Origin of the sequence: Ponticoccus litoralis, assembly GCF_039769985.1 — a bacterium.
Taxonomy (GTDB): domain Bacteria; phylum Pseudomonadota; class Alphaproteobacteria; order Rhodobacterales; family Rhodobacteraceae; genus Ponticoccus; species Ponticoccus litoralis.
In genome coordinates, this window is the sequence record NZ_JBDNCH010000004.1 from 171,347 (window position 1) to 286,689 (window position 115,343).

General features: G+C 66.9%; 87 protein-coding genes, 24 pseudogenes and 1 riboswitch (2 of these 112 running past the window's edge). Of the genes and pseudogenes, 42 read left to right on the top strand and 69 right to left on the bottom strand.

What is annotated here, in order from left to right; translation table 11 throughout:
* The 8 genes and pseudogenes from ABFB10_RS21455 to ABFB10_RS21490 all read left to right on the top strand — a co-directional run.
* A protein-coding gene (locus ABFB10_RS21455) for an ABC transporter permease (protein WP_347168272.1) crosses the window boundary here: on the top strand, positions 1-360 show its final stretch. The gene continues 747 nt to the left of window position 1, outside the view; the window shows 360 of its 1,107 coding nt (coding positions 748-1,107); its start codon lies beyond the left edge, outside the window; it ends in the stop codon at positions 358-360.
* Position 361: 1 nt separating this feature from the next.
* Positions 362-1,183, top strand: a complete 822-nt coding sequence (locus tag ABFB10_RS21460; protein ID WP_347168273.1) for an ATP-binding cassette domain-containing protein — start codon at positions 362-364, stop codon at positions 1,181-1,183.
* Between the two features lie 54 nt (positions 1,184-1,237).
* Complete coding sequence (locus tag ABFB10_RS21465) at positions 1,238-2,356, top strand: Gfo/Idh/MocA family protein (RefSeq protein WP_347168274.1); 1,119 nt, start codon at positions 1,238-1,240, stop codon at positions 2,354-2,356.
* Positions 2,353-4,264, top strand: a pseudogene (locus ABFB10_RS21470) (bifunctional 5-dehydro-2-deoxygluconokinase/5-dehydro-2-deoxyphosphogluconate aldolase). Before ABFB10_RS21465 ends, ABFB10_RS21470 begins: the two are co-directional and overlap by 4 nt.
* A 12-nt stretch (positions 4,265-4,276) precedes the next feature.
* A pseudogene (gene iolD / locus ABFB10_RS21475) lies at positions 4,277-6,155 on the top strand (3D-(3,5/4)-trihydroxycyclohexane-1,2-dione acylhydrolase (decyclizing)).
* Positions 6,156-6,177: 22 nt separating this feature from the next.
* On the top strand, positions 6,178-7,071 hold the full coding sequence (iolE, locus tag ABFB10_RS21480; RefSeq protein WP_347168275.1) for a myo-inosose-2 dehydratase: 894 nt from the start codon (positions 6,178-6,180) through the stop codon (positions 7,069-7,071).
* 11 nt (positions 7,072-7,082) lie between these two features.
* Positions 7,083-7,880, top strand: a complete 798-nt coding sequence (gene iolB / locus ABFB10_RS21485; RefSeq protein WP_347168276.1) for a 5-deoxy-glucuronate isomerase — start codon at positions 7,083-7,085, stop codon at positions 7,878-7,880.
* 28 nt (positions 7,881-7,908) lie between these two features.
* A complete protein-coding gene (locus tag ABFB10_RS21490) occupies positions 7,909-8,682 on the top strand; it encodes a TIM barrel protein (protein ID WP_347168277.1) in 774 nt (257 codons plus the stop codon).
* Positions 8,683-8,792: 110 nt separating this feature from the next.
* Here the strand turns inward: ABFB10_RS21490 and ABFB10_RS21495 are convergent, their stop codons facing one another.
* The 5 genes and pseudogenes from ABFB10_RS21495 to ABFB10_RS21515 form a co-directional block, all read right to left on the bottom strand.
* Positions 8,793-9,623 (bottom strand): dihydroxyacetone kinase subunit DhaK, encoded by an 831-nt coding sequence (locus ABFB10_RS21495; RefSeq protein WP_347168612.1) that lies wholly within the window; start codon positions 9,621-9,623, stop codon positions 8,793-8,795.
* Positions 9,589-10,878, bottom strand: a pseudogene (locus ABFB10_RS21500) (sugar-binding transcriptional regulator); the annotation flags it as partial. The pseudogene ABFB10_RS21500 and the gene ABFB10_RS21495, both read right to left, overlap by 35 nt.
* On the bottom strand, positions 10,875-11,486 hold the full coding sequence (locus ABFB10_RS21505) for a DAK2 domain-containing protein (RefSeq protein WP_347168278.1): 612 nt from the start codon (positions 11,484-11,486) through the stop codon (positions 10,875-10,877). The gene ABFB10_RS21505 and the pseudogene ABFB10_RS21500, both read right to left, overlap by 4 nt.
* Before the next feature lie 111 nt (positions 11,487-11,597).
* Positions 11,598-12,230 carry a dihydroxyacetone kinase subunit DhaL gene (gene dhaL, locus ABFB10_RS21510; protein WP_347168279.1) on the bottom strand — a complete coding sequence of 211 codons (633 nt, stop codon included), beginning with the start codon at positions 12,228-12,230 and terminating at the stop codon, positions 11,598-11,600.
* Between the two features lie 12 nt (positions 12,231-12,242).
* Positions 12,243-13,247, bottom strand: coding sequence for a dihydroxyacetone kinase subunit DhaK (locus ABFB10_RS21515; protein WP_347168280.1), 1,005 nt, complete (start codon positions 13,245-13,247; stop codon positions 12,243-12,245).
* Positions 13,248-13,478: 231 nt separating this feature from the next.
* On the opposite strand from ABFB10_RS21515, the gene ABFB10_RS21520 reads away from it, so the two are divergent.
* The 5 genes and pseudogenes from ABFB10_RS21520 to ABFB10_RS21535 all read left to right on the top strand — a co-directional run bounded on the left by ABFB10_RS21520 (position 13,479) and on the right by ABFB10_RS21535 (position 18,356).
* Positions 13,479-14,489, top strand: a complete 1,011-nt coding sequence (locus ABFB10_RS21520) for an ABC transporter permease (RefSeq protein ID WP_347168281.1) — start codon at positions 13,479-13,481, stop codon at positions 14,487-14,489.
* 229 nt (positions 14,490-14,718) lie between these two features.
* Positions 14,719-15,876, top strand: a pseudogene (locus ABFB10_RS24360) (substrate-binding domain-containing protein); the annotation flags it as partial.
* 82 nt (positions 15,877-15,958) lie between these two features.
* Positions 15,959-16,150 (top strand): annotated as a pseudogene (locus ABFB10_RS24365) (hypothetical protein); the annotation flags it as partial.
* Between the two features lie 259 nt (positions 16,151-16,409).
* On the top strand, positions 16,410-17,213 hold the full coding sequence (locus ABFB10_RS21530) for an ATP-binding cassette domain-containing protein (RefSeq protein WP_347168283.1): 804 nt from the start codon (positions 16,410-16,412) through the stop codon (positions 17,211-17,213).
* 12 nt (positions 17,214-17,225) lie between these two features.
* On the top strand, positions 17,226-18,356 hold the full coding sequence (locus ABFB10_RS21535; RefSeq protein WP_347168284.1) for an ABC transporter permease: 1,131 nt from the start codon (positions 17,226-17,228) through the stop codon (positions 18,354-18,356).
* 420 nt (positions 18,357-18,776) lie between these two features.
* Here ABFB10_RS21535 and ABFB10_RS21540 read toward each other — a convergent pair whose 3' ends face one another.
* The 12 genes and pseudogenes from ABFB10_RS21540 to ABFB10_RS21595 form a co-directional block, all read right to left on the bottom strand.
* Positions 18,777-19,169, bottom strand: coding sequence for a RidA family protein (locus ABFB10_RS21540; RefSeq protein ID WP_347168285.1), 393 nt, complete (start codon positions 19,167-19,169; stop codon positions 18,777-18,779).
* Complete coding sequence (locus ABFB10_RS21545; protein ID WP_347168286.1) at positions 19,166-19,795, bottom strand: TetR family transcriptional regulator C-terminal domain-containing protein; 630 nt, start codon at positions 19,793-19,795, stop codon at positions 19,166-19,168. Before ABFB10_RS21545 ends, ABFB10_RS21540 begins: the two co-directional genes overlap by 4 nt.
* A gap of 525 nt (positions 19,796-20,320) precedes the next feature.
* Complete coding sequence (locus tag ABFB10_RS21550; RefSeq protein WP_347168287.1) at positions 20,321-20,665, bottom strand: substrate-binding domain-containing protein; 345 nt, start codon at positions 20,663-20,665, stop codon at positions 20,321-20,323.
* A 21-nt stretch (positions 20,666-20,686) separates the two neighbouring features.
* Positions 20,687-20,830 (bottom strand): annotated as a pseudogene (locus ABFB10_RS24370) (hypothetical protein); the annotation flags it as partial.
* A 163-nt stretch (positions 20,831-20,993) separates the two neighbouring features.
* A pseudogene (locus ABFB10_RS24375) lies at positions 20,994-21,332 on the bottom strand (ABC transporter substrate-binding protein); the annotation flags it as partial.
* 23 nt (positions 21,333-21,355) lie between these two features.
* The gene (locus ABFB10_RS21560; RefSeq protein ID WP_347168289.1) at positions 21,356-22,432 is read right to left on the bottom strand and encodes an FAD-binding oxidoreductase; all 1,077 of its coding nucleotides are present in this window, start codon (positions 22,430-22,432) and stop codon (positions 21,356-21,358) included.
* A gap of 2 nt (positions 22,433-22,434) precedes the next feature.
* On the bottom strand, positions 22,435-22,719 hold the full coding sequence (locus tag ABFB10_RS21565; RefSeq protein WP_347168290.1) for a hypothetical protein: 285 nt from the start codon (positions 22,717-22,719) through the stop codon (positions 22,435-22,437).
* Positions 22,716-23,906, bottom strand: a complete 1,191-nt coding sequence (locus tag ABFB10_RS21570; RefSeq protein WP_347168291.1) for an amidohydrolase family protein — start codon at positions 23,904-23,906, stop codon at positions 22,716-22,718. The genes ABFB10_RS21565 and ABFB10_RS21570 overlap by 4 nt, the downstream gene beginning before the upstream one ends.
* Before the next feature lie 5 nt (positions 23,907-23,911).
* Positions 23,912-24,460, bottom strand: a complete 549-nt coding sequence (locus tag ABFB10_RS21575) for an ABC transporter permease (protein WP_347168292.1) — start codon at positions 24,458-24,460, stop codon at positions 23,912-23,914.
* Positions 24,427-24,774, bottom strand: coding sequence for a hypothetical protein (locus ABFB10_RS21580; protein ID WP_347168293.1), 348 nt, complete (start codon positions 24,772-24,774; stop codon positions 24,427-24,429). The genes ABFB10_RS21575 and ABFB10_RS21580 overlap by 34 nt, the downstream gene beginning before the upstream one ends.
* Positions 24,755-25,562 (bottom strand): annotated as a pseudogene (locus tag ABFB10_RS24380) (ABC transporter ATP-binding protein). Before ABFB10_RS24380 ends, ABFB10_RS21580 begins: the two are co-directional and overlap by 20 nt.
* Positions 25,563-25,565: 3 nt before the next feature.
* A complete protein-coding gene (locus tag ABFB10_RS21595; protein ID WP_347168295.1) occupies positions 25,566-26,366 on the bottom strand; it encodes a creatininase family protein in 801 nt (266 codons plus the stop codon).
* A 252-nt stretch (positions 26,367-26,618) separates the two neighbouring features.
* Here ABFB10_RS21595 and ABFB10_RS21600 point away from each other — a divergent pair, with 252 nt between their 5' ends.
* Entirely contained in the window at positions 26,619-27,818 is a 1,200-nt protein-coding gene (locus ABFB10_RS21600) for an NAD(P)/FAD-dependent oxidoreductase (RefSeq protein ID WP_347168296.1), read from the top strand.
* Between the two features lie 36 nt (positions 27,819-27,854).
* Here ABFB10_RS21600 and ABFB10_RS21605 read toward each other — a convergent pair whose 3' ends face one another.
* Entirely contained in the window at positions 27,855-28,316 is a 462-nt protein-coding gene (locus ABFB10_RS21605; RefSeq protein ID WP_347168297.1) for an Lrp/AsnC family transcriptional regulator, read from the bottom strand.
* Between the two features lie 135 nt (positions 28,317-28,451).
* On the opposite strand from ABFB10_RS21605, the gene mdeB reads away from it, so the two are divergent.
* Together mdeB and ABFB10_RS21615 are read left to right on the top strand one after the other, a co-directional pair.
* Positions 28,452-31,127 (top strand): alpha-ketoglutarate dehydrogenase, encoded by a 2,676-nt coding sequence (gene mdeB / locus ABFB10_RS21610; protein WP_347168298.1) that lies wholly within the window; start codon positions 28,452-28,454, stop codon positions 31,125-31,127.
* On the top strand, positions 31,124-32,446 hold the full coding sequence (locus ABFB10_RS21615; RefSeq protein ID WP_347168299.1) for a 2-oxo acid dehydrogenase subunit E2: 1,323 nt from the start codon (positions 31,124-31,126) through the stop codon (positions 32,444-32,446). Before mdeB ends, ABFB10_RS21615 begins: the two co-directional genes overlap by 4 nt.
* A 193-nt stretch (positions 32,447-32,639) precedes the next feature.
* On the opposite strand, the pseudogene bluB reads toward ABFB10_RS21615, so the two are convergent.
* From bluB to ABFB10_RS21670, 14 genes and pseudogenes are all read right to left on the bottom strand, one after another.
* A pseudogene (gene bluB, locus ABFB10_RS21620) lies at positions 32,640-33,333 on the bottom strand (5,6-dimethylbenzimidazole synthase).
* Positions 33,334-33,374: 41 nt separating this feature from the next.
* Positions 33,375-33,555: riboswitch (cobalamin riboswitch) on the bottom strand.
* 373 nt (positions 33,556-33,928) lie between these two features.
* Positions 33,929-35,287 carry a TRAP transporter large permease gene (locus ABFB10_RS21625; RefSeq protein ID WP_347168300.1) on the bottom strand — a complete coding sequence of 453 codons (1,359 nt, stop codon included), beginning with the start codon at positions 35,285-35,287 and terminating at the stop codon, positions 33,929-33,931.
* The gene (locus ABFB10_RS21630; protein ID WP_347168301.1) at positions 35,284-35,790 is read right to left on the bottom strand and encodes a TRAP transporter small permease; all 507 of its coding nucleotides are present in this window, start codon (positions 35,788-35,790) and stop codon (positions 35,284-35,286) included. The genes ABFB10_RS21625 and ABFB10_RS21630 overlap by 4 nt, the downstream gene beginning before the upstream one ends.
* Positions 35,790-35,951 carry a hypothetical protein gene (locus tag ABFB10_RS21635; protein ID WP_347168302.1) on the bottom strand — a complete coding sequence of 54 codons (162 nt, stop codon included), beginning with the start codon at positions 35,949-35,951 and terminating at the stop codon, positions 35,790-35,792. The genes ABFB10_RS21630 and ABFB10_RS21635 overlap by 1 nt, the downstream gene beginning before the upstream one ends.
* A gap of 148 nt (positions 35,952-36,099) precedes the next feature.
* Positions 36,100-36,267, bottom strand: a pseudogene (locus ABFB10_RS21640) (C4-dicarboxylate ABC transporter substrate-binding protein); the annotation flags it as partial.
* Between the two features lie 109 nt (positions 36,268-36,376).
* Positions 36,377-36,772, bottom strand: a pseudogene (locus tag ABFB10_RS21645) (type 2 periplasmic-binding domain-containing protein); the annotation flags it as partial.
* A gap of 92 nt (positions 36,773-36,864) precedes the next feature.
* Positions 36,865-37,326 (bottom strand): aldehyde dehydrogenase family protein, encoded by a 462-nt coding sequence (locus ABFB10_RS24385; RefSeq protein WP_430523062.1) that lies wholly within the window; start codon positions 37,324-37,326, stop codon positions 36,865-36,867.
* 2 nt (positions 37,327-37,328) lie between these two features.
* Entirely contained in the window at positions 37,329-37,538 is a 210-nt protein-coding gene (locus ABFB10_RS24390) for an aldehyde dehydrogenase family protein (protein ID WP_430523063.1), read from the bottom strand.
* Between the two features lie 79 nt (positions 37,539-37,617).
* Positions 37,618-37,896, bottom strand: a pseudogene (locus tag ABFB10_RS24395) (aldehyde dehydrogenase family protein); the annotation flags it as partial.
* Positions 37,897-37,933: 37 nt separating this feature from the next.
* A pseudogene (locus ABFB10_RS24400) lies at positions 37,934-38,317 on the bottom strand (aldehyde dehydrogenase family protein); the annotation flags it as partial.
* Between the two features lie 12 nt (positions 38,318-38,329).
* Positions 38,330-39,052, bottom strand: coding sequence for an ABC transporter ATP-binding protein (locus tag ABFB10_RS21655; protein WP_347168303.1), 723 nt, complete (start codon positions 39,050-39,052; stop codon positions 38,330-38,332).
* Positions 39,045-41,552 (bottom strand): ABC transporter permease subunit, encoded by a 2,508-nt coding sequence (locus ABFB10_RS21660; protein WP_347168304.1) that lies wholly within the window; start codon positions 41,550-41,552, stop codon positions 39,045-39,047. Before ABFB10_RS21660 ends, ABFB10_RS21655 begins: the two co-directional genes overlap by 8 nt.
* A gap of 60 nt (positions 41,553-41,612) precedes the next feature.
* Complete coding sequence (locus ABFB10_RS21665; protein WP_430523064.1) at positions 41,613-42,140, bottom strand: ABC transporter substrate-binding protein; 528 nt, start codon at positions 42,138-42,140, stop codon at positions 41,613-41,615.
* A 40-nt stretch (positions 42,141-42,180) separates the two neighbouring features.
* Positions 42,181-42,831, bottom strand: a complete 651-nt coding sequence (locus tag ABFB10_RS21670; RefSeq protein WP_347168305.1) for an ABC transporter substrate-binding protein — start codon at positions 42,829-42,831, stop codon at positions 42,181-42,183.
* 467 nt (positions 42,832-43,298) lie between these two features.
* On the opposite strand from ABFB10_RS21670, the gene ABFB10_RS21675 reads away from it, so the two are divergent.
* The gene (locus ABFB10_RS21675; RefSeq protein ID WP_347168306.1) at positions 43,299-43,880 is read left to right on the top strand and encodes a helix-turn-helix domain-containing protein; all 582 of its coding nucleotides are present in this window, start codon (positions 43,299-43,301) and stop codon (positions 43,878-43,880) included.
* 314 nt (positions 43,881-44,194) lie between these two features.
* Here ABFB10_RS21675 and ABFB10_RS21680 read toward each other — a convergent pair whose 3' ends face one another.
* A complete protein-coding gene (locus ABFB10_RS21680; protein ID WP_347168307.1) occupies positions 44,195-45,004 on the bottom strand; it encodes a MarR family winged helix-turn-helix transcriptional regulator in 810 nt (269 codons plus the stop codon).
* 127 nt (positions 45,005-45,131) lie between these two features.
* Here ABFB10_RS21680 and ABFB10_RS21685 point away from each other — a divergent pair, with 127 nt between their 5' ends.
* Genes ABFB10_RS21685 through hmgA form a run of 5 tightly spaced genes read left to right on the top strand, consistent with a single transcriptional unit; the run spans position 45,132 to position 49,655 of the window.
* Positions 45,132-46,082: an MBL fold metallo-hydrolase gene (locus ABFB10_RS21685; protein WP_347168308.1), complete on the top strand. Its 951-nt coding sequence runs from the start codon at positions 45,132-45,134 to the stop codon at positions 46,080-46,082.
* A 26-nt stretch (positions 46,083-46,108) separates the two neighbouring features.
* A complete protein-coding gene (locus ABFB10_RS21690; RefSeq protein WP_347168309.1) occupies positions 46,109-47,731 on the top strand; it encodes an FAD-dependent oxidoreductase in 1,623 nt (540 codons plus the stop codon).
* A gap of 13 nt (positions 47,732-47,744) precedes the next feature.
* Positions 47,745-47,936 carry a DUF2783 domain-containing protein gene (locus ABFB10_RS21695; RefSeq protein WP_347168310.1) on the top strand — a complete coding sequence of 64 codons (192 nt, stop codon included), beginning with the start codon at positions 47,745-47,747 and terminating at the stop codon, positions 47,934-47,936.
* Between the two features lie 19 nt (positions 47,937-47,955).
* Complete coding sequence (locus tag ABFB10_RS21700) at positions 47,956-48,303, top strand: hypothetical protein (RefSeq protein WP_347168311.1); 348 nt, start codon at positions 47,956-47,958, stop codon at positions 48,301-48,303.
* Entirely contained in the window at positions 48,300-49,655 is a 1,356-nt protein-coding gene (hmgA, locus tag ABFB10_RS21705; RefSeq protein ID WP_347168312.1) for a homogentisate 1,2-dioxygenase, read from the top strand. Before ABFB10_RS21700 ends, hmgA begins: the two co-directional genes overlap by 4 nt.
* Before the next feature lie 268 nt (positions 49,656-49,923).
* Here the strand turns inward: hmgA and ABFB10_RS21710 are convergent, their stop codons facing one another.
* The 12 genes and pseudogenes from ABFB10_RS21710 to ABFB10_RS21765 form a co-directional block, all read right to left on the bottom strand.
* Positions 49,924-50,121 carry a formate dehydrogenase subunit delta gene (locus tag ABFB10_RS21710; protein ID WP_347168313.1) on the bottom strand — a complete coding sequence of 66 codons (198 nt, stop codon included), beginning with the start codon at positions 50,119-50,121 and terminating at the stop codon, positions 49,924-49,926.
* Positions 50,111-50,932: a formate dehydrogenase accessory sulfurtransferase FdhD gene (gene fdhD / locus ABFB10_RS21715; protein ID WP_347168314.1), complete on the bottom strand. Its 822-nt coding sequence runs from the start codon at positions 50,930-50,932 to the stop codon at positions 50,111-50,113. The genes ABFB10_RS21710 and fdhD overlap by 11 nt, the downstream gene beginning before the upstream one ends.
* Positions 50,929-53,850, bottom strand: a pseudogene (gene fdhF, locus ABFB10_RS21720) (formate dehydrogenase subunit alpha). The gene fdhD and the pseudogene fdhF overlap by 4 nt, the downstream one beginning before the upstream one ends.
* 12 nt (positions 53,851-53,862) lie before the next feature.
* Positions 53,863-55,369, bottom strand: a pseudogene (locus tag ABFB10_RS21725) (formate dehydrogenase beta subunit); the annotation flags it as partial.
* Positions 55,369-55,846, bottom strand: a pseudogene (locus tag ABFB10_RS21730) (formate dehydrogenase subunit gamma). The pseudogenes ABFB10_RS21730 and ABFB10_RS21725, both read right to left, overlap by 1 nt.
* Positions 55,847-55,934: 88 nt before the next feature.
* Positions 55,935-56,810, bottom strand: coding sequence for a LysR family transcriptional regulator (locus ABFB10_RS21735; RefSeq protein ID WP_347168315.1), 876 nt, complete (start codon positions 56,808-56,810; stop codon positions 55,935-55,937).
* Entirely contained in the window at positions 56,768-58,672 is a 1,905-nt protein-coding gene (locus tag ABFB10_RS21740) for an OFA family MFS transporter (protein ID WP_347168316.1), read from the bottom strand. Before ABFB10_RS21740 ends, ABFB10_RS21735 begins: the two co-directional genes overlap by 43 nt.
* Before the next feature lie 263 nt (positions 58,673-58,935).
* Positions 58,936-59,616, bottom strand: a complete 681-nt coding sequence (locus tag ABFB10_RS21745; RefSeq protein ID WP_347168317.1) for a sensor histidine kinase — start codon at positions 59,614-59,616, stop codon at positions 58,936-58,938.
* Between the two features lie 76 nt (positions 59,617-59,692).
* The gene (locus ABFB10_RS21750) at positions 59,693-60,895 is read right to left on the bottom strand and encodes a methyl-accepting chemotaxis protein (RefSeq protein WP_347168318.1); all 1,203 of its coding nucleotides are present in this window, start codon (positions 60,893-60,895) and stop codon (positions 59,693-59,695) included.
* Between the two features lies 1 nt (position 60,896).
* Positions 60,897-61,073 carry a helix-turn-helix domain-containing protein gene (locus ABFB10_RS21755; RefSeq protein WP_347168614.1) on the bottom strand — a complete coding sequence of 59 codons (177 nt, stop codon included), beginning with the start codon at positions 61,071-61,073 and terminating at the stop codon, positions 60,897-60,899.
* Positions 61,060-62,115 (bottom strand): sigma-54-dependent transcriptional regulator, encoded by a 1,056-nt coding sequence (locus ABFB10_RS21760; protein ID WP_347168319.1) that lies wholly within the window; start codon positions 62,113-62,115, stop codon positions 61,060-61,062. The genes ABFB10_RS21755 and ABFB10_RS21760 overlap by 14 nt, the downstream gene beginning before the upstream one ends.
* Before the next feature lie 10 nt (positions 62,116-62,125).
* Entirely contained in the window at positions 62,126-62,257 is a 132-nt protein-coding gene (locus ABFB10_RS21765) for a hypothetical protein (RefSeq protein ID WP_347168320.1), read from the bottom strand.
* A 193-nt stretch (positions 62,258-62,450) separates the two neighbouring features.
* On the opposite strand from ABFB10_RS21765, the gene ABFB10_RS21770 reads away from it, so the two are divergent.
* Positions 62,451-62,798, top strand: coding sequence for an MliC family protein (locus ABFB10_RS21770; protein ID WP_347168321.1), 348 nt, complete (start codon positions 62,451-62,453; stop codon positions 62,796-62,798).
* 98 nt (positions 62,799-62,896) lie between these two features.
* Here ABFB10_RS21770 and ABFB10_RS21775 read toward each other — a convergent pair whose 3' ends face one another.
* Positions 62,897-63,688: a helix-turn-helix transcriptional regulator gene (locus ABFB10_RS21775; RefSeq protein ID WP_347168322.1), complete on the bottom strand. Its 792-nt coding sequence runs from the start codon at positions 63,686-63,688 to the stop codon at positions 62,897-62,899.
* A 195-nt stretch (positions 63,689-63,883) separates the two neighbouring features.
* Between ABFB10_RS21775 and ABFB10_RS21780 the strand changes: the two genes are divergently transcribed.
* The 9 genes and pseudogenes from ABFB10_RS21780 (at position 63,884) to ABFB10_RS21820 (ending at position 83,463) form a co-directional block, all read left to right on the top strand.
* The gene (locus ABFB10_RS21780) at positions 63,884-64,600 is read left to right on the top strand and encodes a BapA/Bap/LapF family prefix-like domain-containing protein (RefSeq protein ID WP_347168323.1); all 717 of its coding nucleotides are present in this window, start codon (positions 63,884-63,886) and stop codon (positions 64,598-64,600) included.
* Complete coding sequence (locus tag ABFB10_RS21785) at positions 64,593-65,693, top strand: Ig-like domain-containing protein (RefSeq protein WP_347168324.1); 1,101 nt, start codon at positions 64,593-64,595, stop codon at positions 65,691-65,693. The genes ABFB10_RS21780 and ABFB10_RS21785 overlap by 8 nt, the downstream gene beginning before the upstream one ends.
* A pseudogene (locus ABFB10_RS21790) lies at positions 65,686-69,681 on the top strand (VCBS domain-containing protein); the annotation flags it as partial. The gene ABFB10_RS21785 and the pseudogene ABFB10_RS21790, both read left to right, overlap by 8 nt.
* Positions 69,674-72,721, top strand: a complete 3,048-nt coding sequence (locus ABFB10_RS21795; protein ID WP_347168325.1) for an Ig-like domain-containing protein — start codon at positions 69,674-69,676, stop codon at positions 72,719-72,721. The pseudogene ABFB10_RS21790 and the gene ABFB10_RS21795, both read left to right, overlap by 8 nt.
* A gap of 32 nt (positions 72,722-72,753) precedes the next feature.
* Positions 72,754-76,401, top strand: a complete 3,648-nt coding sequence (locus ABFB10_RS21800) for a hypothetical protein (protein WP_347168326.1) — start codon at positions 72,754-72,756, stop codon at positions 76,399-76,401.
* Positions 76,402-78,417: 2,016 nt separating this feature from the next.
* A complete protein-coding gene (locus tag ABFB10_RS21805) occupies positions 78,418-80,439 on the top strand; it encodes a type I secretion system permease/ATPase (protein WP_430523065.1) in 2,022 nt (673 codons plus the stop codon).
* Positions 80,436-81,611, top strand: coding sequence for a beta-barrel domain-containing protein (locus ABFB10_RS21810; protein WP_347168328.1), 1,176 nt, complete (start codon positions 80,436-80,438; stop codon positions 81,609-81,611). The genes ABFB10_RS21805 and ABFB10_RS21810 overlap by 4 nt, the downstream gene beginning before the upstream one ends.
* Before the next feature lie 60 nt (positions 81,612-81,671).
* On the top strand, positions 81,672-82,097 hold the full coding sequence (gene bamE / locus ABFB10_RS21815; protein ID WP_347168329.1) for an outer membrane protein assembly factor BamE domain-containing protein: 426 nt from the start codon (positions 81,672-81,674) through the stop codon (positions 82,095-82,097).
* Between the two features lie 13 nt (positions 82,098-82,110).
* Positions 82,111-83,463, top strand: a complete 1,353-nt coding sequence (locus ABFB10_RS21820; protein WP_347168330.1) for a TolC family protein — start codon at positions 82,111-82,113, stop codon at positions 83,461-83,463.
* A gap of 83 nt (positions 83,464-83,546) precedes the next feature.
* Here the strand turns inward: ABFB10_RS21820 and ABFB10_RS21825 are convergent, their stop codons facing one another.
* Complete coding sequence (locus tag ABFB10_RS21825; RefSeq protein WP_347168331.1) at positions 83,547-84,362, bottom strand: IclR family transcriptional regulator; 816 nt, start codon at positions 84,360-84,362, stop codon at positions 83,547-83,549.
* Positions 84,363-84,516: 154 nt separating this feature from the next.
* Between ABFB10_RS21825 and ABFB10_RS21830 the strand changes: the two genes are divergently transcribed.
* Both ABFB10_RS21830 and ABFB10_RS21835 read left to right on the top strand, forming a co-directional pair.
* A complete protein-coding gene (locus ABFB10_RS21830) occupies positions 84,517-85,605 on the top strand; it encodes an extracellular solute-binding protein (protein WP_347168332.1) in 1,089 nt (362 codons plus the stop codon).
* A gap of 48 nt (positions 85,606-85,653) precedes the next feature.
* On the top strand, positions 85,654-86,787 hold the full coding sequence (locus tag ABFB10_RS21835; protein ID WP_347168333.1) for a CaiB/BaiF CoA transferase family protein: 1,134 nt from the start codon (positions 85,654-85,656) through the stop codon (positions 86,785-86,787).
* A 557-nt stretch (positions 86,788-87,344) separates the two neighbouring features.
* Here ABFB10_RS21835 and ABFB10_RS21840 read toward each other — a convergent pair.
* Positions 87,345-88,322 (bottom strand): nucleoside recognition domain-containing protein, encoded by a 978-nt coding sequence (locus tag ABFB10_RS21840; protein ID WP_347168334.1) that lies wholly within the window; start codon positions 88,320-88,322, stop codon positions 87,345-87,347.
* Positions 88,323-88,440: 118 nt separating this feature from the next.
* On the opposite strand from ABFB10_RS21840, the gene ABFB10_RS21845 reads away from it, so the two are divergent.
* Positions 88,441-88,893, top strand: a complete 453-nt coding sequence (locus tag ABFB10_RS21845; RefSeq protein WP_347168335.1) for an Lrp/AsnC family transcriptional regulator — start codon at positions 88,441-88,443, stop codon at positions 88,891-88,893.
* 150 nt (positions 88,894-89,043) lie between these two features.
* Here ABFB10_RS21845 and ABFB10_RS21850 read toward each other — a convergent pair whose 3' ends face one another.
* The 12 genes and pseudogenes from ABFB10_RS21850 to ABFB10_RS21910 form a co-directional block, all read right to left on the bottom strand.
* Positions 89,044-89,883 carry a fumarylacetoacetate hydrolase family protein gene (locus ABFB10_RS21850; RefSeq protein WP_347168336.1) on the bottom strand — a complete coding sequence of 280 codons (840 nt, stop codon included), beginning with the start codon at positions 89,881-89,883 and terminating at the stop codon, positions 89,044-89,046.
* Positions 89,884-89,900: 17 nt separating this feature from the next.
* A pseudogene (locus ABFB10_RS21855) lies at positions 89,901-90,637 on the bottom strand (SDR family oxidoreductase).
* 14 nt (positions 90,638-90,651) lie between these two features.
* Positions 90,652-91,847 (bottom strand): annotated as a pseudogene (locus tag ABFB10_RS21865) (UxaA family hydrolase).
* A complete protein-coding gene (locus ABFB10_RS21870) occupies positions 91,844-92,158 on the bottom strand; it encodes a UxaA family hydrolase (protein ID WP_347168339.1) in 315 nt (104 codons plus the stop codon). Before ABFB10_RS21870 ends, ABFB10_RS21865 begins: the two are co-directional and overlap by 4 nt.
* Positions 92,155-92,601: a MaoC family dehydratase gene (locus tag ABFB10_RS21875; RefSeq protein ID WP_347168340.1), complete on the bottom strand. Its 447-nt coding sequence runs from the start codon at positions 92,599-92,601 to the stop codon at positions 92,155-92,157. Before ABFB10_RS21875 ends, ABFB10_RS21870 begins: the two co-directional genes overlap by 4 nt.
* On the bottom strand, positions 92,594-93,652 hold the full coding sequence (locus ABFB10_RS21880) for a Gfo/Idh/MocA family protein (RefSeq protein WP_347168341.1): 1,059 nt from the start codon (positions 93,650-93,652) through the stop codon (positions 92,594-92,596). The genes ABFB10_RS21875 and ABFB10_RS21880 overlap by 8 nt, the downstream gene beginning before the upstream one ends.
* Positions 93,645-93,974 (bottom strand): L-rhamnose mutarotase, encoded by a 330-nt coding sequence (locus ABFB10_RS21885; protein ID WP_347168342.1) that lies wholly within the window; start codon positions 93,972-93,974, stop codon positions 93,645-93,647. The genes ABFB10_RS21880 and ABFB10_RS21885 overlap by 8 nt, the downstream gene beginning before the upstream one ends.
* Positions 93,975-95,057 carry a mandelate racemase/muconate lactonizing enzyme family protein gene (locus ABFB10_RS21890; RefSeq protein ID WP_347168343.1) on the bottom strand — a complete coding sequence of 361 codons (1,083 nt, stop codon included), beginning with the start codon at positions 95,055-95,057 and terminating at the stop codon, positions 93,975-93,977.
* Positions 95,058-95,095: 38 nt separating this feature from the next.
* A pseudogene (locus tag ABFB10_RS21895) lies at positions 95,096-96,175 on the bottom strand (ABC transporter ATP-binding protein); the annotation flags it as partial.
* A 3-nt stretch (positions 96,176-96,178) separates the two neighbouring features.
* On the bottom strand, positions 96,179-97,045 hold the full coding sequence (locus ABFB10_RS21900) for a carbohydrate ABC transporter permease (RefSeq protein ID WP_347168344.1): 867 nt from the start codon (positions 97,043-97,045) through the stop codon (positions 96,179-96,181).
* Between the two features lie 4 nt (positions 97,046-97,049).
* On the bottom strand, positions 97,050-97,874 hold the full coding sequence (locus tag ABFB10_RS21905; RefSeq protein WP_347168345.1) for a carbohydrate ABC transporter permease: 825 nt from the start codon (positions 97,872-97,874) through the stop codon (positions 97,050-97,052).
* Between the two features lie 127 nt (positions 97,875-98,001).
* Positions 98,002-99,306 carry an ABC transporter substrate-binding protein gene (locus ABFB10_RS21910; RefSeq protein WP_347168346.1) on the bottom strand — a complete coding sequence of 435 codons (1,305 nt, stop codon included), beginning with the start codon at positions 99,304-99,306 and terminating at the stop codon, positions 98,002-98,004.
* Between the two features lie 201 nt (positions 99,307-99,507).
* On the opposite strand from ABFB10_RS21910, the gene ABFB10_RS21915 reads away from it, so the two are divergent.
* Positions 99,508-100,344: an amidohydrolase family protein gene (locus ABFB10_RS21915; protein ID WP_347168347.1), complete on the top strand. Its 837-nt coding sequence runs from the start codon at positions 99,508-99,510 to the stop codon at positions 100,342-100,344.
* 69 nt (positions 100,345-100,413) lie between these two features.
* Here the strand turns inward: ABFB10_RS21915 and ABFB10_RS21920 are convergent, their stop codons facing one another.
* From ABFB10_RS21920 to ABFB10_RS21935, 4 genes and pseudogenes are all read right to left on the bottom strand, one after another.
* Positions 100,414-101,295, bottom strand: coding sequence for a shikimate dehydrogenase family protein (locus tag ABFB10_RS21920; protein ID WP_347168348.1), 882 nt, complete (start codon positions 101,293-101,295; stop codon positions 100,414-100,416).
* A gap of 171 nt (positions 101,296-101,466) precedes the next feature.
* Positions 101,467-102,982: pseudogene (locus tag ABFB10_RS21925) on the bottom strand (tripartite tricarboxylate transporter permease).
* Positions 102,983-103,079: 97 nt separating this feature from the next.
* Positions 103,080-103,511 carry a tripartite tricarboxylate transporter TctB family protein gene (locus ABFB10_RS21930; protein ID WP_347168349.1) on the bottom strand — a complete coding sequence of 144 codons (432 nt, stop codon included), beginning with the start codon at positions 103,509-103,511 and terminating at the stop codon, positions 103,080-103,082.
* A 129-nt stretch (positions 103,512-103,640) separates the two neighbouring features.
* Positions 103,641-104,300, bottom strand: a complete 660-nt coding sequence (locus tag ABFB10_RS21935; protein ID WP_347168350.1) for a type 2 periplasmic-binding domain-containing protein — start codon at positions 104,298-104,300, stop codon at positions 103,641-103,643.
* A 488-nt stretch (positions 104,301-104,788) separates the two neighbouring features.
* On the opposite strand from ABFB10_RS21935, the gene ABFB10_RS21940 reads away from it, so the two are divergent.
* Positions 104,789-105,745, top strand: a complete 957-nt coding sequence (locus ABFB10_RS21940) for a hydroxymethylglutaryl-CoA lyase (protein WP_347168351.1) — start codon at positions 104,789-104,791, stop codon at positions 105,743-105,745.
* The gene (locus tag ABFB10_RS21945) at positions 105,742-106,983 is read left to right on the top strand and encodes a CaiB/BaiF CoA transferase family protein (RefSeq protein WP_347168352.1); all 1,242 of its coding nucleotides are present in this window, start codon (positions 105,742-105,744) and stop codon (positions 106,981-106,983) included. The genes ABFB10_RS21940 and ABFB10_RS21945 overlap by 4 nt, the downstream gene beginning before the upstream one ends.
* 4 nt (positions 106,984-106,987) lie before the next feature.
* Here ABFB10_RS21945 and htpX read toward each other — a convergent pair.
* Positions 106,988-107,899 (bottom strand): annotated as a pseudogene (gene htpX, locus ABFB10_RS21950) (zinc metalloprotease HtpX); the annotation flags it as partial.
* A gap of 208 nt (positions 107,900-108,107) precedes the next feature.
* Between htpX and ABFB10_RS21955 the strand changes: the two are divergent.
* From ABFB10_RS21955 to ABFB10_RS21970, 4 genes and pseudogenes are all read left to right on the top strand, one after another.
* Positions 108,108-108,530 carry a helix-turn-helix domain-containing protein gene (locus ABFB10_RS21955; protein WP_347168353.1) on the top strand — a complete coding sequence of 141 codons (423 nt, stop codon included), beginning with the start codon at positions 108,108-108,110 and terminating at the stop codon, positions 108,528-108,530.
* A gap of 40 nt (positions 108,531-108,570) precedes the next feature.
* On the top strand, positions 108,571-109,272 hold the full coding sequence (locus tag ABFB10_RS21960) for an autoinducer binding domain-containing protein (protein WP_347168354.1): 702 nt from the start codon (positions 108,571-108,573) through the stop codon (positions 109,270-109,272).
* Positions 109,273-109,436: 164 nt separating this feature from the next.
* Positions 109,437-109,721 (top strand): annotated as a pseudogene (locus ABFB10_RS21965) (acyl-homoserine-lactone synthase); the annotation flags it as partial.
* Between the two features lie 88 nt (positions 109,722-109,809).
* Positions 109,810-110,232, top strand: a complete 423-nt coding sequence (locus tag ABFB10_RS21970) for an acyl-homoserine-lactone synthase (RefSeq protein ID WP_347168355.1) — start codon at positions 109,810-109,812, stop codon at positions 110,230-110,232.
* 767 nt (positions 110,233-110,999) lie between these two features.
* On the opposite strand, the gene ABFB10_RS21975 is transcribed toward ABFB10_RS21970, so the two are convergent.
* The 4 genes and pseudogenes from ABFB10_RS21975 to ABFB10_RS21990 form a co-directional block, all read right to left on the bottom strand.
* Positions 111,000-112,274, bottom strand: coding sequence for a thiamine pyrophosphate-dependent enzyme (locus ABFB10_RS21975; RefSeq protein WP_347168356.1), 1,275 nt, complete (start codon positions 112,272-112,274; stop codon positions 111,000-111,002).
* 101 nt (positions 112,275-112,375) lie between these two features.
* A pseudogene (locus tag ABFB10_RS21980) lies at positions 112,376-112,750 on the bottom strand (thiamine pyrophosphate-binding protein); the annotation flags it as partial.
* Positions 112,750-114,204: an aldehyde dehydrogenase gene (locus tag ABFB10_RS21985; protein WP_206563487.1), complete on the bottom strand. Its 1,455-nt coding sequence runs from the start codon at positions 114,202-114,204 to the stop codon at positions 112,750-112,752. The pseudogene ABFB10_RS21980 and the gene ABFB10_RS21985, both read right to left, overlap by 1 nt.
* Positions 114,205-114,218: 14 nt before the next feature.
* A protein-coding gene (locus ABFB10_RS21990; RefSeq protein WP_347168357.1) for an arylmalonate decarboxylase crosses the window boundary here: on the bottom strand, positions 114,219-115,343 show its 3' portion. 1,068 nt of this gene lie beyond the right edge of the window; only the last 1,125 of its 2,193 coding nucleotides appear in the window; the start codon falls outside the window, past its right edge — the gene reads right to left on this strand; the stop codon is at positions 114,219-114,221.

Below are 115,343 nucleotides of genomic sequence, written 5' to 3' on the forward strand. Positions count from 1 at the left end.
ACCAACTCGGGCGTGCCGGTGCGCCGGGTCAAGATCAGCCTCTTCATGCTGACAGCCTGCGCCGCCGCCCTTGTCGCCATCATCACCGTGATCGACGCCGGATCGACCGATGCCCGGCGCGGCTTCATGAAGGAATTCGAGGCGATCATCACGGCGGTCATCGGCGGCTGCCTCCTGACCGGGGGCTATGGCTCTGCCATCGGGGCCTTCTTCGGGGCGATCATCTTCGGCATGGTCACCATCGGGCTGACCTACACCGACTTCGACCAGGACTGGTTCCAGATCTTCCTCGGCGGCATGCTGCTGCTGGCGGTGGTCTTCAACAACGTGATCCGCAAGCGTGTGACGGGGGAGCGCTGAGATGACCGCAGACAGCACATTCCACCACGGCGAGACCGCCACGGGTGCCAAGCCCATCATCCACATGGAGGGCATCAAGAAGCACTTCGGCAACGTGATCGCGCTGAACGGCGTGACCTTCGACGTGACCCCGGGCGAATGCCACTGCCTTTTGGGCGACAACGGCGCGGGCAAGTCGACCTTCATCAAGACCATGTCGGGCGTGCACAAGCCGACCGCGGGCCAGATCTTCTTCGAGGGCAAGCCGCTGTCCTTCGACAGCCCGCGCGAGGCGATGGAGGCCGGGATCGCCACGGTGTTCCAGGACCTCGCGATGATCCCGCTGATGAGTGTCACGCGCAACTTCTTCATGGGACGCGAGCCGGTGAAGGGTAGGGGGCTGGCGAAACGCTTCGACATCGACAAGGCCAACGAGATCACCATGGAAGAGATGCGCAAGATGGGCATCAACCTGCGCGCGCCGGATCAGGCGGTGGGCACGCTGTCGGGCGGCGAACGCCAGACCGTCGCCATCGCCCGCGCGGTCTATTTCGGCGCCAAGGTGCTGATCCTCGACGAGCCGACCTCGGCGCTTGGCGTGCGGCAGACCTCGAACGTGCTGTCGACCATCGACCGGGTGCGCAGGCAGGGCGTCGGCGTGGTCTTCATCAGCCACAACGTGCGCCACGCGCTGGCGGTGGGCGACCGCTTCACCGTGTTGAACCGGGGCCAGACCCTCGGCACCGCCGTGCGCGGAGAGATCGAGGCCGCCGAGCTTCAGGACCTCATGGCCGGCGGGCAGGAAATGGCGCAGCTGGAAGGCTCGCTGGGCGGCACGATCTGAGGGCAGGGCGGTCCCCGTGCCGCCCGCCACGACACCTTTACCGGAAAGTTGGCCATGTCTGAGACCGACAAAGCGCCCGGCGTTGCCCTGATCGGCACGGGCTTCATGGGCAAATGCCACGCGATGGCGTGGAACAACGTCGCCACCGTCTTCGGCATGCCGCGCCCCCGGCTGGAGGTGCTGTGCGACGTGACCGACGCCTCGGCCCGGACACATGCGGCGGCCTTCGGCTTCCGGCGGGCGACGGCGGACTGGCAGGCGGCGGTGGGTGATCCGGCGGTGGACATCGTCTCGATCACCACGCCGAACGGGCTGCACCGCCCCATGGCCGAAGCGGCGCTGGAGGCGGGCAAGCACGTCTGGCTGGAAAAGCCCATGGCGCTGACGCTGGAGGATGCCAAGGCCATGGCCGCACTCTCCGCCGCCCGGCCCGGGCAGGTGACCATGCTTGGCTACAACTACCGCCGCAGCCCCGCCTTTCAGGCCGCGCGCGCGCTGATCACGGCCGGCGAGATCGGAGAGCCGCGCGCCTTTCGCGGTGTCTATGACGAGGATTATTCCGCCGACCCGGCCCTGCCGTGGTCGTGGCGGCTGACCCGTGAGGGCGGCGGCCTTGGCGCGCTTGGCGACCTTGGCTGCCACCTCGTCAGCCAGATGTTGGCCTTGATGGGGCCGGTGGCCGAGCTGACCGCCATGACGCAGATCGCCATTCCCCAGCGGCCCTCGCCCGAAGGCCCCAAGCCGGTCGAGAACGAGGACAGCGCGCTTGCACTGATCCGCTTCGCCTCGGGCGCGCAGGGATCCTTCGCCACGTCGCGGGTGGCGCGCGGGCGCAAGTGTCGTCTGCAATGGGAGGTGCACGGCTCTGACGGCACGCTGGTCTTCGATCAGGAGAACATGAACGAGCTCTGGCTTCACCGCACCGGCGAGGCCGGGTTCACCCGCCACCTCACGGGGCCCGAGCAGCCGGATTTCGCCGCCTTCTGCCACGGCGCGGGGCACAACTTCGGCTTCAACGAGATGAAGGTCATCGAGGCGCGCGACCTGCTGGCGGCCATCGACGGCGCGCCCAACACCGGCCCCGATTTCGCCGAGGGTCTTGCGATAGAGCGCATCATTCACGCCATGGCGGCCTCGGAGGGGCGCCCCGTCACCCTGGGAGAAGCGACATGAAGGATCTCGACGTCATCACCATCGTACCGCGCGGGTGTGGACCTTTACGGCGCGCAGATCGGCGGGCGGCTGGAGGATATGGGATCCTTCGACAAGTACATCGGCGGCTCGCCCACCAACATCGCCTGCGGCAGCGCGCGGCTGGGCCTGAAGACGGCGCTGATTTCCCGCGTCGGCGACGAACACATGGGGCGCTTCATCCTCGAACAGCTGGCGCGCGAGGGGGTCTGCACCGATGGCGTCGTGACCGACCCCGAGCGGCTGACCGCGCTGGTGATCCTCGGCATCCGCGATCAGGAACAGTTTCCGCTGATCTTCTACCGCGAGAACTGCGCCGACATGGCTCTGTGCGAGGACGATATCGACGAGGGCTTCATCCAGCGCGCCCGCGCCGTGGTGGTGACGGGCACGCATCTGTCGCACCCGCGCACCGAGGCGGCGGTGCTCAAGGCGCTGCGGCTGGCGCGCAGGCACGGGCTGCGCACGGCGCTCGACATCGACTATCGCCCGAACCTCTGGGGTGTGGCGGGGCATGGCGACGGCGAAAGCCGCTTTGTGGAAAGTGAAAAGGTCACTGCCAAGCTGCTGTCGACGCTGCATCTGTTCGATCTGATCGTGGGCACCGAAGAGGAGTTCCACATCGCGGCCGGGTCGATCGACACAATCGCCGCCCTGCGCCGGGTGCGCGAGAATTCTGCCGCGACGCTGGTCTGCAAGCGCGGCGCGCTGGGGGCGGTGGCCTTCGAGGGCGCGGTGCCGGACAGCCTTGACGAGGGGCAGGCGGGGCAGGGCTTCCCCATCGAGGTTTTCAACGTGCTGGGCGCGGGTGACGGGTTCTTTTCCGGCCTGCTGAAGGGCTGGATGGCGGATGCCGACTGGCCGACCGCGCTGAAATACGCCAATGCCTGCGGGGCCTTCGCGGTCAGCCGCCACGGCTGCACGCCCGCCTATCCCTCGCTGGAAGAGCTGGAGTTCTTCCTTGCGCGCGGCGTGCAGCGCCCCGACCTGCGCAACGATCCCGAGCTGGAGCAGGTGCATTGGGCGACCAACCGGCATGGCGACTGGTCCAGCGTGAAGACCTTCGCCTTCGACCACCGCCTGCAACTGGAAGAGATCGAGGGCTACAGCCCCGCCAAGGGCGCCGCCTTCAAGGAGCTCTGTCTGGAGGCCGCGCTGAAGGTTCAGAACGGCCAACCCGGTTACGGCATCCTTTGCGACAACCGCATCGGGCGCTCGGCCCTGCATGCGGCCAGCGGCTCGGGCCTGTGGATCGGGCGCCCGGTGGAACTGCCCGGCTCGCGCCCCGTCGAATTCGAGCCGGACCTTGGCGCCGATTTCGGGCGCCTGCGCGAATGGGCGCGCGAGAACGTGGTCAAGCTGCTGGTCTTCTGCCACCCGGACGACGACGCCGCGACGCGGGCCCTGCAGGAAGAGCGCGTGCATCGCCTCTTCACCGCCGCCCGCCGCAACGGTCTGGAATTCCTGCTGGAAGTGATCCCCTCGAAGGTCGGCCCGGTGGATGACGACACCACCGCCACGCTGATCCAGCAGTTCTACGACGCGGGCGTCTACCCCGACTGGTGGAAGCTGGAACCCTTCAGGACCGAGGCCGCATGGGCCAAGGCGGTTCAGGCCATCGAGCGCAACGACCCCCGCACCCGGGGCATAGTGGTGCTGGGCCTCGACGCGCCCGAGGCGGCGCTGGCGGAAAGCTTTGCGCTGGCGGCGCGGCAGCCGCTGGTCAAGGGTTTCGCCGTGGGCCGGACGATCTTCGGCGATGCCGCCCGGGCATGGCTGAAGGGCGAGATGACCAATGCCGAGGCGGTCGCGCAGATGGCGGCCCGCTATTCCCGCCTGTGCGAGATCTGGGACAGGGCCCGCGCCGAGGCCCGGCAGCACGCGGCCTGAGGAGGACAAGAGATGAGCAACACGATCCGGCTGACCGCCGCGCAGGCCATGGTGAAATGGCTGGCCGTGCAGATGATCGAGGACGAGGCCCCCGGCAGCGAGGCGGGCGGGCAGGTCAGGGCCGAGCGCTTCATCGACGGCATCTGGGGCATCTTCGGCCATGGCAACGTGGCGGGGCTGGGCGAGGCGCTGGAAAAGGCCCGTCAGGACTTCCCCACCTGGCGCGGCCAGAACGAACAGACCATGGCCCATACCGCCATCGCCTATGCCAAGGCCGAGGAAGCGCAGGCGGGCCATGGCGGTGACCTCTTCGATCGGGCCGGGGGCCACGAACCTCGTGACCGCCGCCGCGCTGGCCCATGTGAACCGCCTGCCGGTGCTGCTGATCCCCGGCGACGTCTTCGCCAACCGCCGCCCCGATCCGGTGCTGCAACAGGTCGAGGATTTCGAGGACGGCACCGTCTCGGCCAACGACTGCCTGCGGCCCGTGTCGCGCTATTTCGACCGCATCAGCCGCCCCGAACACCTGCTGACCGCGCTGCCCCGCGCGCTGGCCACGATGACGGACCCGGCCACCTGCGGACCGGTCACGCTGGCCTTCTGTCAGGACACCCAGACAGAGGCCTACGACTACCCCACGGAATTCTTCGAGCGTCGCGTCTGGCGCATCCGCCGCCCGCAGCCCGACCCGCGCGAGGTCTCGGACCTCGTGGCGCTGATCAAGGCGGCCAAGGCGCCGGTGATCGTCGCCGGGGGCGGGGTGATCTACGCGCAGGCCGAGGACACCCTTGCGCGCTTTGCCGAGACCCACGGCATCCCAGTGGTGGAAACGCAGGCGGGCAAGTCCGCGCTGGCGCAAAGCCACCCGATGAACTTCGGCGCCAGCGGCGTCGATGGCTCCGCCGCCGCCAATGCGCTGGCCGCAGAGGCGGATCTGGTGATCGGTGTCGGCACGCGCTTTCAGGACTTCACCACCGGCAGCCGGACGCTTTTCTCGAACCCCGGGCGGCGGCTGGTCTCGATTAATGTGGCGGGCTATGACGCGGTCAAACATGGCGCGCTTCCGGTCATGGGCGACGCCCGGGCGACGCTCAAAGCGCTGTCGGACGCCCTTGGCACCCACCGCGCGGGGGCCTTCGACGCGCAGGCCCGCACTGCCTGGCTGGATGCCGTGACGCATCATTGCCGCGACCGCCAGCGCGCGGCGGGCGACCTGCCCACCGATGCCGAGGTGATCGGCGCCGTGCAGCGCGCCACCGGCGAAGATGCCGTGGCCATGTGCGCCGCCGGCACCATGCCCGGCGCGCTGAAGCTGCTGTGGCAGCCGTCTCAGGGCGGCTATCACATGGAATACGGTTTCAGCTGCATGGGCTACGAGATCGCGGGCGCCATGGGCGTCAAGCTGGCCCTGCCCGCGCGCGAGGTGATCTGTTTCGTCGGCGACGGCAGCTACATGATGGCGAACTCGGAACTGGCGACCGCCGTGATGCGCCGGGTGCCCTTCACCGTCGTGCTGACCGACAACCGGGGCTATGGCTGCATCAACCGCCTGCAACAGGGCTGCGGCGGCGCGCCCTTCAACAACCTTTATGCCGACAGCAACGTCGAGCAGCAGCCGCAGATCGACTATGTCGCGCATGCCGCGTCCATGGGCGCGCATGCGGTCAAGGCCGCCAGCGTGGCGGATCTGGAAACCCGCATCGTAGAGGCGCGCGGGCGCGACATTCCCACGGTGATCGTCATCGAGACGACCCCGCACGAAGGCCCCGGTTTCGGCGAGGCCGGTCACTGGTGGGACGTGGCCGTGCCCGAGGTCGGCTCCACCGACACGCTGACCAAGGCCTATGCCACCTATCTCGACAACAAGCAGCGCCAGCGGCTGGTGAACTGAAGCCGCTGAGCAGGAGACCAATATGATCCGTTTCGGCACCAACCCCATCGCCTGGGCCAATGACGACGACCAGAGCCTTGGAGCGCATATCCCGACCGCGCGCATCCTGGACGAGGCCGGGCGCCAGATCGGCTTTGACGGGATCGAGAACGGCCACCGCTGGCCCGCCGACCCCGAAGAGCTGCGGCTGATGATGGAAGAGGCGGGGCTGGCCTTCATCTCGGGCTGGCACTCGCTGAACCTGCTCGCGCATTCGGTCGAGGCAGAGAAGGCCGCCATCCAGCCGCATCTGGACCGGCTGAAGCACAACGGCTGCACGGTCTGCATCGCCTGCGAGACCTCGAACTCGGTGCAGGGGCAGGACAGGCCGCTGTCCGACCGCCCGGTGCTGAGCGATGCCGGGATGCGGGACTTCGGCGCGAAGGTCGAAGAGATCGCGCAATACTGCGCCGATCAGGGCATCGCGCTGGTCTATCACCACCACATGGGCACCGTCGTGCAATCGCCCGAGGACATCGACGCCTTCATGGCGGCGACCGGCCCGGCGACCAAGCTGCTGTTCGACGCGGGGCATTGTGCGTTCGGGGGCGGCGACCCCGAGGCGGTTCTGCGGAAACACGTCGCCCGCGTGCGCCATTTCCACGCCAAGAACGTCCGTCCCGCGATCCGCGCGCGTGTGGAAGCCGAGGGCCTGTCCTTCATGGACGGCGTCCGCGCCGGTGTCTTCACCGTTCCCGGCGATCAGGAGGGCGCGGTGGATTTCGCCCCGCTGCTGAAGGTCCTGGCCGAAAACCGCTATGACGGCTGGATCGTCATCGAGGCCGAGCAGGACCCGGAGCAGCGCAATCCGCTGCTTTACCAGACGCTTGGCCTTGCCACCCTGAAACGCCAGGCCGCCGAGACCGGCCTGATTTGAAGGAGACCCCCATGCCCTATCTTCTCAAACGCCCCTTCGGCACCCACGGCAAGGTCCACCAAATCACGCCGGAAAGCGCGGGCTGGCGCTACGTGGGTTTCGACCTCTGGCGCCTGCGCGCCGGAGAGACCGTGTCGGACATCACCGGCACCGACGAGGTGATCCTCGTCATGGTCGAGGGCAAGGCCGCCCTGCAGGGTGCCGGTCAGGACTGGGGCGAGCTGGGCGACCGCATGAACGTCTTCGAGAAGACGCCGCCGCATTGCCTCTACCTGCCCGACGGCTCGGACTGGTCCGCCACGGCCACCACCGATTGCGTGATCGCCGTCTGCAAAGCGCCGGGGCAGGGCGGGCATCCGGCCCGCCGCATCGGCCCCGAGGGCATCACCCTGACCCAGCGCGGCGAGGGATCGAACACGCGCTACATCAACAATATCGCCATGGAGGCCGAGGACTACTGCGATGCGCTGCTGGTGACAGAGGTCTTCACGCCCGCGGGCAACTGGTCGTCCTACCCCAGCCATCGCCACGACGAGGATGACTTTCCGCGCATCACCTACCTTGAAGAGACCTATTATCACCGGCTCAACCCGGCGGACGGCTTCGGCATCCAGCGCGTCTACACCGACGACCTGCAGTTGAACGAGACGATGGCCGTGCACGACGGCGACGTGGTCTGCGTGCCGCGCGGCCACCATCCCTGCGGCGCGCCGCACGGGTTCGAGATGTATTACCTCAACGTCATGGCCGGACCGCTGCGCAAGTGGCGCTTCGTCGCCGCGCCGCCGGTCGAGCACCTGATGCGCTAGCGGGCCGCCGCGCCCGAAGGAGAACACCATGCCCTTCCAGCTTGCCGCCTGCGCCGAGATGCTCTGGCGCGACCGGCCCATCGACTGGCGCGCCGCCCGGCTGACCGAACGCGGTCTTGGCGTCGGCCTGTGGAACTGGCCCGACCACGACCTGACAAGGCTCGAAAGGGTCGGCGCCAATTACACCATCATGAACGGCTACCTGACCGGGCGCCTGACCGATCCCGAGGGCGCCGACAGGCTGCTGGCCTCGGCGCGCGAAACCGCCGAGGTGGGCAAGCGGCTGGGGGTCGACCGGCTGAACCTGCACGGCACGGGGCTGGGCGAGGGCGGCATTCCGATCCCGCAGCACGGCACCTTTTCACCGGGGATGGCCCTGCGCGCGCGCGATACGCTGCACCGGCTCTGCGACATGGCCGAAGAGCTGGGCGTGGTCTACACGCTGGAGAACCTGAACCCGCTGGATCATCCCGGCTGCCCCTTCGGGTCGACCGCCGAGGTGCTGTCCCCGGTGTCTGCGGTGAACCGTCCGCAGTTGCGGATCAACCTCGACCTCTACCACACGCAGATCGGCGAGGGCGACCTGATCCGCTGGTGCAGGGCCTGCCTGCCGTGGATCGGCGAGGTGCAGGTCGCCGACAACCCGGGCCGCTGCGAGCCCGGCACCGGAGAGATCAACTACGCCGGTGTCGCCCGCGCCCTGCGCGACATGGGCTATACCGGCGCGGTGGGGATGGAGGCCTACGCGGCGGGTGACAGCGACGCCGCCGTCGAGGCCTTCGTGGCGGCCTTCACGCTGTAGCACCGGCCCCGGTAGACGCCAGACGGCGGCCCCGGCAAAGGGCGCGCCGTCCCTGCACCCCGGGTGTCTCTGCCCCGACCTGGGCGCCCTTCAACGGGGCGCCCGGGGGTTCAGCCGACGCGCAGGGCAAAGCCGTCGCAGGGGGCAAGCAGCAGCTCTTCGAGCTGTTCGTCAAGCACGATCACGGTGATCGAAGCCCCGTTCATGTCGAGCGAGGTGCAATAGGGCCCGACCCATGTGCGCAGGATCTCGACCCCGCGGGCGGCCAGCCGCTGGTGAACGCGGCGGTTGAGGATGCCCAGCTCCATCATCGGCGTGCCGCCCAGCCCGTTGACCAGAAGCCCGATGCGGCTGCCCGGCCCCAGTTGCGCCTCGGCGATCAGCCCGTCCATGATGCGGTCCGCGATGTCGTCTGCGGCCATCATCGGGCCGCGCTGCACGCCCGGCTCGCCGTGGATGCCCACGCCGATCTCGATCTCGCCCTCGCCAAGCTCGAACGAGGGGCGGCGGGTTTCGGGCAGCGACCCGGCGGTCAGCCCGACGCTCATGGTAAAGGTGGCGGCATTGGCCTTCTGAACCAGACGCTCGCAATCCTCCAGCGGCAGCATCCGGTCGCAGGCGGCCCCGGCGATCTTGAAGATGAAGACGTTGCCGGCGGTGCCGCGCCGCCCGTCGCGGTCCGAGGCGGGGGAATAGGCAATATCGTCGGTGGTCACGATAGTGCGCACCTCGATGCCCTCGGCGGCGGCCAGTTCCCCGGCCATCTCGAAGTTCATGACGTCGCCCGAGTAATTGCCGAAGACATGCAGCACGCCCGCACCGGTCGAGGCCGCGCGGCAGCAGGCCGAGGATGCGGTCGGGGGGCGGGGCGGCAAAGATATTGCCCACCGCCACCGCATCGGCGAGCCCCGGTCCGACATAGCCCAGAAACAGCGGCTCATGGCCCGCGCCGCCGCCGATCACCAGCCCGACCTTCCCGGTGCGGGCCGGGGTCGCCCGGCGGATCGCCCGGCAGGAACCCTCGATTGCGGCGATGTGGTGGGGATGGGCTCTCAGCAGACCCTCCATCGCCTCGTCCACCGCGGATCGGGGATCGTTGAGGAACTTCTTGACCGGGGCGCGGGAGGTTTCGCCCGGCGGCGCGGTCTCGGCGGGCGCGGGTGACGGCGGGCGGCGCGACAGGCTTTGGCGCAGCACCGGCGCGCCGTCGGCGCGCAGGATGCCCTCGGCGGTATCGGCGTCGGTCACCAGCACGTTGATGTAACCGCCGCGCAGCGCCGCCAGCAGGGCGGGAACCTTGTCGAAGCCCCCGGATACGCCGATCCGGGTGCGCACCTGTTGCAGCTGCTCGAGCGCCAGCCCGATGGTGCGCTCGTCAAGCGGACCGATCACCGGCCTGCCGCTGGCGTCGATGAACCGCCCCAGCAGCGATCCGACCGCGTCGCAGTAATGGTCGTGCTGTTCCAGCGCGTTCGAGAAGAAGCCGCTGGTGTGGATGGTCGAATTCGGGCGCAGCGAGGACACGCCAAGCAGGATCGTATCCAGTTCGGACAGCGCCTGCATCTGTTCGCGCAGGACCGGCTCTTGCAGTAGCAGGTCGCGCACCTGCGGGTGCGACACGATGCAGGGCGCCGACAGCGGCACAACCTGCGCCGACAGCGCCTCGGACAGGCGGGCGGCGACCGCCTCGGGGGTGTAGGGGATGGCGGCGGTGGTGCCGCCTGTTGCCTGCACCACGCGCAGATCGGGCAGAGCCTGCGGTTTCACCGCGGCGGCCACCGCCAGCATCGTGCGCCCCCAGCCGATGCCGACGGTCTGCGCCGGGCGCAGGTGCCAGCCCAGCGTCCGCGCCCCGGCGTCGCCCAGCCGGTCGATCAGGCTGCGCTGACCGCCCGTCGTGGGCACCACGAGGCAGTCGCGCAGGCCGAAATGATCGACCATCTGCTGCGCCAGCGAGAGGCTGCGCAGCCGGTCCACGGCAATCGAGATATTGACGATGCCGCGCTCGCGCGCCTCTGACAGGTAGGTGATGACGGTCGGTCGCGACAGGCCCATGGTGGCGGCGATATCGCTTTGGGTCATGCCCTCTTCGTAGTAGAGCCATGCGGCCCAGAGCACCGGATCCTCGCCGAACTTCAGCGGCGGGCGGCGGGTGCCGTCGGCTGTCGCGGACCGTTTGGCGCGGCCTTCCTTCATGCCCGGTCCTTCCGCTGAGACAGGGTTTCGACCAGCGCCTCAAGCACCACCAGCGCCGAGCTGGCGCCGGGGTCGATGCGGCCCAGGGTGCGGCTGCCCAGCCGGGCTGCGCGGCCCCGGACGGCGATCATCGCGCGCGTCGCCTCCAGCCCGGTTGTCGCGGCAGCCAGCACGCCCGCCATGTCGCCGCCCGCGGCGCTGCGCGCAGCCGGGGCCCAGACGTCCAGCATGGTGCAGTCGCCGGGCTGCGCCTTGCCGCGTCGGGCGATGCCGTCGTGGAAAGCCGCGATCAGCCTGCCCGCGCCGATGCTGTCGGGTCCGCTGCGCGCGGCGGCTTCCAGAAAGGCGGTGGCATAGAGCGGCCCCACCGTCGCGCCCACCGCGCTGAGAAAGCGCTGCCCCGCCGCGCGCAGGGCGCCGGGCAGATCCTCGCCGTCAGAGGCAAACCCGGCGGCCGCCGCCGAGAAGCCGTCGGCCATCGACGCGCCGTGATCGCCATCGCCGACTTCCCCATCCAGCGCCGACAGCTCGATCCTTCGGGATTCGAGCTTTTGCGCCGCGCGTTTCAGGAACGCGGCCAGCGCCGCGCGGTCGAGGTCTTCGGTCATCCATGCTCCTCCGCGTCCACCGGACAGAGTGACGCCGGGCGCAGGAGTTTGCAATCTGGTGACGCGTCTTTGCGCATTCCGCCCCCCGACGCCCCCGGGGCGGCCCGGCGTTCAGCCCAGCCGCGCCTCGATCTCGTTGGCGAGGGTGACGAGGATCAGCGCGCAAGAGGTCGCGCCCGCGTCCTGCACCCCGCGCGACCGCTCGCCCAGGCGGCTGGCGCGACCGATCTTGGCGATCATGTCGCGGGTGGCATCGCGGCCCTGTTCGGCAGCGGCGCGGACCGCGCTGAGCGTCGCGGGAAAACCTTGCGGCGCGGTCTCTTCGGCGGCGCTTACGGCGGGGCACAGCGCGTCGAGCAGGCATTTGTCGCCGGGTTTCGCCTCGCCGATGGCCATGACCCCCTCGGCCCCGGCGGCCAGCATGGCGGCGAAGGTGGGCGCGTCGATGCGATCTTTGCCCACGACCACATCCGCCATGTCGGAAAAGAACATGCCGTAGAGCGGCCCCATGGAGCCGCCGATCTCCCCCATCAGCACATCGGTGAGGGTGGCAAAGGCGGCGTCCAGCGTGTCGGCATCGTCAATGCGCTCTGCGGCGCGGCCAAAACCCTTGGCCATGTTGTTGCCGTGGTCGCCATCGCCGATCTTGCCGTCGATCTCGGACAGCCAGGCGCGGTTCTCGACCACCGCCGCGGCCACCCGGCGCACCATCGCGCCCGATCCTGCGTTTTCGAAACTTGCCATTTGCGGTCCTCCTCAGCCCTGCACAGTCATGCCGGGGGCGGTGGCGGGCGCGTCAATCAGCGCCGCCAGTTCGTCGTCCAGCTTCATCACGGTCAGGGTCACGCCCATCATGTCCAGCGAGGTAAAATAGTTGCCCACGAAGGGCCGGTGGATCGAGATACCCTTGTCCTCCAGCCCCACGGCGATGCGGTCGTAGACCACGTAAAGCTCGTTGATCGGGGTGGCGCCCAGGCCCGAAAGCAGCACGCAGACGCGGTCGCCGCTGGCCAGATCGTGGTCGTCCAGCACGATCTGCAGCATCCGGTCGGCCACCGCGTCGGCGGATTCAAGATCCGCGACCTCGGTGCCCGGCTCGCCATGGTGGCCGATGCCGACCTCCATCTTGCCGGCGGGGATGTCGAAATTGGGTTTGCCATTGGCGGGCAGGGTGCAGGGCGCCAGACCGACCCCGACCGACCGCGTCGCGTCGATGGCCTTCTGCGCGGTGGCCTGCACCTCGGCCAGGCTGGCGCCGGTGGCGGCCTTGGCGCCGCCGACCTTCCACATCAGGATCTCGCCCGCGACGCCACGCCGCTTGGCGCGCTCCTCGGCGGGGGCAGAGCAGACGTCGTCGTTGGCGACGACGGTGCGCACCGCGATGCCCTCCTTGGCGGCCATGCGGGCGGCCATCTTCACGTTCATGTTGTCGCCGGCGTAATTGCCATAAAGCACCGCCACGCCCGCGCCGCCATCGGCGGCGCGCATCGCCTCGAGAAAGGCCTTGGCGGTGGGGGACGAGAACAACTCGCCCACGGCGACCGCGTCCACCATGCCGGGTCCGGCGTAGCCCACGAAAGCCGGTTCGTGCCCCGAGCCGCCGCCGGTCACCACACCGACGCGGTCGGTTTCGCCACAGCCGCGCGCCAGAACGACGCGGGGATTCGCGGACGACAGGCTGACCAGATCGGCATGCGCCCGGACAAAGCCGGAGACGGTTTCATCCACGATATCGTCAGGGTCGTTGAACAGTCTTTGCATGAAGGCTCCTCCTGTCGCGCCCCGGATGGGCGCGGTTCCGGCGAGAGCCCATGCAAAGGGGCCGCCACCGTCTTCCTTTCATTTCCGAGACATGTGGCGGCTGTCAACCGAAATCCCGCAGCGAATTTTACAAAACAAAGATTGCCGTTGACAAAAGTAGCGATGCGCGCTTCTTTCGGGGTCAGGAGGCCCGGCGGCCCTGAAAGCCCCGGCCTCAGTGGGAGGAATGTCATGAAATCCAGACGGCTGGACCCGCAGCTCGTGTTCCTTGTCGGGATCAACGCCGCCATCGTGGTCGCGGCGATGGCGCTGGTGGGCGAGCGGTTCATGTCCCTCTACAATTTCCAGTCCATGGGCACGCAGGTCCCGGAACTGGCGCTGCTCGCGCTTGGCGTGATGCTGGCGATGGTCTCGGGCAATGGCGGCATCGACCTGTCGGGCATCGCCCTGGCGAACCTGTCGGGCGTGGTCGCCTACCTGGCGACCTCCGCCGCCTTCGACGCAAGCGCCGCGCCGGTGGCTTTCTTCGCGATGTTCGCGGAGGTCGCGCTGCTGACCGGCGTGGCGGGCGGTGCGCTGAACGGCGCGCTCATCGGGTTCGCGGGCATGACGCCGATCATCGCCACGCTGGGCACGCAGCTTCTGTTCACCGGGGTCGCGGTTGGGCTGACCGGCGGCTCGGCGCTGCAACTGGGCTATGTGCCGGTGATCGACGACTTCGGCAACATGCCCTACATGGGTGTGCCCCGGACCTTCGCTATCCTGATCGTCATCGCGCTGGCGCTGGCGGCGCTGCTGCGGTTCTCGCGCTTCGGCATCCACCTGTTCCTGATGGGGTCGAACCCCAAGGCGGCGCGTTTCGCCGGGGTGCGGGTGCCTTCGATGCTGTTTCGCACCTATCTTCTGGCCGGGGTGCTGGCCTCGGTCGCGGGGATCGTCATCGCGGCGCGCACCTCCTCGATCAAATGGGACTATGGCAGCTCTTACGTGCTGGTCGCCATCCTGATCGCCGTCATGGCGGGGGTGCGCCCCGAGGGCGGCTACGGGCGGGTGGTCTGCGTCCTGCTCTCGGCCATCGCGCTGCAGATCCTGTCGAGCCTGTTCAACTTCATGCAGATCTCGAACTTCTTCCGCGACTGCGCACTGGGGCTGCTGCTGCTGGCCTTCCTTGCCAACGCGCGGCTCGACTGGGCGCGCTACACCGGCGCCCTGAGACGCCGACACCCCGCCGCAGCCGCCTGACAAGGGTCACTGAACCGGATTCCGGCGTGCGCGGCCCCGACGCACGGCACCGGCAACGCCTTGGGGCAAACGGGATGACCGGAGGAGAAAGACAATGCATTTCAACAAGCCCACCCTGACCGCGCTGGCCGCATCCATGGCGATGCTGGGCCTTGCGGGCGCCGCTCAGGCGCAGGACAAGGAAATCGTCACCGTGGTCAAGGTCACGGGCGAGAACTGGTTCACCCGCATGGAAGAGGGCGTGAAGGCCTACGACGCAGAGATCGACGGCATCGCGGCCCGTCAGGTCGGACCGGGCCGCGCCGATGCGGCGCAGCAGGCGGCCATCGTGCAGGATCTCATCGCGCAGGGCGTCGACGCGCTGGCCATCGTGCCGATGGATCCCTCGACGCTGGAAGGCGTGCTGCGCCGGGCGCAGCAGCGGGGGATCACCGTGATCACCCACGAGGCCGACAACATGATGAACACCCAGCTTGACCTCGAAGCCTTCGACAACGCCGAATTCGGCGCGCATTTCGCCGAAGACATCGCCGAGTGCATGGGCCAGTCGGGCAAGTGGACCTCTTTCGTCGGCTCGCTCGGCTCTCTGACCCATGTGCAATGGGCCGACGGCGGCGCGGACTACATGGCGCAATTCCCCGAGATGGAGCTTGTCTCGCCCAAGAACGAAAGCTTCAACGACGCCAACCGCGCCTATGAGCTGGCCAAGGAAATCCTGCGCAGCCATCCCGACATCAAGGGCTTTCAGGGCGGCTCGGCCATCGACGTGATCGGTATTGGCCGCGCGGTCGAGGAAGCCGGGCTCGAGGAGGAAACCTGCGTCTACGGCCTTGGCCTGCCCAAGGACAGCTCGGCCTATCTGGAAAGCGGCGCGGTGGACGGCATCGCCTTCTGGGATCCGAAGGATGCGGGCTATGTCATGAACATCCTCGCCCACAAGGTGCTGAACGGCGAAGAAATCGCCACCGGCGACGACCTTGGCGTGCCGGGATACACCAATGTGACCGTCAGCGACGGGCCGGGTGAGGGCAAGATCGTCCGCGGCCAGGCACTGGGTCGACGTGACGGCGGACAACTGGTCCGACTTCCCGTTCTGATCCGACCGCCAGAACCGGGGCAGGGGCGCGGCGCGTCCCTGTCCTTTGCGGCCCTGCGCCCGCGCAACCGCCCCGACAGGAGCACAGCCATGCCCGATCCCTTTCTGGAAACCCGCGCGCTGCATAAACGCTATGACGGCGTGCACGCGCTGAAGGGGGTCAGCCTGAGCATCGAGCGCGGCAAGTTCTACCACCTGCTGGGCGAGAACGGCTGCGGCAAGTCCACGCTGATCAAGATCATCTCGGGGGCGCAGCCCGCCACCTCGGGGCAGGTCATCGTCGAGGGGCGCGACATGACCGGGCTGGACCCGATCCGAGGCGCTGGATGCGGGGATCGAGACGGTCTATCAGGATCTGTCGCTGCTGCCGAACCTGACGGTGACCGAGAACATCGGACTGTCCGAGCAGCTGGTCGAAGGGCATGGCGGGCTGTTCCGCAGGCTCGACCGGGGCCGCGTCACCCAGACTGCGCGGCGCGCGCTGGAGACCGTCGGCCTGCCCACCGACCGCGCCTTCCTGAACCGGCCCATCGACACGCTGCCTATCGCGCTGCGCCAGCGCGTGGCGATCGCCCGCGCCGTTGCGGGCGAGGCGGGGCTGGTCATCATGGACGAGCCGACCACCTCTCTGACCCGGCGCGAAGTCGACACGCTGATCCGCACCGTGCGCCGCCTGCAGCAGAATGGCGCCGCGGTGCTTTTCGTCACCCACAAGCTGGACGAGGCGCGCGAGATAGGTGGCACGGGGCTGGTGATGCGCGATGGCGAACTGGTGCAGACCGTCGACGTGGGCCGAGGCCAGCAACGCCGAGATCGGTCGCTGGATGACGGGCCGCGAGCTGGAACAGGGGCGTTATCGCGCCGCCGCGCTGCCGCAGGGGGCGCCACCGCTCCTGCAGGTCGACGGGCTGAGCCTTGCCGGGCACTACAGCGACCTGTCGCTGAGCGTCGCGCCGGGTGAGATCCTCGGCCTGACCGGGCTGGCGGATTCGGGGCGCAACGAACTGGCCCTGTCGCTGGCCGGGCTGGCGCGACCCGACACCGGCACGGCCATGCTGGAGGGCGCGCCGATGGACCTGTCGGCCCCGCACCACGCCATTGCGGCAGGGGTCGCCTATGTGCCCGAGGACCGGCTGACAGAGGGGCTGTTCCTCGAAAAGCCGATTTCCGAGAACATCACCATGTCGATCCTGGACAGGCTCAGGGGCGCTTTTGGCCTTGTGGACCGGCGCCGCGCCCGGGCGCGGGCGCAGCAGGTGCTGCAGGATCTCAGGATCGTCGCCAGCGACGTGGACGCGCCGGTCTCGTCGCTGTCGGGCGGCAACCAGCAGCGGGTCCTGATCGGGCGCTGGCTGGCGACCGAGCCGCGCCTGCTGATCCTGCACGGGCCGACCGTGGGGGTCGATGTGGGCTCCAAGGACACCATCTTCCGCATCATTCAGGCCCAGGCCGAGGCGGGCATGGGCATTGTCATCGTCTCGGACGACCTGCCGGAGCTCTTGCAGAACTGCGACCGCATCGCGGTGATGCGGAACGGGCGCATCCACGACACCTTCGAGGCCGAAGACATCGACGAAGACAGGCTTTACACGGCCATCGCGGGCGCGCAGGCGCTGGATGCGGCGTAAGGACAGCAGACCATGACCATGACACGCACCGAGTCCCCCGACGTGACACAATCCGCCGCCCCGCTTTCCGCTGGCCGCCGCTTCTGGACCTGGTCCGCGCAGCACCCGACGGTGTTTCCGCTGGCGCTGATCGTGCTGACCTGCCTTGTGGTAGGGGCGATCAACACCGACTTCTGGCAGCTGGCCAATCTGTTCGACATCCTGCGCGCCTCGGTGGTGCGGGGGCTGTTCGCGCTGGGGGTGCTGGTGGTTCTGGCCTCGGGCGGGCTGGACGTGTCCTTCACCGCCGTCGCGGCGCTGGTGATGTACACGCTGACGCTGTTCGTGGTGAATGTCGCGCCGGATCTCGGCATGGCGCCCATTCTGGCGCTGGCGGCGCTGGCAGGCGCGGGGCTGGGGGCGATCAACGGGCTGCTGGTCAACGCGCTGAAGGCGCCGGCGCTGATCGTCACCATCGGCACGCAATACGCCTTTCGCGGCTTCCTGCTGACCTTTGTCGGCACGGCGCTCTTCATGAACATTCCCGCCGCGATGGACGGGTTCGGACGGCTGACGCTGATCTCGGTCACCACCGAGCGCGGGCTGGCGGTCGAGCTTCCGGCCTATTTCCTCGTTCTGGTGGTGGCGGCGCTGGTCACCTGGTGGATGCTGAACTTCACCATGATCGGTACGGGCGATCTTTGCCGTGGGCGGCAAACCGGACATCGCCGCGCGGCTGGGCTACAGGGTTGGCCGGGTGCGCGTCTTCGCCTTTGCCTTCGCGGGGCTTCTGGCGGGTCTGGCGGGCGTGATCCACGTCACCGCGAACCGGCTGGCCAACCCCTTCGACCTTGCCGGAAGCGAGCTGCCGGTGATCGCCGCCGTTGTGCTGGGCGGTGCCCGCATCACCGGCGGCTCGGGCAGCGTGCAGGGCACCTTGCTGGGCGTGCTGCTGATCACACTGGTCAGCAACGTGCTGATCCTCGTCGGGATCCCCAGCAGCTGGCAGACCGCGATCCTTGGGGGCTTCATCCTTGTGGCGGGGCTGTTCTTCGCCCGTCTCGACAGGGTGCGCGCCACCTGACCGTCACGGACGGACCCGGGGGCCGCACCGGCGGCCGGTCTTCGTCACCTTCGATCCCGCCGGAGTCCCTACATACTTAACATAACGTTCATTATGGGATTTAACTTTTGCACGCGGGCACGTTTTGATCCCGTTTGCGACCAATCCTCTATCCCCCGGATTTCGAGGAGAACGGACATGGCGCCGCGAGCTGACCCGGGTCGCGGTAAAGGGCCAGCTGTCGCCATTCCCGCACAAGGCCTGAGCGGCACCCTGCCCGGCGGCTGTTCCCGCCGGACAAGGCTGCGATCGACAGCAGCAGGCGGACTGACGACCCGGCCAATCCCCGGAAGCCCGGGGCTGGCGGGCCGGTCAGGCCTTGGTTTCGTCTCATCCGTCTTGATGCCTTGGATGGCGTCGTTGCCTGCGACGGCCAACAGGGTCAGGCCGGTGATGGCAGAAGCAACCCGGCGCGGACCACCGGGACCGGCGAAGGTCGGCTCTTGCCTGTCCGGGCCTCTTCAGCCCGACTTGCCCGGAAGATACGCCAGAGCTTCGACCTCGACCAGGAACTCGGGCCGGGTGAAGCCGCTGACGATCACCAGTGTCGAGGCCGGCTTGGCGGTCAGATGCGCGACCCGGGCATCGCGTGCCTCCATGTAGGCCGCCATATCCTCGCGCCGTGTCACAAATGCCGAGAACCGCAAAACATTGGATACGTCGCCGCCGGCTTCGGCGAGGATCGCATCGATATAGTCGAAACAAAGCTCTGCCTGTGCGCGCACATCCGTCGGAATGCTGCCGTCCTTGGCCAGCGCCAATTGCCCGGAGGTCACGATCAAACCCGCCTCGGCGGCCCCGTGCGAATAGGCTCCGAAAGGCCGTGGCAGGCTTGCTGGGATAAGTGCTTTCATTCTTTTTCTCCGGGTTGGGCAAGACCACAGCGGGTCAGGAACAATTGGATGGCTTCATCGACAATGCGATCGGCGTCGAGCGGGCCATTCGGCCCAGCCTTCATCAGCGTGCGTGTCTGCGCCTCGTATTCGGCGTAATGCTGCGTCACCGCCCACATATTGATCTGGAACAGCAAGGGGTCGACAGCGGCGATCTTTCCGTCGTCTATCCAGACCTGAATAACCGCCGATGCCTCGTCGACGGCGGCCTGCAGGCCGGGCCAGTGCTCGCCCATTTCCGGGGCACCGCGCGCCATTTCCTTGGCAAAGAGCCGCAGACTGTCGGGGTGTTCCAGCCCATGCCTGATCTTGCGTTCGATATAGGTGCGGATCGCCGTTTCAGGATCGTCGCGGCTGGAGGAAAGAAAGAAGATCTCGCGCCATTCGGAAAGAATGTATCCCAGGGCTTCCTGGTAAAGGTCTTCCTTGCTGGAAATATAGTAATGCAGTTGCGCCTTGGATATGCCTGCGGCATCGGCGATTGCCTGGGTGGACGTGCCGGCCAGACCGTTGCGCGCAAATTCCCGAAGGGCCGCGTCGCGAATGGCATCGCGTATCAGCCTGCGTTTTTTTCGTGCGGGGTTCATTTGCTTTGCCTCGGTTTACGCGCCTCGGATGCGCGCGGGTTTTCGTTCGACCTGACCCGGACAAGCCTTCCGGTCAGATTTGGAGCTGTGGCGCATGTTCCCATATGGAAAGCAGGTTACCTCGTCCCTGCAATCGAGCAACATTCGGATCCCGGGCAGCCTCGCCGATCTGTTCGGAACGCGCATGAGGCGCGGCCAAGGCCGAGGCGGAACCCGGGGGGCGCCGACCGTGAACCGACGGATGTTCCGCAAACGCCCGCGTGGCCGCTTTCGCTTTGGCGGCGATATGCGACAGGCCGCTCCGGGCAGCCCCCGGGGCGCGCCGGCGGCTCGGAGGTCCTTGCCGGGTGGTTCGGCGCAAGCGCCGGTTCGATCCCTCTGCGGTACGGGTCACCCACACGAGGGTCGCACCCATCGCCGCCCCGCGCGTGGCAGGCCGTGCCGAGAAGCGCGGCGCCAGAGCTTTCCGCGCGCGGGCGGGTAAAGGCAACTGGTGTCCGCATGGGCCGCGCTCCTCGGGGCCGGTCAGTTTCCGGTCAGGGCGGACTTGATGTCGAGCCCGTGACCCTTGTTGACGAAGCGCGTATCGGCCACCTTGGACAGGTCGACGACACCGGCCTCGATGATCTTCGCCTCGACGGCGAGATCATGAAAGGCCCGGATCCGTTCATCGTCCAGCGCACCGATCCCGAGGCTCAGGGCCTGGTCGACATCGATAATGCCCAGCTGGTCGAACTGGGCCAGTTCCTTGTCCAGCTTTTCGACGGTCATTTCCGGGTTGGCCGCGATGATTGCGTCATAAGCAGCGCTGCGATCGCCGTAGAGGAAATTGTACCAGCCCTCGATCGAGGCATCGAGGAAACGCTGCACGAGGTCGGGGTTCTCCTCGATCAGCTGCTGGCGGGTCTCGATGGTTGCCGCATAGGTGCTCCAGCCGTGCTCTGCCAGAAGGAAGGTGTCGACATCGGCGCCCTGATCGGCGGCATAGATCGGCTCGTGCCGTCCCGTAGGCCTGCTGCACCATGGTCTCGTCATTCAGGAACTGAGCGAGGTTGAAGCCATAGGGGCGCAGTTGCTCGTCCCGGAAACCATGCTCGTCAACCAGCCACTGCCAGAAACTGAACTGGCCGTCCTTGGAAACCAGAACCGTCGGCGCAGAGGCAAGCGCGGCGAAATCCTTGTATTGCCCGGCATGGGTCATCAGTGCCTGCGGGTCGTTCTGGAAGAAGGCCGCGACAACGGTTGTCGGAATGCCGTTGCGCACGTTGTCGAACGACAGCAGCAGGTTGCCCGCCATCAGGAAGTCCAGCCGACCGGCGGACAGCATCGGGCGGTTGTTGACCTGCGGGCCGCCCGGGCGGATCTCGACGTCGAGCCCGTATTTCTCATAGGTGCCGTCGGCCAGGGCCTGGTAGAAGCCACCGTGCCCACCTTGTGCCAGCCAGTTGGTGCCGAACACCACCTTGTCGTCCGCCCAGGCGGCCCCTACCGCCAGGAGACCGCATAGGGCCCCAAGAGCCGTTTTTACCGTTTTCATGGTCTTCCTCCTTGTTGGTCCTGTCAGTCGGCGCGCGCCATGTCGGCGCTCCAGCCGCGTGTCTTGCCCGGGTTCATCAGGCCGTAGGGATCGGCCAGTTTCTTGAAGGCGATCTGCGTGTCGTCGATCTCTTTCATGCCGCCGTCCTCGATGGTCACGACATGCGGGTCGAAGATCGTGCAGCCGTCGACCTCCTCTAGTTCCCGGATCAGCTCATAGGTCTCTTCCTTGCCGCGATAACGGACCAGAGGCAGGGCAAAGATCTGGATCTCGCCGTCCATGCGCGCCAGCTCGTGGTGCCAGAACAGCTCGTCGCCGTAGCGCGCCATCTGTCGCATCACCAGCTTCGGATCGAAGGGGCGCGGATAGGCGACCTGCAGGTAGGTCCAGCCCTTGTCGACCTTGAGCGCCTGCAGGGTGGTGTGGTTCCAGCCGCATTCATAGGCCGGTTGCAGCCCGGCCTTGCCGATCTCGGGCTTGGTCATGGCAAAGGAAATGCGCCCGCCCATGCGCTCTGCCTCGGTCTGGAACCGCTCCATTTCCCCGGGCGCAACCATGGCAAAGATAGCGTCGCGGTCATCGGGAAAGAGATCCCCGAATTTCTTGTAGTAGGGCGCAAACCGACGCTCGACGGCGGTCAGCAGGTAGCAATCGAACCCGTCGCTCTGAGCCTTCGTGGCAAATTCAAGGGCCTTGTCGTACCCGTCAAAGAGGGCGGCGGTATGGACCCAGTCAGTCGCCTGCGTCAGGGCCAGCCCGATTTCGACGACGATGCCGTTGGTGCCATAGGCGTGTTGCACTTTCTGGATCTCGTCGCCGTGCAGTTCGATGACCTGGGGTTCGGGTTCGACCGTGACGACCTTGACGTAAGTGACGTTGCCGGGGTCGCGCAACATGCCGTGCCGCAAGGATCCGATGCCGCCGGATCCACCGGCAAGAAAGCCGCCGATCGTCGCCATTTGACGGGTCGAGGGGTACATCAGCAGCTCTTGCCCGGTTTCACGCACCGCATCGTCCAGCCGCGAAATGCGGGCCCCGGCCTGCACGGTGACATGGCCCGGCTTGATTTCGATCACCTTGTCGAGGCGTGTCAGGTCCATGATCACGCCACCTTGCAGCGGCACGCACTGGCCGTAGTTCCCGGTTCCGCCCCCCGCAGGGTCAGCGGCACCCGGTGGCGCGCCACCAGAGAGGCCACATGCTTCACCTCATCCAGGGTCTGCGGCATCACCAGGAATTCGCCCCGCAGATCCTTGAGCTCTTCGTTCAGGATGGGGCTGTACCAGAAATAGTCATGCGACCGCGCCGCAAGGTACTTCTCGTCGTCATAGGCGCGAATGCCGTTCAGATCCGCGGCGAAGGCCGCCTGATCCCAGGTCGTGTTCATGTTTCATCTCCTTGAAATTCCGGAAGCCGCCTGCCGTTTTGCCAAACCTCGCGCCCGGCACGCGTCCGGCTCAACGCGTCTCCCGGTCCGCTTGCATCGAACCGTATGAAGGAGGCCGGCGCGCCTTCGCGCAGGCCCAGATCCCGCCCCATCCAGCGGGCGGGGGCCGCGCTGATCGCGTCCAGCCAGTCGTGATGCGGCAGGTGCCCGTTCAGGACCGCAAGCCGGTAGACATCCCAGAGGTCATAGTCGCCATAGGGGTAGAAGCCGTCGCGCACGTTGTCCGAACCGATCATCACCGGGATACCGGCTGTCCCGGCCTCGTGCAGGGGCGCCAACCCGCGCAGGCGCGGCGTCCGGCCGGGGCCGCCATCCTGAAGATAGCTGTTGGCCCCGGGCAGAACGGTCAGGCCGATGCCGGCCTCGGCCCCCCTGTCCAGGACGCGGCGCACCTCCTCGGGGTCGCGCACGGACAGCGCGCAGCCGTGACCGCACAGGACATGCCCCGCCATGCTGCGCCGCGCGGTTTCCGCGATGATGGCATCAATGCCGCGGGCCTCTGGCTCCACCCCTTCATCGACGTGGAAATCGAGGTCCAGCCCGTATTTCTCGGCCAAGTCGAAAACCGCGCCGATCTTCTCGCCAAGATCCTCGTTGCGATAGACAAAGGCGCCCAGAACGCCGCCCTCGTCCCGCACGGTCGGCGCCACGGATGTGCCGTTCTCGACCAGATCGTCCAGCGGCGTGAGAGACGCCAGCTGCAGGTCGACCCGCCCCTGCCATTGCCCTGCCAGGTCCGACAGGACGCGCCAGGCCGGGGGCGGCTCCTTGCCGTGCCAGTCCACATGGCTGCGCATGAGCGCCGTGCCATGGGCATGGGCCCGTGCCAGCCCGGCTTCGGCGCGTCTTGTCAGGTCATCCACCGTCCAGGTGGCCGCATCTGCGGCCATCATCTCGATGGCGGCGAACAGGGACAGGGCTCGGTGCGGCATGCGATCGGCGGTAAAGGTCTTGTCAAGGTGGACGTGAACATCCGCCAGTCGCGGCATCACGAAACCGCCGCCGGTTGTCGGGGATGGCCGCAGCGCGACGATGCGGCCATCCTGGTGGGTCAGGTCCCAGGTCCCGTCCCTGCCGGCCAGCGAAAGGCCGGTCAGGGTTCCGCCCCGGATTTCAGGAGCATTCATTGCCATCAACCTTCGCGCTTGATCTCGCTCTCGTGCCAGTGGCCAAGCACGGCGCGGGACAGCCAGGAGGTGATTAGGAAGATGATGACGCCCAGAAGCGACACCAGGAAGAGCGCCGCGAACATCCGCGGAATCTCGTTGCGGAAACTGGATTCGAGGATGCGCGAGGCGAGCCCGGTGTTCTGACCGGCGGTGCCCGCGACGAATTCCGCCACCACGGCGCCGATCAGGGACAGGCCACCGGCGATCTTCAGCGCCGCCATGAAATAGGGCAGCGCCGAGGGGATCAGCAGGTGCCGCAACCGCTGCCAGGGGGTGGCCTGGTACAGACGGAACAGGTCACGCAGGTTGTGGTCGGCACTGCGCAGACCGATGGCGGTGTTCGAGAGGATCGGAAAAAAGGCGACGATCCAGGCGCAGATCAGCAGGGCGGCGAAAGTGTTGCTGACATAGATCAGGATCAGCGGCGCGATCGCGACAACGGGTGTCACCTGCAGAATGACCGCGAAGGGAAACAGGCTCATCTCGACCGGGCGGGACAGGGCAAAGAGCATGCCCAGGCTGACCCCCCAATGATGGCCAGGGCCAGCGACAGAAGCGTGAGCTTTACCGTGAAGGCCGCGCTTTGCATCAAAGAGCCCCAGTCGGTGATCAGGGTCTCGGCGATCAAGCTCGGCGCGGGGATCAGGTAGTGCGGCACTTCGTTGTACCAGACCAGGAATTCCCACAGGCCGATGGCCAGTGTCAGCGCGAGGATCGGCAGAAGGATCCGCAGGCGAGCTTCACGCCTTTCCCGCAGGATCCGCGGATCGACGGCGGGGCGGGCCGGCTTGGTGCCGGCCTCGGGATCAATGGTTGAGATCGACATTGGTCATGGTCCCTTCCAAGGCGTTGCTGACCCGCTTGCAGGTCTCTGTGTATACGGAGGTCATGCGGTACTCTGCGTTTCTCGGGTACTCGCCGGACAATGGGATATCGTGGACCACACGCCCGGGACGGGCCGCCATCACGACAACGCGGCTGGACAGGTAGACGGATTCGAAGACCGAATGCGTCACGAAGATCACCGTCAGCCCGTGCTTTTCCCACAGCGCCAGAACTTCGTCGTTCAGCTTCGCGCGGGTCATCTCGTCGAGCGCGGCAAAGGGTTCGTCCATCAACAGCAGCTTCAGCCGTGTCACCATGGCCCGCGCAATCGACACGCGCATCCGCATCCCGCCCGACAGTTCCCGCGGATAGGATTTGGCGAAATTGGCCAGGCCGACCATGGACAGCGCTTCTTCGACCCGCTCGCGCGCTTCGGCCCTGCTGAGCCCGTGCAGCTTCAGCGGCAGGTAGACATTGTCGTAGACATTCGCCCAGGGCATCAGGGTCGCTTCCTGAAAGACGAAGCCGATGTCGTTGGCGTCGCTGCTTTGGCCGTACCGGATGCCCGTTGACGGTGATGTTTCCGCCTGACACGGACAGCAGCCCCGCGATCATCTTGAGCGCCGTGCTCTTGCCGCAGCCCGACGGGCCCAGAAAGCTGACGAATTCGCCCTGCTTGATACCCAGAGACATGTCCCGCACGGCAACGGTGCCGTTGCCAAAGGTCTTGTCCACGTCGCGGATATCGATCAGGTACGGCGTTTCCGGTGGGTTGGATAGGTCATTCATCGTTCACGTCTCCGGTTTGCGGTCCAGCCAGGACAACGGCATGCTGTCGATCTCGGCCATTGCTGCGACCAGACCGGCCACCGCGTGGTCAAGCGTGGCCTCACCCTTTTCCGCCGTGGCGAGATGGGCCTCGCCGCAGGCCCCTGCCGTGTTCAGATCCTGTGTTTTCCAACCCGGTCTGACCGCGCGCCCGAGACCGATATGGGCCGTCTTTTCGGCCAGATCCTGACCTCTGGAGCGGAAATCGCGGGCAAGCTCCATGTCCACGTTGTCCGGGTCCAGCGCCAACATGACCGATGTTTCCATGTCGCCCGCGTGGATCCCGTGGGCGCGCTCTGCGGCGGAAAAGATCCCCTCTGGCATCCCGAAACCGACCCAGGTGCAGGAAAAGGTCATCATTCCCTGCGAGACGCGCAATGCGCGTGCGGCCTGGTCCATGGCGGGGATATTGCCGCCGTGACCGTTGAGAAAGACCATCTTGCGCACACCCGCGCGCGCCACGCTGGCGCCGATCTCGGTCAGGACGCGCCCGAAGGTCTCGCCTGTCAGGGTCAGCGTGCCGGGAAAGTCGATGTGTTCATCGCTCTTGCAGACGGCCTGCGTCGGAAGGATCAGCACCGGGCTGTCCTCTGGCAATGCCCGGGCCAGTCTGCGTGCAAGGTTGTCGACGGTGCAAGCATCCACGGACATGGGCAGATGCGGCCCGTGCTGCTCGATCGCCCCGATTGGCTGAACCGCGATGATGCGTTCGTGGTCCAGCTCCGCGAAAGCACGCCTGGAATAATCCGCCCAGTACCGCTTCATCGCGCAGGTCTCTTTCTGACCGGCGCCAGTTTGTTCTTGATCATTTTGTCCTCCCTTTCCGTGAGCGTAGAAAAAAACATAGCAAATGGTCAAACTATTTGGTAAAACTTATAACGCGCTGTAAGACAAGCATCTTTTCAGAAAGATGGGTCTCGAAACCTGCGAATCACTGCGGATCTCCTGTTCCGGGATGCGACGCGATGCCGCGCAAAGCGCAACGCCATAAATCTGGAAACCACCCGGGAGGAAGACATGCAGAAGTTGGTTATCGCCGGAGGCGGTCAGGCGGGTTTCGCGCTGGCGGCCAAGGCCCGAAGCCTGCACCCTGACAGCGAGATCACCCTGGTCTGCGAAGAACCGGACCTGCCCTATCAACGTCCGCCCCTGTCCAAGAAGTACCTGCGGAACGAAATGGCGCGGGAACAGCTCTACCTGAGACCCGAGGGCTTCTACACCGATCAGGGTATCACGCTGATCCGCGGGCAAACGGCGCGGAAAATCGACAGGCAGGCCAAGCGCCTCCTGCTCGATACCGAGGGTCTGGCCTATGATCAGCTTGCCTTGACCACCGGCGCGCGTCCGCGGCGGCTTCCGTCGGCGATCGGCGGGGATCTGCCCGGTGTCTACTACCTGCGCAACCTGCAGGATGTGGATCGCATGGCGCCGGAGTTTCAGGCCGGGCGCCGGGTGCTGGTGATTGGCGGCGGGTACATCGGGCTAGAGGCGGCCGCCGTCGCCGCGAATTCGGACCTGTCGGTGACCTTGGTCGAAATGGCACCGCGGATCCTGCAACGGGTGGCGGCGCCCGAAACCTCGGATTTCTTCCGGACGCTGCACCGCTCCCGGGGCGTCGTTATCCGGGAAGGGGTCGGGCTGGACAGACTTGAACGCGGCACGGCGATCACCGCCCACTTCTCGGACGGCACGGCGCAGGAGGTCGATTTCGTCATTGTCGGAATTGGCATCGAGCCCAACGATGCACTGGCCCGGGACGCAGGGTTGCCCTGCGATGGCGGCATTGTCGTGGACAAATGCGGGCGGACCGCAGACCGCGACATCTGGGCCGCGGGGGATTGTACGCGCCTCCCCTACCGGGACAGCATGATCCGGCTGGAAAGCGTGCAGAACGCCATCGACCAGGCCGAAGCGGTTGCCGCCAACATCGTGGGGCAACAAGCCGACTACGTGCCAAATCCCTGGTTCTGGTCCGATCAATTCGATGTCAAACTGCAGATCGCCGGGCTGAACACAGGCTACGATCGGGTTGTCGTCCGTCAGGCCGCGCGCGGCGGCCAGTCGAACTGGTACTTCCAGGGAGAAAGGCTGCTGGCCGTCGACGCGATGAACGACCCGCGTGGATACATGATCGGCAAGCGCCTGATCGAAGCGGGGCGGTCGCCGGAACAGGCGCAGGTTTCCGATCCCGATACCGATCTCAAGGCCCTGCTTTAGACAACGGACGGTCCGGTCCCGCCGGATATGCCCCTGTCAGGTCAAGCGCGACATGCCGCCCTTGACCTGGCGGATCGGAATCGAGCTCTCGATCGACGAGACGCCGTCGATCTTGGTCAAACGCGCTGTCAGGAACTGTTCGAACTCGTCGAGATCCCGCACCGAAACCCGCAAGAGGTAGTCGCGGTTCCCGGTCATCAGCCAGCAATCGACCACTTCGGGGCACTGTTTGACCGCGCGCTCGAAATTCACAAGCCCGCTGTCGACCTGATGCGCAAGCTTGACCGAGACGAAGATGTTCATGGAGAAACCCAGCTTGCGCGCATCGATATGGGCGCTGTAGCCGGTGATGATCCCCTTGCTTTCCAGAATGCGGATGCGCCGGGAACAGGGCGACGGCGACAGCCCGACCCGTTCGCTCAGGACCTGGTGCGAAATCCGGGCATCCTGTTGCAGTTCGCGCAGAATCCTGAGGTCGATCTCGTCCGGCTCGAACATCGCCGCTCCTTGGCTGGTTTCGCTTTTAAATCGGACGATCTTGGGGATTCATGCCAATTCTGGCGCGGTTCTTAGCAACTTTGGCGCAAGACTCCAACGACACCGGGCTATCCTGCGTCAAACACGGAGGACCCCATGTCCAGACATGACGCAATACCCCGCCAGGATCCCGATCCGGCAGAAACGAAGGACTGGCTGGACTCGCTGGAATCCATGGCGCTGGCCGATGGCCCGGAACGCGCGCAATTCGTGCTGAACCGGGTTCAGGACCATGCCCGCCGTCTGGGCGTCACCACGTCCGGGCTGCCTTATTCGGCCTACCGCAATACGATCCCGCTGTCGCAGCAACCGGCCTATCCCGGGGATCTGCAGCTTGAGGAGCGGATCATCGCGACGATGCGCTGGAACGCTCTGGCGATGGTGGTCCGCGCCAACAAGGCCTATGGCGAACTGGGCGGACACATCGCCTCTTATGCCTCGGCGGCCGAGATCTTCGAGGTCGGCTTCAACCATTTCTTCCGGGCAAAGACCGAGGATTTCGGCGGCGATCTTGTCTATTTCCAGCCGCATTCGGCCCCGGGCATCTACGCCCGCGCCTTCCTGGAGGGCCGGTTGTCGGAAAGCGACATCGCCAACTACCGGCAGGAAGTGCCCGGCAAGGGCCTGTGTTCCTACCCGCATCCCTGGCTGATGGATGAATTCTGGCAGATGCCGACGGGGTCGATGGGCATCGGGCCGATGTCGGCGATCTATCAGGCGCGGTTCATGCGCTATCTTCAGGCCCGGGGCCTTGCCGATACGCAGGGACGCCATGTCTGGGGTGTGTTTGGCGATGGCGAGATGGACGAGCCGGAATCCATCGGCGCGCTGACCCTCGCGGCACGCGAAGAGCTGGACAACCTTACCTTTGTGGTCAACTGCAACCTGCAGCGGCTTGACGGGCCGGTGCGTGGCAACGGCCAGATCATCCAGGAGCTTGAGTCGCTTTTCGTCGGTGCCGGATGGAATGTGATCAAGGTGCTCTGGGGCTCGGAGTGGGACAACCTCTTTGCCCGTGACAGCGAAAGCGTCCTGCTGCGCCGCTTTGCCGAAACCGTGGACGGCGAGTATCAGACTCTCGGCTCGCGCGATGGCGACTACAATCGGGCCAGGTTCTTCGATGCGGATCCGGCAACGGCGGAACTGGTGGCGCATATGTCAGATGACGAGATTCACCGCCTGAAGCGCGGCGGCCACGATCTCAAGAAACTGCACGCCGCCTTTGCCTCTGCCAAGGCGCACAAGGGGCGCCCGACCGTCATCCTGACCAAGACCAAGAAGGGCTATGGCATGGGCGGCGCCGGTGAATCGCGAATGATCGCCCATCAGGCCAAGAAGCTGGACATCGAGGCGCTCAAGGCCTTCCGCGACCGTTTCGACCTGCCCCTGACGGACAAGTCGGTGGAGGCGCTGGAATTCTTCCACCCCGGCGACAACAGCCCCGAAGTGACCTATCTCAAGGATCGCCGCAGGACGCTTGGCGGGTATCTGCCGCGCCGGCCCGGTCACGCGGATTCCCCTGCCCCGCCCCGCCCCGCCCTGGCCGGCTTCGCGAAATTCGCGACCCAGGCCGACGGCAAGGAAATGTCGACCACGATGGCGGCGGTCCGCATGATGAGCGGGCTGTTGCGCGACAAGGCCTTCGGCCCGCGCCTTGTGCCGATCGTCGCTGACGAGGCGCGCACCTTCGGCATGGACAACCTGTTCCGGCAGGTGGGCATCTATGCGCCCAACGGCCAGAAATATGAGCCCGAAGACGCGGATTCGATGCTGTTCTACAAGGAAACAGCCGATGGCCAGCTTCTGGAGGAAGGCATCACCGAGGCGGGCGCCCTCAGCTCTTGGACCGCGGCGGCAACGGCCTATTCCACGCATGGCACCGAATTGCTGCCGATCTACATCTACTATTCGATGTTCGGCTTCCAGCGGGTTGGCGACCTGATCTGGGCGGCGGTCGATCAGCGCGCGCGTGGCTTTCTGCTGGGGGCAACCGCCGGGCGCACCACGCTGTCGGGTGAAGGGCTTCAGCACCAGGACGGTTCCAGCCACCTTGCCGCCGCCGCGATCCCCAACTGCCGCGCCTACGACCCCTGCTATGCCTATGAACTGGCGGTGATCATGGACCACGGCATGACGCGCATGCTGGACGAGAAACGCGACGAGTTCTTCTACATCACCGTCATGAATGAGAACTATGCCCAGCCCAGCATGCCGCAGGGGGTCGAAGGCGATATCATCAAGGGCATGTACCGGCTTGGGGGCCATGACCGCGATGGGCCGCGGGTGCGGCTGCTGGGCTCTGGCACGATCCTGCGCGAGGTCATTGCCGCCGCAGAGATCCTGCAGGGCTTCGGCATCGCCAGCGATCTCTACTCGGTCACCTCCTTCAGCGAGCTGGCCCGCGATGCAGCCGAAGCCGAACGGCAGGGTCGGCTTGGCAATCGGGCGGTTTCGCATGTGGAACGCATGATTGGCGGCGACGCACCGGTCATCGCGGCCAGCGACTATGTCCGCGCGGTTCCGGCCCAGATCGCCCCCTATCTCGACACCCGGATGACCATTCTCGGCACCGATGGCTTCGGTCGCTCTGCCAACCGCGCCGCGCTGCGCCGTTTCTTCGAGGTGGATCGCCAGCACGTCGCCCTGGCTGCAATCGAGGCATTGGTGCGCAGGGGCGAGATCGGGGCATCGGTGCTGGCGCAGGCCATCGGTGACCTGGGCATCGACCCGGCTCGCCGATGCGCCCTGGCGGATGTGAGGGCGGCCAGATGAACACCACGGTCGAAATCCATGTCCCGGACATAGGCGATTTCAACGATGTCCCGATCATCGAGATCCCGGTCGCCGTTGGCGATACGGTCTGCGTGGATGACACGCTTGTCGTTCTCGAGTCCGACAAGGCGACGCTGGACGTGCCCAGCCCGCGTATCGGCACAATCGCCGAGTTGAAGGTCGCCGAGGGCGACCGGGTCAGCAAGGGCAGCCTTGTCCTGTTGATGGAAATTGCCGCCGCGCCAGAGCCCGCGCCCCCGGTGGCGCCGCAAGCGGCGGAAACAGCACGCGCCGCGCCGGACAGTGGCCCTGCGGAACCCGGCGCGGTGTCGCATCCGGCACTCCTGCCCCCGTCGGTCCCGGTGCCGATGCCGGTGTCGGCACTCCCGGCGCCGGGCACAGACAAGGGCGGCAAGCCCTCACATGCCTCGCCGTCCGTCCGCAAGCTGGCGCGAACACTGGGTGTGGCCATCGACGAGGTGCCCGCCACGGGGCGGAAGAACCGCATCACCCGCGACGATGTCGAGGCCTTCGTCAAGACACGCCTGACCACACCGCCATCCAAGGCCGGACAGGGGACCGCCCTGCCGGATCTGCCCGACTGGCCAAATCCGGATTTCGCCGTGTTCGGCCCGATCGAACGCATGCCCCTGCCCCGCATCGCGCGGATTTCCGGGCCAAGCCTGACCCGCAACGCGATGCTGATCCCGCATGTCTGCAACTTCGACAAGGCCGACGTCAGCGATCTTGAGGACTTCCGCAAACGGCTCAACACCGAAGCCGGCCCAGAGGATGCGCGGATCACCATGCTGGCCTTTGCGGTCAAGGCCACGGTCTGTGCATTGAAGGCCCATCCGCGCTTCAACGCGTCGCTCGACGGCGACGACATCGTGCTCAAGCACTATTGGAACATCGGCGTCGCGGCGGACACCCCCGATGGTCTTGTCGTGCCGGTCATCAAGGAAGCCGACCGAAAGGGCCTGCGCGAGATTGCCGCGGAAATGGCCTCTCTTGCTGCCAGCGCGCGGCAGGGCAGGCTGAAACGCGACGACATGCAGGGGGCGACCTTCACGATTTCCTCGCTGGGCGGGGTCGGTGGCACGGGATTCACGCCCATCATCAACGCGCCGGAAGTGGCCATCCTGGGGATGACCCGCGCCGAAACCCAGCCGGTCTGGAACGGCTCTGCCTTCCAGCCGCGTTTGATCCAGCCATTGAGCCTAAGCTGGGATCACCGGGTCGTGGACGGGGTCGCGGCAGCGCGTTTCCTGCGCCACGTCTCCGAGGTCATGGGCGACCTTCGCAGACTGTCCGTGTGATCGCTGACCGGGCGGGTGCGGCGCCAGCCCGGCTTGGCGCCGCCCCTGCCCCGCCAAGCGGCAGGCCCGGGGCGGATCGGCGCAGGCGGCGCCAATCCGGGCCACGGGTCCGCACGATCATCAGGCGGCGCCGTTCAATGGAACAGGCGCAAATCGGCCCTGCCCCGCGCCATCTGTCGACGCCGGGATGCGGCTAGGGTGCGGGCCAGCGGTCATCGTGGATCACGCTGTCAAGCGCCAGCCTCTTGCGCCAGCCCCGGGCTTCAAGCTCTGGCTTCGGATAAAGCGCGTCGACGTATCCCGCGCAGAGATAGGCCACGATTTCAACGTGGTCCGGGATGCCAAGCAGGCCGCGAAGGTCGTCTGGTCGAAAGATCGAGACCCAGCCGATGCCCACCCCTTCCGCGCGGGCGGCCAGCCAGAGGTTCTGAACGGCACAGACCGTCGAATAGAGATCCATGTCGGCATTGTGGGTTCGGCCCAGAACCACCTTTCCGCCCCGGGTCCGGTCGCAGGTCACGCAGATATTCAGCGGAGCGGTCAGGATGCCTTCCAGCTTCAGCGACCGGTACAGGGCCTTGCGGTCGCCGTCGAACATCTCTTGCGCCTCGGCATTGGCGCGCAGGAAGGCCGCGTGGACATCGGCGCGAAGGTCCGGGTCACGGATCAGAAGGAAATCCCAGTGGCTGCATGAAGCCGACCGAGGGCGCCGCATGCGCCGCTGCAAGAATGCGCCGGAGGGCTGCCGGGTCGATGGGGTCGGGGCGGAACTCGTTCCGCACGTCGCGGCGCGCGTCGATGATATCGTAGAGCGCCTGACGTTCCCGGTCGTCGAAGTGGCGGGCGGGCTGCGGAACCACGGGTTCGGCGGATAGTTCGGGGGGCATCTTGGACCTCGCACAGTTCAAAGCGCCGCGGGCTCCACCCCGAAACGCAATGACATCAGGCCGGTCTTCTGGCTCCGGATCCTCTCGCCATGGCGCCTTCCCGGGCCTTGCCGCCCAGTGGCCGTTGCCTGACGATCCCCGTTACAGCGGCGGGCCCGCGCCGGACTTGCACCGGCTTCCCGATTCTCCCCCAAAGAGGGCACCTGATGCCGCCCTTATCCCGCGGGCACATGCGGCTCGCAAACAGAATTTCACCCTCGAAAGCCCTGTGGCCCGCCCGGCGGCGGCCTTGCAGACTTCGGGCGCGGCCTGAGCCCGGCCAATGGTATCGCGCTGGCCCTCGCAGATGCGCCACCGCGATAAAGACCCGTGGCCCGGGGGGCACTCCCCCCCGGGCCACGGGATTTTCGATCATGCCGCTGCCCTCTTCCACCGTCGCAAGGCAGGGCCGCCAGGGCGCTGCGGGGCGCGCCGGGTGCCGCGCGCAGGGACCCTGCCAGACAGCCGGGCTGCGGCAAGGGCACGATCCGCCCCAAGCGCCTTCTGCCGGGGAAAGATCGCACCATCGGCGGTCAACCGTGGTTTCGGGCCATCGCTATCCTCCCAGAAGCCGTGGCAGCCAGAGGGTCAGCGCCGGAAAGGCCAGCAACAGCCCCACGCGCAGCAGTTCTACCGCGAAGAAAGGCGCCACACCCTTGAAGGTCTCGATCATCGGCGTGTCCTTGGCCAGCGCCGAGATGATGAAGACGTTCATCCCCACGGGCGGCGTGATCAGCCCCAACTCGACCACGATCAGGGCAAGGATCCCGAACCAGACTTTCAGCTCCTCGGTGCTCATGCCAAAGCCCGATCCCTCTGCCCCCTGGTAGAGGCCGCCGTTGATCTCCAGCAGCATCGGCCAGAAGAAGGGAATGACCAGCAGGATCATCGACAGGCTGTCCATCAGACAGCCCAGCAGGATCAGCGCGAGCAAGAGCAAGATCAAGACCATCATCGGCGCCATGCCGCTTTCGGCGATCCAGGTGGCTGCCTGCTGCGGCAGGCCGATGCGCGACATGAAGATCTTCATCAGCTCCGCGCCCAGCAGGATCAGGTAGATCATGCCGGATGTGCGCGCGGTCGCCTTGAGCGCCGCGACGGTCGCTCCGAGGCCCAGTCGTCCCTTGGCCGCGCCGTAGAGCCACACGAGGAACACGCCGACCGCAGCCGCCGGGGTGGGATTGAAAAAGCCCGCGTAGATACCGCCCAGCACCAGCCCGAAGATCACCATCACCGGCAGCAGGCCCAGCGTGGCGCGCAGGAATTCGGAGCGGGTCGAGGCGCCGCCCGGCGGGCCCGCCTCGGGGCGGATGGTGACGTAAAGGGCGATGGTCAGGATAAAGAGGATCACCGCCAGAATGCCCGGCAGCAGGGCCGCCGCGAACATGGTGACGATGTTCGCCTCTACGATGACCGCGTAGACGATAAGCACGACCGAGGGCGGGATCAGGATGCCCAGCACGCCGCCCGCCGCCAGCGATCCGGTCGCCAGGGCGCCGGAATAGTTGTAGCGCTTCAGTTCGGGCAGCGCGACCTTCCCCATGGTCGAGGCGGTGGCCAGCGACGATCCGCAGACCGACCCGAACCCGGCGCAGCCGGCGATGGCGGCCATTGCGGTGCCGCCGCGCATCCAGCCCAGCCAGGCGTTCGCGCCCCGGAACAGCGCCTGGCTCAGGCCCGCGCCGGTCGCCAGTTCTCCCATCAGGATGAACATCGGCACGACCGACAGGTCGTAGATCGAGAACTGGCCGTAGCCCAGCGTCTTGAGCTGGCTCAACAGCAGGGCGGGACCGTTCAGCAGCGCGATACCGGCGCCGCCGACGAGGATCATGGAATAGGCAATGGGAATGCGGATGGCGATCAGGACGATCAGGATCACCAGCGCCAGGATGCCCAGCGTGATCGGATCGGTCATGCGCGCACCTCCCTGCCGGCTTCGACCAGCGTGACCAGCGCGGTCGCCACCAGCAGCGCCAGCGAGACCAGGATGGGCATGAAGCCCCACCAGATCGGCACCTGCAGGATGGCGGTGACATAGCCGTAGGTCTTCTGATCGATCATGCCCAGCGACATCCGCCAGACCAGCAGCGCCGCGAAGCCGAAGGCCAGAAGCGAGGCCAGCGCCCGCAAGGCGGCCAGCACCCGGGTCGGTGCGCGGGCGGTGAAGATGTCGGCCGTGACGTTGGCGTCGGTCAGCTGGCAATAGGGCAGGAAGGCGAAAACGGCGATCGCGATCCCGATTTCGGTCAGCTCGAAATCACCGGAAAAAGGCCGGCCGACGATGCCGCCCAGGACCGTGAAGACATTGATTGCCACGACCGCCAGCAGCACGAGGCCGCCCAGCAACGCCCAGATCGTGGCCAGACGCGCGACCGCAGCGGAAAATCCGCTGCGGCCCACGGTTTCGGATCTGAACATCAGTTCCCCGCGCCTTCGGTATTCTGTTCGATCAGGTCACGCGCGGTCTGGACCAGGGCTTCGCCGTCGACGCCCTTGCCCGACATGTCGTCGACCCAGCGCTGCACCACCGGCTCGAGCGCCTGCTGGAACGCGGCGGTTTCTTCCTCGGTCAGGGTCACATGGGTGTTGCCCGCCTCGGTCGCCACCCCGATCCCGTGCTCGTCGATGGCGCGCCAGATCCGGCCCACCTCGTACCGCCCATTCGCGGTTCGACGCATCGCGGAATGCCTTCTGCACGTCCTCGGGCAGGCTGTTCCAGCGGTTCTGGTTCATCGACACCTGGAAGGTCGTGGTGCCGAAGCGGGTCTTGTCGTGGCCCTCGATCTGGTAGTCCGTCTGGTCCTGGATCTTGAGCGCGGGAATGATCTCCCACGGGATGAAGGCGCCGTCGACGACCTTCTTGGACAGCGACTGCGGCAGGTCCGGCACCGGCATGGACACCGGCGAGGCGCCAAGCGCCTCGATCACCCAGTGCGCCGGTGCGCGTGGGAATGCGCAACTTCAGGCCGGCCATGTCCTCGGGGTTGCGCACCTCCTTGTCGACCGTATGGATCGCCTGCCCCGCGTGGACGTGCAGGAACATCGGTTCGACACCGCGGTATTCCTCGGAGAGATGTTCCTCATACATGTCGAACAGCGCGAGGTTCGTGGCCACCGGGTCGTTCTTGTACACGTTCGGCAGCTCGACCACCTCGGTGCGCGGGAAAAGCCCCGGCGTATATCCGTTGACGGTCCAGACCAGGTCGACCACGCCGTCGCGCACCTGGTTGATCAGTTCGGGCGGACGCCCACCCAGCGTCATCGAGGGGTAGATCTCGATCTTGACCTTGCCGCCCGAGTTCTCCTCGACCGCGCGGGCCCAGTGGTTCGAGCATCTTCGTCTGCGCCGGAGCCTTGGCGCCCAGGAAATGGTGCAGCTTGAAGACGTGCTCCTGCGCAAAGGCCGGTGCCGTGCCCAGGCCCATCGCTGCCGTGGCCAGAACGGCCAGTCCCAGTTTCTTAATCATCGGTCGATCCTTCCTTGGTTGCCGATCAGATTGGATAGTGCAGATCGCCGTCCTGCAGGGTGATCCAGCGCAGCTCGGTGAATTCCTGCACACCCCAGACGCCGCCGAAGCGGCCATAGCCCGAGGATTTGACCCCGCCGAACGGCATCTGCGCCTCGTCGTGGACCGTCGGGCCGTTGACGTGGCAGATGCCGCTTTCGATGCGCTTGGCGACCGCCAGCGCGGCCATCGTGTCGCGCCCGAAGACGGCGGCGGACAGGCCGAATTCGCTTTCATTGGCGATGCGCACCGCCTCATCGACCGAGCCTGCCCGGATGATGGCGACCACCGGGCCGAAGGTTTCCTCGGTATAGATGCGCATGTCGCCGGTGACATGGTCCAGCGCTGCCGCGTTCAGCATGGTGCCGCGCCCGCCGCCCGCGATCAGTGTGGCGCCCTTGTCCAGCGCGTCGGTGACGAGGTTCTCGATCCGCTCCGCGGCGGCCATGTTCACCAGAGAGCCCAGGGGCGTGTCGCCCTGGCGCGGATCGCCGGTACCGTGAGGCTTTCGACCTTGGCGCGGAAGGCTTCGACGAAGCGGTCCCCCGCGTCACCGACGGTGATGATCCGTTCGGTCGACATGCAGATCTGACCCTCGTTCATGTAGGCGCCGAAACCGGCGGCCGCCACGGCGGCGTCGATATCGGCGTCCTCCAGCACGATCAGCGGCGCCTTGCCGCCCAGCTCCGAGGAGAGCGGGCTTCAGGTTCCGCCCGGCCAGCTCGCCGATCACCCGGCCCACGCGGGTGGAGCCGGTGAAGTTCACCCGCCGGATCGCCGGATGTTCGATCAGCGCCGCGACGATATCCGCCGCGTCGTCGGGATCGTTGGAAATGGCGTTGAGAACGCCGGCGGGCAGACCGGCCTCGGCCACCGCCTCGATGATCAGCGCGTGCACGCGGGGGCAAAGTTCCGAGGTCTTCATGACCACGGTGTTGCCGCAGGCAAGCGGCGTCGCGATGGACCGCACGCCGAGGATGACAGGCGCGTTCCAGCGGCGCCATCGCCAGCACGACACCCGCCGGCTGACGGACCGCCATGGCGGTGGAGCCCGGGCGGTTCGAGGGGATCACCTCGCCCTTGATCTGGGTCGTCAGCGACGCGGCCTCGACCAGCATGTCGGCGGCCAGCATGCAGTTGAACCGGGCCCAGGCCTCGGTGGCGCCGATCTCGTCCTTCATCGCCTGCACGATCTCATCGGCGCGCGCGGTCAGGTTCTGCGCCGCAGCCAGCAGTTTCTTGCGGCGTTCGCCCGGGCTTGTCACCGACCACGTGGCAAAGGCGGCGGCGGCGGCGTCGACCGCCCGGGCCGCATCCGTCAGCGAAGCGGCTGCGGCCTCGGTCACCACCTCGCCTGTCACCGGGTTCGCGCGGGTAAAGCTGCGCCCGCCCTCGGCGGGAACATATGCGCCGTCAATGTAGAGATTGAGCTTTTCCATCGGATTCTCCTGTCAGCGGGCCTCGGCCAGCGCGCCACCCAGGAAGGCGCGGATGACGGCGGGATCGGACTTGATCTGTTGGGCAGGGCCGGAGCCGGATATCCGACCGACCTCCACGAGATAGGCGAAATCGGCCAGTTCCAGCGTGGCGCGGGCGTTCTGTTCGACGATGAGGATCGTGAGCCCGGTGGCCCGAATGCGCGACAGCGCGGCAAAGACCTCTTTCGTGACGATGGGGGCAAGGCCCAGCGAGGGCTCGTCCAGCAGCAGCAGGTCGGGGTTCGACATCAGCGCGCGACCGATGGCGACCATCTGCTGCTCTCCCCCGGACATGGTGCCCGCGATCTGGTTGCGGCGCTCGGCCAGTTTGGGAAAGAGCGTCAGCACCTCGGCCAAGCGGTCCGGGGCGGTGGCCCGGGCGCGCGCCGGGATCGCGCCAAGCGCCAGGTTCTCTGCAACCGAAAGCGCGGGAAAGATGCCCCGCCCCTCGGGCACCAGCGCGATGCCCTCGTCGACAAGCCGGTGCGCGGGCAGCGACAGCACAGAGCGGCCACGGTAGAGTATGTCACCCGACCTTGGCCGCACCCGCCCGCCGATGGCGCCCAGCAGGGAGGACTTGCCCGCCCCGTTCGCGCCGAGGATGGCGACCATGCGACCCTGTTCGACCGTCAGCGAGGCGCCGTCCAGCGCGACGTGCTTGCCGTAGGCGATGGTCAGATCCCTGACCTCAAGCATCGACCTCTCCTCCCAGGTAGGCGGCGATCACCGCGGGATCGGACAGCGCGGTTTCGGTTGCCTCGTCCGCGATCAGCCTGCCGGAGTTCATCACCACCACGCGCGGGCACAGCGCCCGGACCGCATCGATGATGTGCTCGACCATCAGGATGGTCAGCCCGCCCTCGTGCAGGCGGCGGATCAGGGCGACGCCCTCGGCCAGTTCGGTCGGGTTGAGACCGGCCAGCCATTCGTCCAGCAACAGGATCTCGGGCTCGGCCGCCAGCGCGCGGGCCAGTTCCAGCCGCTTCTGGTCGATGTAGGTCAGATCGCCTGCCACCGCACCGGCCCGCCCGGCGAGGCCCACCGTCTGCAAGGCCTCTTCCGCGACGCGGCGGGCCTCGGCGCCCCAGTGGGCCCTGCGGCCGAAGACCGCGGTGATCATCACGTTTTCCATCAGGCTGAGCGACGGCAGGGTCCGCACCAGCTGGAAGGTCCGCGCCACGCCGGCCCGGGCGATGCGGTCGCGGGACAGCCCGGTCAGCCGTTGCCCGTCCAGCCGGATCTCGCCGGAGGTGGTCGGCAAAGCGCCCGATACAAGGTTGATCAGCGTCGTCTTGCCCGAGCCGTTCGGCCCCAGCAGTCCGACGATCTCGCCGCGTTTCAGCGAGAACGAGACCTCGTCCACCGCCCGAAGGCCGCCGAACTGCTTCACCGCGCGGTTGATGTCCAGGAAGCTCATGCCCGTGTCCCCTTGTGGCGCACCAGCCGCTCGCCCGCCGCGATGAGGCCGTTGGGCACGACGAAGACGACGCCGATGAAGAGCAGCCCCGAGGAAGATCGGGTAGCTGTCGGGGAAGTTCGCGGACAGGAACTCGAAGACCAGGAACAGCGGCACCGCGCCGAGTGCCGGCCCCCAGAGCCGGTTCGCCCCGCCCAGCAGGGCCATGATGACCGTCAGGAAGCTGACCGCCGGGTTGAAGACGATCGCGGGCTCTACGTAGACATAGCGCGGCGAGGTGATCGCCCCGGCCAGCGTCAGGATGACCGACGAGGCGACGAAGGCCAGCAGCTTGACCCGCGCCAGGTTGATGCCGGAATGGGCGGCCACCGTCTCGTCGTCGCCGATGACACGCAGGGCGAGGCCCAGCCGCGAGCGCATGATCCAGGCGGTCAGCGCGATGGTGACGGCGCCAAGCGCCAGCATCTGCCAGTAGATCTGTTGCGTGCTGATCTCGAGGAAGATGTAGCGCCCGAGGGTCCCGGTGACATTGACCTCGTACCAGGTGATCAGCTGGCGGATGAGTTCGGCCAGGCCGAAGCTGAAGATCACGAAGTAGACGCCCCGAAGCCGCAGCGTGGACAGGCCGACGACCAGCGCAAGCGCCCCGCCGATCAGGGCGGCGCAAAGCAGGACGACCGGATAGGGCAGCACCTCGCTCAGCACCGCCACGGTATAGGCGCCGGTGCCGTAGAAGGCGACGGTGGCCAGCGAGATATAGTGGGTATGGCCCGAGAACAGCGCCCAGGCCGAGGCCAGCGTGACATAGGTGGCGGCCCCGATCAGCAGGCCCAACCCGTAGTCAGAGACGACATGCGGCAGGATTGCCAGCAGCACCAGGCCGATGAGGGGCAGGACAAGTCGCATCATCGTACCGGGCGCTCCGAACAGGCCCTGCGGACGCCACAGCAGCACAAGCAGGAAGATGCCGTAGGTCGCAGCCAGCGTCAGGCCCGGGTCGATGGCGGTCGCCACGAAGGTCTCGATCAGGCCCAGGCCGAAGCCCGCGACCAGCGCACCCCGCACATTGCCGACGCCGCCCATGATGACGATCACCAGCGCCTTCATGGTGAAGACGACCCCGGCGGTGGCGGAAAACGTCTGGTACATCGAGATCGACGCCCCCGCGACCGCCGCCAGCGCCGCCCCCAGCGCGAAGCCCTGCCGTGCCACGCGGTTCACGTCGATGCCGACCAGCGGCGCCGATCCCGGCGTCAGCGCGACGGCGCGCATGATCAGCCCCCAGCGGGTGGTCCTGAGCGCCACCACCAGCGCGGCCCCGACGGCGACGCAGATGCCGAAGGCGATCAGCCGGTTCAGTGCCACCGAGACGCCCAGCACGGAAACCCCCCGGTCGAGGTAGGAGATCGAGGTGAAATTCGCACCGAAGACCAGCAGCAGCACGCCCTGTATCAGGAACAGCAGGCCGAAGGTGGCAAGGATGCTGTCGACCTCGAGCCGCCCGCCGCCGCCCGACCGCGCCACCAGCGGGCGCATCATCACTTGGTACAGCAGCCACCCTGCCCCGTAGCCGCCCGCCGCCACCAGCGGAAGCGCGAGCAACGGCGACAGACCCATCCCGAGAAACAGGAAGACGACCACGAAGGCCGCGACCAGCGTCAGCTCGCCATAGGCCAGGTTCATGATCCGGGCGATGCCGTATTGCAGGGTCAGCCCCGGGGCAAGCAGCGCGTAGGTGCCGCCCAGCACGAGGCCGAGAATGAGGGTGGTCGTAAGCATCGGAAACCCTTGAGGCGTTTCAGGTGCGGCCCGCACCGGGGTAGGGTGCGGGCCAGCGCATTACCATTCGGGCTTGGGCACGATGGGCGCGGCGGCGCCCTGCTTGTCGGCGGGGTTCACGGCGCGGAAGGCCCCGCCCTGCCACTGCCCGACCCACCAGAGGTCGCGCAGCTGGTTGTCCTCCAGCGTCACGTCACCCACCACGGTGTCGAAGGTGCCGGTGGAAAGCTCTCCGGCCAGGGCCTCGTGATCGAGCCCGACACGCTCGACCGCCTGCTCCAGCATTTCGAGCGAGGCATAGGTGATGGCCGAGGCCCAGCTGTCCGGCGGGTTGCCGACGAAGGCGGCGTGGCGCTCGAAATACGCCTGGATCGCCGGGCTGTCCGCATCCACGCCGCCGATGGCCATGACGCCCTCGGCCTTGCCGTCCGCGACGCCCGGATAGATCGGGAACGCGCCGCCGACCGAGATGTAGAAGACCTTCGGATTGTAGCCCATCGTCTGCGCCGTCTTGGTCATCCCGAAGGACCCCGGCGGGTAGGAAAACGCTATGAAGCTGTCGGCGCCGGAATTCTGCGCCTCGCTCATGATCGCGGCGAAATCCGAGGTGCCCAGCGGGTAGGTCGCGTCATAGACCAGCTCGAAACCGAGCCGCCTCGAAGGCCGGGCGCGCGCCCTTGATCAGATCGATGCCGAACCCGTCGGCGACCGAGACGACCGCGACCTTGTCGTTGATCTGGCCTGCGTCGCGTGCCGTTGTCAGCACCTCGACCAGCCCGGCGGCGTAGTCATGCCCGCCGCCCAGCATCCAGAAGCTCCGGTCCCAGCGTGCGGCAAAGTCCGGTGCCTTGTCGGTCACCGCGGACACCGCAAGCTGCGGGTAGCCGAAACGCGCCATCAGCGGCGCGATCGCCAGGTTGGGGCCGGTGCCCCAGGGCGGCAGGATCAGGTCGACCTCGTCCTGCGAGGCCAGCCGTTCGATGGCGCGCACCAGGTCCTCGTTGGCCGAGCGGTTGTCGTATTCGACCACTTCGATCATCTTCCGGGATCCATCGGGCATCTTGAGCCCGCCGGCCTTGTTCACCGTATCGACCCAGAGCTCGTAATTCGGGATCGTCGTGATCCCGGCGCCGGTCGCATTCGGCCCGGTCCGTGCCACCGCATAGCCGATGGTCACCGTGTCGTCCTGCGCCATGGCGATCCCGACCGCCAGTGCCGCCACGGACGTCACGCCGAGAGAAAGTGCGCGCAGGGATGCGCGCCGCGAAATACCGATCATTATTGCCTCCCTTTCGGCCAGTCCTCCGCCGGCCCGTTCTCCGCCGATACAGCCGTCTGACGCGGCTCATCGAGGTCGAAAGACATCCTAGCCCCCCAACAGCACCGACTTAAATGCACTGGCGGGGCGATCTCTTGCACTGGTGCTTGTTATTCGGACTGTTTCGGCCCAGCATCGCGGCACCATGCCGATCCCCCACAGACCCATCGCCACGCGCCGACCAACCACCGGGCTGCACCAGATCCGCAGCCCCCTGTCGCGCATTGCCTTCACCCTGCCGCCGCGGGCTTCGCACCTGTTGTGGCTGGAGTACGGCACCGTGCGCCTGCGCAATGCCGAAGACATGCGTACGGGTCCGCGCCTGCTGTGGTGGACCGACGATGAAAAGCACGAGTTGACGAGCCGAAATCGGGGCGCGCGGCACCCTGGTCACGATCCCGGAGGCGACCCTCAGGCAGGTCCTTCCCGTGACGCCGATCGGCGCGCAGATGCAGCGCACCCTGTCTCAGGATCTGAACCTATCGCCGGAGCTTCCCGAACACATGGAAGAGCTGTTGACCGGGTTCATGCGGGAACGCCAGGCCGACGAACCCGGCGCCGATATCGCCGCCGCCAACTACCTTGCCCTGCTGTTGCTGCAACTCTGGAGGCTGGCGCGCAGGGATCTCGTCCACCTTGGCGGCGCACCGCAGGGCCTGTCGGAGCGCTTTGTCCTGATGGCCGCGCGGCGCGTCCGCGATCATCTGTCCGTCGACGCCTATGCCCGCGACCTTCAGGTCAGCCGAAACCGGCTTGGGTCGGCGGTCAAGCGTGCAACGGGCCTTTCCCCGCGCGCCTATCTGCACCGGCTGCTGGTGCGGGACGCGATGGAGCTGCTGGCCAACACCGGGATGCCGGTTTCCCAGATCGCCTTCCGTCTCGGATACAGCGATCCGGCCTATTTCACGCGGTTTTTCAGGCGGGAGACGGGTCAGAACCCCGGTGCCTTCCGCAGATCCTTCCGCCGCAAGAACAGCATCGAGCCACAGTCCTTCGCAGCCTGGCCATAGAGCGGCACAGGGGCGCCGAGGCAAATGCCCGGCGGACCGCTGACGCAAGGCGCGCCTGGCCGAGAATGCGGCCCCTGTGCCCAGGAGCATTCGGCGCAATGGCGATTTTGGACCAGCCCCTCTGCGCCGGGAACCTGCTGCTCTTGCAGGCGCAGATCCGCACACCGCTGTCCGCCGCGCCCGGGGTCCGCGGCTCTGCGGCGGCGCCGAGAGGATCGGGCGCCGATGCCGTGCATGTCCGGCAAGGGCGGCCTCGGCCAGGTGGCCCTGCGCCGGCGGGCTGGCCGATCCGAAGCGAAAGCCGCGCGGGTGGATCAGGTATCGAGGCCGTCGACATCCATCCGCGACCGCGGTCTGGCGGCGGCATCCGCATCAAGGGCCGCGTGCATCTGCTCCATGACCCGGAAGAAGGTTCTCAGGTCTGCCGGGTCGACCGCGTCGCATATGCTGGCTTCGACCGATTTCGCGGCAGGGATGATGTCGGCCAGCACCGCCTGCCCGGCGGGCGTCAGGGAAATCGCGACCAGCCGTCCATCGCCCTTGCCCGGGGCCTTCCGCACCAGACCGTTCTGCTCCAGCCTGCTGACCGCCCGGCTGACCCCGGGTTTTTCGAGGTTCACGCAGTTGTGGATGTCGCGCACCGAAACGCTGCCGCATCGGGCCAGATGCACCAGCACCCGCCATTCCGCGACCGAAAGGCCGTGGGTTCGTTCGTACTCGACCGACAGGCGGCGGCTGACACGGTCCGACAGCACGGAAAGCCGGTAGGGCAGGAAGGCGGAAAGGTGGAACTGTGACGGCATATCTTCTGGCACCCACTTCGTTGCGCTCGAAATGATCTTGACTTTCGTTGCATCCGCAATGATAAACCAAATCGTTTCGCGCGCAATGACTCTGCTGCCTCGTTGCGGGGGTTGCGCCGCAAACAGGGATGCATTCAGGATGATGGAAGGCGGAACGTGGCCATCGGGACTGTCAGGACGATCAAGCGCCGCGAAGACCGTGGCGGCCTGACAATCGAACGCGTCGCAGGAAACCCCGGTCGCGGCATCGCTGCAGGGCAAGACGCCCCAGCCGCGACGAGTTCCGCGCTGTTTGGCGCAGCGGCAGATATCCGGGGCCATGCCAAGCTGCCCCGGTCGCGCCGGGGAACGGGGACCGGCCCGCTTACCAACACGCCCGTCGCCGCTGCGCGCGGGCGCAATGCTCCGCCCCCGAGGCGGCGCTGACGGAACCACGGAAGGAACGAACATGGCAAAGGCATTCGCGTCGCAGGGCGACACCGGCGAGAAACAGATCTCGTTCTCCGAGATTGGCGAGGGGCTTTATGCCTTCACCGCCGAGGGCGATCCGAACTCGGGTGTCATCATCGGTGACGACAGCGTCATGATCGTCGAGGCTCAGGCCACGCCCCGGCTGGCCAACAAGGTCATCGAATGCGTCCGCTCGGTCACCGACAAGCCGATCAGCCATGTTGTGCTGACCCATTACCACGCCGTCCGGGTGCTGGGCGCCTCGGCCTTCGGGGCCAATCAGATCATCATGTCCGACAAGGCCCGCGCCATGGTGGTCGAGCGTGGGCAAGAGGACTGGGACAGCGAATTCCAGCGGTTCCCCCGGCTTTTCGAGGGCCACGAGAGTATTCCCGGCCTGACCTGGCCAACGACCACGTTTTCGGACTCGATGACCGTTTACCTTGGCAACCGCAAGGTCGAGATCAAGCAGATTGGCCGGGCCCATACGGCGGGCGACAGCGTGATCTGGGTGCCCGACGCGCAGACCATGTTCACCGGCGACATCGTCGAATACCACTCGGCCTGCTATTGCGGCGACGGCCATTTCGAGGATTGGGGCAAGACGCTGGACGCGGTCAAGGCCTACGACCCCCAGTTCATCGCCCCGGGACGCGGCGACGCGCTTGTCGGGCGCGAAATGGTCGACGCGGCGCTGGAAAACACCCGGGATTTTGTCGAAAGCACCTACCGCCCGGCCAGACAGGTCGCCGCGCGGGGCGGCACGCTGAAAGACGCATGGGACGCGGTCCGCGAAAGCTGCGACCCCAAGTTCAGCGACTACGCGATCTACGAGCATTGCCTGCCCTTCAACGTCGCGCGCGCCTTCGATGAGGCCCGGGGCATCGACACCCCGCGCATCTGGACCGCGCAACGGGATCTGGAGATGTGGGAGGCCCTGCAGGGCTGAGGGCGCTTTGGGGAGGGGGCCGAAAGATGTTCGCAGACAGGTATACAGTCGCTCACAAGGTCTATCCCTACGAGCGCTCGACCGATCAGGACAGGGCCGAGGCCGTCCGCCATCCCGTGGTGGTGGTCGGCGGCGGGCCGGTTGGCCTTGCCACCGCGCTCGACCTTGGCCAGCAGGGCATTCCGGTGCTCGTGCTGGACGACCACGAGGGGATCGGCACCGGCAGCCGGGCGATCTGTTTCGCCAAGCGCAGCCTTGAAATCGCCGACCGCTACGGCTGCGGCGAGCCGATGCTGGAAAAGGGCGTGGTCTGGAACCTCGGCAAGGTCTTCCATCGCGACGACAAGGTGTTCGAGTTCAACCTGTTGCCGGAACAGGGCCACAAGTACCCGGCCTTCATCAACCTTCAGCAGCCCTATTTCGAAGGCTTCATGATCGACAGGCTGCGGGCCCTGCAGGCCGAGGGCGCGCCGATCCAGCTGCGCGGCAAGACCCGCGTGGACGCGGTCGAGGTCAAGGAGGATCACATCGGTCTGGACGTGATGACGCCGGACGGCCCCTACAGGATAGAGGCGGATTGGGTGGTGGCCTGCGACGGTGCAAACTCGCCGCTGCGCACCATGCTGGGATACGGCTTTACCGGGAAGGTCTTTCAGGACAGCTTTCTGATCGCCGATATCAGGCTGAAGGGCGACATGAAGTTCCCGACCGAACGGTGGTTCTGGTTCGAACCCAGCCACGGTCAGGGCGCCTCGGTCCTGTTGCACAAGCAACCCGACGATGTCTGGCGCGTCGACTTCCAGATCGGCTGGGACGTGGACCGCAAGGAAGAGATGAAAGAGCAGAATGTCCGCCGCCGCCTGAACGCCTTCCTCGGCCCGGAGGTCGACTATGACATGGTGTGGTCCTCGATCTACACCTTCCAGTGCAAGCGCATGGAGCGCTTTCGCCACGGGCGGCTCTTCTTTGCCGGGGACGCGGCGCATCAGGTCTCGCCCTTCGGCGCGCGGGGGGCCAATTCCGGGATGCAGGATGCCGACAACCTCGGCTGGAAGCTGGGGCTGGTGATCACCGGGAAGGCGCCGCAGACGCTGCTGGACAGCTATTCCGAGGAACGGGTCCATGGCGCCGATGAAAATATCCTGAACTCGACCCGGTCGACCGATTTCATCACCCCGAAATCCGAGATCAGCAAGGTCTTCCGCGATGCGGTTCTGACGCTGGCCGGAAAGGCCGCCTTTGCCCGCCCGCTTGTCAATTCCGGTCGTCTGTCGGTGCCCTGTGTCTACGACGGGTTGTCCCTGAACGGACCGGATGCGCTGGATGGCGGACCCGAACGCACCCGCGTCGGCGCGCCGATGGTCGATGCCCCGCTGGGCGACGGCTGGCTTCTGGGACTGTTCGGCGGTGCGTTCCAGCTGCTGACCATCGACGCCGAGGCCCCCGACAGCCTTGACGTGGACGGCATCACCGTCACCCGGGTCGCGCTTTCGGCCCGGGACAACCCGGAGCTGGCGCAGCGCTATCTGGGCGGGGCCACATCCGCCGTCTACCTGATACGCCCGGACCAGCATATCGCCGCGCGCTGGGACCGCTACGACGCCGCCGCCCTGCGCAGGGCCGTCGACACCGCAACCGGACGCGCCTGAGAGGAGACCCGAGATGGCCAAGCTGACCCTCGACCCGAACATCTCGAACCCGGACGATTTCTACGCAAGGTTGCTTGCTGTGCACGAGGGCAAGACCAAGGCGGAATGCGACGCGATCAATGCCCGGCTGGTCCTGATCCTGGCCAACCATATCGGTGACGCAGAGGTGCTGGACGAGGCCACGGCCCTCGCCGCAGAGCGCTGAAAGCCCCGGGAGAGCGCGCGTGACGATCGGGACGGTCAACCACGAGGCCAGGCGCGGCAAGGATGCCAGTGAGACCCTCGCGTGCTATGCTCAGGGGCCGAAGGGGGATCGCTGCCTGACCCTTGACGAGGGCCGCGTGCCCTCTGCCGATGCCGCCGCGCCGGGCGGCGGGCAGGCCGCCACGGTCAGGCGCATGGGCTGGGTCGGACCGGGGATGCCCGTGGGCCGGTCGCGCGCCGCGCAGGCGCCGACACAGGCCCCGGGGCCGCAGGCCGAGGGGCCGGACAGGGCCAGAGGAACCACCCCGCGCGCGGCGGAGAACCGCCCCCGCGCGCGGCATTGCTGCACAAAGGACACCGCGTCATGAACGATATGGAACCCAGGGGTCTAATCCAGGCCGACGGTCGCACGACAACGCCCGGCTACATGCCGGGGTTCGGCAATGACTTCGAGACCGAAGCCCTGCCCGGCGCCCTGCCGCAGGGCATGAACAGCCCGCAGAAATGCAACTACGGCCTTTACGGCGAACAGCTGTCGGGCACCGCCTTCACCGCGCCAAGCCACCAGAACGAACGGACCTGGTGTTACCGCATCCGGCCCTCGGTCAAGCATTCCAGCCGGTATCAACGCATTGACGTGCCCTATTGGAAATCGGCCCCGAACGTGGTCGAGGACGTGACCTCCCTGGGCCAGTATCGCTGGGATCCGGTGCCGCATGGCGACGCGGCGCTGACCTGGATCACCGGGATGCGGACGATGACCACCGCCGGCGACGTGAACACGCAGATTGGCATGGCCAGCCATATCTACCTGGTCACCGAAAGCATGACGGACGACTACTTCTTCAGCGCCGACAGCGAGTTGCTGGTGGTGCCGCAGGAAGGTCGGCTGCGCTTTGCCACGGAACTGGGCATCATCGACCTGGAGCCGAAGGAGATCGCCGTGATCCCGCGCGGGCTGGTCTATCGGGTCGAGGTTCTGGAGGGCCCGGCGCGCGGCTTTGTCTGCGAGAACTACGGCCAGAAGTTCGAACTGCCCGGCCGTGGCCCGATCGGCGCCAACTGCATGGCCAACCCGCGCGACTTCAAGGCCCCCGTGGCCGCCTTCGAGGACCGCGACGCGCCAAGCACCGTCACGATCAAGTGGTGCGGGCAGTTCCACCGCTGCGCCATCGGGCATTCGCCGCTGGACGTGGTGGCCTGGCATGGCAATTACGCGCCGGTGAAATACGACCTGCGCGACTATTGCCCCGTCGGCGCGATCCTCTTCGACCACCCGGACCCGTCGATCTTCACGGTTCTGACCGCGCCCTCGGGCGTCCCCGGCACCGCCAATATCGACTTCGTGCTGTTCCGCGAGCGCTGGATGGTGGCGGAAAACACCTTCCGCCCGCCGTGGTACCACAAGAACATCATGTCCGAGCTGATGGGCAACATCTACGGCCAGTACGATGCCAAGCCGCAGGGCTTCGTCCCCGGCGGCATGTCGCTGCACAACATGATGCTGCCGCACGGACCGGACAAGAACGCCTTCGAGGGCGCGTCGAACGCCGAGCTGAAGCCCGGCAAGCTGGACAATACCATGTCCTTCATGTTCGAGACCCGCTTCCCCCAGCACCTGACCGAGTTCGCCGGGAAAGAGGCGCCGTTGCAGGACGATTACATCGACTGCTGGGACGATCTCGAAAAGAAGTTCGACGGCACCCCGGGGCTGAAGTGACGCCTGCGTCAACCGGCGCGAGACGACCGCTTGCCGGCTCGGAAGGGCGCCGGTCTGGCAGGGGATCGGCTATGCGCCGGTCCCCGAACCCTTGGCAGTGCGCCCAGACGTCGGGTCCGGGAAGCCCGCCGCGCGGGCCATGATCGACGCCGCGCCGGGTTGGCGGTGGCAGGGGCAAGGCTCTGCCGCCGCGCATGGGGTTGCAGGGCAGCGGCGACAGGGCCGCTGGCGGACGCCTGTCCCCGGCCCTGCCATGACGGCGTTCAGATCAGCTCGGAGGCCTTGAGGACAACCGGATCGAGGCCGCTTCCCCCTGCCCCACATACCCCCTCAGCTGCGCCCGCATCCGGGGTTCCCAGAAGTCGCGGATGTGTTCGGCCACCTTGTCAGAGGCTTCGGCACCGGGCTGGGTCTTGAAGAACGTGGCGATCTGATTGGCCATGTGGACCATCTTTTCAGGCGACATGACAGGCCTCCTCGGCAATGCGGTCGGGGTGGGTGTAGATATCGAAACCCGTGCCGCGCGCAAAGGCGACAAGGGAAATGCCCGCCGCATCGGCAAGCCGCAGGGCCGAGGCGGTCGGGGCAGAGACGGCGATCATCGCGGGCGCACCGGCGACGGCGCATTTCTGCACCAGTTCCAGCGACAGCCGCGAGGTCATGACGAAGGCGCCCTCCGCGGGCGAGATCCGGGCCCGCAGCAGCGCACCGATCAGCTTGTCGAGCGCGTTGTGGCGCCCGACATCCTCACGCGCCATCACGATGCCCGCGCCGGGGCGCAGGAAGCCCGCCGCATGGGTGGCGCGGGTGCGGTCGTGCAGCGGCTGGCAGGCGCGCAGCGCCTCGGTGGCCTTGCCCACCTCGGCGGCGGTGAAACGCGCGTCCGAGTGCACGACGGGCACCGCGCGGGCGGCGGCCTCAAGGCTCTCGATCCCGCACAGCCCGCAGCCCACCGGTCCGGCCATCGCCCGGCGGCGGGCGGCCAGCGCCTCGGCCCGGTCCTCGCGCAGCCAGAGCCGCGCCTCCAGACCCTGCGGATGCCGCACCACCTCGAGGCGCTCAACCTCGTCTGGCCCGGCGATCACCCCTTCGGTGTAGAGAAACCCCAGTGCGAAGTCCTCTACATCCTCGGGCGTGGCCATCATCACCGCAAAGCTGGAGCCGTTGCAGACCACCGCCAGCGGCAGTTCTTCGGGCAAGTTGCGGTGGACCGCTGTGCGGCCCTCCGCCCGATAGGCTGCCCCGGCGGCGCTGGTGAAGGCACGCAAACCGCTCATTCCGCCGCCTCGATGCGCCGCGAGCGGGCGGCCTGCGCGGCATAGTCCTCCTGCCAGTCGGTCGGCCCGTTCGACGGGCTGACCTGCACCGCCGTCACCTTGTATTCCGGGCAGTTGGTGGCCCAGTCCGAGAAGTCGGTGGTGATCACGTTCGCCTGCGTGTCGGGGTGGTGGAAGGTGGTGTAGACCACGCCGGGGCTGACCCGGTCGGTGATTTTCACCCGCAGCGTGGTTTCACCGGACCGCGAGGCCAGCTTGACCCAGTCGCCATCCTTCAGGCCCCGGTTCTCGGCGTCATGCGGGTGCACCTCCAGCACGTCTGCCTCGTGCCAGACGCTGTTGGCGGTGCGCCGCGTCTGCGCGCCGACGTTGTACTGCGACAGGATGCGCCCGGTGGTCAGCAGCAGCGGGAAGCGCGGCCCGGTCTTTTCGTCGGTGGCGACGTATTCGGTGATCATGAACCGCCCCTTGCCGCGCACGAAACCGTCCACATGCATCAGCGGCGTGCCGTCGGGATTGGCCTCGTTGCAGGGCCATTGCACCGAGCCCTTCTCTTCGAGCAGGGCATAATCCACCCCGGCAAAGCTGGGCGTTGTCGCGGCGATCTCTTCCATGATCTGGGCCGGGTGGGTGTAGTGCCAGCCCGCGCCCATGGCATTGGCCAGAAGCTGCGTCACCTCCCAGTCGGCATAGCCGTTGCGCGGCTTCATCACCTCGCGCACGCGGTTGATGCGGCGTTCGGCATTGGTGAAGGTGCCGTCCTTCTCCGAGAAGCTGGAGCCGGGCAGGAAGACATGGGCGTAGTTCGCCGTCTCGTTCAGGAAGAGGTCATGCACGATGACGCATTCCATCGCTGCCAGCCCGGCGACCACATGCTTGGTGTCCGGGTCCGATTGCAGGATGTCCTCGCCACTGGCAGTAGAGGCCCTTGAAGGTGCCATCCACGGCGGCGTCCAGCATGTTGGGGATGCGCAGCCCCGGCTCGGGGTCGATCTCGACGCCCCAGGCCTGCTTGAACACATCGCGCACCTCGGCGCCCTTCACATGCCGGTAGCCCGGCAGCTCGTGCGGGAAGCTGCCCATGTCGCAGCTGCCCTGCACGTTGTTCTGACCGCGCAGCGGGTTCACCCCCACACCGGGACGTACTGACGTTGCCGGTCAGCATGGCGAGGTTGGCGATGCCCATGACGGTGGTCGAGCCCTCGGCTGTGCTCGGTCACGCCGAGGCCGTAGTAGATGGCCCCGTTGCCGCCGCCGGCATAGGTGCGGGCCGCGGCGCGCAGGGTCTCGGCGGGCACGCCGGTCAGCGCCTCGGTGGCCTCGGGGCTGTGGCGTTCGGCCGAGATGAAGTCGACGTATTCGGCGAATTCCTCCCAGTCGCAGCGGCTGCGGATGAAGGCCTCGTCGTAGAGCTTTTCGGTGACGATCACATGCGCCAGCGCGGAAACCACGGCGACATTGGTGCCCGGCTTCAGCGGCAGGTGGTGGGCCGCCTCGGATATGGGCCGATTTCACCAGGTCGATGCGGCGCGGATCGATCACGATCAGCTTGGCCCCGGCGCGCAGCCGCTTCTTCAGCCGCGAGGCGAAGACCGGGTGGCCGTCGGTCGGGTTGGCGCCGATCACCACCACGACGTCGGTCTGCTCGACCGAGTCGAAGTCCTGCGTCCCGGCAGAGGTGCCATAGGTCTGGCCCAGCCCGTAACCGGTGGGCGAGTGGCAGACCCGGGCGCAGGTATCGGTGTTGTTGTTGCCGAAGACCGCGCGGGCCAGCTTTTGCACAAGGAAGGTTTCCTCGTTGGTGCAGCGGCTGGAGGTGATGACGCCGATGGACTTCTGGCCGTATTTCTCCTGCAGCCCGCGCATCCGCTTGGCGGCGAAGCTCAGCGCCTCTTCCCAGGACACTTCCTGCCAGGGGTCATTGACGCTGTCGCGGATCATCGGGTTCAGGATGCGGTCCTTGTGGCTGGTGTAGCCATAGGCGAAGCGCCCCTTCACGCAAGAGTGGCCACGGTTGGCCTTGCCGTGCTTCCACGGCACCATGCGCACCAGTTCGTCGCCCTGAAGCTCGGCCTTGAACGAGCAGCCGACACCGCAATAGGCGCAGGTCGTCACCACCGAGCGGTCGGGCGTGCCCATCTCGGCCACCGACTTTTCTTGCAGCGTCGCGGTCGGGCAGGCCTGCACGCAGGCGCCGCAGCTGACGCAGTCCGAGGCCGGAAGTTGTCCAGCGGACCGCCCGCCGAAACCCGGCTGTCGAAGCCCCTGCCCTCGATGGTCAGCGCGAAGGTGCCCTGCACCTCTTCGCAGGCCCGCACGCAGCGCGAGCAGACGATGCACTTGGAGGGGTCGTAGGTGAAATAGGGGTTGCTGTCGTCGACCGGGATGTAATGCGGGTTGGCCTCGCCCTCGGGCTGCCGGGCCCGGCGGTCGCCCTTGGACAGCATTCCGGCCAGCGAGGGGGCGTAGTGGTTTTCGCCCGACTCGTAGCGCATGCCGCGCAGGCCCACGGCCCCGGCCATGTCCTGCAATTCGCAATCGCCGTTGGCCGAGCAGGTCAGGCAGTCAAGCGGGTGGTCCGAGATGTAAAGCTCCATCACGCCCTTGCGGATCTTGCGGACCTTGGAGGACTGGGTGTTGACGACCATGCCCTCGGCCACCGGCGTGGTGCAGGAGGCGGGCGTGCCGCGCCGCCCCTCGATCTCGACCACGCAAAGCCGGCAGGAGCCGAAGGCCTCGACGCTGTCGGTGGCGCAGAGCTTGGGCACGGAAATCCCGGCCTCGGCGGCGGCGCGCATCACCGAGGTGCCCTCGGGCACGGTGACGGCGAAGCCGTCGATGGACAGGGTGACCGGCGCGCCCTGCCGGGCGGGGGTGCCCATGTCGGCGTCGTTCCACGGGATGATGAAGTCTTTCATTGGGCTGCCTCCTTCGAGGTCGCGGAAATCGTCGGCAAAGTGGCGGACCGCCGACATTACCGGATAGGGGGTGAAGCCGCCGAGGGCGCAGAGCGAGCCGTCCTTCATGGTCTCGCAGAGGTCTTCCAGCAGCGGCAGGGCCGAGGGGTCTCCGGCGGCGATGCGGTCAAGCGTTTCGACACCGCGGATCGAACCGATCCGGCAGGGCGTGCACTTGCCGCAGCTTTCGACCGCGCAGAATTCCATGGCGAAGCGGGCCATGGCCAGCATGTCGGCGCTGTCGTCGAAGACCACCAGACCGGCATGGCCGATCAGCCCGCCCGCCGCGTCGAATTCCTCGTAGCCCAGCGGCGTGTCGAATTTCTCGACCGGCATATAGGCGCCCAGCGGGCCGCCCACCTGAACCGCCTTGACCGGGCGCCCCGAGGCGGTGCCGCCGCCGATCTCGTTGACCGCCTCGCCGAGGCTGAGCCCGAAGGCGGTTTCGAACAAACCGCCGCGCGCCACGTTCCCAGCGATCTGAAGCGTGACCGTGCCGCGCGACCGACCAAGGCCGAAGTCCGCGTAATGCTGCGCGCCCTTTTCAAGGATCACCGGCACGGTGGCCGGGCTGATGACGTTGTTCACCACCGTCGGGCGCCCGAGGAAGCCCTCCAGCGCGGGCAGCGGCGGCTTGGCGCGGACCACGCCGCGCTTGCCCTCCAGCGAGTTCAGAAGCGAGGTTTCCTCGCCGCAGACATAGGCCCCCGCGCCTTCGCGGATCTCCATGTCGAAGGCCTCGGCCAGACCCCAGCACATCGGCCCCCAGAACGCCGCCCGCGCGGGCGAGCTCCACCGCCCGGCGCATCACCGCGATGGCATCGGGATATTCCGAGCGCAGGTAGACGTAGCCGCGCGTGGCACCGACGCCGAGGCCCGCGATGGCCATGCCCTCGATCAGCGAGAAGGGGTCGCCTTCCATGATCATCCGGTCGGCAAAGGTGCCGCTGTCGCCCTCGTCGGCGTTGCAGACGATGTATTTCTGCGGGCCTTCCGCATCGTGAACCGTCTGCCACTTGATACCGGTCGGAAAGCCCGCACCGCCGCGGCCGCGCAGACCCGAAGCCTTCACTTCCTCGACGATCTCCTGCCCGCTCATCGCGGCGGCCCGGCGCAGACCGACAAGGCCGCCATGGGCCTCGTATTCTGCCAGCGAAAGCGGGTCGATCACGCCGCAGCGGGCGAAGGTCAGGCGGGTCTGGCGCTTCATCCAGTCAAGCTCTTCGACCGGGCCGAGCGCCTTGGAGGAAGAGCCGTCGAGGATCGCGGCGGCATCGCTCGGCAGTGCCGGGCCGTAGCCGTGGCGCACCCCGTCGATCTCGACCTCGACCAGCGGCTCCAGCCAGACCATCCCGCGCGAGCCGGTGCGCGTCACGGTGACCTCTACCCCGGCGGCCTCGGCGGCGCTTTCCAGCGCGCGGACCACGTCGTCAGCCCCCAGCGCCTTGGCGGCGCTGTCCATCGGAACGCGAATATGCATCATGCGCCTGCCTCCGCCAGAAGGGCATCGATCTTGCCCGCGTCCGCGCGGCTCGATCACCTTGCCGTCGAGCATGGCCGCCGGGCCGCAGGCACAAAGGCCAAGGCAATAGACCGGCTCTACCGTCACCGCGCCGGAGGCGGTGGTGCCGCCCCAGCCGGTGCCCAGCTTTTCCAGCACCGCCTCACCCAGCGCCACGCCACCGACCGACTGGCAGGCTTCGGCGCGGCAGATCTTCAGCACGTGCCGCCCGGTGGGGGCATCGCGGAAATCGTGGTAGAAAGAGATCACCCCGTGCAGCTCGGCGCGGCTGATGTTCAGCGCCTCGCAGATCGGGGCATGGGCCTCGGCGGGTACGCAGCCGCAGGCTTCCTGAATCGCGTGAAGCATGGGCAGCAGCGGCCCTTCAAGCTGCGCGTACTCGGTGATGATCCCGCCGATTTCTTCGGCGAAAGAATCGGGCATGGCTGTGTGCATGGCTATGCGTCCTCCGTTTCGCATACCATCGGATGCCGGGAGGACGCGGATCAATAAAGCTGTCCCGTGGAGCGATTTGGGTTTCCGATCAAGCGCCCGGAAGCCGCTGCCCGTCGCGGGCAAGCACCTCGGCCTTGAGGTTGAGCGCCTCCAGCACCGGCGTGCGCGGGTCGCGGTGCGGCAGGATCAGCCCGACGCTGTGCCCGGTCCCGCGCGCGTCGAGCGGCAGCAGCACCAGGTCATGGCCGGTGGCCGGGAAGCGGGCCATGTCGGTGGGCAGGATCGCCACGCACTTGCCCGCCAGCGCGCTGGCGATGAGGACGACGATGGAATTGGACTCGATGCAGGGGCCCGCCCTCGCGCCGGCCTCGGCAAGACGCTGGTCGACGATTCGGCGATTCTGCATGTCCGGGGTCAGCAGCGCCAGCGGGATACCGTCGAGATCGGCCCAGCAGGCGCGCTTGCCCTGCGCCAGCGGATGGCCGGTGCCGCAGACCGCCATGTAATCCTCGCGGTAGATCGGCAGCGTGTCGACCCGGCCCAGCGGTTCGTTGTCGAGGTAGGAGATGCCCGCATCCACCTCGAAGTTCTCCAGCATGGCAAGGATTTCGCGCGAGGTGCGCGACAGGATGGTGAAGCGCACACGCGGATGCGTCTTGCTGAATTCGGACGAGAGGTTGGCCGCCCAGGTCAGGGCCGTGGGGATCACCGCAAGCCGGACTTCGCCCGCCAGCCCGTGCCGCTTCGCGCGCAGCTCGTCGCGCATCTGCCGCGAGTCCGCGACGATCCGGCGGGCCCAGCTCAGGGCGCTCTGACCCTCGGGCGTCAGCCCGCCGAAGCGCGAGCCGCGAAACACCAGTTGCGTGCCGAGGATCTCCTCGAGCTGCTTGATATTCGCCGAAAGCGTGGGTTGCGAGAGGTTCAGGCTCTCGGCGGCGCGTACCGAAGTGCCGCTCGCGCGCAAGCGCGATGAACATTTCCAGTTTGTCGAGCATGATAGGTATTTTCGATCCCGAATCGGCGTTCCGATAGGAGTTGCCGCAGATCCGTCGCCCGATCAAGCCCGGGGCGCGCCGCCGCGATGGCGCGCCCCGGGCGGTGCATCACTCGCCGGGAACCGCCTGAAGCTCGGGCTCGTCGTGGTGGTGATGCTCTTTCACCGGTACGCATGAAGAGGTTGGCGAAGAAGGCCACCACCAGCAGCGCCGCCATGCAGTACATGGTCGTGTTGTACAGCGACGGGGTCGGGTCGATCGTGCCAGCGGGCGCGATTTCCATCAGCCGCGCGATGGTCACCGTCTTGGCCGCGACAAGCTGTTCAAGCTGCGTCAGCGGTGCGCCGAAGGTCTCGGCAAAGGTGGCCGGATCGACCTTTCCGGCAAGATCCTCGATGGCGCTGGTCACCGACATCTGGCGCAGCGAGGTGATCGCCAGCGGCCCCAGCACGCCTGCCGTGGACCATGCGGTCAGAAGCCGCCCGTGGATGCCGCCCACATGCATGGTGCCGAACATGTCGGCCAGGTAGGCCGGGATCGTGGCGAAGCCGCCGCCATACATCGAAAAGATGATCATCGTCGCGGCGTAGAAGCCGACCAGGTAGATCAGCGACGGATTGGTCGCCACGGCGCTGGCGAAGTAGGGGATCGACAGGTACAGCAGCGTGCCCAGCACGAAGAAGCACATGTAAGTCGCCTTGCGCCCGATGTAATCCGAGGTCGAGGCCCAGAAGAACCGGCCCACCATGTTGAAGACCGAAATCATCAGCACGTAGGTCGAGGCGAAGGCGGCTGTCACGACCAGCGGCATGACCGAGCCGAAAATCTCCGTCATCATGGTCTTGGCCACGCCGATCACGCCGATCCCGGCGGTCACGTTGAAGCAGAGCATGACCCAGAGCTGCCAGAACTGCGGGGTCTTCAGCGCCTGGTCGATGTGGACGTGGTTGTCGCTTACCATGCCTTTTGCGGCGGGCTTGGGCTGCCAGCCCTCGGGCTTCCAGTCGGGTGCGGGCACGCGGTACTGGAAGGCGGCGATCATCATCACGATGAAGTAGACGATCCCCAGCGTCAGGAAGACCCCGGCGGCGCCGGTGCTGCCGGTGCCGACAACGTAGACGCCCGCCGCGCCGCCCAGTTCCGCCGCCTGTGCGGCGTTGGCGATCACCACCTCGACGCGCCCGGCAGCGGTTTCGGCAAAGAGCCTGCCGCCGTCGACCACCGTCTGCACGGCCTCGGAGGTGCCAAGGTACTCGGGCGCGCGCTCGAAGATGTCGAGCAGCCAGCCCTTGACCGGCGCGGCGATCATCGCGCCGCCGCCAAAGCCCATGATCGCCATGCCGGTGGCCATGCCCCGTCGGTCGGGGAACCAGCGGATCAGGGTCGAGACCGGCGAGACGTAGCCAAGACCCAGCCCGCAGCCGCCCAGCACCCCGTAGCCGAGGTAAAGCATCCAGAGCTGATGCGTGGCGATCCCGAAAGAGCCGATGATGAAGCCGCCGCCCCAGAGGAAGGCCGCAACCACGCCGACCATGCGCGGGCCGACCTCTTCGAGCCACTTGCCTGCGAAGGCCGCCGCGAGACCGAGAAACACGATGGCGACCGAGAAGATCCAGACCACCGAGCTGAGGCTCCAGTCCTCGGCGGAAGAGGCGACAACGCCCAGCTCACGGGTCAGCGGCGGGTTGAAGACCGACCATGCGTAGACCGACCCGATGCAAAGGTGAATGGCGATGGATGCCGGCGGAACCCGCCAGCGGTTGTATCCGGGTTTGGCGACGATGTGGCTCTTGTACAGAAACCCCAGCGCCCCGCCAGCTGCGTTGCTCATGGATTGTCCTCCCTAGGTTTGGTTTGCCTTGGCGCGCAACCGGGAAGAGCGACCTCCTTTTCGCAGCCCCCCGAGCAGCATGCGCTGGCATGCCGCAGCCGGAGCAAAGGCCGAGGGGCGCTTGCTGTCAAGAAATTTTTACATAGTTATCAATTACTTAGCCGGACAGCTTGTCTTCCGGACAAGGGTTGAATCGCAGGCAATCGGGACAATCCGTCCAGCCCGCGCGGGGTAACCGCCAAGGATTGAGACATTCTGTCCATTCACGCCGGATCGACCGCGGGCAGGGAAATCTCGAAGCGGCTGCCCTTTCCGGGTTCGGAACTGGCGGAGATCTGGCCACCGGCCTGCGACACCAGCTGCTGGCTGATCGACAGGCCAAGCCCGGTGCCCCGGGCCAGCTTGGTCGTGTAGAACGGGTCGAAGATGCGGGCCAGCACCTCTGGCGGCATGCCGACACCCTCGTCCTGTATCACGAGGTGCACGGTATCACCCGCGCCCGAGACCGCAATGGTCAGCGTTCCGCCGTCGGGCATGGCGTGGGCGGCATTCAGCAGCAGGTTGACGATGACCTGCTGCAGCTCGGTCCGCGAGATCCGCACCGCCGGCGTGGGCTCCAGCGCCAGCTGTGGCGTGATGCCCGCGCCCTCCAGCTGGTGCCGGGTCAGCACGAGGCAATCGCGCACGACCTCGCCCGGATCCAGCGCGTCTGCGGCGCCCGAGAATTCTTCCGGTCGGGCGAATTGCAGCAGTTTCGAGACGATGACGCCAATCCGGTAAACCTGATCGTCGATCAGCCGGAACTCTTCGTGCACCAGATCGGCGGCGGCGCCCAGCTCGTTCCGGGCGAGGTCCAGGTTGCCCCGGATCACCGCCACCGGGTTGTTGATCTCATGCGCGACCGAGGCGGTGATCTCGCCCACCGCGGCAAGCTTTTCCGACATGATCAGCCGTTCCGTCGTGCGCTCCAGCCGCCGGTTGGCATCGCGCAGGTCGGCGGTGCGCTGCTCGACCCGAGTTTCAAGGCTTTCCGCCCAGTCCCGCAGGGCCCGGTCCCGGGCCTGAAGCTGGTCCAGCAGGTGATCGAGATGCGCCGCGACCTCGGGCGATTTCCCCGGCCTCGGACCGCGTCCCGTTGCGGGCCGAAAGGTCGCCCTGTTCGACGCGGGCGATGGTGCGGGTCATGTGTTCGAGTGGCCGGAAGATATGCCCGGCCCACCGCAGGAAGACCGGCACCGAAAGCGCCGCGATCAGCAGGAAGGCCACGATGAGCGCGGCAATCGAGTTGCGCTTGGCCTGCACGAAGGGCGCCTCTAGGAACCCGACGTAAAGCATGCCCACCCGGTCACCCCGGCTGTCGACGATGGGCTCGTAGGCCGAGACATACCAGTCGTTGACGACAAAGGCGCTGTCCAGCCATGTGCGGCCCTCGCCCAGCACCTGCGCGCGCACCTCTGCCGAAACCCGTGTCCCCAGCGCGCGGACGTTTTCGAACAGGCGCACGTTGGTCGAGACGCGCACATCCTCCAGAAACAGCGTCGCGGTGCCCTGAGAGCCCTGCGGCAGGCTTTGTTCGCGGTAGACAAGGGCGTTGATGGTGTCGATGAAATCGAGGTTGCTGTTCAGCAGCAGGCCCCCGACCAGCGCCCCCGGCGCGCCGCCGGGCAGGGTCGCGGGCGCCGCGGAATGGATCACCATCCCGCGCGTTTCCGCATCCCGGTCGGTCGGAACGGCGGCGCGGGTGGGCACCAGCGGGATCTGCGCCCGGCCCGGCAGATCCGGGTTCACGGCATCCAGTTCGCGCGCGCTGAAAATGTCGACCGCGCTTCTGGCGCGGCCTTCGATGGCCTCGGCGATCACCGGCCAGTCTGCCGCCGCAAAGCCCAGCGGCGCGCCCTCGCCCGCCGCAAGGTAGAGAAAATCCAGCCCCAGCCGCTGCCGCTCGCTGTCAAGGAAGGCCTCGGTGGTGCCCTCGCTCAGCGCGTCGCGGAACACGGCAGAGCGGGCCACGGCGTCGACCCGCTCGCCCGAGCGGTCGACGAGCCGGGCCAGGTACTGGTCGGCGATCGTCAGGTCGCCCGTGACCTTGTTGACCAGCAGCGCATCGACCTTGCCCGACCAGCGCCAGACGGCGCCGCCCAGCAGCAGGGGCAACAGCACCAGCATCGGCAGGAGCGCAAGCACCAGAAGCCGCATGCGGACGGAGGTGAACAGCGAACGCATATCACAGGCCCAGTGCGGCGCATTTCCGGTCGATGGTCTTGCGCGAGATCCCAAGCTGGCGCGCCGCCTCGCTGCGGTTGCCGCCCAGCAGGTCCAGCGCCCGCAGGATTTCCCGCCGCTCGAGGTTCTCCAGCGATGTGATCGCGCGGGTCTCTTCGTCGGCGTCAAGCGTTTCCAGCTGGAAACGGTACGAATATCAGCGAACGTTCGATAAAGTTGCGCAGCTCGCGGATATTGCCGGGCCAGTCGTGCCGCAGCAGGGCCGCGCGGACCGGGGCGGTCAGCTCCGGCGGCGTAATCTGCATGGTTTCGGCGATCTCCTGCAGGAAGAGTTCCGCCAGATCGCAGACGTCATTGCCACGGTCGCTCAGCCGCGCCATCTCGACCTCGATCACGTTGATCCGAAACAGCAGATCCTCGCGAAAACGCCCCGCCTCGACCTCCGCGCGCAAAGGACGGGTCGTCGACATCACGAAACGCACGTCAAGCTGCACCGCCCGCTCGGTCCCGACCGGGCGGATCACCCCGTCCTCCAGCACCCGCAACAGCGCCCGCTGGGCGCCGGGGCCAAGCTCGCTGACCTCGTCCAGGAAGACCGTGCCGCCCCCGGCGGAGGCAAGCAGCCCCTCGCGGCTGCCCACCGCCCCCGGCACCACCCCGGCGGCATGGCCGAAAAGCTCCAGCTCGATCATGTCGTTCGGGATGGTGCCGCACTGGATCGGAACGAAGGGTCCGCCCGCCCGCGACGAACGCGCATGCAGGTGCCGCGCCGCCACCTCCTTGCCGCTTCCCGACTGGCCGGTGATCAGCACCGGCGTCGAAACCTGCGCCACCCGGTCCAGCAGCGCCTTCACCGTTTCGATGGCCGGAGAGTTGCCCACCAGCTCGCGCCGCCGCCGCCGCCCCGGCAGCGCATTTTCCAGTTCGCGGCGCAGCAACCAGTTTTCCCGCCGCAGCCGGGCCATCTCGATGCAGCGCCTGAGCGCGTTGATGATCTGGTTCGAGCGGAACGGCTTCAGCACGAAGTCGGTGGCCCCCGCCCGCAACGCGTCGATGGCGGTTTGCAGGTCGGCATAGGCGGTGATCAGGATCGTATCCGTCGTGCCGCCCTCGCGCTGCTGGTTGACCAGCCAGTCGATGCCTTTCTGGCCGGGCATCATGTTGTCGAGGATCATCACGTCGTAGTGCCTTGCGCCAAGGCGCTCGGTCGCGGTGACCACATCCTCGGCCTCATCGACCGCCGCGCAGAGCGTACCGCAGGGTCTTGGTCAGGAAATGGCGCATGCCCGGTTCGTCGTCGACAACCAGAATCCGCGCTTCGGCCAGCCCCTCTCCGGCGGCGACTTCGTTCAAACTGGGCATCTGGCTCCTCCTGACCGCGTGCGGCACATCGCGCAGAGAGAGACCATGCCCGCGGGTCAACCTCAAGCCGCTTCGCGACGGATGCGCCGCAGCCGCCTTGTGGCCTTTCCTGTCGGCCCACGGCGCGATACGGTCGGGGTCCACCAGCAGCGGCCCGCAAAGGGACGCACCGCACCGGACGAGAGGATGCCTTATGCGTTTTGGATCAATTCTTGCGATTTCTTTGGCATGCGCCTCTGCCGCATCGGCGGAGGTCTCGGTTACGCTGAACCTCGGGTCCGAGGACATGACCATGCATACGCAGGGTTACACATGCGACGCGGCGCAACCCTTCGACGTGCAGTATCTCACCTCGGACAGCGACGCGCTGGCGCTGGTGCCCGTGGACGGTGTCCGGCGCGTCTTCGTCAACGTGGTCTCCGCCTCGGGCGCGCGCTACGTGTCCGGGCAATACGAATGGTGGACAAAGGGCGAGACGGCCACACTGGGCGACGTGATGCAGGACGACGCCCTGCTGCACTGCACCGCAGACAATCCGTAGAACGGGGCCGATGAGGCGCGGCGCAGGGCCCGGGGGCCCTGTCGCTCCGGACCGCGGCCCAGTTCCCCTGTCCGCCGCGGCCTCTTACCGCGAGCGGCCTACCCCCTCGGCGCGCCGACACCCTTGTAGAGTGCCGCGGCACTGGTGCGGTTGGACACGCCCAGCTTCTGCCTGATCTGTTCGAGGTGGTAATTGATCGTGCTCAGCGTGCTGCCCATGATCACCGCGATCTCCCGGTTCGTCTTGCCCTCCGCAACCCAGTGCAGGATATCCACCTGCCGTCTGGACAACGACTGCAGCGGGTCGGGCGCGCGGCTTTGCAGGGTGATCCCTTCGCGCAGAACCTGGACCCGGGCCAGCGCGAAAAGCGCCAGAACGTTCGTGGCATGCAGGCTATCGGCGGTCAGGGCGTCATCCGAGACGGCCAGAAACGTCATCGCGCCCAGCTTGCCCGGCCCGCCCCCAAGAGGAACCGTTGCGCCCCCCGCGATACCGTTGAGCGCGAGATACTCGGAATATTCGCAATGGCCGCTGTTGCGCCACCCCTCCGCGGACCAAAGGAACGGCGTCTCCCTTTGCACCGCACTTTGCAAAAGCGGATCCTTTGCGGCCCAGTCATCCCTAGAATAGGCAAGCAGATCCTCTCTGGACCAGGTGGTCAGCAGCGGCTCTTCCATCAACTCGACAGCATGCCGCTTGTCGATGGTGATGTTGAAGGAAACGAAGCCCAGCTCTTGCGCCGCGCTCGCCATGGCAGTCCCAAGTTCCGCCATGTCTGCAGCCGCTGAAAGACCGCAGACCGCCTTTGATAACTTCGGCAACATAACACTGTAACCCCATACGATACGGACAGAAAAAAATACCACGCCTGCCGTCAGGCGCCGCACCATGTAGCGCCGGCGGCTCGTCGCGCGACTGGCAGAACTACCAGTTGAGCTCCGAGGGGACAACTGTTCAACGTCAGGGTGACGTGCGGATCGGTCACGTACGATCGCACCAAAGTGATAATCGCAAAGGCTCTTCCTTGTCAGAGGGGGAGGCTTTTTCGCGGGCCGGCCAGGCAGCATTGAGAGGCGGAGAGCATAATGAAAGCGACAATTTTCCCGAAAGCGCAGAACGGTTCCTCCGAGGTTTTCGAAGGGGGCCGAATCGCGCTTGAAGCGCCCAGCGTTGTCCAGCTGGCGATCGGGCCCGAGCAGGTGCTGCGCTTCGATCGGGACGGCAGCGACCTGGTCCTCGTTCTCAAGGATGGCACCCGCCTGGTCATCGAGGGCTTCTTCGTCCAGGATGCCGATGGCCGCAACGACCTGGTGTTCGAAGACGGCAACGGCGTCACCTGGTGGGCGCAATACGGCGAGGATTGGGAAGGCTTCGATATCGCCGAGATCGAAGATGCCCTGCTGATTCCGCCGCTTCCGCTGGCCGCTCTGGCGGGCCTTGGCGCGCTGGCGGGCGGCGCAGCCCTTGTTGCGCGCAATGACAGCCCGGATTCCGACACCCCCGCGCCCAACACCCCGCCGGCGGGCGAGGACGCCTCCGTGACCACGCCCGAAGACACCCCGATCAGCGGATCTGTCTCCGCCAAGGACGATGACGGCGATCCCCTGACCTTCACGCTGGACGGCGGGCCGTCCAACGGCACCGTCACCGTCAACCCCGACGGCAGCTACGAGTACGTGCCGAACCCGGACTACACCGGCGGTGACAGCTTCACCGTGACCGTCGACGACGGCCGAGGGCGGCACCGACACCATCACCGTCAATGTCACCGTCACGCCGGTCAACGATCCGCCGGTGGGTGAGGACGACGCCGTCACCACCCCCGAGGACACGCCGGTCAGCGGCACCGTCACCGCCACGGATGTCGACGGCGACCCGCTCACCTTCACGCTGGACGGCGGGCCCTCCAACGGCACCGTCACCGTCAACCCAGACGGCAGCTACGAATACACGCCGAACCCCGATTACAACGGCGGCGACAGCTTCACCGTGACCGTCGACGACGGCCAGGGCGGCACCGACACCATCACCGTCAATGTCACCGTCACGCCGGTCAACGACCCGCCGGTGGGTGAGGACGACGCCGTCACCACCCCCGAGGACACGCCGGTCAGCGGCACCGTCACCGCCACGGATGTCGACGGCGACCCGCTCACCTTCACGCTGGACGGCGGGCCCTCCAACGGCACCGTCACCGTGAACCCCGACGGCAGCTACGAATACGTGCCGAACCCCGATTACACCGGCGGCGACAGCTTCACCGTGACCGTCGACGACGGCCAGGGCGGCACCGACACCATCACCGTCAATGTCACCGTCACCCCGGTCAACGACCCGCCGGTGGGTGAGGACGACGCCGTCACCACCCCCGAGGACACGCCGGTCAGCGGCACCGTCACCGCCACGGATGTCGACGGCGACCCGCTCACCTTCACGCTGGACGGCGGGCCCTCCAACGGCACCGTCACCGTCAACCCAGACGGCAGCTACGAATACGTGCCGAACCCCGATTACAACGGCGGCGACAGCTTCACCGTGACCGTCGACGACGGCCAGGGCGGCACCGACACCATCACCGTCAATGTCACCGTCACGCCGGTCAACGACCCGCCGGTGGGTGAGGACGACGCCGTCACCACCCCCGAGGACACGCCGGTCAGCGGCACCGTCACCGCCACGGATGTCGACGGCGACCCGCTCACCTTCACGCTGGACGGCGGGCCCTCCAACGGCACCGTCACCGTCAACCCCGACGGCAGCTACGAATACGTGCCGAACCCGGATTACACCGGCGGCGACAGCTTCACCGTGACCGTCGACGACGGCCGAGGGCGGCACCGACACCATCACCGTCAACGTCACCGTCACCCCGGTCAACGACCCGCCGGTGGGTGAGGACGACGCCGTCACCACCCCCGAGGACACGCCGGTCAGCGGCACCGTCACCGCCACGGATGTCGACGGCGACCCGCTCACCTTCACGCTGGACGGCGGGCCCTCCAACGGCACCGTCACCGTCAACCCAGACGGCAGCTACGAATACACGCCGAACCCCGATTACAACGGCGGCGACAGCTTCACCGTGACCGTCGACGACGGCCAGGGCGGCACCGACACCATCACCGTCAATGTCACCGTCACGCCGGTCAACGACCCGCCGGTGGGTGAGGACGACGCCGTCACCACCCCCGAGGACACGCCGGTCAGCGGCACCGTCACCGCCACGGATGTCGACGGCGACCCGCTCACCTTCACGCTGGACGGCGGGCCCTCCAACGGCACCGTCACCGTCAACCCAGACGGCAGCTACGAATACACGCCGAACCCCGATTACAACGGCGGCGACAGCTTCACCGTGACCGTCGACGACGGCCAGGGCGGCACCGACACCATCACCGTCAATGTCACCGTCACGCCGGTCAACGACCCGCCGGTGGGTGAGGACGACGCCGTCACCACCCCCGAGGACACGCCGGTCAGCGGCACCGTCACCGCCACGGATGTCGACGGCGACCCGCTCACCTTCACGCTGGACGGCGGGCCCTCCAACGGCACCGTCACCGTCAACCCCGACGGCAGCTACGAGTACGTGCCGAACCCCGATTACAACGGCGGTGACAGCTTCACCGTGACCGTCGACGACGGCCAGGGCGGCACCGACACCATCACCGTCAACGTCACCGTCACGCCGGTCAACGACCCGCCGGTGGGTGAGGACGACGCCGTCACCACCCCCGAGGACACGCCGGTCAGCGGCACCGTCACCGCCACGGATGTCGACGGCGACCCGCTGACCTTCACGCTGGACGGCGGGCCGTCGAACGGCACCGTCACCGTCAACCCCGACGGCAGCTACGAATACGTGCCGAACCCCGATTACAACGGCGGCGACAGCTTCACAGTGACCGTCGACGACGGCCAGGGCGGCAGAGACACCATCACCGTCAATGTCACCGTCACCCCGGTCAACGATCCGGCGACGATCACCGGTGACGCGACCGGATCCGTTGTCGAGGCCGGTGGCCTGTCGAATGCTGCGGCGGGCACCCCCACCGCGGGCGGCACACTGACCGTCAATGACGTCGATAGCGGCGAGGCGGTCTTCCAGACACCAGCCGATCTGCAGGGAACCTACGGCAGCTTCAGCTTCGACGCCGCGACCGGCGCCTGGACCTATGTGCTGGACAATGACCTTGCGGCCACGCAGGCGCTGACCGATGGCGAGATCGTCACCGACCGGCTGACGGTCGACAGCCTCGACGGCACCGCAAGCGAGACCATCGTGGTCACCCTGACCGGAACGAATGACGTGCCGGTCGTGACCGACGATTCCGGGCAGGCCACCGAGGATGCCGATGGCGGCACCGGCATTCTGAGCGCCTCCGGGCAGGTCACGATCACGGATGTGGACGCGGGTGAGGACCGCTTCGACACCGGCAGCCTGGCCTTCGGAAGCGCCAGCCATGGCGGCGCCGCACTGGGCAACCTGATCGTCGACGCGGCCGGAAACTGGACCTATGAGGTCGACAATACCCTGCCCGAGGTGCAGTCCCTTGCCCTGGGCGAGAGCTTCACGGAAAGCTGGCATGTCACCTCGGTAGACGGGACCACAACCAGCACCATCACCGTCACCATCAACGGCACGAACGACGATCCGGTGATCACGGGCGTCGCCACGGGCGCCGTCAGCGAGGATGTCGCCCTGTCCGAGACGGGCCAGCTGTCGCAGGACGACATCGACACCGGCAACACCCATGCCTGGACCGTGGAAGGAAGCACCGGCGATTACGGCACCCTGACCGTCGACAGCACCGGCCAGTGGCGCTATGCGCTGGACAACACCCACCCCGATGTGCAGGCGCTGCCCGTCGGAGGCACCCTGACCGAAGAAATCACCGTAAGGGTCACCGACAACGACGGCGGCTTCGACGAGCAGGTGGTCACGATCACCATCAACGGCACCAACGACGATCCGGTGATCAAGGGCGTCGCCACGGGCGCCGTCACCGAGGATCTCGCCCTGTCCGCGACGGGCCAGCTGTCGCAGGACGACATCGACACCGGCAACACCCATGTCTGGACCGTGGAAGGGAGCACCGGCGATTACGGCACCCTGACCGTCGACAGCACCGGCCAGTGGCGCTATGCGCTCGACAACGCCCACCCCGATGTGCAGGCGCTGCCCGTCGGAGGCACCCTGACCGAAGAGATCACCGTAAGGGTCACCGACAACGACGGCGGCTTCGACGAGCAGGTGGTCACGATCACCATCAACGGCACCAACGACGATCCGGTGATCAAGGGCGTCGCCACGGGCGCCGTCACCGAGGATCTCGCCCTGTCCGCGACGGGCCAGCTGTCGCAGGATGACATCGACACCGGCAACACCCATGTCTGGACCGTGGAAGGAAGCACCGGCGATTACGGCACCCTGACCGTCGACAGCACCGGCCAGTGGCGCTATGCGCTGGACAACACCCACCCCGATGTGCAGGCGCTGCCCGTCGGAGGCACCCTGACCGAAGAAATCACCGTAAGGGTCACCGACAACGACGGCGGCTTCGACGAGCAGGTGGTCACGATCACCATCAACGGCACCAACGACGATCCGGTGATCAAGGGCGTCGCCACGGGCGCCGTCACCGAGGATGTCTCCCTGTCCGCGACGGGCCAGCTGTCGCAGGACGACATCGACACCGGCAACACCCATGTCTGGACCGTGGAAGGGAGCACCGGCGATTACGGCACCCTGACCGTCGACAGCACCGGACAGTGGCGCTATGCGCTCGACAACGCCCACCCCGATGTGCAGGCGCTGCCCCTCGGAGGCACCCTGACCGAAGAGATCACCGTAAGGGTCACCGACAACGACGGCGGCTTCGACGAGCAGGTGGTCACGATCACCATCAACGGCACCAACGACGATCCGGTGATCAAGGGCGTCGCCACGGGCGCCGTCACCGAGGATCTCGCCCTGTCCGCGACGGGCCAGCTGTCGCAGGATGACATCGACACCAGCAACACCCATGTCTGGACCGTGGAAGGAAGCACCGGCGATTACGGCACCCTGACCGTCGACAGCACCGGCCAGTGGCGCTATGCGCTCGACAACGCCCACCCCGATGTGCAGGCGCTGCCCGTCGGAGGCACCCTGACCGAAGAGATCACCGTAAGGGTCACCGACAACGACGGCGGCTTCGACGAGCAGGTGGTCACGATCACCATCAACGGCACCAACGACGATCCGGTGATCAAGGGCGTCGCCACGGGCGCCGTCACCGAGGATGTCTCCCTGTCCGCGACGGGCCAGCTGTCGCAGGACGACATCGACACCGGCAACACCCATGTCTGGACCGTGGAAGGGAGCACCGGCGATTACGGCACCCTGACCGTCGACAGCACCGGACAGTGGCGCTATGCGCTCGACAACGCCCACCCCGATGTGCAGGCGCTGCCCCTCGGAGGCACCCTGACCGAAGAGATCACCGTAAGGGTCACCGACAACGACGGCGGCTTCGACGAGCAGGTGGTCACGATCACCATCAACGGCACCAACGACGATCCGGTGATCAAGGGCGTCGCCACGGGCGCCGTCACCGAGGATCTCGCCCTGTCCGCGACGGGCCAGCTGTCGCAGGATGACATCGACACCGGCAACACCCATGTCTGGACCGTGGAAGGAAGCACCGGCGATTACGGCACCCTGACCGTCGACAGCACCGGCCAGTGGCGCTATGCGCTCGACAACGCCCACCCCGATGTGCAGGCGCTGCCCGTCGGAGGCACCCTGACCGAAGAGATCACCGTAAGGGTCACCGACAACGACGGCGGCTTCGACGAGCAGGTGGTCACGATCACCATCAACGGCACCAACGATGTGCCCGAGATCTCGGCCGGGTCGGACCTTTCGGCGACGATCACGGAACTGGCCGACGGCGATCCGGCGGAAAACACGCTGGACCACGTCGAGACCGGGACGCTTCAGGTCTCGGGCACTGGACGCGACGGACACCCACACGGTCACCGCCGCGCCGCAGGGCGCGGGCTACCTGGGCACCTTCACACCGGGCGGGCTCGACCCTGTCACCGGAGAGGTCACCTGGACCTTCACGGTGAACGATGCCGATCTCGATACGCTGCCCGCCGGCACGGTCCTGACGCAGGACTACGAGGTCACGGTCGAGGATTCGCTGGGCGCCTCTCACACCGTGACGGTCACCGTCACGATCAACGGCAGCAACGACCGGCCGGATGCGCAGGACGACGCGACGCTGGTTGTCGCGGGCGCCGATGCGGTGCTGGACGTCGTGGCCAATGACAGCGACGTCGACAGCGGCGAAACCACCACCCTGACCGTGACCGAGGTGGACGGCCGGGCCATCACCGCCGGCGGCAGCATCACCCTCAGCGGTGGCCGCGGGACGGTCTCGATGGCGGCAGACGGCACGCTGACCTTCGTGCCGGGCCCCAATGCGCCAGCCGAACTGATCCTGCCCTACACCGTCGACGATGGCAGCGGCACCGCCAATGCCACGACAACCGCGGACTGGGTGATCAACAGCGCCAGCGTCGACATCACCGACGATGCCAGCCCCGCCGGTGCCACGCTTCCCGACAACGTGCTGTCCTCGGTGGACGATCTGACCCAGGTTGCGATCGACGGACAGGCGGCGGTCGGCGGACAGATCACCGGCCTGACCATCTCTGACGGCACGAACAGCGTGACCGTTCCCGTGGGCAGCATCGTGGTGCAGCCCGATGGCTCTTATTCCGTGACCGCCGATCTGAGCGGGCTGGACGACGGCACGCTGACCGTGACCGCCGATGTCGAGGACGCCGCCGGCAATACCGTGACGACGACCGACAGCATCCTGAAGGACACCGTCACGACCGTGACCATCGATCCGGTCCTGGTGGAAGACGGCGTCGCGCCGGTGATCACCGGCACCGGTGAGCCGGGCGCAAGCGTCACGCTGGACGTGGACGGCACGCAGTATTCCGCGACCGTCCAGCCCGACGGCACCTGGAGCGTGCCCCTGCCCGGGCCGCTGGCCACGGGTGAAACGGTGCTGTCCGCCAGCGCGGTCGATGCCTATGGCAACACCGACACGGACGGTCGCACCGTGACCGGGCTGGAGATCTCCGATACGGTCCCCGGACAACCCGAGGATATCCTCGTCGCGGAATCCGGCCTGACCGGCGGCACCGCCGAGGGGACTGGCACCGACACCACCAGCGCGACCTTCGTTCTGGGCACAAGCGCATCGCCGCTTGCCTCGATCGTGATCGGCGGCACGGTTTCGGGCGGCGCCCTGAGCGGCGGCACGACCGTGACGCTGGCCGAGCTGCAGAATGCGGCGACCACGCCGGTCGATGTGGCGACGCAATACGGTACGCTCAGCATCACCGGGTACGATGCGGCAACCGGCGAGATCAGCTACAGCTACACGCTGACCGGCAACACCGGGGATCACAGCGACAGCACCGCCAATGACATCCTGCGCGAGACGATCCAGATTGCCGCCGTCGAAAGCGATGGCGACATCCGGGTCGATCGCATTGTCGCCGGTGTCGAGGACGATGCCCCCGCTGCACCCCGGGCGGATACAGCGGTCACCGTGGTCGAAGGCGGTTCCCGTGTCGGCTCTGCGAATGGTGGCGACAACCTGCTGGCCAACGACACGCTGGGCGCCGATGGCGGCCGGGTGCACGAGATCACCTATACCGACGCCGGCGGCAATTCCGCGTCGGTCCTGATCCCCCAGGGCGGCACGGAACTCGTCATCACGCAATACGGCTCTCTGACCGTCTCCAGCGATGGCTCCTGGTCCTACGCGCCCGATAGCAGCGCCGATCACGTCAAGCCGACAAACGACACCGAGCTGCGGGACGATTTCAGCTATACCACCATCGATGCCGATGGCGACGTCTCGCCGGGCTCTGCGACCCAGCAGATCACCGTGACCGATACGGTTCCGGTTCTGGGGGTGCCGCAGGACGTAAACATCGACGAAGCCAACCTGGCCAGCGGCAGCACCCCCGATGCGGATCTGCGCGAGGTCAGCGGCACGCTTAACCTGACCCCCGGGCAGGACGATGTGACCGTGACTTTCGGCACCGTCGGGCTGCCCGCCGGGCTGAGCTCGGGCGGCGTGCCCCTTGTCTTGATGCTGTCCGCCGACGATCAGACCCTGATCGCGACCAAGGGGAACGGAGGGGAGCCCGTCTTTGTCGTGACCCTGACGGACCCGACTTCGGCAGCAGCAGGATATACCTTCGAACTGCTGCGTCCGCTTGATCACAACGGCGATGCAGAAATCGAGCTGACCTTCGGCGTCCGGGCCCGGGACAGCGATGGCGACACCGCAAACTCCGCTATCACGATCACCGTGGCCGACGATGCACCCGTCGCAACGCTGCAGGTGGACGTTGTCGAGGACAGCCAGGCAGGCGATACCGACAACAGCTTTACCCTGTCGGCGGATATGACCGCGACGAACACGATCGTGACCCACGGCGGCCTCGAGGCCACCCCCGTGACCCTTAACGCCGACGGCAGCAGGGACCACCCCTTCGCCAACGGCACGGTGACGGTCAGTGCCACGGGTGTGATCACCTTTGTTCCTGCACCGAACTTCAGCGGCACCCAGGAGTTTGTCTTCGAGACCACCGACGATGGCGTCACGGCCTCGACGACCGTGACGATCAATGTCGCGCCGATATCCGATGCGCCGGCGCTGTCGGTTGACGCCGAGAGCATCAATGTGGCGGAGGACACCGCCGTGCCGCTGGGGCTGAACGCGCCTGTCATCACCGATAACGGCATGGGAGCCGGCAACAACCTGGAAACCGAGGGGATTGGCCTGATCACCCTGTCCGGCTTTCCCGAAGGCACAATCCTGTCTTGGGGGGCGGCAGCCTGACCGTCGACGCCAGTGGCTCTGTGAGCATCGCTTTGAGCGATGTGTATCCCGTCACCGGGACGTCGGCGGCTGCCGATCAGGTCATGACCAGCGCCGAGTTCGAGGCCTTGACGGTCACACCGCCCGAGCACGCCTCGGAGAACTTCGAGGTATCCTACGAAGTGACCAGCTACGAGCTGGACAGCAGTGGCGGGATTATGCCCGGCGTGCCCGGGGCCACCAGCACGGAAACCGTGACGGTCTATGTCGAGGCGGTGACCGATCCGGTTACCCTTGAATTCAACGCCGCCGATCCCGCGACCGTCGACAAGGCCGACGCCATTGTCTATACTGGCACCGACCAGGCCGAGCTGACCCTGAAAGAGGACACCACGGTCGACATTTCGGCCATCCTCGCCTCCAGCTTCGCCGATCTCGACGGCAGCGAGGACCGGTCCTTCACCATCACCAACGGCTCGGACAAGGACATCGTCGTCAACGGCACCACGGTCGCGGCGGGCGGCAGCATCGACATTCCCGCCCCGGGTCTGTCGACCGATCCGACCGCCCTGCCGACCATCGAGATCGGCGGAGGCCCGGACTTCAGCGGTGAGATCAACGGGATCACGGTCACCCTGAACGGGCAGGACACCGATGCCGACGGCCACTGGAATGGCAGCGCACCTGAGGATGGCACCACCAGCGGACCGGTAAGCGACAGCGTCACCCTGGACCTGAACGTGACGCCGGTTGCGGGCGACGTGGAGATCCCGGACGCAGAAGGCGACGAGGACAGCCCCATCGCCTTCCTTGCCGGGCTCACCCTGACGGACACAAGCCCCTTGACACAGGCCGGAGGGCAGGAGTTCATCCGCGAGGTGTCCTTCGACATTCCCCCGGGTTGGGACCTGGGGCCACTGCCGGCGCTGCCGCCCGGACTTACCTTCGATCAGTCCGGCGCGACGATAACAATCGGCGTGATGCCGGGTCTGCCGAATGTACTCGAAACCTATCTCGATTCCTTCACCCTTGTGGCGCCTGCCCATGACAGCAGCGATGTGACCATTCCTGTCACCGTCACGAGCCAGGACAGAGCCTGGATCGACGGTGCGACGGTTCAGGATGACCAAACCGTCGTTCACAACGTAACCGTCACGGTGAACCCGGTGGCCGAGACCGTCGGCACCGACACCGATGGTGACGGTGTGGATGACCTGACCATGAACGGTGACTTCAACTACACCACCCCGGGCGAAGAGGATGCCTGGTTCGATCTGAACAGCGACGGGTTCGACCTCGGCGCCGATTGGAGCAATCAGGACAGCGGCGAGCAGACCTTCGCCCGGCTGACGCCCGAGCTGATCCATGGCGACGGCTCGCAGGCCGATGCCATCGGCTCTCAGTTCCAGTGGTTCGACGGATCGACGTGGCATCAGGCCGTCTTCGACGGCACGCCGGTCGATGTGCCGATGGAATACCTCGACACCCTGCAGTTCCGCGCCGCCGAGAACTTCTCGGGGCAGTTCCAGATCGGGGTGCAGGCCCATACCGTCGACCCCGACGACGATGGCACCGGCTCGACGGTCGAGGCGACCAGCGGTCAGTCCTACCTGACCAATATCCTGATCTCGCCTGCCGCCGATGAGGTGACGATGTCGCTGACGGCGCGCGCCCAGGGCTACGAGGATACCGATATCCCGCTGGTGATCCGCCCGCGCAGTTCGGATCCCTCCGAGACCTTCAACGTCACCATCGCGGATATCCCCGCAGGGGCGACGCTGACCTATGACGGCCAGCCCGTGACGGTGACCGGAGGCGTCGCGACTTTCGTCGACTTCGATCCCGCGCTGCCGCTCATTCTGACGCCGCCGCCGCACAGCAACGTCGACTTCACGCTCGACATCAGCGCGCAGAGCGTCGACCGGCTGGATATCGGCGGAACCATTCACGAGGACGTTTCGGCGCCGATCACGCTGCCGATGGAAATCCACATGAAGGGCGTCGCGGACGAAGCCGACGTGACCTTGACCTCGCAGAGCTATGTCGAGGCGGAACTGGACAGCGAGACCGATACCGTCATGCTGGCCGACATGGTTTCCGTCAGCTCGCCGGACACCGACGGATCCGAGAGGCTGACCCTTCAGGTCACCGGGCTGCCCGAAGGTTTCGACCTGAGCCAGGGCACCCTGCTGACCGGCCCGGACAAGACCGGTGCAGACCGGGTTTGGATCCTGCAGGAAAGCCAGATCGGCAGCACCGAGATCACCGTTCCGAAGAACTTCTCGGGACTGGTCGAGTTCGCCGTGGTGCCCGTCACGACAGAAAACGACGGGGATTCCCGAACCGGCTCGCCGACCCCGATCCGCTTCGTGGTAAGCCCCTCGCCCGAGGCGACGATCACCACACAGACCGAGATCGTCGAGGATGTCCGGCAGCCTCTCGACCTTGGGATCGTGCATCAGAACGGCGATACCGATGAGATGATCAGCGGCCTGCGGATCAACATTGACCACGTCGAGAGCGGCGATTTCACGCTGTATCTGGGTGCGCCCGGTTCCGAGGTGCCGCTTTTGATAGCCGGTCTTCCGGTCGTCTCCATTGGCGGCGTCGAGTACTACGAACTGAACGGCACCCAGGTGGGTCAGCTTTCGGTACAGGGTGGCGCGCATCTGGATGGATCGCTTGGCGGTTTCGACCTGCAGTACCAGATCACCGATCCGGGCGACGGCAACGTTCTGCCGGTCACCGGCGACTGGACCGACGGACGGTTCGAGCTGACCGCCACGCCGGTCAGCGACGCGCCTGCGCTGACAATCGACAGCATCGACTCGGTGCCGGGCGACCGCGTGACCGTTGACACCAGCGGCGAGCAGGTGACCGTCACCCTGAACATCGCCAACCCCGATCATGACGGCAGCGAGCACCTCGTGCGCGTGATCCTGGAGGACGTGCCCGAGGGCGTATCCGTCGAGGGCGGCCAACTGCTTGGCGGCGGAACATGGCTGCTGACCTACGAGGGCACCGACGCACTGCCGATCAACGCGGCGGGCGGACTCGACCTCGGATGTCACCTTCACCGTGGGCTATGGCGCAGTCGGGCTGACCGACGCGCCGATCTCGGTCACGGTGCAGACCCAGGATCGCGGCGATCTCGCGGGATCGGCGACAGATGTCCTGTCCGATACGGCGCAGTGGTTCCTGACCACCACCTTCCCGCCGGGCACAGTGGCACCGCCTGCCACGATCGAAACCTGGGAATACACCGGTGCAGAGGCAACCGAGGACGTCAGCTTTGTGCTGTCCGACATGGTCAATGCAGAGGTCACGGCCTGGACCACCAGCCCGAACATCCTGACGGTCACCATCGTCGACCTGCCCGCGGGAACGCAGGTGGAAGGCATGGTGCGCTCGGTGATCGACGGCCAGGAGGTCTGGACTGCATCGGTGACGACCGCATCGGGCGACGACGCTGCCACCGTCCAGGCAAAGCTGGATGCGCTTATGGACAGCATCGAGATCACGACGCCGCAGGATGGCAACGGCAACAACCTTGCCGAGCCCTTCGAACTCAACGCCACGCTGACCACCGCCGTGGCCGGTGGTGGCCGGTCCGAGACCGCGACCATCGTGCCCCCGGTTCCGGTGAACCCGGTGACCGACAAGGCCGTGATCGACATCGTGCTCGACCCGTCGGATCCTGACGGCAAGGTGACCGAAAGCGATACCGAGATCCCGCTGACGATCACCGTGACGAACCCGGCCGATGGCAGTGCGGGATCCACCGTCACCGGCGATCTCTATCTGCAGATCGGCGGGACGAGCGGACTGGAAAACGGCACGCTGACGCAGGGTGGCACGGTTCTGGTTCCGCAAACCGTCACCGGCGTCGATGGCATCCCCGACGGCACCTATTACGTCGTCCCGGGCGTTGCGATGAACGGGCCGCAGGATCTGGTGTTCACGCCCGACAGCATGGTCACCGGGGATCTCACCGTCGACGCCTGGATCAGCAACATCGAGACCGGCAGCGTCCCGACGATTTCGACCGGCACGGCAACCCTGCCTGTCGAGCTGAGCAACGATGGCGTCACGCTTGCCCCGACCGGCCCGCTGGGCGGTGACGAGGCGGCAGAGCCCAGCACCAGTGCGTTGATCGACCTCGACCTGACGCTTGCCCTGAACGACGCGGACGGGTCCGAACAGATCTTCACGGTTCTGTTGTCGAGCCTGCCCGACGGGTTCCTGCTGTATACCGGCAGCAGCGCGAGCGATGCGAGCCTTGCCGACATGGCGGTCAACGCCGGCGGTTCGGGCGGTGTCAACACCTGGGTTCTGGCCAGCGGCGGCTCCGCTCTTCCGCCCTATGTCGGCATCCTGCCGCCGCAGAACTGGAGTGGCACACTGGACGACCTCGCACTTGTGGTGAAGTCGGGCGAAACCACGCTGTCCGAGTCCCGCGTGGATATCCTGCCGATCGGCGATATCACGGTCGCCCCGGTGGCCAACGGCCTGACGATGACGGGGACGAATTCCTTCGGTCAGGAAGGGACCATCGTGTCGCTGAACCTCAACGCCTCCATGGTCGATTCCGAGGATGCCTCGGAGACCGCGGCAGCGGATGAAAGCATCGAGACGACGACGCTTGAAATCAAGGGTCTGGGCGAGTTCGCGTCCTTCTACACGGGCACGACGCCGCTGGTCTCGGGCATCAGCTACGATGCCGCCAGCGACACCTATACCCTGACCGGGCTGAGCCAGACCGATCTGGACAACCTCGGGTTCATTCAGGCGCGCGACGCACTGACCGATCAGGACAGCGGCACAGCCGGCGTTCAGATCGACGTGACCGCGCATACGGTGGAAAGCGGCGATGCAGGTGCGGTTTCGGCCGACACAGGCACCACCCTTACGGTGAACCTGGGTCAGCAGTTGCCGACCACGGGCGACAACAGCCTGATCTGGACCGGCTCTGCCATCAACGGCAAGGCGGGCGAGGACACGGTGCATCTGCGTGGCGGCGAAAGCCTGACCGGGGCGGAGCTCGGCACACAGCTGAGCAATGTCGAAACGCTCGATCTTGGCGTCGCGGGGTCCAACGCGATCACCGATCTGACGCCCGAGCAGGTGCGCGCCATGACCGATGGCGACAACCTGCTGACGGTGCGGGGATCGGCAGAGGACACGCTGTCGCTGTCCGGCGACTGGACCGACAACGGCGACGGGACCTTCACCGGCACCAGCGCGGGCGAACCGGACGTGACCCTCACCGTCGAGGACGTGACGGTCTCGCCGCTGCCCAGCCCCTTCGCCGCGGCGTCGATGATGTCCTTCGGGTTCGGTGGCGGCGCGGAAGGCTTCGGCCTTGCCTCGCTCGACGAGGGCAAGCTGGCCGACCGGCCCGACGAAGAGCCCGAGACGCTGCGCCTTGACGATCTGATGGCACCGGTGCGGGAGGAAGAAGACCTGACCGCCGGTCTGCCGGAAGAGACATCGGATGACGGCGCGCAGCCGCAAGGCGACGATGTCCTGATCGGACAGCCGGTGCCGGGCCGCGTTCTGGAGGACGAGCTTCAGTCCGGCGCCTACGAGGTGTGACGCCGTGACCGTCGAAAGGCGCATAACCCGCCCGGAAACGGGCGGGTCCACCGCGCACAGGGGGTGGACGGAGGCCGTATTGCGCATCGCCGCGCATTACGGCATTGCCGTCTCTCCCGAACGTGTCCGGCTGGACCTTGCCTCGGTCCGCGGATGCGGACCGGCTGCGGGTTCTGGCACGCTCTGCGGGGCTTTCGATCCGCGAACCCGACATTCGGCCCGAGGCGATCTCGACCCTGCGCCTGCCCCTGCTGGTCGAGTTCGACAATGGCGAGATCGGCGTCGTCGAACGGGAAACCGCCGATGGCTTCGGGATTGCGCTCGCCGGCGAGAAGGGGCTGGAAACGCCGGTTTCCCGCGCGGAGCTGACAGGGCGCCTGCGGCGCCTCTTCGTGCTGCGCCCGCTGTCGGCCCGGCCCGACCGGCGCATCGACGACTATATCGCGCCCTGGCGTCCCGACTGGCTGCGCAGCATCGCCCTGGCCGACCTTGCGCCCTACCGGGCGGTCATGGTCGCCTCGCTGGTCACCAACGTGCTGGCGCTGGCCGGGATCATCTTTTCGATGCAGGTCTACGACCGCGTCATTCCCAGCCAGTCGATGAATACGCTCTGGGTGCTGTTTGCCGGGGTCATGCTGGCCTCGTTCTTCGGCCTGTTGATGCGCCTTGCGCGCGGACGCATCACCGACGAGGCGGGCAAGGCCGCCGACCTGCGCATCTCGGACAGGGTGTTCGGCCATGCGCTGCGGGTGCGCAACTCCGCCCGCCCCCGGTCGACCGGGACGTTCATCTCGCAGGTCCGCGAACTGGAACACGTGCGCGAGATGATGACCTCGACCACCGTATCGGCGGTGGCCGATGTGCCGTTCTTCCTGCTGTTCTGCGCGCTGTTCTATGCCATCGTCGGCGGGCTTGTCTGGATTCCGCTGGCCGCCGTGGTCCTGATGGTGGCGCCCGGGCTTCTGGCCCAGAAGCGCCTGCGCCGCCTGGCCGAGGCCAATACCCGCGAAAGCGCGCTGCGCAGCGCCATGCTGGTCGAGGCGATCCAGGGGATCGACGACATCAAGTCGCTGCAGGCCGAAACCCGGTTCCAGAACCTGTGGAACCACTACAACGAGACCACCGCCGGGTCGTCGATGCAACTGCGCGACCTTGTGAACAGCCTGTCGTCCTGGGCTCAGGCGGTGCAGGGCGCGGTCTTCGCGGTGGTGGTCTTCTTCGGGGCGCCGATGGTCATGGCGGGCGATCTGAGCACCGGCGCGCTGGTCGCGGCCTCGATCCTGTCATCGCGGATGCTGGCGCCGCTGACCTCTGTCACCCAGATCCTGAACCGCTGGCAACAGGCCCGGGTCGCCCGCCAGGCGCTGGATCAGCTGATGGCCCTGCCGGTCGATACCGCCCCGCAGGAACAGCGCATCCACAAGCCGGTGATCCAGGGCGATTTTGCCCTGAAGGACGCGGTCTTCGGCCATGATCCGCAGACCCCGATCCTGAAGGTCGAGCGGATACGGATCGCACCCGGCGAGCGCATCGCCATTCTGGGGCGCAACGGCGCCGGCAAATCGACGCTGCTGTCGGGGCTCGCCGGGCTGCTCGAACCCATGGCTGGTGAAATCCGTGTCGACGACGTGGTGATGGGATTGATCGATCCCAACGACCTGCGCCGCGACGTTGCGCTGCTGGCTCAGGGCGCGCGGCTGTTCCATGGCACGCTGCGCGAGAACCTGACGCTGGGGGCGCCGGATGCCACCGACGCGGCCATCATGGACATGCTGCGCCGCATGAGCCTTGTCGATTTCGTCGAGCGGCTGCCCGACGGGCTGGATCATCTGGTGCAGGAAGGCGGCCTTGGCCTGTCCGGCGGCCAGAAGCAGGGCCTGCTCATGGCGCGCATCCTGCTGCGCGATCCCAACGTCCTGCTGCTGGACGAACCCACCGCCGCCTTCGACGAGGTGTCCGAGGCCGCGATGATCGACATGCTGGGGCGGCTGGGGCCCGAGAAATCGGTGATCGTCGCCACCCACCGCCCGGCCATCCTGCGGATCGTCGACCGCCTGATCGTGGTCAGCAACGGGCGCATCGCCATGGACGGCCCGAAGGACAAGGTGCTGGCGCAATTGCGCGGCGGCGAGGCCGCAGCATGACGGATCTGTCCTTCATCGAGGAACGCCCCACGGCCCGGGCCGAACGCCGGCTGGTCTGGCTGGTCTTCGTCATGCTGGCGCTGTTCCCGGGCTGGGCCTGGTATTTTCCGCTGGTCGAGGTCTCGCGCGGTCAGGGCACGGTTGTGCCCTCGTCGCGCGAACAGGTGATCCAGTCTCTGGAAGGGGGCATCGTCACGGCGATCTCTGTCAGAGAGGGCGATATGGTCGAGAAGGGCCAGACCATCGCCCGGCTCGACGCCACGCGTTCGGCCTCCAACGTCGAGGAAGCGGCGGCCAAATACCACGCCGCCATCGCGGCGGCGGCGCGGCTGCGCGCAGAGCTTGACGGTCGCGAGACGGTGGATTTTCCGGTCGAACTCTCGGGGGACGACTTCGACCAGCTGCGCCGCAACGAACTGGCCCTGTTCCGTTCTCGTCGCAACAGCCTGCAAGAGGCACTGTCGGGCCTGACCGAGGGTCTGGAACTGACCCGGCAAGAGCTTGATATCACGGAGACCCTGCAAAAGAACGGCGCGGCCAGCCGGGTCGAGGTGATCCGCCTGCGCCGCGAGGCCGCCCAGACCGAGCTGGAAATCGCGCGCCTGCAGGCCGATGCGCGGGTTCAGGCGGGCGAGGAACTGCAGCGCGTCAACGCCGAGGCCGAGGTGCAGGCCTCGGTCATGCGCGGCCGGTCCGACCAGCTTGCACGGCTGGTATTCCAGGCGCCGATGCGCGGCATCGTCAAGGACATCGCGGTGACGACCATCGGCGGCGTCGTTCCGCCCGGCGGCAACCTGATGACCATCGTTCCGATGGATGACAAACTGCTGATCGAGGCCCGGATTTCCCCCCGCGACATCGCCTTCATCCACCCCGGACAAGAGGCGCAGGTCAAGCTGTCGGCCTATGACTACGCGATCTTCGGCGGGCTCTCGGGCGAGGTGGTGACGATCTCGCCCAACACCGTGCGGGACGAGGTCAATCCCGATCAGGTCTATTACCGCGCCTACATCCGCACCCAAGAGGATTTCCTGACCAACGAGATCGGCACGCGCTTTCCCATCGTGCCGGGCATGATCGCCACGGTCGACATTCGCACCGGGGAAAAGACCGTCTGGCAGTATCTCGTCAAACCGTTCAACCGGGCACAGGAGGCGCTTCGTGAAAGATGAGACCGCGGGTCGCTTCGGCCCATTTCCAACACCTGACATGACCGCGAAGAGGTTCACGACATGACACGATTCGGCGGCGCGCATCGCGCCCTTCTGGCCACGGCCCTCCTGCTTGTTCTGCCCCCGGGCACCGCAACCGCGCAGACGGCGAACCCGGCCCATCAGCTCGATCCGAAGGCGGGGTTCTCGTCCGAGTCCCGTCGCTACCCGGATATGAACGCGACCTATGCCCGCGAAGGCCACGAAGAGCGGATCGCGCGGATCCGCAGCGTGCAGCCGGGCATGTCGCGGCTGGACCTGCAACGGACACTTGGGCGTCCGGCGATCGGCTATCGCGACGGCTCGCTGGAGTACCACCTGTCGCTGTCCCTGACCGGGCGCGACAGGCTGATCTGCCAATACCGGGTTTTCTTCGACGATGACGGAGCGGTAGAACGCGCTGCATGGCGCCGCCCGCAATGCGCAAATCTGATCTGGGCCAGGTAAGGATACTCTCTGCATGATCCGCAATCGACGTTCTGGACAGGGAAACGCAGGACGCAGGGGTCTGGCGCTGGCCTTGTTGAGCCTGTCGCTTGCGGGCTGTGCGGCGCTGCCCGCGCCCGATGGCATGGAGGCGGCGCTGATCGAGCGCGCCGAAGGGCTTGCGCCGCTGGCTCCGGCGGAGGGCCGCGATGCCGGGAGCGCGGCGCGCAACGGGCTGTTGCTCAACCCCGCCGTTCGCGAGGCCGCCAGCCGGGTTTCCGCCAGCGCCGACGAGGTGCGGGTGCAGCGCGCGGTGCTCTTTCCGGCGCTTGGCCTGACGGCGGGCGGCGGGATCGGTGCCGCAGGCAAGGGCAAGCCCGTTGCCGAGCTGACCGGGTCGCAACTGCTGTTTGACGGCGGCAAGAGCAAACGGGCCGTCAGGATTGCCGATTTCGACATGCAGATCAGCTATGTCGGCTTCCAGAAAGAGGTCGACGAGGCGCTGATCGCGCTTCTTGAAACCTATGACGACGTGCAGACGCAATCCGATCTTCTGGGCGTCTACCGTAAGCAGTTCGAGGCACTGCAGGCGCTGGAACAGCGTGTCGCCGCCCGCGCGGCCAGCGGCGCCGTCTCTTCGACCGACGTTCTGGAAACCCGGCGCCGCCTGCAATCGGCGGCCTTTCTGGTCAACGACACCGAACTGGCGCTGGCCGAGACGCGCGACCGCCTGACGCTGCTGAGCGGTCAATCGCGCGGCGGCAGCATCGACATCGCCGCGCCCTCCTGCAAGCCGGCCGGGGCAACCGATGAGGTCCTTCTGGCCCGGCTTGAACTGGGGCGCGCGCAGCTGGCACAGGAACAGGCGCAGAATGCCATGACCCCGCGTGTCGTTCTCAAACCCGTGGTGCGCGGAGAGATCGGCACCGATACGCTGCCGGTCGGCCTGAACCTCGATGTGCAGTCGGACTTGCTGAAGGGCGGTGCGCTGGGGGCCCGGGTCCGGGCGGCGGGCAATACGCTTGCGGCGGCCCGGGCGCGGGTCGAGGCGGCAGACCTCGAAGGCAGCATCGAGGAGCGCGCGCTGCTGCGGTCGCTGGCCGCCGGAAAACAGAAGCGCGCCCTGCTGCACCGCCAGATCGCGCTTTTGTCCGAAACCCGCGATCTGTACCGCAGCCAGTATCTGGATCTTGGCACGCGGCAGCTGTCCGAGCTTCTGGACAACGAAGAGGAATACTATACCCGCAAGGCGGAACTGGTGCAGCTGCGCTCCGAACTCGCCAGAAGCCAGCTGCAATGCGCGAGGCGCAGCGGGCATCTGCGCAGCACCCTCGGGCTGGAGGGCACGCGCCTCTACGGCTATCCGCTTGGGGATACTCGGTTCTGACCCCGGCCCACCCGGCAAAGGGGGCAGTCGCCGCCGCGCGTCGGCCCGGTGACCGGGCCGATGATCCCCCGCTCCGCCCCCGGTCAGCCCAACGGCGCGGGATCGTCCAGCGCCGCCCCGGCACCCAGCCTGCGCGAGATGTCGGCAGCCATCGCCACAAGGCCGGCGCGGCAATCCTCTGCCGAGGCGGCGGAGGTTCCCGTCAGGCGGTGCACGAAGGGGATCGTGACCGCGGCAATCACCCCGCCACGGAAATCGAAGATCGGGGCAGAGATATTCTGCACCCCCTCGATGGTCAGCGAGGGCTGGGCGCAGTAGCCCGCCGCCCGCACGGCGGGCAGGTCATCGATGAAGGCCTTGTACTTGTCGCGCGGCTCCTGCCCGGCATCCCCGACCAGCCTTGCCAGCCTGTCCTCTTCCATCCAGGCGGCCAGCACCCGGCCCGAGGCGGTCTCGAAGATCGGGATATGCGCCCCCGGGCGCACCGAGGTCACATTGTTGTCCTGACAATCCACCTGCGCAATGACCAGCACGCGGCCCGAATGGATGATGCCGAGATGCATGGACTGGTTGACCTGATCGGCCAGCCTTTGCATGGCCTCGCCGGCGATCGAGGTCAGCCGTCGGGTCGGCGGATGCCGGTGCGCCAGCTCGAACATCCGCGTTGTCAGGTGATAGCGGTCGTCGTCCGCATAGAGATCCACGTAGCCGCGCTGCCGCAGCACCATCAGCATGCGAAAGATCTCTGACGTCGTTCGGCCCAGCTGCTTCGCGATCTCGATCTGGGTCAGCCCCTCGGCGCTGGAGGCCAGCAGTTCGAGAATATCCAGCCCCTTGGACAGGGCGGGCGCGCGGTACTTGTCGTCATCCTGCCGGACATCGGCGGTCTTGGTTTTCATTGTGCTCCTGCCCGCGAAATCGCGGCCTCTGGTCGGCGTATCTTATCTGCCTGCGCGTCGGGCTGACAACTGCCGACCCTGGATTCTCTAAATATAAAATTTGCTTTTACTTGTGAAGCCGCAACGCTATCCTGCCGGAAAGAGGAGGACAACCGTGGCCGAAACACGCACGCTCAGGGGCATGACCTGGTCCGACCCGCGGGGCTACGACCCGCTGGTGGCCGCCAGCGCGGCCTTCCGGGACCGCCATCCGAATGTTCGGATCGACTGGGACAAACGCTCGCTTCAGGGGTTCGAAAGCACGCCGGTGGACGAACTGGCCGCGACCTACGACCTGATGATCATCGACCACCCGCACGTCGGCGAGGTCGTGGCCCGGAACTGCCTGCTGCCTATCGACCGCCACGGCGACCTGGCCCTGCTGGAGCAACTGGCCTCGGAGACCGTGGGCAAGAGCTTCCACAGCTATTTCTACGGCGGCCACCAGTGGGCGCTGCCGGTGGATGCCGCCTGTCAGGTGCAGGCAATCCGCCCGGACCTGTGCGACGCCCCCCTGACAGAGCTCTCCGCCGTAATCGCAGAGGCCCGCGCGGGCCGCGTGCTGCTGCCGCTGCGCCCGCCGCATGTGCTGATGTGCTTCTTCACCCTGATGGCCAACCTCGGCACGCCCTTTCCGGTCAGCCGCGAAATCGCCCTCGACCCCGCGAACGGGCGCCGCACGATGGAGGCCCTGCAGGCGCTGTCCGACGCCGTGGACCCCTCCTGCCACGGCATGGACCCGATCGCCGCGCTGGATGCGCTGGCCGATGGCGCGCGCGCCGCGATGATCCCCTTCACCTACCTCTATGCGCCCTACGCGCAGGAAGGCTATCGCCCGAACCGCCTGTCCTTCCACGACATCCCGGCGGCGGGCCTGTCCGGCCCGCTGGGCTCGGCGCTTGGCGGCACGGGGCTGGCGGTCTCGGCGCGCACGGCGCATCCCGAACTTTGCACCGAATTCGCGCTGTGGGTCGCCTCTGCCGGGGTGCAATCGGGCCTTTATACCGCCAACAACGGCCAGCCGGGCAACGCGCTGGCACTGGGCCGATGCGACGGTGAACGCCCGCACCGGCAATGCCTACCACCAGACCCGCATGAGCCACGAGGCCGCCTGGCTGCGGCCCCGCCACGCCGGATACATGGGGTTTCAGGAAGAGGCCTCTCACATCCTGCTCGACGCCCTGACCGGCAAGACCACGCATGACAGCGCGCTGACCGCCCTGCATGCCCGTTTCCTCGAAAGCTTTCCCGCATGACGCTCGATCTGCCGCTCGCAGGGCTGAAGGTCCTCGATTTCTCGCAATTCCTCGCCGGTCCCTACTGCGCGCTGAAACTGGCCGACCTGGGCGCCGAGGTGGTCAAGGTGGAACGCGCCGGACAGGGCGACCTGTCGCGCTACCTCTATCTGACCGACACGAAGATCGGCGGCGAAAGCACGATCTTCCACGCCATCAACCGCAACAAGCGCTCTGTCGCGGTGGACCTGAAGTCCGGGGCCGACCGCGACCGCCTGCGCGGGCTGGTCGAGGGCGCCGACGTCATCCTGCAGAACTTCCGCCCCGGGGTCATGGACCGGCTGGGCTTTGGTTACGAGGCGGTGAAGGCGATGAACCCCAAGGTGGTCTACGGCACGGTGACCGGCTACGGCGCCACCGGGCCATGGGTCGACCTGCCGGGCCAGGATCTGCTGGCGCAGGCGCGGTCCGGCGTGATGTGGCTGTCGGGCGGGCGCGACGACGGGCCGGTGGCCATGGGCCTGCCCATCGCCGACGTGCTGGCGGGCGCGGCGCTGGCGCAGGGCGTTCTGGCGCTTCTGTACCGGCGGGCGGTGAAGGGCATCGGCGGCTATGTCGAGACCTCGCTGATCGAGGTGCTGGCCGACCTGCAATTCGAGCTTCTGACCACATGGCTGAACGATGGCCGCCGCACGCCGCTGCGCTCTGCCAACAACCCCGCACATGCCTATCTGGCCGCGCCCTACGGCGTCTACCAGACCGCCGACGGTCATGTGGCCATCGCCATGGGCAAGCTGGAGCTGCTGGCGCGGATCACCGGCCTGTCCGCCGAAATCGCCACCGGGGACGCCTTCACCGCCCGGGACGAGATCAAGGCAGGCCTTGCCGAGCGCCTGCTGACCCGGCCCACCGAGCACTGGATGCAGGCCTTCATAGAGGCCGACATCTGGGCCGCGCCGGTGATGGACTGGGACGGCGTTCTGGACAGCGGCGTCCTGCAGACGCTTGAAATGACGCAGGAAATCGCCCGCGACGCGGTTCGGATGCAGACCACCCGTCTGCCCCTGCGCATCGACGGGCAGCGCCCGTCCTCCAGCACCGCAGCCCCGACGCTTGGCGACGCCAACGCGCTGCTGGATACCGGCTGGTAAGGAAGCCAAGGCGCCCGCAGACAGACCCCAATGGGGCCGTCTGCGCCCGGCTCGCCTGTTCTTCAATGCAGGTCAGAAACCTTGCGGCCCCCGCACAGGACGCACTGCAAGGCGCCACGGCCGCAGCCCGCGAAGGCAGGCGGGTTGCTGGGCGTAGATTTGCGCATCCAGCGCTCATGTATCGCCACAAGAACACCTCACAACCTATTTTAATTATTATATTTTTCTTATTGTCCGGTAAGTCTCAATGGTCGCTGGATTCCACCAGAACCAGCAAAGAAGATCTCGCCGGAACTGGTTCACACAAGGGCCGAAAAGGCCGTCGGATCGCGCCTCGCGGATCAACAGGCCTCCACCGCAGGACATACCAGGGAACAGGCCGACCACATCCAAGCGACCGGCGCCGCTCCTGACAACCGCAAGACACGGAACACCGCGCAACGCACCAAAGGCGCGGTGCGCGAAGGCAGGCCGCTTGCCGGGAAAGGCCCGGATCACCCTCATGTGATGCTGTAGATAAACTCAGCAACCAACTATTATAAACGTATAATCCCAGATCACCTCTGAGGCGCGACTGTCTCTGCCTTCCAAAAGCACCAGGAAAAGAAGGTCTCGTCGGACATGGCGCGTACAAGGGCCGCAATGGCGGCGGTTGCGGCCAGGGCAAAAGCGATCCGCCCGATGAGAACCCCGCCGATGTCAGCCCCCAGCGCCAGGACAATCATCGTGTCCTCGATGACGCTATGGGCAAACCCCATGAAGACGCAGGACACAAAAACCTGGCGGGGAGACACGGCGCCGGATCGCGCCTCGCGGATCAACAGGCCGCCGCCGTAGGAAATGCCAAGGAACAGGCCGACGGCGGTCAGGTGGCCCGCTTCGCGCCGGACCCCCGCAAGGCGCAGCACCGGCGCCAGCACCCACATCAACAGGTCCAGCACCCCTGTGTATTTCAGCAGATCCAGCGCCCAGGTGAGCCCCACAAGAATGACAAGCATGGAGATCATGGTCTCTGTCAGGCCGATGAAGAACGCCGCCCAGTCGTCCGGGGCGTTCATCGGAATCCAGAGCGGCTCTGCAGGTGCCGCAAGCCAGCCCGTGGCCGCCAGAACCCGGTGCAGCAGATAGGCGTAGAGCAGGCCACCGGCAACGCGCAATAGCGTCGTGGCAGTCATGCCGGGACCGGCCTTCTGGACGATCTTCTGCTCGATCGGCAGGGCGTGCGCGAACAGCAGAAGCGCCGAGAAGACCGTGATATCCGCCGTGCTCAAGGAGGAGACCGGAACAAGCGCAGAAACCAGCGGAACCGCACCCCAGATCCCGACCACCATACCGGTCAGCCAGGCCAGCCCCAGCTCTGGCGGAAGCCCCACAAGGCTCATGACCGGCGCAAATGCGGGGGCGACGGCCTCGATGACGCCCATGCGCGAAAGCAGCTCTGCCGCGATGGTCACCGGGATCGTGATCCGGGCAAGGACATAGTAAAGTCCAAGCGTTTCCCGCGTCTTATGCAGGACAGTTGAGAGAAACGACATCCGGGCACTCCTTTGCGATGGCTCTGGTCTGATACCTCAGACCACTGGCATTTGCGGTCAAAGATTGCATGAATATGCAATTTTATTGCACAGTGCCGCCAACAGCGGGGATGCACATATGGACCGGATCGACAGAAAGCTTCTGAACCTTCTTCAACGGGATGCCTCGCGAACGAATGTGGAGATTGCCGAGGAGGTCGGCTTGTCGCCGTCCAGCTGCCTGCGGCGGGTGCGGCGGCTGCGCAAGACGGGGATCATTGACCGCGTGGTGGCAATTCTGAACCCCGCCAAGACCGGGCGCGGCCTGAAAGCGCTGGTGACAGTCGAGCTAAAATTGCACGGAGAGCAGCACATGCGGCGCTTTCTTAACCTGGCGGTTGAAGAAGAGGCCGTGTCCCAGGCCTATGCCGTGACCGGCGATACGGATGTGGTCCTGATGCTGGGCCTGCGTGACATGGAAGAGTTCGACGCGCTCTGCGACCGACTGTTCCGCGATCAGACCAATGTTGCGCGCTTCTTTACCATGATGGTCATTCGCACAGCAAAACTTGAGACGGCAGTTGAACTATGATGCGCAATAATATGAAAATAAACGAATAATCAACATATGCCAGAGGAATTCTATTAAGGCACCGGGCCACCTGCACCCTTGGCGAAGGCGGCCCGACACATCATAGGCGCGGCCTGCACAGGCCGCGCCTTTCCGATGCCCGCGCGCGGCTCAGGTATCGTTCTGGCAGACCTGCTTCTGCGTGCCGAGACCTTCGATGCCCAGCTCCACCACGTCGCCCGCCTTCAGGTAGCGCGGCGGGTTGAAGCCCAGTCCGACGCCCGGGGGCGTGCCGGTCGAGACGATATCGCCCGGTTCCAGCGTGAAGAACTGCGACAGGTAGGACAGCAGGAAGGGCACCCGGTAGACCATCGTCGCGGTCGATCCGTCCTGCACCCGCTCGCCGTTCACGTCGAGCCACATGTGCAGCGCGTCGAAGTCGCCGGCCTCGTCCGGCGTCACCAGCCATGGGCCGGTGGGGCCGAAGTTGTCCGAGGACTTGCCCTTGGACCACTGGCCCGAGCGCTCGATCTGGTAGGCGCGTTCGGACACGTCGTTGACCACGCAGAAGCCCGCCACGTGGTCCATGGCATCGGCCTCGGAGACATATTTGGCCTTCTTGCCCACGACGAAGGCCAGCTCGACCTCCCAGTCGGTCTTTTCAGAGCCGCGCGGGATCAGGATCGGGTCGTTCGGCCCGCAGATGGCCGAGGTGAACTTGGCGAAGATCACCGGCTCTGGCGGCACCTCCAGCCCGCTTTCGGCGGCGTGGTCGGCGTAGTTCAGGCCGATGCAGATGAACTTGCCGGTGCGGCCCACGCAGGCGCCCAGACGGGGCGTGCCCTCGACCACGGGCAGGCTGGCCGGGTCGATGTCGCGCAGGGCATCCAGCCGCGTCAGCACATCGCCCGCGATATCGTCCACATGGCCCGAGAGGTCGCGCAGCGTGCCGTCGGCCTCGACCAGGGCGGGTTTCTCGGCGCCGCGTGCGCCGTAACGTGCGAATTTCATGTCTGTTTTCCTTCCTGTCAGGCGGTCCAGCCGCCGTCGATCACATGCACCTGTCCGGTGGTGAAGCCGCTTTCGTCGGCTGCCAGATAGGCCACCAGCGCGGCAACCTCTTCGGGCTTGCCGATGCGGCCCATGGGCTGGCGCCCGATGAAGGCCTTCAGCGCGCCGTCATAATCGCCCGTGGCGCGCAGGCGCTCGTGCAGCGAGGGGCTGTCGACCGTGCCGGGCGCGATGGCGTTGCAGCGGATGCCCTGCGTCACGTAGTCGTTGGCCACCGCCAGCGTCATGCCCGCCACCGCCGCCTTGGAGGCTGAATAGACCAGCCGGTTGACCGGCCCGGTCACCGGCCCCGCGACCGAGGACATGTTGATGATCGAGCCAGCCCCCGCGCCAGCATCCCCGGCAGCAGGGCGCGGATCATGCGAAACTGCGCCTTGGCGTTGAGGTCGAAGGCAAAGTCCCACTCGTCCTCGCTGGCCTCCAGAATGGTGCCGTTGTGCACGACGCCCGCACAGTTGAAGAGCACGTCCACCGGGCCGACCGCCTCGGCGAAACCCGCGATCGCCGCGCCGTCCAGCACGTCCAGCCGCTGCGCCTCGATCCCTTCGATGGCGTTCAGCTCTGCCAGCGCCGCCTCGTTGATGTCGGTGGCGATGACGCGCGCGCCCTCTGCCGCCAGCCGCTCTGCCGCGGCGCGTCCGATGCCCTGTCCCGCCGCCGTCACGACGCAGGTCTTGCCGTCCAGTCTTTTCACGTCTGTCTCCTTGGTTACGCCGCGGGCAGGCAGGCCGGCCCGATCGGCGCGAAAGTCTTGTAGGTCAGGATGAATTCCCGGTGCCCCATGGCCTCGGACCGGGTCTGCTGCCCGCCCGCCACCGCCAGCACCAGGTCGCGGATCTCTTCGCCGACGGCATCGATGCTGCGCAGGCCTTCGATGATGTCGCCCGCGTTGACGTCCATGTCGTCGGCCAGCGCGCGGTAGGTGTCGGGATTGGCGCAGATCTTCACGACCGGCGAGATGGCCGAGCCCACAACCGAGCCCCGCCCCGTCACGAACAGCGACAGATGCGCGCCACTGGCGATCATCTCGACGATCTCGGCATTGTCCGAGATATTGGGAAAGCCGAAGCGCACGTCGCCGTCCGGCACCACGTCCATCAGGTAAAGCCCGCCGCGCGGGGGATGTCGCCGGGCTTGATCAGCCCGCTGATGGGCGACTCGCCGGATTTGACATAGGCGCCGAGGCTTTTCTCCTCGATGGTCGACAGGCCCCCGGCGGCATTGCCCGCCGCGAAGGATCCGTAACCCAGGGTCGCGTAGTAGCGTTCCGCCTTCTGCACCGCCGCGCGCAACGCCTGCCCTAGTTCGGGGGTCACGGCGCGCTCGGCCATGATCTCTTCGCAGCCGATCAGCTCTCCGGTTTCCTCGAAGATGCAGGCCGCGCCCGCGCCGACCAAAAGATCGAAGGCCCGCCCAGCCGCCGGGTTGCCCGAGATGCCCGAGGTCCCGTCAGAGCCGCCGCAGACCGTGCCGACGATCAGCTCGCTGAGGTCCATGGGCACGCGGCTCTGCGTGCCGATCTCGGCCAGCGCGCCGCGCACCCAGTCGCGGCCCGCCTCGACGGTGGACATGGTGCCGCCCGCCTTCTGGATCACCAGCGTCTTCACCGGGCGGCCCGATGCGGCAACCGCGTTCGAGGCGCGCACCTTGTCGAAGCTCTCGCAGCCCAGCGAGACAAAGAGCACCGCGCCGACGTTGGGATGGGTGCAGAGCCGCTCCATCATCCGGGCCGCGTATTCGTTGGGAAAGCAGCCGGGGAAGCCGATCAGCTGCACGTCGTCGTCGGGGAAGCCCGCGACGACCTTAGAGGCGACGAAATGCGCGCATTCCACAAGGTAGGCCACGACGACGGTGTTGCGGATGCCCTTGCGCCCGTCCGCGCGGGGATAGCCGGTCAGGGTCATTGCGCCACCCCGGCGCTGACCCCGTCCGCGTCCTGAAGCGCGTGGGTCGGCGTGTAGTTCGAGCGGATGTTGTGCACGTGGACGTGATCGCCCGGCGCGATGGCCTCTGTCGCGGTGCCGATGGGCAGGCCGTACTTCAGGATCGTGTCGCCCGGCGCGATGGCGTGGCGGGCGATCTTGTGCGCCAGCGGGACCGTCCGCGTCAGCCGCACCGCACCGCTGTCCAGCGCGACCTCTGTCCCCTCGGGCGCGGCCCGGCGCGCCACAAGCACGTTGTCCGCCGCGTGCAGCAGAAGGAAAGGCCCGGTCATCCGCGCATCTCCACCATATAGATGTGATCGGCGACCAGCGCCGTCTCGCCGCCCTGCTTGGTCACGGTCAGCCGTTCGGTCACGCGGTCGAAACCGGGACGCTTGGGCATCTCTTCCTTGGCCGTGATCTCGACCCGGCTCTTGATCGTGTCGCCGATGAAGACCGGCGCGACAAAGCGCAGCCGGTCATAGCCGTAGGAGAAGGCGACCGGGTTGATGATCGTCGCGGTCAGCCCGACGCCGATGGTAAAGACCATGGTGCCATGGGCGATGCGCTGCCCGAAGGACAGCGTCTTGCAGAACTCGGCGTCGAGGTGATGCGGAAAGAAGTCGCCGGAATGCCCCGCGTGCACGACGAAATCGGTCTCGGTGATTGTGCGGCCCACGGTCTCGCGGCCCTCGCCGATCTGGTAATCCTCGTAGTATTTGACCTGTTCAAGCATCAGGAGCCTCCTTGATCGGATGCATGGGGGTGGCAGAGCTGTCGTAGGCGGCCTCGACCAGCGCCATGGTGTGCCAGGCGTCCTCGGCAGAGCCCTCCAGCGCCTCGTCCAACCCGGCGGCGAAGCGCTGGACCTGCGCAAAGCGGCCATGGAAGGCGGCGATGAACCAGTTGCCCTGCAACGGCACCTCTTGCCAGCCGTCGCCGGTGTTCAGCCACAGCTCGTCCGGTTCGCCCTTGGGGTAGTCGAGGTTCACGCCCAGCTTCATGTAGGCCGCGCCCTTGGTGCCGCAGATGCGGAACTCGCAGGCCTGGAACTGCCGCCCGAAGGCGTGGTTGTGGTTGATCGACAGCGCGCAGCGGGCCCGCTCGCCATAGTCCAGCATCATGGTCGAACGGGTGTTCGACACGGTCGAGGACGGATGCCCCACCGTGCGCGCGTGGATGCCCTGCGGGTTGCCCATCAGGTCGCGCACGAAATCGAGGTAATGGATCGAGTGCAGCAGGATCTCGACCCGGGGCAGCTTCAGCAGGAACTCCCAGAGGTGCCAGGGCGTGTCCAGCGCCAGCCAGGCGTCGAAATCCACGATCTCGCCCAGAAGGCCCTTGGCGACCGCGTCCTTCAGGGCAAGGCTCATGGGGGCGAAGCGCAGCTGAAAGTTCACGGCGGCGCGGATGTTCTTGCGGCGCAGAATGCGGATGATCGCGTCGGCCTCGGCCAGATCGGCGCCCAGCGGTTTCTGGATGATCGCGATGGCGCCCTCTGGCAGCGCCTCGAGGATGCCGGGGATCGCGGCGGGCGGCACGGCGAGGTCGTAGATCACGCGGCCCTGCCCCGTCGCGTCCGCCATCGTGCTCAGCGCGCGGGTGTCCCACTGGCCCGCGACCTCCGCCGCCTTGGCGTGGTCCGGATCGTAGATCCCCGCCACCGGCACGCCAAGGTCGCGGTAGGCGGGCAGATGCGCGTCGGTCACGATGGAGCCGGAGCCGAAGATCACCACGGGCGTGACGGTTTCGGGCATCTCGACGCTTTGTCTCAGGGTCTCAGTCATGATGAAAAACCTCGTTCAGTTCGGCCCACCATGCGCCGTCGGCCCGCGTGTCCAGCGGGCGTTGCAGTGGCTTGCAGCGGTCCCACCACTGCTGCGTCACCGGGTCGGCGGCCATGCGGGCCATATCAGCGTCGAAATCCTCGCCCACATATTCGAAATAGGCAAAGAGCAGGTTCTCGGGCTCTTTCAGGAAGATCGAGTAGTTGCGGATGTTGCAGGCGGTGATCGTCTCCAGAACCTGCGGCCATGCGGCGGCGTGCAGCGCCTTGTACTCGGCGATGGCCTCGGCCCCGATGCCGATGAGTTGTCCGTGTCGTTGCATCTATCCCTCCCGTATCTCGAAGGCGCTGCCTTCGGTGGTCAGCGCCGCCAGCCTGTCGCGGTCCCAGTCGATGCCCAGCCCCGGTGTCACGGGCGCCAGCGCCTCGCCGCCCTCGCGGGCCATGGGGGCGGCGATGTCGTCAAGCTGCGGGATGTATTCCAGCCAGGGCGCATTGGGCACGGCGCAGACGAGGCTGACGTGCAGCTCCATCAGGAAATGCGGACAGATGGCGAGGTTATGCGCCTCGGCCAGATGCGCGACCTTCAGCCATGGCGTGATGCCGCCCACCCGCGCAACATCGGCCTGCACGATGCCGCAGGCCCCGGCGGCGATGTAGTCGGCAAACTGGCCGGGGGAATAAAGGCTTTCGCCCACCGCCACCGGCACCCGTGATCCGGCCTGAAGGCGCGCGTGGCCCGCGATGTCGTCCGAGGGCAGCGGTTCCTCGAACCAGCCGATGTTGAGCGCCTCCAGCATGGGCACCCGGCGCAGCGCCTCGGGCGCGGTCATCGACTGGTTGGCGTCGGTCATGATCTCGTAGTCGTCGCCCACCGCCTTGCGCACCGCCTGCAACCGCGCGGCATCGCCCGCGACCGAGGGTTTGCCGATCTTGACCTTCGACCCCCGGAAACCCTGCGCCTGCGCCGAGAGCGCGTCCTCTGCCAGCGCCTCGGGGGCGATGTGCAGCCAGCCGCCCTCGGTGGTGTACATGGGCACGCGGGACTTGGCCCCGCCCGCCAGCCGGTGCAGCGGCAGGCCGGTGCGGTGCCCGCGCAGGTCCCAGAGCGCCGTGTCCACCGCCGCCAAGGCCAGCGCCATGATCGGCCCGACCGCCGTCGCGTGGCTGAAGAACAGGAGGTCGCGCCAGATCGCCTCGATCGCCTCGCCCTCCTGCCCCATCAGGCGCGGCAGAAGCGTGTGCTGCAGGAGCGCCAGCACCGAGGGGCCGCCGTCGCCGATGGTATAGCTGTAGCCCATGCCGGTCGCGCCGTCGGCGTCGGCAAGCTCGACGAAGATGGTTTCCTGCGCCTTGAAGGACTGGATGGCGTCGGTGCGCAGAACCTTCGGTTCCAGCACCACCATGAAGGCGCGCGCCTTTGTGATCCGGGCCATGACCTACCCCTCAGCGCGGCGCCAGAGGCCGCGTCGAAGAGGTGGCACTTGTCCAGCATGATCTGGAAGCGCATCCGCTCACCCGCCTGCACCGGGCGCGGGTTCAGCATCTTGGCCTGCACCTCGACCCCGGCGAGTTCGGCAAACAGCAGCGTCTCCGTGCCCAGCGGTTCGGTCAGCGTCACAGCCATGTCGATCTCTGCCACCGGCCCGGTGGCGGGCAGCGCATGGCCGACCGGCATGATGTTGTCGGCCCGCATGCCCAGCTGCACCGCCTGCCCCTCGGTGACGCGGTGGCCGGGCGGCAGGGGCACCGCCGTGCCGTCCGCCAGCACCACGGTGTCCCCCTGAACGCGGCCTTCCAGCAGGTTCATCGGCGGCGAGCCGATGAAGGTCGCCACGAAGGTGTTGACCGGCGCCTCGAAGACCTCCAGCGGGCTGCCGATCTGTTCGATATGGCCGTCGCGCATGATCACGATGCGGTCGGCCAGCGTCATCGCCTCGACCTGATCGTGGGTCACGTAGACGATGGTGGATCGCACCTTCTGGTGCAGCTTCTTGATCTCGACCCGCATCTGCGTGCGCAGCTTGGCGTCGAGGTTGGACAGTGGCTCGTCGAAGAGGAAGACCTCGGGGTGGCGCACGATGGCGCGGCCCATGGCGACCCGCTGGCGCTGCCCGCCAGACAGCGCGCCGGGTTTGCGATCCAAGAGCGGCACCAGCGACAGGATGCCCGCCGCCTCGTCGACCGCGCGGTCGATCTCTGCCTGCGGGCGCTTGGCGATCTTCAGCGAGAAGCCGAGGTTCTCGCGCACCGTCATATGCGGGTAGAGCGCGTAGTTCTGGAAGACCATCGAGATATTGCGGTCGCGCGGCGGCAGGTCGTTCACCACCCGGTCGCCGATGGCGATCTCCCCGCCCGAGATGTCCTCGAGCCCGGCGACCATCCGCAGCGTCGTCGACTTGCCGCAGCCAGACGGCCCGACCAGCACCACGAACTCTCCGTCCTCGATGTCGAGATTGATGGCATGGACGACCTCTAGGGTGCCATACCGTTTGACCACGTCACGCAGGTGAACCTGAGCCATGTCTTATCCTTTCACGCCGCCGAAGGTCAGGCCGGCAATGAGGTGTTTCTGTACGAGGAAGGTCAGGATGAGCGCGGGGATGATCATCAGCACCGCCAGCGCGCACATGCCGCCCCAGTTGAGGGTGAACTCCGCCTGGAAATCCAGCAGGCCCACGGGCATCGTCTTGGAGGTGACCGAGCGGGTCAGCTGCGCCGCCAGCGCGTATTCGTTCCACGAGGTGAGGAAGGCGAAGATGCCAGCACTGGCGATGCCCGCCTTGGCGACCGGGAACTCCACCTGCCAGAAGGCCTGCCAGCGCGTGCATCCGTCGATCTGCGCGGCCTCGGCCAACGAGGGCGGCACCTGCCGGAAGAAGCCGTCGATCAGCCAGATCGTGAAGGGCACATTCATCGCCACATAGGCGAGGATCACCCCGAAATGCGTGTCGATGATGCCGATCCGCGCGAAGAGGATGAACAGCGGCAGCGACAGCGCCACCCCCGGCACGGCGCGGGTGCACATCAGGCCGACGAAGATCCAAGCCTTGCCCTTGAAGCGGTAGCGCGCGAAGGCATAGCCCCCCGCCATGCCGACCAAGAGCGCGATGGCCGTCGAGGTGACCGAGATGATCAGCGAGTTGCGGAAATAGGTCAGCACCGGCACGCCGCCCTCTCCGACCCCGCCGAACATGGCGCGGTAATGGTCGAGGTTCAGCTCGTTCGGGATCCAGACCGGCGGCTTGGCCATGATCTCGACCGTGGGCCGGAACGAGTTCAGCACGATCCAGAGCCCCGGCACGCAGAGCACCAGCATGGCGAGGAACAGGCCGAAGAGGTGCAGCGCCTTCAGCGCGCGGCGGCAATTGCGGTGGGTTGCATTGCTGGCCATGATCTCAGCTCCCCATGCCCAGCTCTGCCCGCGCGGCGGTCAGCTTGCGGAAGAAGAAGACGGTGAAGAAGATCGCGAGGAAGATCGAGATATACCCCATCGCATTCGCATAGCCCATTCGGGCGTCGACGTAGCCGGTGCGTCCTATGAGCGTCCACAGCAGTTCCGTCCGCCGGGCGGGGCCGCCGTTGGTCATGATCTGCACGATGTCGTAGGCCCGCGCCACGTCCAGCGACCGGATCGCCATGGCGATGTAGATGAAGGGCATCAGGAAGGGCAGCGTCACGAAGCGAAAGCTTTGCCACGGGGTGCAGCCGTCGACCTTGGCCGCCTCCAGCGGGTCCTGCGGGATGGCGTAGAGCCCGGCAAGGATCAGGATGGCGAAGACCGAGGTGGCGGTCCAGACCTCTGCGAAGATGATCGAGAACATCGCGAGGTTGCCGTCCACCAGCCACGGGATGGCGATGTCGGTGATCCCCAGCGACTGCAGCGCGTTGTTCACCAGCCCGACGTTGTCGTTGAAGATGAACTTGAACTGAAAGCCCACGAGGATCGGCGAGAACATCATCGGGAACATCATCATGGTGCGCAGCGCGCGCTGGCCGCGCGTCACCTTGGACACCATCAGCGCCAGCCCCAGCCCGAACAGCATTTCAAGGTTCAGCGCCACGGTCAGCAGCAGCACCGTGCGCCCGAAGGCCGCCCAGAACTTGGCGTCCGTCAGCGCCTTTTCGTAGTTGAAGGTTCCGATCCACTTGTACAGGCTGTCGGGCCGCGTCAGCTTGTAGGGCGTGAAGCTGGAGTAGAGCGACAGCAGCAGCGGTATCATTACGACGGTACCGCAAGGATCACGATGGCTGGCAGCAGAAGCACCAGCCACGGGGGCAGTTTCAGACGTGTCATGGGGGCTGGTCCTTGGATTGGCGGGGGCGATGGATGCCGCCCCCGCTCGGGCGTCAGTAGACGCCTTCTTCCTGCATCAGTTCGTCGACCGCGTCAGAGGCATCGGACAGCGCCTCGTCCACCGTCTTGTCGCCGAGGATGGCGGCCTGAAGTTCCGGGTAGATCAGGTTCGTCGCCTCGATCCAGTATTCCGTCGGCGGCACCGCAAAGGCGGTCGCGGCGGTCTCCTGGAAGGCGGCGAGGACCTCGGCGCGGTAGGGATCGTCCTTGGCCTCTTCGGCCACCCACTCCCAGACCGCCGTGCGCGAGGGCAGCGGCCCGGCGCTGCTTTCCAGCTTCTGGCTGTCCTCGTTGGTCAGGAAGTCCACCAGAGAGGCCGCCGCCTCCTTGTTGGCGCAATCCTCGGTGACCGAGAAGCCGTGGAAGCCCGACCAGCCGCTGCGCACACCCGCCGAGCCCTTGGGCGCCGGGGCCATGCCGACATTGCCCGCGACCTTCGAGGACGAAGCGTCGTTGAAGAAGGCCGCCCAGCCCGGCCAGTCGAGGTTCAGCGCGATGGTGCCCGAGGCGAAGCCGTTGCCGAGGTCGTCCCAGAGGTAGTTGGTGGTGCCCGCCGGAACCGCGCCGGATTCGTAGAGGTCCACGAACCATTGCAGCGCCTCTTTCCCGGCGTCCGAATTGAACGCGGGCGAGAAGTCGTCGTTGAAAAGCGCGCCGCCATTGGCCACCACAAGCTCGTAGAAGCGACCGACGATGGCCTCGTCCTTGCCGGCGTATTGCGTGCCGTAGAAGTTCGGCGGATTGGCGAAGAAGATCGCCTGATCCTTCACCTGGTCCCATGTCTCGGGCACCGCCAGCGGGTAGCCGTATTCCTCTTCGAAGGCCGCGGCCCGGTCGGCATCCTCGTAGAGGTCCTTCTGGTAGTACAGCGCCGAGACGTCGAACTGCGCGCGCGGCAGCATCACCAGCTTGCCGCCCAGTGTGGCCGCCGCGATATTGGCCTGCACGAAGCCGTCCACGGTTTCCTGCGGCACCAGCGCCGAAAGGTCGGTGTAAAGCGAGGGATACTGCGAGGCGAAGGACGAGTGGTTCGAGCCCACGCACCAGTCGGTGGTGCCCGCCGCGATGTCGGACTTGAATTCCTTGTCCAGCTCGAAGTGGTTCTTCTTCGAGATCACGTTGACCGTGGCGCCGGTCATCTCTTCCCACGCGCTGATGCGCGCATAAAGCGCCTCGTACTGCTGGCCGCCGATCAGCTTGGCGTCGATGGTCACGCCGTCGAACTCTGCCGCCTGCGCGCCCGTGGCAAGAACCGTCGTCAGCGCGATCAGCGATGCGCCCGTCATTCTGGCTGTCATGGTCTTCCTCCCGTTTCGATCCGTCTCGCGTCCCGAACATCCCGCGACCCCGGACCTTCGACCGGCGGGACTTTCATATCCAGAAGCTACTTTTATATCTAAACTTGACTTTCACTTGTGAGTCAAGCTGAACTCGGGGAAAGCGCTTGCGGGTGCGGAACCCTACGCCCGCCCGCAAGCGCGACACCAAGGAGGAACACCATGATTGCCCTGTTCGACACCCACCTGCATCTCGTCGACCGGGAGCGCATTCATTACCCTTGGCTGAAAGACGTGCCCGCGCTGGACCGCGACTGGACGCTGGCCGACTACCAGAGCACCGCCCGCCGCATCGGCATCGAAGGCGCCCTGCACATGGAGGTCGATTGCGACCCCGCCGACATCGCCAAAGAAAACGCATGGGTCGCGGATATGATGGCGCAGGACGGCAGCCTGATCCGGGGCGCCATTTCCTCGGCGCGGCCCGAGGACGACGGCTTCGAGGCCTTCCCGGACACCCTCGACCGGAGTGTGGTGAAGGGCATTCGCCGCGTGCTGCATGTGGTGCCGGACGAGGTTTCCACCTCGAACCGCTTCCGCGCCAATGTGGGACGGATGGGCGCGCATGGCCTGCCCTTCGACATCTGCATGCTGGCCCGGCAGCTGGATCTGGCCGCCGCACTGGTGGACGCCTGCCCCGACACCACCTTCGTCATGGACCACTGCGGCGTGCCCGACATCGCCGCCGGTGCCTTCGACGACTGGGCCGCCGCGGTGTCGCGGCTGGCGGAACGTCCGAACGTGAACGCCAAGATATCCGGCATCACCGCCTACGCGGCGCCGGACTGGACGCTGGACAGCCTGCGCCCCTACGCCGAACACGTCATCGGGTGCTTCGGCTGGGACCGCGTGGTCTGGGGCTCTGACAGCCCGGTCTGCACGCTGAATTCCTCGCTCGACCAATGGGTCGCCGTCACCCGCGCCCTGCTGTCCGAGGTCTCGGAGACCGAGGCCCGCGCGCTGGCGTCCGGCAACGCCCGCCGCATCTGGGGGCTGTAACCCCGGGCGCGCCGACCGCTGTTGCAGGCAAGGGGAAAGCCGGGGCGGCCTGACCCCGCCGGGCTGCGATCAAGTCCCTGACCGCAGCCCGGCGCGGGCCTTCAGCCCTCGGCGCCGTCGCGATGCGCCATCAGGATATCGACGATGGCCGGCATCTGCCCGGCCACCATCTCGGGGCCGGTCTGAACCCGGTGCCCCCGGGCGCGCGCCGCGACGATCCACGGCGTCTCTAGCCGGTTCGGGCACGATATCCGCCACGAAACAGTCCCGGGGCAGATCCTCCAGCGGCCAGGGATGGGCGGTGTCGCCGTTCATCCCGACCGGCGTGGCGTTGCAGACCAGCGCGGCGGAAAAATCCTCCGGTCGCGCGGACAGGACCTGTCCCTGCGCCGCCAGCCGGTCGAGCAGGGCGGTCTGCCGGGCCCTGTCGCGGTCGGTGATCACCAGCCGCGCGCCGCTCTCTGCCAGCGCCAGGGCAATCGCCGCGCCCGCGCCGCCTGCCCCCACAAGCTGCACGTCGCGACCCGCCGGATCGAACCCGTTGGCCCGCAAGGCCGCGACGAAGCCCAGCCCGTCGGTCATCTCTCCGTGCAGCTGTCCGTCCGCCGTGCGCCGCACCACGTTGCAGGCGCCGGTCAGCCCCACCGCCGGGGAAACGCTGTCGACCAGCCGGGCCACCGCCTGCTTGTGCGGGCAGGTGACCACCGCGCCCAGACAATTGCGCCAGCCGCGCAGGGCCTCCAGCGTCGCGGGCAGGGCCGCCTCGGGCACAGCGACCGGCAGCATGACCGCATCGGTCCCCGTGTCCCGCGCCCATGCCGCAAAGCCCGCGGGCGCCTTCACCTGCACGATGGGATCGCCCAGCATCAGGACGAAGCGGGTCTTGCCGCTGATTGCCATGCCGGTCATCGAAGCCACCGCGCCCGCTGCTCGGCCCCGTATCCTGTCCATGTCCCCACGCCCTGCACCCCCGAAACGCCCATTCAACCAACGGCCCCCTTTCCCGCACCCCCGCGGCAGGCGCAAGCCCCGCCAGCCCCCAAGGCGAAGGCTCCGGCGCATCCGGTAGGCAGTCCGGACATCCGCCACCGCGCCGGGACAGACCCGTGACCGGCGCGGCGCTCAGTCCCCGCCGACCCGTGCCAGCAGGCGGCGGCGCTCGCGCAGCGCGAACCAGACCGACAGGCCGAGGAACATCGCCGTCAGCAGGTACAGCGTGACCGAGATCGGGCTGGCGATCAGGATGCCCCAGTCGCCGTCCGAGATCGACATGGCGCGGCGCAGGTTGCGCTCCATGTCGCCGCCCAGAAGCAGGCCCAGCACCAGCGGCACAAGACTGACGTCCAGCTTGCGCAGGAGGTAGCCCAGCACGCCGAAGATGATCATCAGTTCCAGTGTCGAAGGTCGAGTTCGAGATCGAGAAGACGCCGACAAAGCTGACCGCCGCGACGATGGGCATCAGCGCCCATGTCGGCACCATCATCAACCGGCTGAACAGCCCGATCATCGGCAGGTTCAGGATCAAGAGCGCCACGTTGCCAAGGTAGAGCGAGGCCACCAGCCCCCAGACCAGATCCGGCTGGCGCTCGAACAGCAGCGGGCCGGGCTGGACGTTCAGGCTGATCAGCATGGCCAGCATGACCGCCGTGGTGCCCGACCCCGGCACACCCAGCGACAGCATCGGGATCAGCGCCCCACCAGAGGCCGCGTTGTTGCCCGCCTCGGGCGCCGCGACGCCGCGCGGATCGCCCTTGCCGAAGGTGCCGTCCTTGTCGCTGGCCTGCTTTTCCATCGAGTAGGACATGACCGACCCAAGCGAAGCCCCTGCCCCCGGCAGCACCCCCGCGATAAAGCCCACGACAGAGCCGCGCAGGATCGCCCAGCGGGTTCGCCAGATCGTGCGGACATCGGGAATCCAGCTGTCGATGCCGATCGGCTTGGCCCGGTCCCGCACCGCCTTTTCAAGGATCATCAGGATTTCCGAGATCGCGAACAGCCCCACCAGCGCGACGATCGCGTCGATGCCGTCATACAGGTGGTAATTGTTGAAGGTATAGCGCGGGATGCCCGAGATCGGGTCCAGCCCCGCCGTGGCGATCATCAGGCCCAGCAGCGCCGACAGCAGCGTCTTGCGGGGGTCGACCCCGGCGATGCCCCCGATGGTGACGAAGGCAAGGATATAGAGCGCGAAGTAATCCGCCGGGCCAAAGTAGATTGCCATGCGCGCCAGCATCGGCGCGAACAGCGTCAGGCCGATCACCGCGACCGTGGCTCCGACAAAGCTGGCGACGCCGGATATCGCAAGGGCATCCGCCGCCCGGCCCTGCTGCGCCATGGGATAGCCGTCCAGCGTGGTCATCACGGCGGGCTCGTCGCCGGGGATGTTCAGCAGGATCGAGGAAATCCGCCCGCCGTACATGCAGCCGAAGTAGACCGAGGACAGCAGGATCAGCGACGAGGTGGCGTCGAAGCCGAAGGCGAAGGTCAGCGGGATCAGGATCGCCACCCCGTTGACCGGGCCCAGCCCCGGCAGCGCGCCGATCAGCGTGCCCGCGAAGCAGCCCAGCAACAAAAGCGCGATATTCAGCGGTGTCAGCGCAACGGCAAAGCCGTGGGCGAGCAAAGAAAAGGTTTCCATCGTGGCGCGGTGTCCTGCGTTCTAGGGCGTGTCGCCTTTGGTGTGGCGGTCCATGGGTCTGCAACGGGGCCGGAACGCCCCGTCCCGGGCGGCGGTTCTAGCCGAACCAGCGCCCGAGAAAGGCCAGCGGCAGACCAAGGACCTGATCGAAAAGCGCCCAGAGGCCCGGCGCGATCACCGCCCCCAGCAGCGCGGCTTTCAGCGGTGCGCCGCCCAGCACGATCCCCAGCCCGGCGATCAGAAGGAAGGTCGCCAGCGGAAAGCCCAGCGGCAGCAGCAGGAAGGCATATCCCACGAGGATCGCCAGGGCCGCCGCCTGCCGCGCCATGTGGCTGCGGTCGGGCCAGTCGACCTGTCCCGAGGGAAAGACCACCAGCGAGGCCGACAGGATCATCGCGGGAATGCCCACGATCACCGGAAAGACCGAAGGCCCCAGCACATCGCCGAAATTCGCCGTGTAGCCCTGCCCGTACCAGGTATAGAGCGCCGCGATCACAAAGATCGCGACGCCGGCTATCCTGACGGTCATTCAATCACGCCGATATCGCGCGAGATGTCCGCCATGACCTTTTCCTGTTCCATGACGTAGGCCTCGAACTCTTCGCCGCCCCGCCAGATCGGGACCAGGCCGAACTCGACCGCCGCGCTCTGCCAGTTCTCAGAGTTGTAGAGCGTTTCGAGGTTCGCGACCCAGGTGTTGTACTCTTCGTCCGAAACCTCGCCGCCGGTGTAGAGGCCGCGCCAGTTGTAGCCGGTGACGTCGATCCCCTGCGAGGCGGCGGTCGGGATGTCCGGGAAAGCCGGGATCGGCTCGTCCGAGAGCGCGGCGAGGATGCGGATATCGCCGGATCTCGACGAAGCCCGCGATCTCGCCCGGGTCGGTCGACACCACGCTGATCTGGCCGCCCATCATCTGCGTCACCGCATCGGTGCCGCCGTCGAACTGCACCCAGCGCAGGTCGCCAAGGCTTTCAAGGCCACCTTCGCGGGCCACCATCAGCAGGCGGATATGGTCCCAGCCACCGGCCCCCGACGAACCCGCCGTCACGATGGAACCGGGATCGTTGGCCATGATCTCTGTCAGCTCGGCCAGCGACTGGATCGGGCTTTCATCGTCCACCGCGATCACGCCCACGTCGGCGCCCAGCATCGCAAGGTAGCGGACCGCGTCCACCGGCGCCGGATAGCGGCCCTGCGCGATCTGCGTGATGCCCACGGTCGAGGTCGCGACGATCAGCTCGGCATCCGCCGGGCGCTCGTTCACGACCATGGCATAGGTCACCGCGCCGACGCCGCCGGGCATGTTGGTGACCTGCACGTTGCCGTCGACAAGGTCGAGTTCCGTCAGGATGCGGTCGATGGTGCGGCAGGTGAAATCCCAGCCGCCGCCGGGGTTGGACGGGGCAATGCATTCCGCCGCCTGCGCCGGGGCGCCTGCCGACAGGCCAAGCGAAAGCGCAAGGCCGAAAGCGAGTCGAGGTGATCGTAAGGTTTTTCATGTGTTACTCCTCCCAGAGATAAAAGGGAGGAAAGGGCATGTTACGTTCGTTTGCAAGCGCTCCGGTCCCCTGGCCCGCATGAAAGTGGCCGGTTCCGGCAGCAAGCGGACCCGCCGGAGCGGGCCGGCCTGTCTTTTCGCGGCCCCCCGCAAACCGGACCGGGCCTTCCCGGGATCGGCGCACGCGCCGCAGGGGCCGGGGCGCCGCCGCGCTCCTTGACACCGCTGGTGAACCCTGTGCGTGATTTGCCAACAATGGCGCGACATGTCACCGGCGGCCCGCCGCCCAGACCGAAAGGACCAGCCCCATGGCCAGCACCGCTTCCGTTCCTGAAGGCAGCCGGATCACCGTCTGCGAGGTCGGGCCCCGCGACGGGTTCCAGAACGAAAAGACCTTCATTCCGACCGCGAAGAAGATCGAGATCGCCAATGCGCTTTTCGCCAGCGGCCTGCGGCACATGCAGGTGACATCCTTCGTCAGCCCGCGCGCCGTGCCTCAGCTGGCGGATGCCGAAGAGGTGCTGGCCGGGATCGACCGGCCCGAGGGCGCATGGGTCACCGCGCTGGTGCCCAACCTGCGCGGTGCGGAACGGGCCGCCACCTGCAAGCTGGACGCGGTGCACACGGTCGTCTCGGCCTCCGAGACGCACAACCTGAAGAACGTGAACCGCCCGGTCGACCAGTCGCTGGACGAGTTCGGCGCGGTCTTCGAGGTGCTCAAGGCGGCGGGCATCGGGGTCGAGGGCGGCATGGCCACCGCCTTCGGCTGCCCCTTCGAGGGTGTCGTCCCGCCCGAGCAGGTGGCCCGCATCGCCCGCCGCTACCAGGAGCTTGGCGCCGACAGCGTGTCGCTGGGCGACACCACCGGCATGGCCACCCCGCAGACCGTGCGCGCCGCGATCCGGGCCATCCGCGAGGCGGCACCGGGGCTGGAGATCCACCTGCATTTCCACAACACCCGTGGTGTCGGCCTTGCCTGCGTGATGACCGGCCTTGCCGAGGGTGTGACCCATTACGACGCCGCCGTGGGCGGGCTGGGGGGCTGCCCCTTCGCGGCCGGGGCGACCGGCAATATCTGCACCGAGGACCTTGTCTACCTGCTTCAGGAAAGCGGCTACGAGACCGGCGTCGACCTTGATGCGCTGATCGGGGCGGCGCTGCTGACTCAGGACCAGATCGGCCGCCCCCTGCCCGGCCAGGTGCTCAAGGCCGGTCCCCGGCTGAAGCGCCACGACCCGAAGCTGACCGTGACGGCCGCCGGATGAGCGCGCCCGCCCCCCTGCCGCTGTCCGGTGTGCGCGTCATCGACCTGACACGCATCCTTTCCGGCCCCTTCTGTTCGATGATCCTTGGCGACCTGGGCGCGGAGGTCGTGAAGATCGAGACGCCCGGCGGCGATCCGGTGCGCAAGCAGGGCCACCGGGTCGAAGGCCTGTCGTGGTACTTCGCCGGGTTCAACCGCAACAAGTCCTCGGTCGAGCTGGACTTGCGCAACCCCGAAGGCGTCGCCGTGCTGGAGCGCCTGCTGGCGGGCGCCGATATCCTGACAGAGAACTTCCGCCCCGGCATCCTCGACCGCATGGGCCTGACCGAAGAGCGCCTGCGCCAGATCAACCCGGAGCTGATCGTGGTCAGCGTCAACGGCTACGGCAGCGACGGGCCCTATGCCGACCGCCCGGCCTTCGACTTCATCGCGCAGGCCATGTCGGGTTACATGGCCACCAATGGCACCCCCGACACCGGCCCGCTGCGCACCGCGCCGCCGATCACCGATGTCGTTGCCGGGCTTTATGCCGCGCTTGGCGCCGTGGCGGCCCTGCGCGGGCGCGAAAACGGCGGACCGGCGCAACGGGTCGAGGCCTCGATGATGATGTCGATGATGTCGATGCTGGCCTATCTGACCTCGAACGCTCTGGCGACGGGCCGCGACCCGGTGCCCACCGGCAACGACCACCCCATCGCCTCGCCCTACGGGTTGTTCCGGGCCTCGGACGGCGACATCGCCGTGGCGCCCTCGACCGACCGGATCGTCGAGAAGTTCCTTGGCGAGCTGGGCCTTGGCCACCTGCTGACCGACCCGCGCTTTGCCTCGAACGAGGTGCGGCTGCGGCACCGGGCCGAGCTGAACGCGCTGATCAACGAAGCGCTCGCCCACGACACGCAGGAGGGCTGGATCACGCGGCTGAACGCGGCGGGTGTACCCTCGGGCCGGGTGCAATCGGTCACCGAGGCGCTGGCCGATCCGCAGGTCGCCGCACAGGACATGGTGCTGCGGGTGCCGCACGAGGGGCGCGGCGAGGTCGGCATGATCGGCTTTCCGGTCAAGTTCTCGAAGACGCCCCTGCAGGTCCGCCACCCGACGCCCGAGCTGGGCGCCGGGGGCCGCGACGCGCTGCGCACCGCCGGTTTCGACGAGGCCGAGATCGACGCGCTGGTCGCGGCTCGGCGTGCTGGGCGCCGGAACCACCTGAGGCGCTGCCGGAACCGCGCCCCGCAGCCTTAACCCCGGGGCCGCCCTGTCCGCGGTTGCGCGGGGCGGCGCCCCGGTCCGCCACGGCGCGGCGCGGGGCCGGGGCAGCACGCCCGCCATGCCCCGCCATCTGCCGCAGGGCCGCGATGCGGTTCTCGGTCGCCGGGTGGGTGGCGAAGAGATTGTCGTGTTTGTAGGCATGCAGCGGGTTGATGATGAACATATGCGCGGTCGCCGGGTTGCGCTCTGCCGCGTGGTTGTCGATCCGCGCGGCGCCCATGGCGATCTTTTCCAGCGCCGAGGCCAGCCACAGCGGCTGCCCGCAGATCTCGGCCCCGGCCTTGTCGGCGGCATATTCCCGCGTGCGGCTGATCGCCATCTGCACCAGCCCCGCCGCGATGGGTGCAAGGACCATCATCAGCAGCGTCCCCACCAGACCCAGCCTTTCGCGCGAGCCGCCGAAGAACAGCGCAAAGTTCGCAAGCATCGAGATCGCCCCGGCGAAGGTCGCGGTGACGGTCATGATCGCGGTGTCGTGGTTGCGGATATGGGCCAGCTCGTGGGCGATGACACCGGCCAGCTCTTCGCGGCTGAGGCTGCGCAGAAGGCCGGTGGTCACCGCAACGGCGGCGTTCTGCGGGTTGCGCCCGGTGGCAAAGGCATTGGGTTGCGGCGTGTCGATCAGGTAGACCGCCGGCACCGGCATCCCCGCGTTCCGCGCAAGCTCTGCCGTCAGCGCGTGCAGGCCCAGGCGGTCGCGCGGCGGCACCGGCTCTGCGTTGTGCATGCGCAGGACCATGCGATCCGAGTTCCACCAGGTGAAGGCATTCATTGCCGCCGCAACGACCAGCGCGATCAGGGCGCCTCCCGACCCGCCGATCAGGTAACCCACGCCCATGAAAAGCGCGGTCATCGCGGCCATCAGTATCGCTGTCTTGACGTAGCCCATCTTCAGCTTCCCGATCCAGTCATCAAACGCGGTCCGCAAGATATGGGAGGCGTCCCGCCCGGTACAAGCACTGGTCCGGACCGCGACGGCCCCGGCGCGCATCGGGCGCGCGGCCCCTATCCGGCGCGCTCAGGCACCGCGATCCTGCGCCCGGGCAATGTGACCCAACGTCATCTTTGCCTTCGCGGGCCGTCTGGTCAACCAATGGGTGTACGCACAGACCGTTTACATCCAAAAATTTAAGCATTTTATGACCGAAATAGACCGCTTGCTGGGAAAAAGTATCGAGGCGCGCAGATCCTTGCTTGGGCTGGGGCGGAGGGCGCTTGCGGCGCGGGTCGGCCTGTCCGAAGCGGCGATCGGGGACATCGAGGCAGGAAAACGGCGCCCGACAGCACGGCAACTGTTTGACATCGCAGAGGCATTGGACCTGCCTGTCCCGGAGGTCTTCCCCTCGATCGCCGCCGAAGCCGCCGCGACAACCGAAGCCAAGGCGCCATCCCTGCCCGGATTTTCCGACGCCCGGGCGGCTGCCGCGCATTATCATGCCCTGTCGAAACCCTGCCGTTCCGCAACGTTTTCGTTTTTGGTTGCGTTGCAACTAGTTCCCGATCAGGCTTATGAGGAATGATCCCGCATCATCGGGAGTGAACCGATACCGCGAGCGTCCTGTGGCCGTCATAGACCTAAGTAAAGGCAATTCGCCGAAGAATGACTTTCGGCAGTTCCTGGACACCGTGTGCGAGACGCACGAAGTCGATTACGCGGCATATGCCGGGATCGACCCGATTGCGCAGACAGTCCATGGATTTGTAAACTACCCTGACGAATGGCAGAAGACCTACGTCGAGCAGAACTTCCAGTACAAGGACCCGACGCTGCTGATGGCCAGTCGCAGCATCGCTCCGGTGGATTGGAAACGGCTGCACGGTGAAACGAACTTCGACACCATCTTCCAGACCGCCCGTGATTTCGGAATCTCGAAACAGGGGCTGACGATCCCGGTGCGCGGCCCCTACGGCGACATGGGGCTGTTCAGCGTCACCCGGGATTGTTCGGAACGGGAATGGCAGTTGCTGAAGTCCAGCATCCTGTCGGAATTGCAGACCGCCGCCGTGCATATCCACGACCACGTCATCCGGTCCCACGCGCTGGGGGCCACGCTGACGCACCCGACCCTGTCGCAGCGGGAAGTTGATGTATTACAATGGATTGCCGCCGGGAAGACCCAGCAGGACGTCGGTGATATCCTGTCGATTTCCAGCCGCACGGTCGAGGTTCACCTGCGGTCCAGCCGGACCAAGCTGGGGGCCCTGACCACGGCACAGGCGGTCGGTCGCGCCATCGGGCTGGGCCTTATCCACCCCCTCTGACCAAGGGCCCGGATAGCCTCGAAAAAGTCGACTAAGGGGTTTCCCTAATAGTAGGAACCCGCCTGTCACTCTATTCCATACTCAGGGGAATGAATGGAGTGCTCAAAATGATCCTGATTATCGACGGTCTCAACAGACATCGCTATACAAAACTGCTTGACGAGATGTTCGAGCTGCGCGCCCGGGTCTTCCGGGACCGCCTTGGCTGGGACGTCGAAGTCACGGACGGCAAGGAAATCGACGAGTTCGACGCGTTGGACCCGGCCTATGTTCTTGGGATCGACGACGAGGGCCACGTGGTGGCCTGTGTCCGCGCACTTCAGACGACCGGGCCGCACATGCTGGCCGATGTCTTCTCGGCCATCCTCGACGGCGAGCCGCCCCTGCGCAGCGCGACGATGTGGGAATCGACTCGGTTCTGCGTCGACACCGATCGGCTGAGCGGCGGAAAATCGCGCAACTCTGTCAGCTATGCCACCTGCGAACTGATGACCGGCGCGCTGGAATACGCGAAGGAATCGGGGATCCGAGGACATCGTGACGGTCATCGACCCGATCATGAACCGCGTGCTGAAGCGCTCGGATTGCGCGCCCTACGACTATGTCGGCTCGACCAAGCCGATGGGCAAGACCTCGGCCATGGCGGCGCTTCTCGACTGCTCCGACGAGCGTATCGACCGCATCCGGGCCTTCGCCGGCATCGAGGGCGACGTCTTCATGGACAGCCAGTCCGCCAAGGCGCTGGAAGATGACGCCGCGCCCACCGCGCTGGACCAGCAGCGCGCCGGCAAAGCGGTCGCGAAGCCCGCGATCTCTGCGGCGATGCTGCGGGACTGGTGCCGCGAGCAGCTGGAAGAGGCGGACACCGCGCAGGACAAGGAAGCCGCAAAAGAGCTGATGTCGACGCTCGAAGCCGCAGGCATGATCCCGGGCAACGGGGTGAAGCCCAAGCGGGCCTGAGTTGCGAACTTCGGCAGCGGTGTGAAAAGGCACCGCTGCCGAAGCGCTTGCGGCCAGAACGATGCCGCCACGACCCTGAACACTGACCGAGCCGCGAAAGCGGCTGTTCCTTTTTGATCGCGGTGGACGACCGGGGCACCCGGTGCATGCGGCGCGCTGCCTGCGCCCGGCCCCGCCTCAACCCACGCTGCCGGTCAGCCCTGCCGGTGCCCCGACCGCGACGGCCCTGCGACGGCAGTGAAAAAGCACCACCGGCCCCGGCATCCCAGCGGCCAACAGGCCTGTCAACAGGCCGGACGCGACGGGCAGCACCCGATCCCGAAGCCGCAGGGTCATTGGCACCCGCAGGCTGTTCTGGACCGCAATGCGAGATTGGCCAGTCACGGCAGGGCTGCCGCCTTTTCCCGACGATTTACCCGGAACGGCACGCCGCGACACATGCACTGCCGCCTTTGCGCGATTGCCCCGGTTTTCCGATGAAATCGAGCCGGATCACCGGAGCGCGGCGCCCGACCGAGCCGAGGCGGTCCAATGCGTTCTGTCGGACGCTCCCGATCATCCTATCGGCAGCCCCGTAGCAAAGGTCCCTTCGGTGAAAGCCCCGGCACGCTTGCGGGCGACGGCCAGATGCCGCCAAGCCCGCAAAACGGCGGGGCGGAAGCGGTTCACCGGAACCCCGCTGCCGCCCCGCCCTGCAACGCCCTCGCCGCCATGCCGCTTTCGGGCGACATGGCGGTCATACCGGTGCGGCGCGCCGGGCGCGGCCCTCAATCGGGCAGGATGCGGATATCCAGCAGCGCGCAGCGCCGCTCGGTCCGCACGACCTCCAGGGCTTCGGCAATCGCCTCGTCCAGCTCCGCCGCCAGTGCGACGCGCCGGGAATAGGCGCGACTGGCCCGGGCCGTCAGGCTGAAGTCCGGGCTGGGCTGCAAGGCCGTCAGCGGCATCCGGTTGGCCCGCGACGCCTCGCCCTTTGGATAGAGCCCGGTCACCGATGCCCGGACGGCGCCCCACTCCTCGTTGTTCAGGACCAGCACCAGAACCGGCAGCTCCAGCGCCTCTGCGATCTGGTGGCAGACCGTCGGGTTGGAGAACATGTAGGACCCGTCCCCCATGGTCGCGACGACCACCCGGTCGGGATCCGCCAGCTGCGCGCCAAGCGCCGCCGGAAAGCCCCATCCAAGACCACCCGAATGCGGTTCCCGGAACCAGGAATTGCGGTCCTGCCGCTCGAGCGGGCCCAGCGGGCAACCCAGTTCGGAAAACACGCTGCTTTTCAGGCCTTTGAGCGCATTGCTGAGGGCACGGCCCACATGCGCCTTGGTCAGCCCCTCGTGCATCGCGTGCGTCGACAGATCGTCGATCCCGCGCCGCACCGCCGCCGAGGCCTCGGCCAGCCCGGCGCGGCGCTGCTCCAGCCTCTGCCGATCGCGCGGCAGCGCTTCCATGGCGGCAATCAGCGCCGGGATGGTCGTCGCGCTTTCCCCGACGATGGACAGGTCCGATCGGAAATTGCGCACCGGGTAGCGCGAGAACAGCGGATCGGGGCCGATGTGGATGATCCGCGCATCGGGGTTGGGCGGATGATTGTCCGGCCACCACGGCGCAAGGCAATCCAGCACCACCACCACATCCGCCTCTGCAAGCCGGGGACCGGGGTTCGCCCCGACGTGGCAGGGGTGATCGGTGGGGATGGCCAGGTGGGTCGCCCACCAGGAACTGACGGCAATGCCCCAGTCCTCGGCCCAGCGGGAAAAGGCGGCAAAGCTCGCCTCGTCGCCGGCGCCGCGCTGCGCGATGACAAGCGGCGCCTTGGCCTCGGCCAGCATCCGCGCCGCTTCAGACAGCGCCGTCGCATCGGGGGCCGCAATCGCCGGGGCCATGGAACAGGGTGCCTCGAGACCCTCGGCCTTCGTCTTTTCGCACAGCACCTCGCGCGGGATCGACAGGTAGACCGGGCCCCGGGGGTCGAGTTCGAGATCGCATAGGCGCGGTCGAGCAGGCCGCCGATCTGCTCGGGGTACTTCAGCTCGTAGTCCCATTTGCAGGACTCGCGCACCAGGGCGGTCTGGTCGCGCATTTCCTGCCCCCAGCCGATCGGCACCGTCCGTGCCCCGAACCGGTCTCCTTCTGTCACCGGGGTGCGGCCCGACATCAGGATCATCGGCACATGTTCGCAGGCGGCGTTGATTGCGCCCGTGGCGCCGTTCGACAGGCCCACATTGGTGTGCAGCATCACCGATTGCGCCTTGCCCGACACCAGCCAGTAGCCATGCGCCATGCTGACAGCCGCATGTTCGTGGGGAATGACCAGCGCCTTCGGCAGGTCGACGCCGCTGGCCTCGGCCTCTGCCAGCCCCTCGATGATCGGCGGAAAGTCGGTGCCGGAATTGGCAAAGACATAGTCGATGCCAAGCGCCTTCAGCCGGGGAAAGATCGCCCCGCCTGCATTGATGACCGGCGCCTCGTCGCGCCGGTCGGTGTCGGGATTCTGGGTCCCGGTTTCTTTTTCAGACATCAGAACGGATATCCCTGCTGTGGATCTTCCATCGTAACCCAGCGCAGTTCGGTAAACGACTCGATCCCCGCCTTGCCGCCGAACCGGCCATAGCCGGAATCGCCGACACCACCGAAAGGCATTTGCGCCTCGTCCTGAACGGTTGCGCCGTTGATATGGCAGATCCCGGCCCGGATGCGCCGGGCAACCGACATTGCGCGGGTCATCTCTGTGCCGAAGACCGAAGAGGACAGCCCGTAAGCCGTGTCGTTCGCCAGTTCGACCGCATGGTCGGTATCGCGCGCCCGGACGACGCAGACCACGGGGCCGAAGCTTTCTTCGCGGAACAGATCCATCTGCGGGGTGACGCCATCCACCACGGTTGCGGGCATGACGGTGCCCTCTGCCGGGGCGCCGCCCGCGCGCACCGTCGCGCCCTTGGCGACGGCGTCATCGATCAGCGCCGAGACACGGTCGACGGTCGAGCGGTCGATCACCGACCCAAGCACCACCTGTCCGCGCGGGTCGCCATGGGGCAGAGCAGCGGCCCGTTCGGCGAAGCGCGCGGCAAAGGCCTCGGCGATCTTCTCATCGACGATGACGCGTTCGGTCGACATGCAGATCTGGCCCTGGTTCATGAAGGCGCCGAAGATGGCGGCGTTGACCGCGCCTTCGATATCCGCGTCATCCAGCACGACGAAGGGGGCCTTGCCGCCCAGTTCCAGCAGCACCGGCTTCAGGTGGCGCGCCGCGGTTTCGGCGATGATCCGGCCAACCCGGGTGGAGCCGGTGAAGTTGATGTGCCGGACGCTGGGATGCTCGACCAGCGCGGTGACAACCTCGGGGGCGTCTTCCTTGGCATGAGAGACGATGTTCAGGACACCTTTGGGCAGCCCGGCCTCGCTCAGCACCTCGCCGATGGCGGCGTGCAGATGCGGACACATTTCCGAGGCCTTGAGCACCACCGTGTTGCCGCATGCAATCGGCATCGCGACCGCACGCACGCCAAGGATCATCGGGGCGTTCCAGGGCGCCATGCCGACAACCACGCCGATCGGCTCGCGCATGCCCATGGCAAGGTTCTTGGGCTTGTCCGAGGGGATGATCTCGCCGGTCAGGAAGGTGGTCGAAGACGCCGCCTCGCGCAGCACCTTGGCGGCGAACATCATGTTGAAGCCAAGCCAGCCCCCGGTCGCGCCGGTTTCCGCGATGCCGATGCCGACCAGCTCTTCGGACCGCGCCTCGAGCAGTTCCGCCGCTTTCCACAGGATGGCGCGCCGGGCCGAGGGGCCGGTTGCCGACCAGCCGGGAAAGGCGGCGGCGGCGGCTTCGACGGCCAGATCGACATCGGCCTTCCGACCGGCTGCCGCAACGGTGGCAACCGCGCCGGTGAAGGGGTCGCGCCGCTCGAAGGTTGCGCCGTCAACGGCTGCGCGCCGCTCGCCATTGATGAAGATACCGTAGGGATCAGACATGTTTTTGCCTCCTGTCATATGTGAAGATCCGGCCCCTTGGGGGCCTTGAAAACCGTTTCCGCAGGTCCGGCCAGATCCGGGTCCAGCAGGCGCACCGCGCCCCAGATGCCCGCCTCGGCGCTGCTGACCACCGGCACACCCGTGCGGCGGCGCAGCGGATCGCCGACGCCCGCCATCCGCAGGCCGCCGCAGGAAATCAGGATGCCGTCCGCTTCCCCCGCGTCCTGCCACAGCGCCCCGGCCTCGGTCAGCAAGCGCTCGGGGCCAAGATCCTTGACCTCGGCGATCCGGCGGATGCCCGGGGAACGCAGGCCGACAACCGCGACACCCGCGCTGCTCAGGTAGTCCTCGAGCATCCGGTTGACGTCGTCGCGATAGGCGGTGAGCACCGCAACCCGCGCCATGCCAAGCGCCTGCAGCGCGTCGATCACCGATTGGGTCATGGTCGTGACCGGCACCCCGCCGCGGGCGGCAATCGTCTCGATCAGGCGGGCATTGAACTCCGGCCCGCGAAAGAAGCTGAGCGACGTTCCCATCAGCGAAACCGCCCCGGCCCCGGCTGCGGCAAGCGTCGCGGCGCGTTCCGCGACCGCGTCGATCACGCCGGAATAACCTGCATCCGACATCTCGCGCAGCCCCAGACCGGCGGCGGTGAACCGGCAATCCGGGAACATCTGCGCGGCCTCCGGCGGCACCGCCCCCTCTGCCGGGGGCACGACAAGTCCAAGATGGTTCATGGCGCCGGGGCCTTGCGGGCCTTTGCCTCGCTTGTCAGGGCCCAGATGATCGAGACCGCCGCGATGGCAAGGAAGACCGCCGGAACCGGTACGGGTCAGCAGGGGCAGGAAGCTGCCGTCGTAGATCACAAGGCCGGACCGCAGGTTCTCTTCCGCCATCGGCGTCAGGATATAGGCGATGATGAAGGGCCCCGTCGGGATCCGCGCCCGGTTCATCAGAAAGCCGACAAGCGCAAAGGCCAGCATCACCCCGACGTCGAAGTAGCGGCTGGAGACCGAGAAGGCTCCGATCACGCAGAACACCACGATCGGCGGCAGAAGCCAGGCCTTGTTCACATACATGAGCTTGGCCAGCATGGGCGTCGCGACCCGCATGACCACCAGCATCACCACGTTGGCCGC

Coding starts and splice junctions, on each gene's coding strand:
- ABFB10_RS21460 (WP_347168273.1), top strand. CDS start 362: ATGACCGCAGACAGCACATTCCACCACGGCGAGACCGCCACGGGTGCC.
- ABFB10_RS21465 (WP_347168274.1), top strand. CDS start 1,238: ATGTCTGAGACCGACAAAGCGCCCGGCGTTGCCCTGATCGGCACGGGC.
- iolE (WP_347168275.1), top strand. CDS start 6,178: ATGATCCGTTTCGGCACCAACCCCATCGCCTGGGCCAATGACGACGAC.
- iolB (WP_347168276.1), top strand. CDS start 7,083: ATGCCCTATCTTCTCAAACGCCCCTTCGGCACCCACGGCAAGGTCCAC.
- ABFB10_RS21490 (WP_347168277.1), top strand. CDS start 7,909: ATGCCCTTCCAGCTTGCCGCCTGCGCCGAGATGCTCTGGCGCGACCGG.
- ABFB10_RS21495 (WP_347168612.1), bottom strand. CDS start 9,623: ATGAGCCGCTGTTTCTGGGCTATGTCGGACCGGGGCTCGCCGATGCGG.
- ABFB10_RS21505 (WP_347168278.1), bottom strand. CDS start 11,486: ATGACCGAAGACCTCGACCGCGCGGCGCTGGCCGCGTTCCTGAAACGC.
- dhaL (WP_347168279.1), bottom strand. CDS start 12,230: ATGGCAAGTTTCGAAAACGCAGGATCGGGCGCGATGGTGCGCCGGGTG.
- ABFB10_RS21515 (WP_347168280.1), bottom strand. CDS start 13,247: ATGCAAAGACTGTTCAACGACCCTGACGATATCGTGGATGAAACCGTC.
- ABFB10_RS21520 (WP_347168281.1), top strand. CDS start 13,479: ATGAAATCCAGACGGCTGGACCCGCAGCTCGTGTTCCTTGTCGGGATC.
- ABFB10_RS21530 (WP_347168283.1), top strand. CDS start 16,410: ATGACGGGCCGCGAGCTGGAACAGGGGCGTTATCGCGCCGCCGCGCTG.
- ABFB10_RS21535 (WP_347168284.1), top strand. CDS start 17,226: ATGACCATGACACGCACCGAGTCCCCCGACGTGACACAATCCGCCGCC.
- ABFB10_RS21540 (WP_347168285.1), bottom strand. CDS start 19,169: ATGAAAGCACTTATCCCAGCAAGCCTGCCACGGCCTTTCGGAGCCTAT.
- ABFB10_RS21545 (WP_347168286.1), bottom strand. CDS start 19,795: ATGAACCCCGCACGAAAAAAACGCAGGCTGATACGCGATGCCATTCGC.
- ABFB10_RS21560 (WP_347168289.1), bottom strand. CDS start 22,432: ATGGACCTGACACGCCTCGACAAGGTGATCGAAATCAAGCCGGGCCAT.
- ABFB10_RS21565 (WP_347168290.1), bottom strand. CDS start 22,719: ATGAACACGACCTGGGATCAGGCGGCCTTCGCCGCGGATCTGAACGGC.
- ABFB10_RS21570 (WP_347168291.1), bottom strand. CDS start 23,906: ATGAATGCTCCTGAAATCCGGGGCGGAACCCTGACCGGCCTTTCGCTG.
- ABFB10_RS21575 (WP_347168292.1), bottom strand. CDS start 24,460: ATGCTCTTTGCCCTGTCCCGCCCGGTCGAGATGAGCCTGTTTCCCTTC.
- ABFB10_RS21580 (WP_347168293.1), bottom strand. CDS start 24,774: ATGTCGATCTCAACCATTGATCCCGAGGCCGGCACCAAGCCGGCCCGC.
- ABFB10_RS21595 (WP_347168295.1), bottom strand. CDS start 26,366: ATGAAGCGGTACTGGGCGGATTATTCCAGGCGTGCTTTCGCGGAGCTG.
- ABFB10_RS21600 (WP_347168296.1), top strand. CDS start 26,619: ATGCAGAAGTTGGTTATCGCCGGAGGCGGTCAGGCGGGTTTCGCGCTG.
- ABFB10_RS21605 (WP_347168297.1), bottom strand. CDS start 28,316: ATGTTCGAGCCGGACGAGATCGACCTCAGGATTCTGCGCGAACTGCAA.
- mdeB (WP_347168298.1), top strand. CDS start 28,452: ATGTCCAGACATGACGCAATACCCCGCCAGGATCCCGATCCGGCAGAA.
- ABFB10_RS21615 (WP_347168299.1), top strand. CDS start 31,124: ATGAACACCACGGTCGAAATCCATGTCCCGGACATAGGCGATTTCAAC.
- ABFB10_RS21625 (WP_347168300.1), bottom strand. CDS start 35,287: ATGACCGATCCGATCACGCTGGGCATCCTGGCGCTGGTGATCCTGATC.
- ABFB10_RS21630 (WP_347168301.1), bottom strand. CDS start 35,790: ATGTTCAGATCCGAAACCGTGGGCCGCAGCGGATTTTCCGCTGCGGTC.
- ABFB10_RS24385 (WP_430523062.1), bottom strand. CDS start 37,326: ATGGCCGCCGCGGAGCGGATCGAGAACCTCGTCACCGACGCGCTGGAC.
- ABFB10_RS21655 (WP_347168303.1), bottom strand. CDS start 39,052: ATGCTTGAGGTCAGGGATCTGACCATCGCCTACGGCAAGCACGTCGCG.
- ABFB10_RS21660 (WP_347168304.1), bottom strand. CDS start 41,552: ATGCTTACGACCACCCTCATTCTCGGCCTCGTGCTGGGCGGCACCTAC.
- ABFB10_RS21665 (WP_430523064.1), bottom strand. CDS start 42,140: ATGAGCGAGGCGCAGAATTCCGGCGCCGACAGCTTCATAGCGTTTTCC.
- ABFB10_RS21670 (WP_347168305.1), bottom strand. CDS start 42,831: ATGATCGGTATTTCGCGGCGCGCATCCCTGCGCGCACTTTCTCTCGGC.
- ABFB10_RS21680 (WP_347168307.1), bottom strand. CDS start 45,004: ATGGCCCCGGATATCTGCCGCTGCGCCAAACAGCGCGGAACTCGTCGC.
- ABFB10_RS21685 (WP_347168308.1), top strand. CDS start 45,132: ATGGCAAAGGCATTCGCGTCGCAGGGCGACACCGGCGAGAAACAGATC.
- ABFB10_RS21690 (WP_347168309.1), top strand. CDS start 46,109: ATGTTCGCAGACAGGTATACAGTCGCTCACAAGGTCTATCCCTACGAG.
- ABFB10_RS21695 (WP_347168310.1), top strand. CDS start 47,745: ATGGCCAAGCTGACCCTCGACCCGAACATCTCGAACCCGGACGATTTC.
- hmgA (WP_347168312.1), top strand. CDS start 48,300: ATGAACGATATGGAACCCAGGGGTCTAATCCAGGCCGACGGTCGCACG.
- ABFB10_RS21710 (WP_347168313.1), bottom strand. CDS start 50,121: ATGTCGCCTGAAAAGATGGTCCACATGGCCAATCAGATCGCCACGTTC.
- fdhD (WP_347168314.1), bottom strand. CDS start 50,932: ATGAGCGGTTTGCGTGCCTTCACCAGCGCCGCCGGGGCAGCCTATCGG.
- ABFB10_RS21740 (WP_347168316.1), bottom strand. CDS start 58,672: ATGAGCAACGCAGCTGGCGGGGCGCTGGGGTTTCTGTACAAGAGCCAC.
- ABFB10_RS21745 (WP_347168317.1), bottom strand. CDS start 59,616: ATGTCGGAAAAGCTTGCCGCGGTGGGCGAGATCACCGCCTCGGTCGCG.
- ABFB10_RS21750 (WP_347168318.1), bottom strand. CDS start 60,895: ATGCGTTCGCTGTTCACCTCCGTCCGCATGCGGCTTCTGGTGCTTGCG.
- ABFB10_RS21765 (WP_347168320.1), bottom strand. CDS start 62,257: ATGCCCAGTTTGAACGAAGTCGCCGCCGGAGAGGGGCTGGCCGAAGCG.
- ABFB10_RS21770 (WP_347168321.1), top strand. CDS start 62,451: ATGCGTTTTGGATCAATTCTTGCGATTTCTTTGGCATGCGCCTCTGCC.
- ABFB10_RS21775 (WP_347168322.1), bottom strand. CDS start 63,688: ATGGTGCGGCGCCTGACGGCAGGCGTGGTATTTTTTTCTGTCCGTATC.
- ABFB10_RS21780 (WP_347168323.1), top strand. CDS start 63,884: ATGAAAGCGACAATTTTCCCGAAAGCGCAGAACGGTTCCTCCGAGGTT.
- ABFB10_RS21795 (WP_347168325.1), top strand. CDS start 69,674: ATGTGCCCGAGATCTCGGCCGGGTCGGACCTTTCGGCGACGATCACGG.
- ABFB10_RS21810 (WP_347168328.1), top strand. CDS start 80,436: ATGACGGATCTGTCCTTCATCGAGGAACGCCCCACGGCCCGGGCCGAA.
- bamE (WP_347168329.1), top strand. CDS start 81,672: ATGACACGATTCGGCGGCGCGCATCGCGCCCTTCTGGCCACGGCCCTC.
- ABFB10_RS21820 (WP_347168330.1), top strand. CDS start 82,111: ATGATCCGCAATCGACGTTCTGGACAGGGAAACGCAGGACGCAGGGGT.
- ABFB10_RS21825 (WP_347168331.1), bottom strand. CDS start 84,362: ATGAAAACCAAGACCGCCGATGTCCGGCAGGATGACGACAAGTACCGC.
- ABFB10_RS21835 (WP_347168333.1), top strand. CDS start 85,654: ATGACGCTCGATCTGCCGCTCGCAGGGCTGAAGGTCCTCGATTTCTCG.
- ABFB10_RS21840 (WP_347168334.1), bottom strand. CDS start 88,322: ATGTCGTTTCTCTCAACTGTCCTGCATAAGACGCGGGAAACGCTTGGA.
- ABFB10_RS21845 (WP_347168335.1), top strand. CDS start 88,441: ATGGACCGGATCGACAGAAAGCTTCTGAACCTTCTTCAACGGGATGCC.
- ABFB10_RS21850 (WP_347168336.1), bottom strand. CDS start 89,883: ATGAAATTCGCACGTTACGGCGCACGCGGCGCCGAGAAACCCGCCCTG.
- ABFB10_RS21870 (WP_347168339.1), bottom strand. CDS start 92,158: ATGACCGGGCCTTTCCTTCTGCTGCACGCGGCGGACAACGTGCTTGTG.
- ABFB10_RS21875 (WP_347168340.1), bottom strand. CDS start 92,601: ATGCTTGAACAGGTCAAATACTACGAGGATTACCAGATCGGCGAGGGC.
- ABFB10_RS21880 (WP_347168341.1), bottom strand. CDS start 93,652: ATGACTGAGACCCTGAGACAAAGCGTCGAGATGCCCGAAACCGTCACG.
- ABFB10_RS21885 (WP_347168342.1), bottom strand. CDS start 93,974: ATGCAACGACACGGACAACTCATCGGCATCGGGGCCGAGGCCATCGCC.
- ABFB10_RS21890 (WP_347168343.1), bottom strand. CDS start 95,057: ATGGTGGTGCTGGAACCGAAGGTTCTGCGCACCGACGCCATCCAGTCC.
- ABFB10_RS21900 (WP_347168344.1), bottom strand. CDS start 97,045: ATGGCCAGCAATGCAACCCACCGCAATTGCCGCCGCGCGCTGAAGGCG.
- ABFB10_RS21905 (WP_347168345.1), bottom strand. CDS start 97,874: ATGATACCGCTGCTGCTGTCGCTCTACTCCAGCTTCACGCCCTACAAG.
- ABFB10_RS21910 (WP_347168346.1), bottom strand. CDS start 99,306: ATGACAGCCAGAATGACGGGCGCATCGCTGATCGCGCTGACGACGGTT.
- ABFB10_RS21915 (WP_347168347.1), top strand. CDS start 99,508: ATGATTGCCCTGTTCGACACCCACCTGCATCTCGTCGACCGGGAGCGC.
- ABFB10_RS21920 (WP_347168348.1), bottom strand. CDS start 101,295: ATGGACAGGATACGGGGCCGAGCAGCGGGCGCGGTGGCTTCGATGACC.
- ABFB10_RS21930 (WP_347168349.1), bottom strand. CDS start 103,511: ATGACCGTCAGGATAGCCGGCGTCGCGATCTTTGTGATCGCGGCGCTC.
- ABFB10_RS21940 (WP_347168351.1), top strand. CDS start 104,789: ATGGCCAGCACCGCTTCCGTTCCTGAAGGCAGCCGGATCACCGTCTGC.
- ABFB10_RS21945 (WP_347168352.1), top strand. CDS start 105,742: ATGAGCGCGCCCGCCCCCCTGCCGCTGTCCGGTGTGCGCGTCATCGAC.
- ABFB10_RS21975 (WP_347168356.1), bottom strand. CDS start 112,274: ATGGGACTACGAGCTGAAGTACCCCGAGCAGATCGGCGGCCTGCTCGA.
- ABFB10_RS21985 (WP_206563487.1), bottom strand. CDS start 114,204: ATGTCTGATCCCTACGGTATCTTCATCAATGGCGAGCGGCGCGCAGCC.